This window comes from Brevundimonas aveniformis DSM 17977 (genome assembly GCF_000428765.1).
Classification (GTDB): Bacteria; Pseudomonadota; Alphaproteobacteria; order Caulobacterales; family Caulobacteraceae; genus Brevundimonas; species Brevundimonas aveniformis.
This window is the reverse complement of the sequence record NZ_AUAO01000001.1, coordinates 502,745-612,888: the sequence shown is the minus strand read 5'-3', so window position 1 is coordinate 612,888 and position 110,144 is coordinate 502,745. Positions and strand designations below refer to the sequence as shown.

Annotated in this window: 119 protein-coding genes, 2 tRNA genes and 1 other RNA gene (2 of these 122 running past the window's edge); 65 read left to right on the top strand and 57 right to left on the bottom strand. The window is 65.6% G+C overall.

Annotation, left to right across the window (positions count from 1 at the left end; all coding sequences use genetic code 11):
- On the bottom strand, window positions 1-1,648 hold the 5' portion of the coding sequence (locus G391_RS0103180) for a hypothetical protein (protein WP_029086229.1). It extends 65 nt beyond the left edge of the window; 1,648 of the gene's 1,713 nt are visible here — the first part of the coding sequence; the start codon lies at window positions 1,646-1,648; its stop codon lies beyond the left edge, outside the window.
- 96 nt (window positions 1,649-1,744) lie between these two features.
- A complete protein-coding gene (locus G391_RS0103175; protein ID WP_029086228.1) occupies window positions 1,745-2,938 on the bottom strand; it encodes an acyl-CoA dehydrogenase in 1,194 nt (397 codons plus the stop codon).
- Window positions 2,939-3,006: 68 nt separating this feature from the next.
- Between G391_RS0103175 and G391_RS0103170 the strand changes: the two genes are divergently transcribed.
- Both G391_RS0103170 and G391_RS0103165 read left to right on the top strand, forming a co-directional pair.
- Window positions 3,007-3,312: a DUF6356 family protein gene (locus G391_RS0103170; RefSeq protein ID WP_245572024.1), complete on the top strand. Its 306-nt coding sequence runs from the start codon at window positions 3,007-3,009 to the stop codon at window positions 3,310-3,312.
- Window positions 3,313-3,361: 49 nt separating this feature from the next.
- The gene (locus tag G391_RS0103165; RefSeq protein ID WP_029086226.1) at window positions 3,362-4,594 is read left to right on the top strand and encodes a CaiB/BaiF CoA transferase family protein; all 1,233 of its coding nucleotides are present in this window, start codon (window positions 3,362-3,364) and stop codon (window positions 4,592-4,594) included.
- A gap of 202 nt (window positions 4,595-4,796) precedes the next feature.
- Here the strand turns inward: G391_RS0103165 and G391_RS0103160 are convergent, their stop codons facing one another.
- From G391_RS0103160 to G391_RS0103110, 11 genes are all read right to left on the bottom strand, one after another.
- Window positions 4,797-5,297, bottom strand: coding sequence for an RNA pyrophosphohydrolase (locus G391_RS0103160; protein ID WP_029086225.1), 501 nt, complete (start codon window positions 5,295-5,297; stop codon window positions 4,797-4,799).
- The gene (locus tag G391_RS0103155; RefSeq protein ID WP_029086224.1) at window positions 5,294-6,487 is read right to left on the bottom strand and encodes a divergent polysaccharide deacetylase family protein; all 1,194 of its coding nucleotides are present in this window, start codon (window positions 6,485-6,487) and stop codon (window positions 5,294-5,296) included. Before G391_RS0103155 ends, G391_RS0103160 begins: the two co-directional genes overlap by 4 nt.
- A 38-nt stretch (window positions 6,488-6,525) precedes the next feature.
- Complete coding sequence (locus G391_RS0103150) at window positions 6,526-6,858, bottom strand: DMT family transporter (protein WP_029086223.1); 333 nt, start codon at window positions 6,856-6,858, stop codon at window positions 6,526-6,528.
- Window positions 6,859-6,971: 113 nt separating this feature from the next.
- Window positions 6,972-7,418, bottom strand: a complete 447-nt coding sequence (locus G391_RS0103145; protein WP_051257087.1) for a group III truncated hemoglobin — start codon at window positions 7,416-7,418, stop codon at window positions 6,972-6,974.
- 66 nt (window positions 7,419-7,484) lie between these two features.
- Window positions 7,485-7,670 carry a hypothetical protein gene (locus G391_RS0103140; protein ID WP_029086221.1) on the bottom strand — a complete coding sequence of 62 codons (186 nt, stop codon included), beginning with the start codon at window positions 7,668-7,670 and terminating at the stop codon, window positions 7,485-7,487.
- Window positions 7,671-7,747: 77 nt separating this feature from the next.
- Entirely contained in the window at window positions 7,748-8,017 is a 270-nt protein-coding gene (locus tag G391_RS0103135; RefSeq protein ID WP_029086220.1) for an ATP synthase F1 subunit epsilon, read from the bottom strand.
- Window positions 8,017-9,579: a F0F1 ATP synthase subunit beta gene (gene atpD / locus G391_RS0103130; protein WP_029086219.1), complete on the bottom strand. Its 1,563-nt coding sequence runs from the start codon at window positions 9,577-9,579 to the stop codon at window positions 8,017-8,019. The genes G391_RS0103135 and atpD overlap by 1 nt, the downstream gene beginning before the upstream one ends.
- A 34-nt stretch (window positions 9,580-9,613) precedes the next feature.
- Window positions 9,614-10,492, bottom strand: a complete 879-nt coding sequence (locus tag G391_RS0103125; RefSeq protein WP_029086218.1) for a F0F1 ATP synthase subunit gamma — start codon at window positions 10,490-10,492, stop codon at window positions 9,614-9,616.
- A 20-nt stretch (window positions 10,493-10,512) separates the two neighbouring features.
- Window positions 10,513-12,048, bottom strand: a complete 1,536-nt coding sequence (atpA, locus tag G391_RS0103120) for a F0F1 ATP synthase subunit alpha (protein ID WP_029086217.1) — start codon at window positions 12,046-12,048, stop codon at window positions 10,513-10,515.
- Window positions 12,049-12,053: 5 nt separating this feature from the next.
- Window positions 12,054-12,608 carry a F0F1 ATP synthase subunit delta gene (locus G391_RS0103115; RefSeq protein WP_029086216.1) on the bottom strand — a complete coding sequence of 185 codons (555 nt, stop codon included), beginning with the start codon at window positions 12,606-12,608 and terminating at the stop codon, window positions 12,054-12,056.
- Window positions 12,609-12,846: 238 nt separating this feature from the next.
- Window positions 12,847-15,246 carry a TonB-dependent receptor gene (locus G391_RS0103110; protein WP_029086215.1) on the bottom strand — a complete coding sequence of 800 codons (2,400 nt, stop codon included), beginning with the start codon at window positions 15,244-15,246 and terminating at the stop codon, window positions 12,847-12,849.
- A 278-nt stretch (window positions 15,247-15,524) separates the two neighbouring features.
- Between G391_RS0103110 and G391_RS0103105 the strand changes: the two genes are divergently transcribed.
- The 4 genes from G391_RS0103105 to G391_RS0103090 are packed head-to-tail and all read left to right on the top strand — an operon-like array spanning window position 15,525 to window position 18,569.
- The gene (locus G391_RS0103105) at window positions 15,525-16,292 is read left to right on the top strand and encodes a TerC family protein (RefSeq protein ID WP_029086214.1); all 768 of its coding nucleotides are present in this window, start codon (window positions 15,525-15,527) and stop codon (window positions 16,290-16,292) included.
- Complete coding sequence (bioB, locus tag G391_RS0103100) at window positions 16,292-17,299, top strand: biotin synthase BioB (protein WP_029086213.1); 1,008 nt, start codon at window positions 16,292-16,294, stop codon at window positions 17,297-17,299. Before G391_RS0103105 ends, bioB begins: the two co-directional genes overlap by 1 nt.
- Window positions 17,300-17,304: 5 nt before the next feature.
- The gene (locus tag G391_RS0103095; RefSeq protein WP_029086212.1) at window positions 17,305-18,135 is read left to right on the top strand and encodes a glutaminyl-peptide cyclotransferase; all 831 of its coding nucleotides are present in this window, start codon (window positions 17,305-17,307) and stop codon (window positions 18,133-18,135) included.
- A gap of 35 nt (window positions 18,136-18,170) precedes the next feature.
- Window positions 18,171-18,569, top strand: coding sequence for a hypothetical protein (locus tag G391_RS0103090; protein ID WP_029086211.1), 399 nt, complete (start codon window positions 18,171-18,173; stop codon window positions 18,567-18,569).
- 2 nt (window positions 18,570-18,571) lie between these two features.
- Here G391_RS0103090 and G391_RS0103085 read toward each other — a convergent pair whose 3' ends face one another.
- The 5 genes from G391_RS0103085 to G391_RS0103065 form a co-directional block, all read right to left on the bottom strand.
- Entirely contained in the window at window positions 18,572-19,357 is a 786-nt protein-coding gene (locus tag G391_RS0103085; RefSeq protein WP_029086210.1) for an SDR family oxidoreductase, read from the bottom strand.
- On the bottom strand, window positions 19,351-19,647 hold the full coding sequence (locus G391_RS0103080) for a 4a-hydroxytetrahydrobiopterin dehydratase (RefSeq protein ID WP_029086209.1): 297 nt from the start codon (window positions 19,645-19,647) through the stop codon (window positions 19,351-19,353). Before G391_RS0103080 ends, G391_RS0103085 begins: the two co-directional genes overlap by 7 nt.
- 91 nt (window positions 19,648-19,738) lie before the next feature.
- Window positions 19,739-21,475 carry a RyR domain-containing protein gene (locus G391_RS15070; protein WP_051257086.1) on the bottom strand — a complete coding sequence of 579 codons (1,737 nt, stop codon included), beginning with the start codon at window positions 21,473-21,475 and terminating at the stop codon, window positions 19,739-19,741.
- A 92-nt stretch (window positions 21,476-21,567) separates the two neighbouring features.
- Window positions 21,568-21,644, bottom strand: a tRNA-Arg gene (locus tag G391_RS0103070).
- A 42-nt stretch (window positions 21,645-21,686) separates the two neighbouring features.
- Window positions 21,687-22,670, bottom strand: a complete 984-nt coding sequence (locus tag G391_RS0103065) for an ABC transporter ATP-binding protein (protein ID WP_029086208.1) — start codon at window positions 22,668-22,670, stop codon at window positions 21,687-21,689.
- A gap of 167 nt (window positions 22,671-22,837) precedes the next feature.
- Here G391_RS0103065 and G391_RS13685 point away from each other — a divergent pair, with 167 nt between their 5' ends.
- The 3 genes from G391_RS13685 (at window position 22,838) to gcrA (ending at window position 24,287) form a co-directional block, all read left to right on the top strand.
- The gene (locus G391_RS13685; RefSeq protein WP_035303506.1) at window positions 22,838-23,104 is read left to right on the top strand and encodes a hypothetical protein; all 267 of its coding nucleotides are present in this window, start codon (window positions 22,838-22,840) and stop codon (window positions 23,102-23,104) included.
- Between the two features lie 56 nt (window positions 23,105-23,160).
- Entirely contained in the window at window positions 23,161-23,391 is a 231-nt protein-coding gene (locus G391_RS0103055; protein WP_029086207.1) for a zinc-finger domain-containing protein, read from the top strand.
- Window positions 23,392-23,780: 389 nt separating this feature from the next.
- Window positions 23,781-24,287 carry a cell cycle sigma 70 cofactor GcrA gene (gene gcrA, locus G391_RS0103050; RefSeq protein ID WP_029086206.1) on the top strand — a complete coding sequence of 169 codons (507 nt, stop codon included), beginning with the start codon at window positions 23,781-23,783 and terminating at the stop codon, window positions 24,285-24,287.
- A gap of 114 nt (window positions 24,288-24,401) precedes the next feature.
- On the opposite strand, the gene G391_RS0103045 is transcribed toward gcrA, so the two are convergent.
- The 5 genes from G391_RS0103045 to G391_RS0103025 form a co-directional block, all read right to left on the bottom strand.
- A complete protein-coding gene (locus G391_RS0103045; protein ID WP_029086205.1) occupies window positions 24,402-25,052 on the bottom strand; it encodes a class I SAM-dependent methyltransferase in 651 nt (216 codons plus the stop codon).
- 1 nt (window position 25,053) lies between these two features.
- Window positions 25,054-25,497: a hypothetical protein gene (locus tag G391_RS0103040; RefSeq protein ID WP_029086204.1), complete on the bottom strand. Its 444-nt coding sequence runs from the start codon at window positions 25,495-25,497 to the stop codon at window positions 25,054-25,056.
- A gap of 29 nt (window positions 25,498-25,526) precedes the next feature.
- Window positions 25,527-26,231: a type I pantothenate kinase gene (locus G391_RS13680; protein ID WP_051257085.1), complete on the bottom strand. Its 705-nt coding sequence runs from the start codon at window positions 26,229-26,231 to the stop codon at window positions 25,527-25,529.
- Complete coding sequence (gene rcdA / locus G391_RS0103030) at window positions 26,228-26,761, bottom strand: protease adaptor protein RcdA (protein ID WP_084169104.1); 534 nt, start codon at window positions 26,759-26,761, stop codon at window positions 26,228-26,230. The genes G391_RS13680 and rcdA overlap by 4 nt, the downstream gene beginning before the upstream one ends.
- Before the next feature lie 85 nt (window positions 26,762-26,846).
- Window positions 26,847-27,059, bottom strand: coding sequence for a DUF1192 family protein (locus G391_RS0103025; protein WP_029086202.1), 213 nt, complete (start codon window positions 27,057-27,059; stop codon window positions 26,847-26,849).
- A 94-nt stretch (window positions 27,060-27,153) separates the two neighbouring features.
- On the opposite strand from G391_RS0103025, the gene G391_RS0103020 reads away from it, so the two are divergent.
- The 4 genes from G391_RS0103020 (at window position 27,154) to purD (ending at window position 29,904) form a co-directional block, all read left to right on the top strand.
- Window positions 27,154-28,122 (top strand): NAD(P)H-quinone oxidoreductase, encoded by a 969-nt coding sequence (locus G391_RS0103020; RefSeq protein ID WP_029086201.1) that lies wholly within the window; start codon window positions 27,154-27,156, stop codon window positions 28,120-28,122.
- A 122-nt stretch (window positions 28,123-28,244) separates the two neighbouring features.
- Window positions 28,245-28,436 (top strand): hypothetical protein, encoded by a 192-nt coding sequence (locus G391_RS0103015; RefSeq protein WP_029086200.1) that lies wholly within the window; start codon window positions 28,245-28,247, stop codon window positions 28,434-28,436.
- 6 nt (window positions 28,437-28,442) lie between these two features.
- Window positions 28,443-28,580: a hypothetical protein gene (locus G391_RS15550; protein WP_156893828.1), complete on the top strand. Its 138-nt coding sequence runs from the start codon at window positions 28,443-28,445 to the stop codon at window positions 28,578-28,580.
- A 40-nt stretch (window positions 28,581-28,620) separates the two neighbouring features.
- Entirely contained in the window at window positions 28,621-29,904 is a 1,284-nt protein-coding gene (gene purD / locus G391_RS0103005; protein ID WP_029086199.1) for a phosphoribosylamine--glycine ligase, read from the top strand.
- Here purD and G391_RS0103000 read toward each other — a convergent pair.
- A complete protein-coding gene (locus G391_RS0103000) occupies window positions 29,901-30,581 on the bottom strand; it encodes a murein L,D-transpeptidase catalytic domain-containing protein (protein ID WP_029086198.1) in 681 nt (226 codons plus the stop codon). The two genes, purD and G391_RS0103000, sit on opposite strands and share 4 nt — an antisense overlap.
- A gap of 129 nt (window positions 30,582-30,710) precedes the next feature.
- On the opposite strand from G391_RS0103000, the gene G391_RS0102995 reads away from it, so the two are divergent.
- The 3 genes from G391_RS0102995 to G391_RS0102985 all read left to right on the top strand — a co-directional run bounded on the left by G391_RS0102995 (window position 30,711) and on the right by G391_RS0102985 (window position 32,694).
- On the top strand, window positions 30,711-32,015 hold the full coding sequence (locus G391_RS0102995) for a metal-dependent hydrolase family protein (protein ID WP_029086197.1): 1,305 nt from the start codon (window positions 30,711-30,713) through the stop codon (window positions 32,013-32,015).
- A 185-nt stretch (window positions 32,016-32,200) separates the two neighbouring features.
- Window positions 32,201-32,539 (top strand): hypothetical protein, encoded by a 339-nt coding sequence (locus tag G391_RS0102990; protein ID WP_029086196.1) that lies wholly within the window; start codon window positions 32,201-32,203, stop codon window positions 32,537-32,539.
- A gap of 69 nt (window positions 32,540-32,608) precedes the next feature.
- A tRNA-Leu gene (locus tag G391_RS0102985) sits at window positions 32,609-32,694 on the top strand.
- 66 nt (window positions 32,695-32,760) lie between these two features.
- On the opposite strand, the gene G391_RS0102980 is transcribed toward G391_RS0102985, so the two are convergent.
- Window positions 32,761-33,624, bottom strand: a complete 864-nt coding sequence (locus tag G391_RS0102980; RefSeq protein ID WP_029086195.1) for a tetratricopeptide repeat protein — start codon at window positions 33,622-33,624, stop codon at window positions 32,761-32,763.
- Window positions 33,625-33,707: 83 nt separating this feature from the next.
- On the opposite strand from G391_RS0102980, the gene G391_RS0102975 reads away from it, so the two are divergent.
- Both G391_RS0102975 and G391_RS0102970 read left to right on the top strand, forming a co-directional pair.
- A complete protein-coding gene (locus G391_RS0102975; RefSeq protein ID WP_029086194.1) occupies window positions 33,708-35,096 on the top strand; it encodes a leucyl aminopeptidase family protein in 1,389 nt (462 codons plus the stop codon).
- Between the two features lie 40 nt (window positions 35,097-35,136).
- Window positions 35,137-35,883, top strand: a complete 747-nt coding sequence (locus G391_RS0102970) for a C40 family peptidase (RefSeq protein ID WP_035303502.1) — start codon at window positions 35,137-35,139, stop codon at window positions 35,881-35,883.
- On the opposite strand, the gene G391_RS0102965 is transcribed toward G391_RS0102970, so the two are convergent.
- Together G391_RS0102965 and G391_RS13675 are read right to left on the bottom strand one after the other, a co-directional pair.
- Window positions 35,880-37,343, bottom strand: coding sequence for a tetratricopeptide repeat-containing sulfotransferase family protein (locus G391_RS0102965; protein WP_029086192.1), 1,464 nt, complete (start codon window positions 37,341-37,343; stop codon window positions 35,880-35,882). The two genes, G391_RS0102970 and G391_RS0102965, sit on opposite strands and share 4 nt — an antisense overlap.
- Before the next feature lie 128 nt (window positions 37,344-37,471).
- The gene (locus G391_RS13675) at window positions 37,472-38,158 is read right to left on the bottom strand and encodes a c-type cytochrome (RefSeq protein WP_051257083.1); all 687 of its coding nucleotides are present in this window, start codon (window positions 38,156-38,158) and stop codon (window positions 37,472-37,474) included.
- A 100-nt stretch (window positions 38,159-38,258) separates the two neighbouring features.
- Between G391_RS13675 and G391_RS0102955 the strand changes: the two genes are divergently transcribed.
- The 3 genes from G391_RS0102955 to G391_RS0102945 are packed head-to-tail and all read left to right on the top strand — an operon-like array spanning window position 38,259 to window position 39,802.
- Window positions 38,259-38,990 carry a 3-deoxy-manno-octulosonate cytidylyltransferase gene (locus tag G391_RS0102955; RefSeq protein WP_281168398.1) on the top strand — a complete coding sequence of 244 codons (732 nt, stop codon included), beginning with the start codon at window positions 38,259-38,261 and terminating at the stop codon, window positions 38,988-38,990.
- A complete protein-coding gene (apaG, locus tag G391_RS0102950) occupies window positions 38,987-39,382 on the top strand; it encodes a Co2+/Mg2+ efflux protein ApaG (protein WP_029086190.1) in 396 nt (131 codons plus the stop codon). The genes G391_RS0102955 and apaG overlap by 4 nt, the downstream gene beginning before the upstream one ends.
- Window positions 39,383-39,802 carry a hypothetical protein gene (locus tag G391_RS0102945; RefSeq protein WP_029086189.1) on the top strand — a complete coding sequence of 140 codons (420 nt, stop codon included), beginning with the start codon at window positions 39,383-39,385 and terminating at the stop codon, window positions 39,800-39,802. It abuts the gene before it with no gap.
- On the opposite strand, the gene G391_RS0102940 is transcribed toward G391_RS0102945, so the two are convergent.
- The 3 genes from G391_RS0102940 to G391_RS0102930 form a co-directional block, all read right to left on the bottom strand.
- Window positions 39,799-40,623 carry an NAD(P)H-binding protein gene (locus G391_RS0102940; protein WP_245572023.1) on the bottom strand — a complete coding sequence of 275 codons (825 nt, stop codon included), beginning with the start codon at window positions 40,621-40,623 and terminating at the stop codon, window positions 39,799-39,801. The two genes, G391_RS0102945 and G391_RS0102940, sit on opposite strands and share 4 nt — an antisense overlap.
- 51 nt (window positions 40,624-40,674) lie before the next feature.
- Window positions 40,675-41,175: a bacterioferritin gene (gene bfr, locus G391_RS0102935; RefSeq protein ID WP_035303500.1), complete on the bottom strand. Its 501-nt coding sequence runs from the start codon at window positions 41,173-41,175 to the stop codon at window positions 40,675-40,677.
- 142 nt (window positions 41,176-41,317) lie between these two features.
- Entirely contained in the window at window positions 41,318-41,503 is a 186-nt protein-coding gene (locus G391_RS0102930) for a (2Fe-2S)-binding protein (protein ID WP_029086186.1), read from the bottom strand.
- An 81-nt stretch (window positions 41,504-41,584) separates the two neighbouring features.
- Here G391_RS0102930 and G391_RS13670 point away from each other — a divergent pair, with 81 nt between their 5' ends.
- The 5 genes from G391_RS13670 (at window position 41,585) to G391_RS0102905 (ending at window position 47,600) form a co-directional block, all read left to right on the top strand.
- Window positions 41,585-43,612, top strand: a complete 2,028-nt coding sequence (locus tag G391_RS13670; protein WP_169719087.1) for a beta-propeller domain-containing protein — start codon at window positions 41,585-41,587, stop codon at window positions 43,610-43,612.
- Between the two features lie 31 nt (window positions 43,613-43,643).
- The gene (gene thiE / locus G391_RS0102920) at window positions 43,644-44,300 is read left to right on the top strand and encodes a thiamine phosphate synthase (protein WP_029086185.1); all 657 of its coding nucleotides are present in this window, start codon (window positions 43,644-43,646) and stop codon (window positions 44,298-44,300) included.
- Between the two features lie 59 nt (window positions 44,301-44,359).
- A complete protein-coding gene (locus G391_RS13665; protein ID WP_084169101.1) occupies window positions 44,360-46,048 on the top strand; it encodes a sensor histidine kinase in 1,689 nt (562 codons plus the stop codon).
- A gap of 115 nt (window positions 46,049-46,163) precedes the next feature.
- A complete protein-coding gene (efp, locus tag G391_RS0102910) occupies window positions 46,164-46,733 on the top strand; it encodes an elongation factor P (protein ID WP_029086184.1) in 570 nt (189 codons plus the stop codon).
- Window positions 46,734-46,808: 75 nt separating this feature from the next.
- Window positions 46,809-47,600: an inositol monophosphatase family protein gene (locus G391_RS0102905; protein WP_029086183.1), complete on the top strand. Its 792-nt coding sequence runs from the start codon at window positions 46,809-46,811 to the stop codon at window positions 47,598-47,600.
- Here the strand turns inward: G391_RS0102905 and G391_RS0102900 are convergent.
- Entirely contained in the window at window positions 47,597-49,435 is a 1,839-nt protein-coding gene (locus G391_RS0102900) for an ABC transporter transmembrane domain-containing protein (protein ID WP_029086182.1), read from the bottom strand. The genes G391_RS0102905 and G391_RS0102900 overlap by 4 nt on opposite strands.
- 115 nt (window positions 49,436-49,550) lie before the next feature.
- On the opposite strand from G391_RS0102900, the gene rpmE reads away from it, so the two are divergent.
- The 4 genes from rpmE to G391_RS0102880 all read left to right on the top strand — a co-directional run bounded on the left by rpmE (window position 49,551) and on the right by G391_RS0102880 (window position 53,588).
- Window positions 49,551-49,775: a 50S ribosomal protein L31 gene (gene rpmE / locus G391_RS0102895; protein ID WP_029086181.1), complete on the top strand. Its 225-nt coding sequence runs from the start codon at window positions 49,551-49,553 to the stop codon at window positions 49,773-49,775.
- A 140-nt stretch (window positions 49,776-49,915) separates the two neighbouring features.
- Window positions 49,916-51,487, top strand: a complete 1,572-nt coding sequence (locus G391_RS0102890) for a L,D-transpeptidase family protein (RefSeq protein WP_245572022.1) — start codon at window positions 49,916-49,918, stop codon at window positions 51,485-51,487.
- A 39-nt stretch (window positions 51,488-51,526) separates the two neighbouring features.
- The gene (gene htpX, locus G391_RS0102885) at window positions 51,527-52,474 is read left to right on the top strand and encodes a zinc metalloprotease HtpX (protein ID WP_029086179.1); all 948 of its coding nucleotides are present in this window, start codon (window positions 51,527-51,529) and stop codon (window positions 52,472-52,474) included.
- Window positions 52,475-52,661: 187 nt separating this feature from the next.
- Window positions 52,662-53,588 carry a fatty acid desaturase family protein gene (locus G391_RS0102880; RefSeq protein ID WP_029086178.1) on the top strand — a complete coding sequence of 309 codons (927 nt, stop codon included), beginning with the start codon at window positions 52,662-52,664 and terminating at the stop codon, window positions 53,586-53,588.
- A 510-nt stretch (window positions 53,589-54,098) separates the two neighbouring features.
- Here G391_RS0102880 and coaBC read toward each other — a convergent pair.
- Window positions 54,099-55,286 carry a bifunctional phosphopantothenoylcysteine decarboxylase/phosphopantothenate--cysteine ligase CoaBC gene (gene coaBC, locus G391_RS0102875; RefSeq protein ID WP_029086177.1) on the bottom strand — a complete coding sequence of 396 codons (1,188 nt, stop codon included), beginning with the start codon at window positions 55,284-55,286 and terminating at the stop codon, window positions 54,099-54,101.
- Complete coding sequence (galU, locus tag G391_RS0102870) at window positions 55,286-56,152, bottom strand: UTP--glucose-1-phosphate uridylyltransferase GalU (RefSeq protein ID WP_029086176.1); 867 nt, start codon at window positions 56,150-56,152, stop codon at window positions 55,286-55,288. The genes coaBC and galU overlap by 1 nt, the downstream gene beginning before the upstream one ends.
- A gap of 115 nt (window positions 56,153-56,267) precedes the next feature.
- On the opposite strand from galU, the gene G391_RS0102865 reads away from it, so the two are divergent.
- Window positions 56,268-56,507 (top strand): hypothetical protein, encoded by a 240-nt coding sequence (locus G391_RS0102865; RefSeq protein WP_029086175.1) that lies wholly within the window; start codon window positions 56,268-56,270, stop codon window positions 56,505-56,507.
- A gap of 3 nt (window positions 56,508-56,510) precedes the next feature.
- On the opposite strand, the gene glmS is transcribed toward G391_RS0102865, so the two are convergent.
- Window positions 56,511-58,325: a glutamine--fructose-6-phosphate transaminase (isomerizing) gene (gene glmS, locus G391_RS0102860; RefSeq protein ID WP_029086174.1), complete on the bottom strand. Its 1,815-nt coding sequence runs from the start codon at window positions 58,323-58,325 to the stop codon at window positions 56,511-56,513.
- A 123-nt stretch (window positions 58,326-58,448) separates the two neighbouring features.
- Between glmS and glmM the strand changes: the two genes are divergently transcribed.
- Window positions 58,449-59,798: a phosphoglucosamine mutase gene (glmM, locus tag G391_RS0102855; RefSeq protein ID WP_029086173.1), complete on the top strand. Its 1,350-nt coding sequence runs from the start codon at window positions 58,449-58,451 to the stop codon at window positions 59,796-59,798.
- Here glmM and G391_RS0102850 read toward each other — a convergent pair.
- Together G391_RS0102850 and G391_RS0102845 are read right to left on the bottom strand one after the other, a co-directional pair.
- Window positions 59,795-61,081 (bottom strand): FAD/NAD(P)-binding protein, encoded by a 1,287-nt coding sequence (locus G391_RS0102850; RefSeq protein ID WP_029086172.1) that lies wholly within the window; start codon window positions 61,079-61,081, stop codon window positions 59,795-59,797. The two genes, glmM and G391_RS0102850, sit on opposite strands and share 4 nt — an antisense overlap.
- 3 nt (window positions 61,082-61,084) lie before the next feature.
- Window positions 61,085-62,587: a phosphomannomutase/phosphoglucomutase gene (locus G391_RS0102845; RefSeq protein ID WP_029086171.1), complete on the bottom strand. Its 1,503-nt coding sequence runs from the start codon at window positions 62,585-62,587 to the stop codon at window positions 61,085-61,087.
- A 108-nt stretch (window positions 62,588-62,695) separates the two neighbouring features.
- Between G391_RS0102845 and G391_RS0102840 the strand changes: the two genes are divergently transcribed.
- Window positions 62,696-63,880, top strand: a complete 1,185-nt coding sequence (locus G391_RS0102840; RefSeq protein ID WP_029086170.1) for an acyl-CoA dehydrogenase family protein — start codon at window positions 62,696-62,698, stop codon at window positions 63,878-63,880.
- A 140-nt stretch (window positions 63,881-64,020) separates the two neighbouring features.
- A complete protein-coding gene (locus G391_RS0102835) occupies window positions 64,021-65,136 on the top strand; it encodes an acyl-CoA dehydrogenase family protein (protein WP_029086169.1) in 1,116 nt (371 codons plus the stop codon).
- Between the two features lie 63 nt (window positions 65,137-65,199).
- Here G391_RS0102835 and G391_RS15390 read toward each other — a convergent pair whose 3' ends face one another.
- Complete coding sequence (locus tag G391_RS15390) at window positions 65,200-65,376, bottom strand: YegP family protein (RefSeq protein ID WP_084169100.1); 177 nt, start codon at window positions 65,374-65,376, stop codon at window positions 65,200-65,202.
- A 120-nt stretch (window positions 65,377-65,496) separates the two neighbouring features.
- Between G391_RS15390 and G391_RS0102825 the strand changes: the two genes are divergently transcribed.
- Entirely contained in the window at window positions 65,497-67,152 is a 1,656-nt protein-coding gene (locus G391_RS0102825) for a thiamine pyrophosphate-binding protein (RefSeq protein WP_029086168.1), read from the top strand.
- Here the strand turns inward: G391_RS0102825 and G391_RS0102820 are convergent, their stop codons facing one another.
- Entirely contained in the window at window positions 67,153-70,347 is a 3,195-nt protein-coding gene (locus tag G391_RS0102820; protein ID WP_029086167.1) for an efflux RND transporter permease subunit, read from the bottom strand.
- Complete coding sequence (locus G391_RS0102815) at window positions 70,344-71,510, bottom strand: efflux RND transporter periplasmic adaptor subunit (RefSeq protein ID WP_051257079.1); 1,167 nt, start codon at window positions 71,508-71,510, stop codon at window positions 70,344-70,346. Before G391_RS0102815 ends, G391_RS0102820 begins: the two co-directional genes overlap by 4 nt.
- 165 nt (window positions 71,511-71,675) lie before the next feature.
- Between G391_RS0102815 and lepA the strand changes: the two genes are divergently transcribed.
- Window positions 71,676-73,481, top strand: coding sequence for a translation elongation factor 4 (gene lepA / locus G391_RS0102810; RefSeq protein ID WP_029086165.1), 1,806 nt, complete (start codon window positions 71,676-71,678; stop codon window positions 73,479-73,481).
- Window positions 73,482-73,566: 85 nt separating this feature from the next.
- Entirely contained in the window at window positions 73,567-74,541 is a 975-nt protein-coding gene (locus G391_RS0102805) for a cation diffusion facilitator family transporter (protein WP_035303497.1), read from the top strand.
- A gap of 10 nt (window positions 74,542-74,551) precedes the next feature.
- Here the strand turns inward: G391_RS0102805 and G391_RS0102800 are convergent, their stop codons facing one another.
- Both G391_RS0102800 and G391_RS0102795 read right to left on the bottom strand, forming a co-directional pair.
- Window positions 74,552-76,351: a PHA/PHB synthase family protein gene (locus G391_RS0102800; protein ID WP_051257078.1), complete on the bottom strand. Its 1,800-nt coding sequence runs from the start codon at window positions 76,349-76,351 to the stop codon at window positions 74,552-74,554.
- 17 nt (window positions 76,352-76,368) lie between these two features.
- Window positions 76,369-76,545 carry a hypothetical protein gene (locus G391_RS0102795; RefSeq protein WP_156893827.1) on the bottom strand — a complete coding sequence of 59 codons (177 nt, stop codon included), beginning with the start codon at window positions 76,543-76,545 and terminating at the stop codon, window positions 76,369-76,371.
- 100 nt (window positions 76,546-76,645) lie between these two features.
- Between G391_RS0102795 and G391_RS0102790 the strand changes: the two genes are divergently transcribed.
- Window positions 76,646-77,542: a LysR family transcriptional regulator gene (locus G391_RS0102790; RefSeq protein WP_029086161.1), complete on the top strand. Its 897-nt coding sequence runs from the start codon at window positions 76,646-76,648 to the stop codon at window positions 77,540-77,542.
- A gap of 105 nt (window positions 77,543-77,647) precedes the next feature.
- On the opposite strand, the gene G391_RS0102785 is transcribed toward G391_RS0102790, so the two are convergent.
- Window positions 77,648-78,982 (bottom strand): amidohydrolase, encoded by a 1,335-nt coding sequence (locus G391_RS0102785; protein ID WP_035303495.1) that lies wholly within the window; start codon window positions 78,980-78,982, stop codon window positions 77,648-77,650.
- Here G391_RS0102785 and G391_RS13660 point away from each other — a divergent pair.
- Window positions 78,981-80,321, top strand: a complete 1,341-nt coding sequence (locus G391_RS13660) for an MFS transporter (RefSeq protein WP_084169099.1) — start codon at window positions 78,981-78,983, stop codon at window positions 80,319-80,321. The genes G391_RS0102785 and G391_RS13660 overlap by 2 nt on opposite strands.
- Here the strand turns inward: G391_RS13660 and G391_RS0102775 are convergent.
- Genes G391_RS0102775 through G391_RS13655 form a run of 3 tightly spaced genes read right to left on the bottom strand, consistent with a single transcriptional unit; the run spans window position 80,318 to window position 81,961 of the window.
- On the bottom strand, window positions 80,318-80,668 hold the full coding sequence (locus tag G391_RS0102775) for a chorismate mutase (RefSeq protein ID WP_029086159.1): 351 nt from the start codon (window positions 80,666-80,668) through the stop codon (window positions 80,318-80,320). The genes G391_RS13660 and G391_RS0102775 overlap by 4 nt on opposite strands.
- Window positions 80,640-81,446, bottom strand: a complete 807-nt coding sequence (locus tag G391_RS0102770; protein ID WP_029086158.1) for a ferredoxin--NADP reductase — start codon at window positions 81,444-81,446, stop codon at window positions 80,640-80,642. The genes G391_RS0102775 and G391_RS0102770 overlap by 29 nt, the downstream gene beginning before the upstream one ends.
- A gap of 47 nt (window positions 81,447-81,493) precedes the next feature.
- The gene (locus G391_RS13655) at window positions 81,494-81,961 is read right to left on the bottom strand and encodes a 3D domain-containing protein (RefSeq protein ID WP_051257076.1); all 468 of its coding nucleotides are present in this window, start codon (window positions 81,959-81,961) and stop codon (window positions 81,494-81,496) included.
- Window positions 81,962-82,149: 188 nt separating this feature from the next.
- On the opposite strand from G391_RS13655, the gene G391_RS0102760 reads away from it, so the two are divergent.
- Complete coding sequence (locus G391_RS0102760; RefSeq protein WP_029086157.1) at window positions 82,150-82,833, top strand: hypothetical protein; 684 nt, start codon at window positions 82,150-82,152, stop codon at window positions 82,831-82,833.
- Window positions 82,830-83,417, top strand: coding sequence for a glutathione S-transferase C-terminal domain-containing protein (locus tag G391_RS0102755; protein ID WP_156893826.1), 588 nt, complete (start codon window positions 82,830-82,832; stop codon window positions 83,415-83,417). The genes G391_RS0102760 and G391_RS0102755 overlap by 4 nt, the downstream gene beginning before the upstream one ends.
- Window positions 83,418-83,421: 4 nt before the next feature.
- Here G391_RS0102755 and G391_RS0102750 read toward each other — a convergent pair whose 3' ends face one another.
- Window positions 83,422-83,808: a hypothetical protein gene (locus G391_RS0102750; RefSeq protein WP_029086155.1), complete on the bottom strand. Its 387-nt coding sequence runs from the start codon at window positions 83,806-83,808 to the stop codon at window positions 83,422-83,424.
- A gap of 149 nt (window positions 83,809-83,957) precedes the next feature.
- Here G391_RS0102750 and G391_RS0102745 point away from each other — a divergent pair, with 149 nt between their 5' ends.
- From G391_RS0102745 to G391_RS13650, 6 genes are all read left to right on the top strand, one after another.
- A complete protein-coding gene (locus G391_RS0102745; RefSeq protein ID WP_084169136.1) occupies window positions 83,958-85,646 on the top strand; it encodes an MFS transporter in 1,689 nt (562 codons plus the stop codon).
- A gap of 43 nt (window positions 85,647-85,689) precedes the next feature.
- Window positions 85,690-86,256 (top strand): NifU family protein, encoded by a 567-nt coding sequence (locus G391_RS0102740; RefSeq protein ID WP_029086153.1) that lies wholly within the window; start codon window positions 85,690-85,692, stop codon window positions 86,254-86,256.
- Window positions 86,257-86,263: 7 nt separating this feature from the next.
- Window positions 86,264-86,899, top strand: coding sequence for a tRNA (adenosine(37)-N6)-threonylcarbamoyltransferase complex dimerization subunit type 1 TsaB (gene tsaB / locus G391_RS0102735; RefSeq protein ID WP_029086152.1), 636 nt, complete (start codon window positions 86,264-86,266; stop codon window positions 86,897-86,899).
- Complete coding sequence (locus G391_RS0102730) at window positions 86,896-87,306, top strand: GNAT family N-acetyltransferase (protein ID WP_029086151.1); 411 nt, start codon at window positions 86,896-86,898, stop codon at window positions 87,304-87,306. The genes tsaB and G391_RS0102730 overlap by 4 nt, the downstream gene beginning before the upstream one ends.
- Window positions 87,307-87,343: 37 nt before the next feature.
- On the top strand, window positions 87,344-87,763 hold the full coding sequence (locus G391_RS0102725) for a Fur family transcriptional regulator (protein WP_029086150.1): 420 nt from the start codon (window positions 87,344-87,346) through the stop codon (window positions 87,761-87,763).
- Between the two features lie 69 nt (window positions 87,764-87,832).
- Window positions 87,833-89,554 carry a peptide MFS transporter gene (locus G391_RS13650; protein WP_051257075.1) on the top strand — a complete coding sequence of 574 codons (1,722 nt, stop codon included), beginning with the start codon at window positions 87,833-87,835 and terminating at the stop codon, window positions 89,552-89,554.
- Between the two features lie 2 nt (window positions 89,555-89,556).
- Here G391_RS13650 and G391_RS0102715 read toward each other — a convergent pair whose 3' ends face one another.
- Genes G391_RS0102715 through mnmA form a run of 3 tightly spaced genes read right to left on the bottom strand, consistent with a single transcriptional unit; the run spans window position 89,557 to window position 91,901 of the window.
- On the bottom strand, window positions 89,557-90,258 hold the full coding sequence (locus tag G391_RS0102715) for an MgtC/SapB family protein (protein ID WP_029086149.1): 702 nt from the start codon (window positions 90,256-90,258) through the stop codon (window positions 89,557-89,559).
- 60 nt (window positions 90,259-90,318) lie between these two features.
- Window positions 90,319-90,693, bottom strand: a complete 375-nt coding sequence (locus tag G391_RS13645) for a hypothetical protein (protein WP_035303490.1) — start codon at window positions 90,691-90,693, stop codon at window positions 90,319-90,321.
- Window positions 90,690-91,901, bottom strand: a complete 1,212-nt coding sequence (mnmA, locus tag G391_RS0102705) for a tRNA 2-thiouridine(34) synthase MnmA (protein WP_029086148.1) — start codon at window positions 91,899-91,901, stop codon at window positions 90,690-90,692. The genes G391_RS13645 and mnmA overlap by 4 nt, the downstream gene beginning before the upstream one ends.
- Before the next feature lie 99 nt (window positions 91,902-92,000).
- Here mnmA and G391_RS0102700 point away from each other — a divergent pair, with 99 nt between their 5' ends.
- The 4 genes from G391_RS0102700 (at window position 92,001) to G391_RS0102690 (ending at window position 94,305) form a co-directional block, all read left to right on the top strand.
- Entirely contained in the window at window positions 92,001-92,690 is a 690-nt protein-coding gene (locus G391_RS0102700) for a type 1 glutamine amidotransferase domain-containing protein (RefSeq protein ID WP_029086147.1), read from the top strand.
- Window positions 92,691-92,745: 55 nt separating this feature from the next.
- Window positions 92,746-92,906: non-coding RNA, 6S RNA (gene ssrS / locus G391_RS15385), on the top strand.
- Between the two features lie 22 nt (window positions 92,907-92,928).
- Window positions 92,929-93,483, top strand: coding sequence for a 5-formyltetrahydrofolate cyclo-ligase (locus G391_RS0102695; protein WP_029086146.1), 555 nt, complete (start codon window positions 92,929-92,931; stop codon window positions 93,481-93,483).
- Window positions 93,484-94,305, top strand: coding sequence for a TIGR00282 family metallophosphoesterase (locus G391_RS0102690; RefSeq protein ID WP_029086145.1), 822 nt, complete (start codon window positions 93,484-93,486; stop codon window positions 94,303-94,305).
- A gap of 6 nt (window positions 94,306-94,311) precedes the next feature.
- Here G391_RS0102690 and G391_RS0102685 read toward each other — a convergent pair whose 3' ends face one another.
- From G391_RS0102685 to G391_RS0102670, 4 genes are all read right to left on the bottom strand, one after another.
- Window positions 94,312-96,447 (bottom strand): prolyl oligopeptidase family serine peptidase, encoded by a 2,136-nt coding sequence (locus G391_RS0102685; RefSeq protein ID WP_051257074.1) that lies wholly within the window; start codon window positions 96,445-96,447, stop codon window positions 94,312-94,314.
- A 61-nt stretch (window positions 96,448-96,508) separates the two neighbouring features.
- Complete coding sequence (gene ppa / locus G391_RS0102680) at window positions 96,509-97,042, bottom strand: inorganic diphosphatase (protein ID WP_029086143.1); 534 nt, start codon at window positions 97,040-97,042, stop codon at window positions 96,509-96,511.
- A gap of 60 nt (window positions 97,043-97,102) precedes the next feature.
- Complete coding sequence (locus G391_RS0102675; protein ID WP_035303485.1) at window positions 97,103-97,291, bottom strand: hypothetical protein; 189 nt, start codon at window positions 97,289-97,291, stop codon at window positions 97,103-97,105.
- 43 nt (window positions 97,292-97,334) lie between these two features.
- Window positions 97,335-97,985 carry an FABP family protein gene (locus G391_RS0102670; protein WP_029086141.1) on the bottom strand — a complete coding sequence of 217 codons (651 nt, stop codon included), beginning with the start codon at window positions 97,983-97,985 and terminating at the stop codon, window positions 97,335-97,337.
- A gap of 138 nt (window positions 97,986-98,123) precedes the next feature.
- On the opposite strand from G391_RS0102670, the gene G391_RS0102665 reads away from it, so the two are divergent.
- The 3 genes from G391_RS0102665 to G391_RS0102655 all read left to right on the top strand — a co-directional run bounded on the left by G391_RS0102665 (window position 98,124) and on the right by G391_RS0102655 (window position 99,666).
- Window positions 98,124-98,897, top strand: a complete 774-nt coding sequence (locus G391_RS0102665; protein WP_029086140.1) for a YebC/PmpR family DNA-binding transcriptional regulator — start codon at window positions 98,124-98,126, stop codon at window positions 98,895-98,897.
- A gap of 11 nt (window positions 98,898-98,908) precedes the next feature.
- Complete coding sequence (locus G391_RS0102660; RefSeq protein ID WP_029086139.1) at window positions 98,909-99,307, top strand: hypothetical protein; 399 nt, start codon at window positions 98,909-98,911, stop codon at window positions 99,305-99,307.
- 98 nt (window positions 99,308-99,405) lie between these two features.
- Window positions 99,406-99,666, top strand: a complete 261-nt coding sequence (locus G391_RS0102655) for a hypothetical protein (protein WP_029086138.1) — start codon at window positions 99,406-99,408, stop codon at window positions 99,664-99,666.
- Between the two features lie 141 nt (window positions 99,667-99,807).
- Here the strand turns inward: G391_RS0102655 and G391_RS0102650 are convergent, their stop codons facing one another.
- Window positions 99,808-100,164 carry a hypothetical protein gene (locus G391_RS0102650; RefSeq protein WP_156893825.1) on the bottom strand — a complete coding sequence of 119 codons (357 nt, stop codon included), beginning with the start codon at window positions 100,162-100,164 and terminating at the stop codon, window positions 99,808-99,810.
- Between the two features lie 162 nt (window positions 100,165-100,326).
- Between G391_RS0102650 and G391_RS0102645 the strand changes: the two genes are divergently transcribed.
- The 4 genes from G391_RS0102645 (at window position 100,327) to G391_RS0102630 (ending at window position 103,459) form a co-directional block, all read left to right on the top strand.
- Entirely contained in the window at window positions 100,327-101,604 is a 1,278-nt protein-coding gene (locus tag G391_RS0102645; RefSeq protein ID WP_029086136.1) for a cation:proton antiporter, read from the top strand.
- 640 nt (window positions 101,605-102,244) lie between these two features.
- Entirely contained in the window at window positions 102,245-102,526 is a 282-nt protein-coding gene (locus G391_RS0102640) for a type II toxin-antitoxin system RelE/ParE family toxin (protein WP_029086135.1), read from the top strand.
- Entirely contained in the window at window positions 102,501-102,842 is a 342-nt protein-coding gene (locus tag G391_RS0102635; RefSeq protein WP_029086134.1) for a HigA family addiction module antitoxin, read from the top strand. The genes G391_RS0102640 and G391_RS0102635 overlap by 26 nt, the downstream gene beginning before the upstream one ends.
- Window positions 102,839-103,459 carry a hypothetical protein gene (locus G391_RS0102630; protein WP_029086133.1) on the top strand — a complete coding sequence of 207 codons (621 nt, stop codon included), beginning with the start codon at window positions 102,839-102,841 and terminating at the stop codon, window positions 103,457-103,459. Before G391_RS0102635 ends, G391_RS0102630 begins: the two co-directional genes overlap by 4 nt.
- Here the strand turns inward: G391_RS0102630 and cobS are convergent.
- Both cobS and G391_RS0102620 read right to left on the bottom strand, forming a co-directional pair.
- On the bottom strand, window positions 103,456-104,460 hold the full coding sequence (gene cobS, locus G391_RS0102625) for a cobaltochelatase subunit CobS (protein WP_029086132.1): 1,005 nt from the start codon (window positions 104,458-104,460) through the stop codon (window positions 103,456-103,458). The two genes, G391_RS0102630 and cobS, sit on opposite strands and share 4 nt — an antisense overlap.
- A 63-nt stretch (window positions 104,461-104,523) precedes the next feature.
- Complete coding sequence (locus G391_RS0102620; RefSeq protein ID WP_029086131.1) at window positions 104,524-105,183, bottom strand: J domain-containing protein; 660 nt, start codon at window positions 105,181-105,183, stop codon at window positions 104,524-104,526.
- Between the two features lie 46 nt (window positions 105,184-105,229).
- On the opposite strand from G391_RS0102620, the gene G391_RS0102615 reads away from it, so the two are divergent.
- The 7 genes from G391_RS0102615 (at window position 105,230) to G391_RS0102585 (ending at window position 109,668) form a co-directional block, all read left to right on the top strand.
- Window positions 105,230-105,529 carry a BolA family protein gene (locus G391_RS0102615; protein ID WP_029086130.1) on the top strand — a complete coding sequence of 100 codons (300 nt, stop codon included), beginning with the start codon at window positions 105,230-105,232 and terminating at the stop codon, window positions 105,527-105,529.
- A 64-nt stretch (window positions 105,530-105,593) separates the two neighbouring features.
- The gene (locus G391_RS13640; protein WP_245572021.1) at window positions 105,594-107,402 is read left to right on the top strand and encodes an ATP-binding protein; all 1,809 of its coding nucleotides are present in this window, start codon (window positions 105,594-105,596) and stop codon (window positions 107,400-107,402) included.
- A gap of 126 nt (window positions 107,403-107,528) precedes the next feature.
- A complete protein-coding gene (locus G391_RS0102605; RefSeq protein ID WP_029086129.1) occupies window positions 107,529-108,041 on the top strand; it encodes an RcnB family protein in 513 nt (170 codons plus the stop codon).
- A 109-nt stretch (window positions 108,042-108,150) separates the two neighbouring features.
- Window positions 108,151-108,531 carry a DoxX family membrane protein gene (locus tag G391_RS0102600; RefSeq protein ID WP_029086128.1) on the top strand — a complete coding sequence of 127 codons (381 nt, stop codon included), beginning with the start codon at window positions 108,151-108,153 and terminating at the stop codon, window positions 108,529-108,531.
- A 44-nt stretch (window positions 108,532-108,575) separates the two neighbouring features.
- Window positions 108,576-109,067, top strand: coding sequence for a methyltransferase family protein (locus G391_RS0102595; protein ID WP_035303483.1), 492 nt, complete (start codon window positions 108,576-108,578; stop codon window positions 109,065-109,067).
- Complete coding sequence (locus G391_RS0102590; protein ID WP_029086126.1) at window positions 109,058-109,330, top strand: hypothetical protein; 273 nt, start codon at window positions 109,058-109,060, stop codon at window positions 109,328-109,330. The genes G391_RS0102595 and G391_RS0102590 overlap by 10 nt, the downstream gene beginning before the upstream one ends.
- Window positions 109,327-109,668: a hypothetical protein gene (locus G391_RS0102585; protein WP_029086125.1), complete on the top strand. Its 342-nt coding sequence runs from the start codon at window positions 109,327-109,329 to the stop codon at window positions 109,666-109,668. The genes G391_RS0102590 and G391_RS0102585 overlap by 4 nt, the downstream gene beginning before the upstream one ends.
- Window positions 109,669-109,692: 24 nt before the next feature.
- Here the strand turns inward: G391_RS0102585 and secA are convergent, their stop codons facing one another.
- Window positions 109,693-110,144, bottom strand: partial view of a preprotein translocase subunit SecA gene (secA, locus tag G391_RS0102580; protein WP_029086124.1) — the 3' portion only. 2,467 nt of this gene lie beyond the right edge of the window; only the last 452 of its 2,919 coding nucleotides appear in the window; its start codon lies beyond the right edge, outside the window — the gene reads right to left on this strand; it ends in the stop codon at window positions 109,693-109,695.

Below are 110,144 nucleotides of genomic sequence, written 5' to 3'. Positions count from 1 at the left end.
CGAGGACCCGGCGGAGTTCGGGGCCCTTCAGCAGACGCAAGGCTTCGGCACGCGCACGGTTGGAAGCCGGGCCAACCGGACACCCTTGTCCGCAGGCCATACGGAGCAGCAAGGCCAGTCTCTGAAGCAGGGGGACGGGGGCTCGTGCGATCTGGGCCGTGACCTTGCCCTGAGCCTCCACCATGTCTCCGATCCGACCCAGGGTTTCGTGAATCGCGGCTTGGTCCTTGGGGCTGAGGCCACAGGCCTGGGCGCGTGACTGCAGGTCAGCCAGGCTTGCCAGCTTGCTGCCGGGGGACGCCTCGCCCTCACGCAGGCTCCGCTCAAAGCGAAGGGCCGAGACGCAGGCAATCAACCAGCGCGCCGCACTGCGTTTGGCGGAGTTGCCCGTCACATTCTCACACAGCCGGACCAGCATGTCGGCCTCGATCAGCGGATTGCCGACCGTCCCGACATAGGCTTCGACGAAATCCGCCCCCACCAGCGCCTTGGATCGCTCGGCAAAGGCGAGTTGCGCCTCCTCAAGCGTCAGGAACTTGCCGGCTGACGCCGTCAGGACCATGGCCATGGCTCGCAGGACATCAATCTCGCCTGAAGGATCGCCGGGCCTCAGCCGCCGGGGCCCCATGAGTTCGCGCAGCACCCGCCGGGACAGGCTTGTGGCCAGCAGCCGATACTGGCCCCGCGCCATATGCCCACCCAGCCGTAAGGCGGGGCCGTCCAGTGGCGGCAGGACCGCAGCAACCCGCTTGTCTGCCTGAGCCAGGAGGTCGGCCTCGACCGGGACGGCAAGACGCACCATGGCAGCCAACTGTCCCCCCACGTCGAGCGTCGCTCCCAGAACGTCGGCGCGACCCTGACGGACGTTGAAGATCTCGGCCATGATCTGTTCGATCGTGACATGAACCAGGGCGGCTGGTTCGGCCTCTTCAGGGGCGGTGTCGGCCAGGTTCATCAGAAGCTCGAACTTGGCACGCCAGCCGCGCACCTCGCCCATGGCGGCGGCGATAGCGCCACCCATGAGGAAGGCCCGGTCTGACTTGTTGGCAAGGCGCCGCGCGATGTCGGCAATGGGCTCGGCCCTGAGATTGGGGAAGCCGTCATTGCGGCCGGTTCGCACCACTCGCTCGATCGCCTGATCGGTCAGTCGCTGGTAGTGGCGGATGATCTCGTGGACGGCCTGTCCGGTCGACTGGCTCTCCGGGACGGCGATCTTCTGCAGGGCGTGCTGGAGCTCGATGCCGGAGGCCTCAAGCTGCTCAACCAGATCGGCCCGATGCAACAGCTCAAAGGGGATCAGGCCCTGGCGGTCCAGCCAGCCGTCCAGAACCCGGCCGATAAGCTCGCGTGCGTGAACCGTATAGAGGTCCGGCGGAGCCGTGCAGACCATGAGGGACTTGTCGTCGCGCGCTGCCTTGGGGCGAGGCGGTTCAGGCGCCCCCTTGGTGACGATGGTGACGCTTCGAAACTCCATGGTCTGGACGTCGAGCGTTTCCTTGGTCACGCGGACCGAAACCGCCCGCTTGTCCACCAACATGTCATCGGCCAACTGGATCGCCTGCTCGCGAGATTCGAGAGCGGTCTGGAGCACCCATCCGGCTTGGGGTGTTTTGCGTGCAAAGACTTCGAAATGAACGGGACCCGCCATTCGGCTTTGATGGCACGAGCGCTGTTAAAGACGGGTAATCGTCATTACTCTGCGTGACCCGGATCGGGGCACCACAAGAACCGGCCCGATCAAATCCTAGAACGCGCTTTCGCCGGTAATCGCCCGGCCCAGGATCAGGGCGTGAACGTCGTGGGCGCCTTCATAGGTGTTGACCGTTTCCAGGTTCATGGCGTGGCGCATGACGTGCATTTCGCCGGTGATGCCGGCCCCGCCGTGCATATCGCGCGCGACCCGGGCGATATCCAGCGCCTTGCCGCAATTGTTCCGCTTCATCAGGGAGATGGCCTCCGGCACCCACGCTCCGGTGTCGAGCAGACGGCCCAGAGCATAGGCCCCCTCAAGGCCCAGGAAGATCTCGGTCTGCATATCGGCCAGCTTCTTCTGGACCAGCTGGCGGCTCGACAGGGGCCGGCCGAACAGCATCCGGTCGGCCACATAGTCGCGACTGGCGTGGAAACAGAATTCCGCCGCGCCCATGGCACCCCAAGCGATGCCGTAGCGGGCCTTGTTGAGGCACGAGAACGGCCCGCGCAGACCTTTGACGCCCGGCAGCAGGTTCTCCTCCGGCACGAAGACGTCGTTCAGGCCGATGTCGCCGGTTATCGAAGCGCGCAAGGACAGCTTGTCGCCGATCTTGTCGGTGGTGAAGCCGTCAAAGCCGCGCTCGACGATGAAGCCACGGATGACCCCGTCCAGCTTGGCCCAGACCACCGCCAGGTCCGAGATCGGAGAGTTGGTGATCCAGTATTTGGCCCCGTTGAGCTTGTAGCCGTTGGGCACGGCCTCAGCCTTGGTCTTCATTGAGGCGGGATCAGACCCGCCGTCGGCCTCGGTCAGACCGAAACAGCCGATCAGCTCCCCCGCGGCCATGCGCGGCAGAAAGCGGCTCTTCTGTTCCTCGGAGCCGAAGGCATAGATGGGGTACATGGCCAGCGACGACTGCACCGACATGGCCGAACGATAGCCGCTGTCGATCGCCTCGATCTCGCGCGCGATCAGGCCATAGGCGACGTGGCTGGCCCCCGAGCCGCCGTACTGCTCCGGCAGCATGGCCCCCAGGAAACCCATCTCGCCCATCTCGGTCATGATGGCGCGGTCGAATGTCTCGTCACGGAAGGCCTCGACGATGCGCGGCAACAGTTGCTCGCGGGCATAGGCGCGCGCGGCGTCGCGGATCATGCCCTCGTCGTCGGTCAGCCGGCCGTCCATGTCGAACGGGTCTTCCCAGCGAAAGGTCTTGGCGGGGGCCGCATTGCCGTCGTGGGCCATGTCGAATGTCCTGTTTCGTCAGCGCAGATGTTCGCGCGGTCTGTGAATTGCGGGCGTGATACGGCAGTATGGCCGAAAGCACTAGCGGCCAGGGCGATCCCTTCCCGATGTCCAACCTGTTCAAACGTCTTTTCGTCGAGCATCCGCGCCAGGTGGAGGAGAGCTATCTCGAGCACATGGCGGCCTCCGGGCGCTTTGGGTTCAAGCTGTTGCGGCTGTCGGCCTGTGCCTTTGCCCATGCCCTGGTTCCCGGCATTTTCGTCACGACCGTGTCCGACGAGATCAAGGCCACCGCCAAAACCATGGGCACGCGCGCGCAAGAGGCCCGCGAATGCCGGATGAAGGACGCCGGGGTGTGGGATCCGGGACTCTAGGGTCTAACGGATCGTTCCGCTTGCGACGCTGAAACGCTAGAGGCCGGGTATGACCACTTCTAAAGGCCCCCTCGACGGCGTTGTCGTGCTGGATCTGTCGCGCGTGCTGGCCGGGCCGTGGGCGACCCAGGTGCTGGCCGATCTCGGGGCCCGCGTCATCAAAATTGAGCGGCCCGGAGCCGGTGACGATACCCGCCAGTGGGGCCCGCCCTTTACGACACAGTCGAACGGCGCGCGGGGTGATGCGGCCTATTTTATGGCGGCCAACCGCAACAAGCGGTCCGTCACGGTCGACATGGCCCGGCCGGAGGGGGCCGGACTGATCCGTCGGCTGGCGATGAAGGCCGATGTGGTGGTCGAGAATTTCAAGACCGGCGGGCTGGCCAAGTATGGCCTGGACTATGCGGCCCTGAGCGCGGTCAATCCACGGCTGGTCTATGCCTCGATCACAGGCTTTGGCCAGGATGGCCCCCTCAAGGACAAGGCCGGGTACGACTATATGATCCAGGCGATGGGCGGCCTGATGTCGATTACCGGTCAGCCTGACGGGGCCCCGGGAGCCGAGCCGATGAAGGTCGGGGTGGCGGTGGTCGACCTGTTCACCGGCCTGTATACCGCCAACGCCGTTCTGGCGGCTCTGTTGGACGCCCGCGCGACCGGGCAGGGCCAGCACATTGACGTCGCCCTGTTCGATGTCCAGGTAGCCATGCTGGCCAATCAGGCCACCAACTTCTTTGTGTCGGGAGAGGCCCCGACGCGCATGGGGAACGCCCACCCCAATCTTGCCCCCTATCAGCCGTTCGCCACGACCGATGGCGCGGTGGTCATCGCCGTGGGCAATGATGGGCAGTTCAGGGCGCTGTGCCGGGCTATCGGGGCCGATGACCTGGCGGCGGACGCCCGCTTTACGACCAACGCCCAGCGGGTTGAGCATCGGGCCGAGCTGGTCCAGGCCCTGGCCCCATTCCTGGCCTTGCGGAGCACGGACGGCTGGATCGAGACGCTGGAGGCGCACGGGGTGCCGTGCGGCCCGATCAACACGATCGACCGGGTCTTTGCCGAGCCGCAAGGTGTCCATCGCGGACTGATCGTCGGGCAGGACCGGGCCGACCTGGCCGAACGGGTGCAGACCGTGGCCAGTCCCATGCGCCTGTCGAAGACGCCGGTGTCCTACCGTTGGGCACCGCCGGCGTTGGGGGCGGACACCGAGGCGGTGCTGGGCGAGGAGCTGGGGCTGACCCCCCAAGAGGTCGCGGCCCTTCGCGGCGACGGCGTGCTCTGAGCCCGGTCCTTAGTGCACTGTGAATCGGGTGCACTAAGTGCACTAAGTGCACTAAATTTCGAGAAGGGCTTCCACCCGCACCGGCCTGAATGGCCCGGATAGACAGTATGCTGATCCCCCGGCTGCGACGACAACTCCTGCACGGTTTTCCGAATTTCCTTCTCGCATCAATGACCAGGCCAGCCAGAAAGCGAGCGCAGGCCTAGCCGTTCTGCACCGCGAAGATTCCAAACGCGGCGATCACCCGCTCATAGACTTCGCGTTTGAAGGGAGCGGCGACGTCGATTACCCGCGTCAGCGCTTCCCAGCGCCACTGGTCAAACTCCGGCTCGCCGTAGCCGTAGAGATTGATCTCGGCCTCGGTTCCGGTGAAGCGAAAGGCGAACCAGATCTGTTTCTGGCCCAGCCAGCCCTTGCGCCCCAGCCGCCTGTCGCGCGCGATCACACCCGGCGGAAAGTCGTAGGTGATCCAGTCTTCGGTCCTGGCTAGATAGTCGACGGACCGAATGCCGGTTTCCTCGGCCAGTTCGCGGCGGGCGGCGGCCTCAAGATCCTCGCCGGGGTCGACCCCGCCCTGCGGCCATTGCCAGCGACGGTCGTGGGGGACATCGGCGCGCCGCCCAATCCAGGTCAGGCCCTGATCATTGAACAGGACGATGCCGACGTTGGGGCGGTGCTGGGGAAAGGCGTCAGATTCGCTCACGAGGCGCGGCGAACGCCGGAGCGGGCCACCAGGGCGGAGGCCGGGGCTAGCTGGATGCCGCGATCATTCAGGCCTTGCGTCCAGCGCACGGCGGTCGCCACCGTCACGGCAAAGCCGTAGCCGGAGCCCAGGGCCTGGCCGTTGGCGCGGGCGGTGGCTTCCAGGGCATTGAGCGCGGCCAGGATGGAGGCGGCGTCCTGGGCCTCGTCGACCACCCGGTTGGCGCTGGCACGTCCATAGGCCCCTTGACGATTGCGGGCCTGCCCATCGTCGATGAAAGCCAGACCGCGCGATCTCAACCGCTGCATGAAGGGGGTCATGGAGGTGTCTGAGGCGATGAAGGCCGAGCCGAAATAGTTGGTCACACCGAAATAGCCGGTGGTGCGACCCAGAAGCCAGTTCAAGCGACGGTCCAGTTCGTCGATGTCAGAGTTCGCCAACAGGGTATAGGGACCGGTGTCGTTCTGGGGGTAGTCCTCGGGCTCCATCGGCAGCTCGAGCAGAACCTCATGGCCATCGGCGCGCGCCAGGTCGATCCAGGCCTGAAGCCCTTCGGCATAGGGAACAAAGCTGAGGGTGACTTCGGGCGGCAAGGCTTCGATGGCGGCGCGCGTCGCCGGGGCGTTCAGCCCTAGGCCACCAACGATCAGAGCCACACGAGGTCGGCCATCGGGGGCAAACGGCCTGGCATAGGCCGAGAAGGGGGTGCGTCCGTCCGTGGCGATGACCGGCAGGGGGCCGTTCGGGCCAGGCTGGGACAGCCCGGCAATCGGGGCTGCGGCCAGGGGTGCTGCAGGGGCCTGACGCACGACCGGCCCGGTCAGAACCTGAGCGGAACCCGGCAGGGTGATAACTGCCTCGCCGCCCGGCGCATCAACGTCGCCCGGCGCGGTCAGGTCCTGATAGGCTCCCAGGGTGTCCATGCCGAAAACCTCAGCGCCGCTGATGGGCTGGCGTTCAACGGGAGCGGGGCGCTCGACATCCGCCCGCCCTGTGGGCGTTCCGGCCCGCGGGTCCCCGATGGCCAGGATGAGAAGACTGGCGGCCCCCAGGAAGGTCAGGCCGGCGACCGCAACGGCCACGGGCGGCTTCTTGAGGAGAGCCAGAAGCGCGCGCACGTTCAGCTTCGTCCCCTCGGAGGGGGGAGAACCGGCATGGTTGGCCAGGGCGGACTGACGACGCGCAAACATAGTGGCGCGGAATCTGCGACTGTCGTGGTTAACAAAGACTAAGGGGTCGCCGGTGTTGCGGCTGAAAATCGCATCAGGATCAGGCCGCCGACGATCAGGGCCGCCGCCGTAACCCGCATGAGGCTGAGCGGCTCGTTCAGGACCATGGCCCCGACGATGAAGGCCCCCACGGCACCGATGCCCGTCCAGACGGCGTAGGCCGTGCCCAGGGGCAGGGTTCGCATCGACAGGGACAGCAAGGAAAAGCTGACGATCATGGCCCCGATCGTGATGATGCTGGGCCACAGGCGGGTGAAGCCTTCGGACTGTTTCATGGAGAAGGCCCAGACGACCTCCAGCACACCGGCGACGAACAGATAGATCCAGGCCATGGGTCGGCCCTCCTTGCAAAGGGCCGGGCCGTCCCGGGCTTGTCACCGCCATGGGCGGGGCGAGGACGTGGCCTCGTCTTGCGGACGGCTACTTAGGGCACCTGAGCGCCGGGTCAAGCCGCCGGGGTCAAATCCGCCTCGGTGAACGGCTCCACCGCCAGGGCGTCGCGGCCATCGCGGATGGCGATCTGCAGGCGGAAGGCCTGGGCGATGTTGAAGGCGCGGTCCAGGAACAGGTCTGCCACCGCCGGCGGGCACAGGTCGCGCACCGTGATGCGAAACAGGCTGAGCCAGCGGTGGAAATGGGCGTCGGTCAGCTCCGGCAGGGCCAGATGCTTGGGCATGGGGCGACCGTGATAGCGGCCCGTCCGCATCAGCACCGAGGACCAGAAATCGCACATGGTTTCAAGATGATGTGGCCAGGCTTCCGGGGCGATGCGGGCGTCGAACACCGGGGCCAGCTCGGCATCGGCCCGGACCTGATCATAGAAGCCGAAGACGACCTGTCGGATCATCACCTCATCGAGGCCGTCGGGGATGTAGGGCGGAAGCGTTGGCATGAGGTGGATACTGGTCCTGCGGCCCTCGGACTCAAGCTGCATAGATGGCGGGCACGACGAGGCGGGTCACTCCTGGTCGAGAAGCTGGTCAAACGCCCAGGTCGCGGCCTGGAACTTGTCGCGGCATCCTGGATTGCAGAAGCCCACCACATGGCCCCGATAAACCGTCAGGGCGTCGGCAGAGACGGGCTCGCCGGACCAGGGGCAGGTGGTGTTGACGCAGTCTTGGAGGCGAAGGGGCGTGTCGACCATGAGCCGACCTATCAGATCGCGCCGGCCGCACCAATGACCCACGGCTCTCTCCCGGGGGAGGGGCCCGATGAGCGCCGTCAGGCCTCGGACGCTTCCGCGGCCTCTTCGGCCAGGATGGTCAGGCCTTCGGGGGTGACGTCGGCGAAGCCGCCCTTGACGGCGAAGGTGCGGCGGTTGGCACCGATGCGGACCGTGACCGGCCCTTCACGCAGGGCCGTCATAAACGGCGCGTGGTTGGGCAGGACGCCGAAGTCGCCTTCGACGCCCGGCGCGTCAACCTGATCGACCTCGCCGGCGAAGACTTCGCGCTCGGGGGCGACCAGGGAGAATTGAAGTTTGTCAGCCATTATGCCTCAGCCGCCATCTTCTCGGCCTTGGCCACGACTTCGTCGAAGCCGCCGACCATGTAGAAGGCCGCTTCAGGATAGGCGTCGCCTTCACCGTCGCAGATGCGCTTGAACGACGAGATGGTGTCTTCCAGCGAGACGAACTTGCCCGGCGAGTTGGTGAACTGCTCGGCCACGAAGAAGGGCTGGGACAGGAAGCGCTGGATCTTACGGGCGCGAGCCACGACCAGCTTGTCCTCTTCGGACAGCTCGTCCATCCCGAGGATGGCGATGATGTCCTTCAGGGCCTTGTACTGCTGGAGGATTTCCTGAACGCGACGGGCGACGGCGTAGTGTTCGTCGCCGATGACCAGCGGGTCCATGATCCGCGAGGTCGAGTCCAGCGGGTCCACGGCCGGGAAGATGGCCTGGGCGGCGATGTCACGCGACAGAACCGTGGTGGCGTCCAGGTGGGCGAACGAGGCGGCCGGGGCCGGGTCGGTCAGATCGTCGGCGGGGACGTAGATGGCCTGGACCGACGTGATCGAGCCCTTCTTGGTCGAGGTGATGCGCTCCTGCAGGTTGCCCATCTCGGTCGCCAGGGTCGGCTGATAGCCCACCGCCGATGGGATACGGCCCAGAAGCGCCGACACTTCCGAGCCGGCCTGGGTGAAGCGGAAGATGTTGTCGACGAACAGCAGCACGTCCTTGCCTTCCTCGTCGCGGAAGTATTCCGCGATCGACAGGCCGGTCAGGGCGACGCGGGCGCGGGCACCCGGCGGCTCGTTCATCTGACCATAGACCAGGGCGCACTTGGAGCCTTCGGTCGAGCCGTTGTTCTTGGCCGGATCAACGTTGACGTTCGACTCGATCATCTCGTGATAGAGGTCGTTACCTTCGCGGGTACGCTCACCCACACCGGCCAGAACCGAATAGCCGCCGTAGGCCTTGGCGATGTTGTTGATCAGCTCCTGCATGGTCACGGTCTTGCCGACGCCGGCGCCGCCGAACAGGCCGATCTTGCCGCCCTTGGTGTAGGGGCACATCAGGTCCACGACCTTGATGCCGGTGACCAGGATTTCCGCCGAGGTGGACTGTTCCTCGAAGCTCGGAGCTTCCTTGTGGATCGGACGGTGCATGTCCGTCTTGATCGGGCCGGCCTCGTCGATCGGGTCGCCGACGACGTTCATGATGCGGCCGAGGGTGCCGGGGCCGACGGGCGCCTGGATCGACGAGCCGGTGTCGGTCACCGGCTGGCCGCGGGTCAGGCCCTCGGTGGTGTCCATGGCGATGGTGCGCACGGTGTTCTCACCCAGGTGCTGGGCAACCTCCAGGACCAGGCGGAACTCTTCGCCGGTGCGCTGGTCGGTGTTGGTGGTTTCGAGAGCGTTCAGGATCGCCGGCAGAGCGCCTTCGAACTCAACGTCGACGACGGCGCCGATGACCTGCGAGATGCGGCCGGTCGCGCCCTTGGCGGGGGCGGCCTTCTTCGGCGCGGCGGTCTTGGCGGCGGCAGCCTTGGGCGCAGCCGGCTTCTTGGCGGCGGCGGGCTTCTTGGCGGCGGTCTTGGGGGCGGTGGCCATGGTGTTCAGGTCCGTTTTGCGTGCGGGCAGGTCGTCAGAGGGCTTCGGCGCCGGAGATGATTTCAATCAGCTCCTTGGTGATCTGCGCCTGGCGTTGACGGTTATAGGAAAGGGTCAGGGCGGCGATCATGTCGCCGGCGTTGCGGGTGGCGGAGTCCATGGCGCTCATCTGGGCACCAAAGAAACCGGCCTGGTTTTCATACAGCGCCGCCAGGATCTGGACAGCGATGTTGCGCGGCAGCAGCGTCTCAAGAATGGCCTCTTCCGAAGGCTCATACTCATAGGCGGCACCGGCCAGGTCGACTGGCTCGGAGCCGTCATCGACGACCGCGGGAATCAACTGCTTGGCGGTCGGGACCTGGGAGATCACCGAGCGGTAGCGGCTGTAGAACAGGGTGACCACATCGGCGTTGCCGGCTTCGAATTCCGACAGGATGCGGTCGGCCACCGGCTGAGCGGCGGCCAGGGACAGGATCTTGTGATCCGACAGCAGATGCCGGTCGATGATCCTGTCGCCATACAGACGGCGCAGCTGATCGTTGGCCTTGCGGCCCACGGCGATGATCGAGACGTCCTTGCCGTCGTTGATCAGGTGCTGGATGCGCTCGCGGGCGGCCCGGACGATCGAGGAGTTGAAGCCCCCCGCCAGACCCTTGTCCGCCGTGGCGACGACGATCAGGTGCTTCTTGTCCTGGCCGGTGCCGGCCAGGAGCTTGGGGGCACCGTCGCCGGTGACGCCGCGTGCCAGATTGGCGATGACGGCGCTCATGCGCTGGGCATAGGGGCGCGCGTTTTCGGCCTGCTCAGTCGCCCGCTTCAGCTTGGCGGCGGCGACCATCTGCATGGCCTTCGTGATCTTCTGCGTGGCCTTCACGCTTCCGATCCGATTGCGCATTTCCTTCAGGCTGGCCATGACGGGCTACCGGTCTCCGATCAGGCGGCGAAGGTCGAGGTGAAGGATTCCAGCACCGACTTCAGTTCGCCTTCGAGCTTGTCGTCCAGCGCCTTCTTGGTGCGGATGGCGTCCAACAGCTTGGCATGCTTGCCGCGCAGCAGGGCCAGGAACTCGGCCTCGAAGCGACCGACCGCCGAGGTCGGGATGCCGTCGAGGTAGCCACGGGTACCGGCGTAGATCACGCAGACCTGCTCTTCGACCTTGAGCGGGGCGTACTGCGGCTGCTTGAGCAGCTCGGTCAGGCGCTCGCCACGGGCGAGAAGTTTCTGGGTGGAGGCGTCCAGGTCTGAGCCGAACTTGGCGAAGGCGGCCATTTCCCGATACTGGGCCAGCTCGCCCTTAATCGGACCGGCGACTTGCTTCATGGCCTTGATCTGAGCCGAGGAGCCCACGCGCGACACCGAGATGCCGACGTTCACGGCCGGGCGGATACCCTGGTAGAAGAGGTCCGATTCAAGGAAGATCTGGCCGTCGGTGATCGAGATCACGTTGGTCGGGATGTAGGCCGAGACGTCGTTGGCCTGGGTTTCGATGACCGGCAGGGCGGTCAGCGAGCCGGAGCCGTTGTCCTCGTTCAGCTTGGCCGCGCGCTCGAGCAGGCGGCTGTGCAGATAGAAGACGTCGCCCGGATAGGCCTCGCGACCCGGCGGGCGGCGCAGCAGCAGCGACATCTGGCGATAAGCCACAGCCTGCTTGGACAGATCGTCATAGATGATCAGGCCGTGCATGCCGTTGTCACGGAACCACTCGCCCATGGCGCAGCCGGCGAACGGGGCCAGGAACTGCAGCGGGGCCGGTTCCGACGCCGTCGCGGCGACGACGATGGTGTAGTCCATCGCGCCCGACTCCTCGAGCGTCTTGACGATCTGGGCCACGGTCGAACGCTTCTGGCCGACGGCGACGTAGATGCAGTAGAGCTTGGCGCTCTCGTCGTCGGTCTGATTGACCGACTTCTGGTTCAGGATGGTGTCGACGGCGACGGCGGTCTTGCCGACCTGGCGGTCACCGATGATCAGCTCGCGCTGGCCGCGGCCGATCGGGATCAGGGTGTCGATGGCCTTCAGGCCGGTCTGCATCGGCTCGTGCACCGACTTGCGGGGGATGATGCCGGGAGCCTTGACGTCCACGCGGCGGCGCTCGGTCGCCTTGATCGGGCCCTTGCCGTCGATCGGTTCACCCAGCGGGTTGACGACGCGACCCAGCAGACCCTTGCCGACCGGCACGTCCACGATTTCGCCGAGGCGACGGACCTCGTCACCCTCGGCGATCTGGCTGTCGGAGCCGAAGATCACGATGCCGACGTTGTCACGCTCCAGGTTCAGGGCCATGCCCTTCACGCCGGCCTTGGGGAAGGAGACCATCTCACCGGCCTGAACCTGATCCAGGCCGTGGACGCGGGCGATGCCGTCGCCGACCGACAGGACCTGGCCGACGTCAGAGACGTCTGCCTCATCGCCGAAGCCGGCGATCTGTTGCTTGAGAATGGCCGAGATTTCGGCGGCGCGGATATCCATGGTCGTTACGCTCTCTTGAGGGCGAATTTCAGGGTGTCGAGTTTGGTCTTGAGCGAGGCGTCGAAGAGTTTCGAGCCCACCTTGACCTTGAGGCCGCCGAGGATCGACGGATCGACCCGGGCCTCGAGTTCGGGGTCAGCGCCCAGCGCGGTGCGCAGGGCGGACTTGATGTTCTTGAGTTGGGCGGCTGACAGCGGCTGGGCCGAAACGACCTCGGCGCTGACGATACCGGTGTGAGCGGCCCACAGCTTGTCATAGGCGGCAATCACGCCCGGCAGGGCCGCGGCGCGCTGGTTCTGGGTCAGAAGGCCGAGGAACTTGGCCGTCAACATATCGAACTTCGATTTGACCGCGAGCGCGACCAGGGCCTTGCCCTTGTCTTCCGCCGAATAGACCGGCGAGGTTACCGCCCGGCGGAGTTCGGCGCTGTCGGCCAGCATGGCCTTGAGGGTCCTGAGATCGCCACGCACCGCGTCGATACGGCCCGCCTCATCGGCGAGCTCAAACAGGGCGCGCGCATAGCGTTCCGAGACTTCGTTGGCCTTGAAATCGTCCGCCACTTCGGGTCCGCCTAGAGGGTCAGCGTTTGGGTCATAGCCGGAAGCGAGGATTCGCCACCGTCAAAGGCTTGAAATGCTTGAAAAAGCACAAGACGGGACCGGTCCAAAAGGACAGCCCCGTCCGAAGCCGGGCGCCTGATAGCACCGAAGTTTCAAAGGAGCAACCGGTGTGAGGCCGCTGATTGCGGGACCGACGGGTGTGTCCGCACCCATCGGTCCCCGTTCGTCCGTCGGCAGATCAGAAGGCCAGCGACAGTTCCAAGCCGTAGGTCCGCGGCTCATTGAAGTTGGCGTAGTCACCGATCGCGTTCGAGCCGGACCGGTTCTCGGTCGAGCGGCGATACATGTGCTCTTCGTTGAACAGGTTGCGTGACCACAGGGCCACCGTCACGTCGCGGTCGCCCGCGACGTTCCAGTCCGCCAGGGCCAGGCGAGCGTTGACGATGAAGGAGTCGTCGGTGACCTGTGGCGATTGTTCGAAGCTCTGTGTCCCTTCCGACCACGCCGCGTTCACGTTGACGCGGAGCTCGGCGAAGCCCAGCGGCCGCTCATAGTTCAGGGCGGCGGTCCAGGCGTTGCGCGGCGTATAGATGATGTAGACCGGCTGGATCGTCCCGCACGACGGGCAGGCGGCCGACGGCGGGAACGGGTTCTGGGCGTCCGGCACGCTGGTCTCAGTGTAGGCGTAGGCGAATGACAGGCTAAGGTCTTCAGTCACCGTGAGGGTCGATTCCAGCTCCAGCCCGCGAATGTCGGTGACGCCGGGGGCATTGACGGTTTCGACGGTGTTCCGGTTCGAGCCGCCGACCGGATCAGGAGCCACCAGGGTGAACTCGATCTGGCTGTTGGTGCGCTCCATGGCGAAGGCGGCCAGGTTCAGGGTCAGCCGGTCGAACAGATAGGACTTGAGCCCGATCTCGAAGCTCTCGATCTCTTCGGACTCGAAGGGGGCGTAGGTCAGGGAGCGCGAGTTGGCGCCGCCGGCCCGGTATCCCGTCGCGTAGGTGATGTAGGCGTTGATGTCCGGGGTGACGTCATAGTCGACTGTCACCAGGGGATCGAACCGGGATTCGTCCAGGTCGAAGCGGTAATCCCGCGGCCGGTTCCCGACCAGATAGAGGGTGCCGTTCTTCTCATCGCGGGTGAACCGGCCCCCCAGGGTGATGTGCAGGGCGTCGCCAAGGACAGGGGGCGTGAAGACCGAATGCACATAGGCCCCCATGCTCTCGGCATAGGCGACGCTGCCACGGTCGATCGAGCGGAAGCCGCGCTCGATGCCGGCGACGCGGGGATCGCGCACCACGTAGCGGCCGTCGGATCCCACCCAGGTCAGACTGGACGGCGTGGCCGCTTCTTCCCAGGCCTTTTCGTTGAAGTAGTAGAGGCCCACGACATAGGTGAGGCGGTCGTCGAAGGCTGAACCGACCAGCTGGAATTCCTGGCTGCGCTGAAGTTGCTCCAGGTCCGACAGGCTGTAGCGAGAGAAGTTGCGCACCGACGAGCCTTCCGGCGCGTTCGGCTGGAACACCGGCGGCCGGGCCGGACCGCCGGCGTTGTCATACTGCTCGACCGCGACCTCGCGGTAGGCGGTGATGGAGCGCAGTTCGAGGTTGTCGTTGATCTGCCAGTTCAGGGTCAGCGAATGGCCGAAGATTTCATCGACGCTGGGCTGCTGCGGCACGCCGATGTCGGCGACATCCTGGCGTTCGGGATGGACGAAGACGGTCGGCGGCAGCGGCGCAATCGTGCCCGGAACCCGCGGGAAGACATCCGATACCGGCAGGCCGAGGGGGTTGTAGTTGATCAGCTGGCTCAGGAAGGGCGTGGTTTCGCTGTGCCCGAAGTCATAGCTGTAGAGAGCGTCGAAGCTATCCATCGGACGCCACAGCACCGAGGCGCGATAGCCGTGGCGGTCCAGATAGTTCCAGCCGTACTGGCCGGGCATCGGATTGCGGGTGGTGGCGTCATGATACTGGGCCGCGCCATCCAGCTTGATGCTGAAGCCGGCAATCTCGGGCAAGTCGGCATGGACCTCGTAGTTGTAGCCTGAGAAACTGCTCAGGCCGAAGGTGGAGCGCAGGCCCAGCTCTCCGGTCGGGCGACGGGTGACCATGTTGACGGCACCGCCTTCGGTATTGCGACCGAACAGGGTGCCCTGCGGTCCACGCAGAACCTCGACCCGTTCAATGTCGAGCATGGCGGCGTTCAGCCCCTGCTGGCGGCCCAGATAGACGCCGTCGAGATAGATGCCGACGCCTTGTTCACGGGCGGGCTGATTGGCGTCGTTCGGGACGATGCCGCGGATGCCGACGGTCAGGGCCGATTGGCGTGACTCGAAGGTCGACATGCGAAGGCTGGGCGACAAGCCCGCCACGTCCAGCAGGGAGGACACATTGTTGTTCTCCAGGATCTCGGCGCCCAGCACGGTGATGGCGATCGGCGTGTCCTGTAGCGAGGTTTCGCGCTTGGTCGCCGTGACAACGATCTCGGCCACCTCATCGGTCACGTCCGGCGTTTCGGTGGCGGAAACCCGAATGAGCTCTGCGGACTGGGCCCAGGCGACAGCCGGGCCCCCGAGCGCCGCCAGCAGGGTGGCCCCGAACATCAGGCGGGCCTTGAACGTCTTGCATTTGGACATGGTGAACTTCCCCTCGAATGAGGAGCGAGCGACTACGACCGGGCGGTGTCACCCCGATGCCGGATTCACAGACGCTCGGCGCCAGATCGGAGAATTGTTCGTGGCACCGAGATTGCGAATTTGTGTCCCGGCCTCCGACCAGCCCCCGAGATCGCTCGCTTGGCGTGGGTCGGGCGTAAGTTCCCAGCGATATCGAACCAAGTGCTCCGGTCTTCGTTGCCTTAGAGCGGGACGCCGCCTAACAAGACCCGAAGCACTGACGAAACGGACCGACACTGATGGACTCCATTATCCCGCTGTTTTCCGACCCCGCCGCCTGGGCGGCGCTGATCGCGCTGGTGGTGATGGAGGTCGTGCTGGGGATCGACAATCTGATCTTCATTTCGATCCTGTCGAACAAGCTGCCCGAGAACCAGCGTCAGCGCGTGCGCCGGATCGGCATCGGCCTGGCCCTGATCATGCGCCTGGCGCTGCTGTCGATCATCGCCTGGCTGGTCGGCCTGACGCAGACGGTCTTCACCATCGCCGGCCACGGTTTCTCGTGGAAGGACCTGATCCTGATCGCCGGCGGCCTGTTCCTGGTGTGGAAGGCGACCAAGGAAATCCACCACTCGGTCGATCCGGTGCCCAGTGAGCATCACGACCTGCTCGACAAGAAGGATGTGGTGATCTCCAACGCCGGTGCGGCGATTTTTCAGATCATCCTGCTGGACCTGGTCTTCTCGATCGATTCCATTCTGACGGCGGTGGGCATGACCGAGCACCTGCCGATCATGGTGGTTGCGGTGATTGTTTCGGTGACGGTGATGCTGCTGGCGGCGGACCCGCTGGCCAATTTCATCGCCAAGAACCCGACGGTGGTGATGCTGGCGCTCGGCTTCCTGTTGATGATCGGCATGGTGCTGATCGCCGATGGCTTCGGCTTCCATGTGCCCAAGGGCTACATCTATGCCGCCATGGCCTTCTCGGCCGGGGTGGAGGCGCTCAACATGATGGCTCGCAAGCGTCAGGCGAAGGCGGCGACCAAGGATGACGGCGGGCATTGATGGACGGCTCCCTACCTCGTCGACCTGACCCTGCCGCCGTCCGCCACGACTGGACGCTGGACGAGGTTGAGGCCCTGTTCGAACGCCCGTTCATGGACCTGGTGTTCGAGGCGGCCCAGGTGCACCGGCGCCGCTTTGACCCGTCAGCGATCCAGAAGGCGCAACTGTTGTCGGTCAAGACCGGCGGCTGCGCCGAAAACTGTGGCTACTGCAGCCAGTCGGCCAGTTTCGACACCGGGCTGAAGGCTTCCAAACTGATGGATGCCGAAGCCGTCATCGCCGAGGCGAAGGCCGCGCGCGACGGCGGGGCAGATCGCTTCTGCATGGGCGCGGCCTGGCGTGAGCTGAAGGACCGGGACCTGCCCAAACTGGCGACGATGATTTCGGGTGTGAAGGCGCTCGGGCTGGAAACCTGCGCCACGCTCGGAATGCTGACGCCGGCCCAGGCGGCAGAGCTGAAGGCGGCGGGACTGGATTTCTACAACCACAACCTCGACACCGGGCCGGAATACTATGGCGAGGTGGTCACCACACGGACCTATCAGGACCGGCTCGATACGCTGGAATACGTCCGCCAGGCGGGGATGAAGACCTGCTGCGGCGGCATCGTCGGCATGGGCGAGACGCGCCGCGACCGCGCCGGCCTGCTGCACGCCTTGGCGACGATGCCGGCGCACCCGGACAGCCTGCCGGTCAATGCGCTGGTTCCCGTGGCGGGGACGCCGCTGGGCGAGAAGATCAGCCGCGAGGGCGAGCTCGATCCTATCGAGTTCGTCCGAACCGTGGCGGTGGCCCGACTGGTCTGCCCGGCTTCGGTCGTGCGCCTGTCGGCCGGGCGTGAGGGGATGACCCAGGAGCTTCAGGCCCTGTGTTTCCTCGCCGGTGCCAATTCGATCTTCGTGGGGGGGCGTCTGCTGACGACGCCGAACCCCGAGGAGGATGAGGACGCCGCCCTGTTTCGGGCTTTGGACCTCAAACCCATGATTGCCCCTCGGGCGGAGGTCTGACCGACATGGTCCGATCCGCCTTCCTGGTGTCGGCCCTGATTCTGGCGGCAGGATGCGCCTCTGCAGCGGCCCAGACGCCGCCGACGAGCCCGCCGGTGGCCCCGTCTGCCCTGCCGCCTCATCCCCCTGTCGAGGTGTTCGAGGTGGTCAATGTCTTTCCCCACGACCCTGAAGCCTTCACCCAGGGCCTGATCTATGTGGACGGACGGATGTTCGAGAGCACGGGCCGTTATCCTTCGACCGTGCGTGAGGTCCGGCTGGAGGACGGCGAAATCCTGGCGCGCACGACGCTGGACCTGTCCCTGTTTGGGGAGGGGCTGACCGAAATCGAAGGTCGGCTCTACAGCCTGACCTGGCAGGGAGGGCAAGGCTTCATCTGGGATCGCGACGACCTGACCGACCCGATCGGCACCTTCCGCTATGAGGGCGAGGGCTGGGGCCTGACCGACAATGATGACCAGCTCATCCTGTCGGACGGGACGCCGGTGATCCGCTTTCTCGATCCCGAAACCTTTGAGGTGACCCGCCAGGTCACCGTGACGTTTCGGGGCCAGCCGGTGTCTCGGCTCAATGAGCTGGAATGGGTCAATGGCCAGATCCTGGCCAATATCTGGCTGCAGGACCTCATTGTGCGGATTGACCCCGAAACCGGCGACGTCGTGGGCGTGATCGACCTGACCGACGTGTTCCCGGCGGCGCAGCGGGCGCGACCGCGAGACGATGTGCTGAACGGTATCGCCTGGGATGAGGATGGCCAGCGGCTGTTCGTCACCGGCAAGGACTGGCCACATCTGTTCGAGATCCGGCTGGTGCCGGCGGAGCCGGCCGCGCCGTAAACTGATCCTTAGTCGGGATGTGGTGTGATGGTGGGATGAAACGCCGCGACCTTCTTTCGTTCGGACTGATCCTGGCCGCCGCCCCGACGGTGGCACAGGCCAGCGGGCCGTCGGGGGGCTCGACGTCCCAGGCCCGATTTACGACGTTGGGGGTGTTGACCGCGACCCTGGTACGTTCGGGGGGGCGTCGTGGCGTGCTGACCGTTGAGGCCGGGATCGATGTCGAGAACGAGGCCCTGCGGGCCAGCGTCGCTCAGTCTGTCCCCCGGCTTCGCGCCGCCTTCAGCCAGGTTGTGCGGACGTTTGGGGCGGCCATGCTCCCCGGCGAAGTGCCCGATGCCGACCGGCTTGCGCGCGACCTTCAGGCGGCCACCAATGAGACGCTCGGTCGCCAGGGTGCCCGTCTGCTGATCGGTACCATCCTGACGCGCTAGGCCTATTGGGCCAGAAGCCCGCCGTCGATCTTGATTTCAGAGCCGGTGATGAACTTGGATTCGTCTGACGCCAGATAGAGGGCCGCATAGGCCACATCGTCAGGCTCTCCGATGCGGCGCAAGGGGATGCCTCGCATCAAACGCTCGTGGGCCTTGGCCTCGTCGCCCCCCGCCATCTTCACGTAGGGATCCAGAATGGCAGTCTTGATGAAGACCGGGTGGATCGAGTTGCAGCGCACGTCCCAGCCATGTTTGGCGGCCTCCAGCGCGATGGTCTTGGTATACATCCATACCGCCGCCTTGGTGGCGTTATAGGCCCCCATGCCGGGCGCGGCGGCGAGGCCGGCCACCGAGGATATATTGATGATCGAAGCCGGAGCCGCCGCCCGCAGATGGGGCATGGCGTACTTGCAGCCCAGCATGACGCTTTCCTGATTGATCGCCTGCATCTTGCGCCAGTGATCCAGGCTGTCGTCTTCCAGCCAGCGCAGGTCGCCACCGATGCCGGCATTGTTCACCAGGACCGACAGGCGGCCCATGTCGGCGGTGGCTCGATCCACGACCTCGGCCCACTGGACCTCGTCGGTCACATCATGGCCGTAGCCGAAGGCCTGGCCCGGGTGGGCAGCATTGATGGCGTCGGCGACGGCACGGGCCCCCGGCGCATTGATGTCCGTGACCGCCACACGGGCTCCCTCACGGGCGAGCATCCAGGCGATGGCCTCACCGAGGCCCTGAGCCCCGCCGGTGATCAGGGCCGCCTTGCCGGCGACGCGCCCGCTCACGATTCGGCTCCGAAGACCGTGTCCATGAAGCGGGCCATGTGGAGATCCAGGCCTGTGACCCCATCGGCGTCATGGGTGGTCAGCAGGACGTCAACGCGGTTGTAGACGTTGGACCATTCCGGGTGGTGATCCATCTTGTCGGCCAGCAAGGCCACGCGGGCCATGAAGCCGAAGGCGGCATTGAAGTCCGCAAAAACGAAGGTACGGGTGATCGCCTCGCGCGGGTCGTTGGCCCGCTGCCACTGCGGCAGGTCCGCCAATACCGCGTCTGCGTCGATGCGCTTTCGATCCATGCCCGCCTCCCGTCCAGAGGCGTTGGGGTAACGCGCCTGATCCAGCCCTGCAAGGTCGGGGAAACGCGCATTTCATCGGGGGGGGGCGCGACTAGAGCCGGGAGTTCCGGCGAGGCCAGGCCACGCGGAAGGCATCGATGACGCCGTCCCGGTCCTTCTGGCGGGTCGGTTCGTCCAGATACTGCCAGCCGACCAAGCCGGGATGCAGCTTCTGAACATCGTCGCGCGCACCGGGCCGCCATCCGTTGAGCAGTCTCTCGGCACACCAACGGTCGTGTTCGATCTCAGCCAGACGCTCAAGCAGGTCGCGGTCGTCACGGGGGTCGGTCCCGAACGCCTCTGCGTCCGCCAATTTGACTGGAATATGCGAAGCAGCAGCCCGATTGGCCGACCATAGAGATTCCGCCAGGATCGCCCAGCGCGAACCTGACGCCTCTGATCCCAGTTCGATGTAGCCTTCCTTGCCGCGGCTTTCATACGCGCCGTGCAATCTCTGGGCGCGCAGATCCACCTCCGGGAGAATCGCCTGGGCCAGGCCGGCCGAGAACCCCGACACCGCCGTATGCACACCTGGCAGGGTATCTCCCAGGTCTTCGTCGCCTGAGACAATGACCATGGGGCCCGGGGTCATGCGTGAGGCCATCAGAGCTGCCGCGCAGGCAAGGCCAACGTCGCTTTCGACGACCCAGGCATCAGCATCGGCAGTCTCGCTCAGAAAGCCCCCGATTGAGGCGGAACGAGAAAACAGAATGCGAAAAGGTGGGCCGTCATAAATGGCTGACAGGTCTTCAAGCGCGCCGGGAGCCATGCGGGTCCAGCGATCCTCGACCTCTCCCGACGGGTCCCAAAGGGTCACGCACGGCGGTGGACGCCCGACCCGCCACCCGAGGGAAATCGCCTGGCGAACCATAGCCTGGGAGAACGGTCCTGAACCGACCGCAGCCACATGCAGGCCCTTGTCGCGGTCCCAAAGTCTGAGCGCCTCATTGGCAGATCGGGCGGCGGCGGCAGCCAGGGAGAAGGGGCGCGGCGTGGGGCCGATCATCGGTCTTTGCGCCGCCGACTGGCGCATCATCTCCAGCACGTCCTCGTCCTCGATCTGAACGTGCAGATCGGCAGCGTCCGTATCGAGCAAGGCCCCGGCCCGGCGCGCCAGGGACAGGTTGTGGGTGACGTTCTCGCCAACCACCACAACGCGTCGTGCCCGCTTGAGGCCCGCCTTGCGGGCGGCGACCGTCAGATCGTCGCGCAACACCAGCACCCCCAGCTGATTGAGGTCTTCAGTCTGGGCCTCGGCAATCGACGGGTCGATCAGGACCACGGCGGCTTTCTCGGCGTGAGCAGCCTCTGCGGCATGGACGGCTTCCACGCCCTCACCAATGACGACCACGTGGTCGGCACCGTTCCATTGCATCAGAACCTCGGCCAAGGCGTCTCCAACCCGACGCGCGATCAGGAAGACGATCCCCAGCAGCGGGATAGCGGCCCCGAAGTAACGGGACAGGTCCAGCGTCCAGTGGACGTTGTCGCCCGCGACATCACCCTGGGGAGTCAGAAGCCAGAGCGACAGATAGGGATAGTCCGTGCTGCGCTGGGCACAGAAGTCGACGCAGGCGACCCCGCCCGACAATCGGGTCCATTCGCCCCAACCGATGATGCCGAACACCAGCCACAACAGGATCAGCGCGACGAGCAGCACTGTGCGTCGGGTCTGGGAGCGGGGGTGACCCCAGCGCAACATCTGAGCAGCCAGCCAGGCGGTCGAGTTGCCCTCGCCGAGGCCGGAGCCGCGCTCGGGTTTCTTGGGCTGGGCCGCGTCGGTGCTCATCGGATCCCCTGGTTCGACGACCCGAGAGGGGCAAGCCGGGCCGGTCCTGTCAAGCGCGGCGGGCGATGGTCAGGTCGGCGTGTCGAGAGAAATGGCGCACCCGACACGATTCGAACGTGTGACCTTTGCCTTCGGAGGGCAACGCTCTATCCAGCTGAGCTACGGGTGCGTGGGCGCATGCGCGCGGAGCGGCTGCTTACAGGAAGCGGGCTCAGGCCACAACAGCATCGTCGCGGGTGGGATCGACCTGGCTGGTGTCGCCATAGGTCAGTGCCACGAACACATCCTCCAGATCGGGGTCTTCCGTGGCGATGTCCTTGATACGCACCCCGGCGGCACGGACGGCGACCAGCACCTGTTCGACGCTGGACTGGCCGGTCTTGTAGGCGACGACGAAACTGTCGCCGCGCGGGGTCACATCAAAGCCGGCGATCTCGGGCACGGCGGTGAGCGGCGCTTCGGGCGTGACGACGACGTTGCGGGTGTCCAGCCGGCGCAGCAGCTGGGCTGTCGGCTCGCAGGCCACCACCTCGCCGTGGTTGACGATGGCGATGGTGTCGCACAGCTCCTGGGCCTCTTCGAGATAGTGGGTCGTCAGCAGGATGGTGACGCCGCGGTCGCTGAGTTCGCGTACATAGGCCCAGAGCTGGCGGCGCAGCTCGACATCGACGCCGGCGGTCGGTTCGTCGAGGATCAGCACCGGCGGATTGTGGACCAGGGCCTTTGCGACCATCAGGCGGCGCTTCATGCCACCGGACAGGGCGCGCACATAGGCATTGGCCTTGTCGGCCAGCCCCAGGGCGGCGAGCAGTTCGTCTGAGCGCCGCTCGGCGGGGGGCACGCCGTAATAGCCCGCCTGAACCTCCAGCGATTCACGCGGGGTGAAAAAGACGTCCGCGGTGACTTCCTGGGCGACGACACCGAGTGCCGCCCGTGCGCCACGCGGGTCCGTGTCGATATCGCGGCCCCAGACGTAGGCCTGTCCGCCGGTCTTGTTCACCACCCCGGCCAGAATGTTGATCAGGGTCGACTTTCCCGCGCCGTTCGGGCCGAGCAGGCCGAAGATCGAACCGCGCGGAACCACCAGATCAATGCCCTTGAGCGCCGTTTTGGGTGGAGCCTTCTTGGACCCGGCATAGGTCTTGGTGAGGCCGCGAACCTCGATGGCGTTGTCAGGCAGGAGGGGGTCGGACATGGGCGCTTTCGGATGGGGGGCTGCCGACTAGGTAGGGCCGAAAGGGCGGTTCGCCAAGGCAAGTCGAGACAAACTTGCGCGACCTTTGGGAAAGGGTCCTTGACTTGATGTGCTGCAATGTCTAGGACACTTTACATTCTGATTGGGTTCCTTGACGGAGAAGAACCATGACCCGGACGAAGATCGTCGGCGTTGCCGCTGTGACGGCCCTGATCCTTGGCTATGGCGGGATGTTCGCGGCCATCGCCCTGGCCGGCTTTGACCTGATAGGGCCGAAGATGGCGGTCGTCGTCGCCATCGGTCTGGGCCTGGTCGGTGAAGTCGGTCTGTGGGTCGCGGCGGCCACCCTGGGCTGGACGGTCTTCGCCAAGCGCAAGGCTATTCTCAACCGCCTGATGGGCCGCAGGGCGGTACCGACCGAAGAGGCGGTTTGACGCGATTGGGGCGGCGCGCCTAGACAGGGCGCGTCAACCCTGCCGGATCCCGACCCATGCCGCCGCGCCACTCGCCGACCTATTCGCCCAAGCCTGAAGAGATCAAGGTGACGACCGCGCGCGTCTCGTGTGATGGCGGCGGTGGGGCGCTGGGGCACCCGCTGGTCTATTTCGATGTCGGCGATGACGGCACGGTCGAGTGCGGTTACTGCGACCGTCGCTTTGTCTATGGCAAGAAGGGCTCGGGCTATCACGACCCGGCCCCGCGCCCCGAGGGTGACCACTAGGGCTCCGAGGTGTCAGTCAGATAAGGACTGACAAACTGACATTTCGTTCCCAGAGGATCTGCGCCGCGGCGCTCCGCTGAGGGTGGACGCCTGAATCTGCAATCACCCTAGCGGACCTCGACGCTACGGCCGCGCTGCGGGTTTTAGATCCGAGATCGTGCGCAAAATCAGATGTCTGGTGTCGGCCTGGGCGGAAATCCCGGTTCCGGGGTGATCTGCTGTGGCGATGACGCAGTGAGTCCAGCGAGCAACGCTATATCTAGATTCTGTGGATACGCAGGCGCCAGATGTTGCGTCCGTTAATGAAAGATTTACGATAGATTGTGTGGCGACGGCGTCCGAGGGGCGTCTTCCTACAAGATGTTGAATCAATTCTGCGGAGTGGCGCAATGGGCTGGACCGACGAGCGGGTCGCCGATCTGAAAAAGCTGTGGCTGGATGGCCTGTCAGCGAGCCAGATCGCCAAACAACTGGGCGGCGTGACCCGCAATGCCGTGATCGGCAAGGTGCACCGCCTGGGCCTGTCGGGCCGTGCGGCCCCGTCGCAACCCTCGCGTCCGGCCTTCCGGGCTGCCCGTCCGCGCCCGACCCAGGCGCCGAGCGCGCCACGGCGCATTGATCCGGCCCCGCGCCCGGTGGTAGCGGCCCAGCCGACCCCGCCGGCTCCGCGCCCGGCGGTGCTGGACCTGCCGGGCACGGCCACGGTCCTGACCCTGGGGGCTCATATGTGCAAATGGCCGATCGGTGATCCGTCGTCAGACGAGTTCAGCTTCTGCGGGCGCCGCTCCGACGAAGGCCATCCCTACTGTGTGGAACATTCGCGCGTGGCCTATCAGCCGGCCCAGAAGAAGAACGGCGGCAAGGAACTGGCCCGCTCGCTGCGCCGCTACATCTGATCTCAGAGACGGTCGAGGTCGACAGGCCTCGACAGTGATCGCGCTCCGGTTCGCAGGATCGGGACGCGCGAGCGGGGCCGTGGTTGCAGTCCGGGTTGACGCGGCCCCCTCGTCCTATTCCGCCAGGGCGTAGACGCCGCTGCGCTTGACGGCCTGGTCCTCAAGTTCGCGCGTCGTCGGAACCTCATATTCCGCGAGTTGCACGAGCCGTCCTGTGGGGAAATAGCTCCGGCGCGGATCCCCGATCAGCACGGTCGACCCCTGATGGCGCGCCTGGCCCAGCCAGGCGATGACCCGCTCGGCCATCGGGCGTTCGTAAAAGACATCGCCGGCGCAGATCACATCGAACGCCGGAGGGGCATCCTCCAGCAGATCCTGGTCGGTGAAGTCGAGCGCCACGGTATTGGCTTCAGCATTGAGGCGAACCGCCGCCTCGCAGAAGGGGTCAATATCGGCGCACTGGACATAGGCGGCGCCTGCTTTCATGGCGGCGATCCCGACCAGGCCGGAGCCGGCAGCCAGATCCAACACGCGCTTGCCGCGGACGCGCTCAGGGTGATCCAGAACATAGCGCGCCAGCGCCTGGCCTCCCGCCCAGGCGAAGGCCCAGAACGGCGGTGGCACACCCATCTCGCCCAGCTCCTCCTCGGTCAGCCGCCAGATCGGGGTGACCTCATCGGCCAGCCACAGGGAGATCTCCGGCGCATGGCTGACCGGCTGCAGACGGGTCTGTCCCAGAATAAAGGCGGCGGGGTCGGCCAGCATGTCAGGCTGCTCCAAAGCGTTGAACCAGAAACCGGCTCCACCCTTTCTGGGTCCGGCTTTCGACGGCGAAATCGAAGCCGGGCTGACCGTCATCACGCGGCCAGGCGATCATGCGTCCAGTTCCGGCGGGAAACCTGGCCACAAAGGCGATGGCCTGGTCATGGACGTCCGAGCCATCGGCCAGACGACCCTCTGAGCGCCGACCATCGTTGGTGAAGGAATAGAAGCCGAGCGACCCGTCGTCGGTCGGCCCGTAGAAGGCGATCTCGACATAGTCCTTGCCCGGCAGGGTCCAGGCGGCAGTGAGCCTGACCCAACCCTTGCCCCAGGGTTCGTAAGTACGGCTGACCGAGACGGCCTGGCCGTTGTGCTCGCCGGTGTGCGACCAGCTGCCGATCAGGGGTTTGAGCGGTCCCAGCAGGCCGCGCCCGAACTTGAATGACATCCAAATGCTCCGGCCAATCCGCGAGAGCGTTACGCCGGTTTGGAGGCCGGAGCCAGTAAGCGGATGGCGTGGCGCTCATCCTTGTGCAGGACAAGGTCGGCTCGGGACCGCGTCGGCAGGATATGGTCGTTCAGATTAGGGCCGTTGATCCGGTCCCAAATATCCCCGGCCAGAGCTTCGGGATCGCCGCCGACCTCTGCGAGACGGTCGGCCAGGCGCGGTGCATCCCACCTTTCGAGGTCCATGAACCGCTCAATGTACCAGGTGATCAGGTCGTCCTCGTCAACGTCGAGGAAAAGCCCAAGGTCCACGGGCTCGACCCCCGCCTGAAGGGCGATCAGGCCCTCGATCAGAACCACGTCCGGCCGGGCGAAACTACGCTCGGCACCGACATCGTAGGTTTCGTGCGAATAGGTCGGAACCCTCAAGGGCGAGGCACCGGATGTCAGCTGTTCCAGAAAGCCGGTCAGTCGCCCTGCATCATGGCTTTCGGGAAACCCCTTGCGATCCATGAGCCCGCGACGGTCCAGTTCGGCGTTGGGAAACAGGAAGCCATCGGTGCCGACAACCTCAACCGTCAGGCCGTCCTTGCGCAGGCGACTGGCCAGGGCCTTGGCGATCGTGCTCTTGCCGGAGGCGACACCGCCTGCCAGCCCCACGACGAACGGGCGATCCAAGGAAACGACGCGGCGCTGACGGACCTCTGCCGACAGGCGATCGAGCCAGACGCTCACCCGCCGAAGGCGGCCTTCAGGCGATCCAGCTGCGTCTGGACGGCGTTGGTGGGCTCGACCTCGGGCGCGTCAACGAACATCCGGCGATCCAGATAAACCACCCGTTCCAGCAGCTTCTCGGCCTTGACCATCAGTTCAACCAGCGCGATCGGCAGCTCGGCATGGGTCGGCTGGTCGGCGGGGGCGCGAAGTTTGAGCCGATACCGGCTGTCACAGGCCTGATCAGGCGACATGTCGCCTTCCCGTACGGCGCGCTGGACCAGCAGCCAGGAGGCGGCCTGCATGAGGCGCGTCGTCAGGGCCATGCTCTCAGCGGCATAGGCCAGGGCCGCGGCCCGGCTCAGCAGCTTGGCTTCACGGCGCCCCTCACCGTCCAGATAGTCCGCCGTTTCCTCAACAAGCGCCATTCCGTCCTGGAAGGTCCGCTCGAACAGTTCCGACTGGGCAAAGTCGGCGACCTGACGCGCGCGGGCCACCGCGGCGTGTGTCGGGTCGGGGATCGAAGCGTCGGACGCTGCGAACTGGGACATTAGGGCTCCGTCAAATACGCGCGGCGCAACTGGCACCGTGGTCGAGGCGTTGCAACCCCTATGCCACGTTGAAAGCCGCCCGAGGTCAAGTCTGCGTCTTTCCGAAGGAAAAGAGAGCGTCGGCGTCTGATTTTTTCTGGAGTTTGGCCTTGGCGGCGGCCTCGGTGCGCTGGATCTCGGCCTTGAGGATCTCTACCCGCTCGCTCAAGTCCGTCACCGAGTGGCCATCGAGGTCCTCGCGGACCAGATCCCGCAACGCATCCCCTCGGATCGGGCGGGGTTCGAGGTCGTCGATCATGCCAGGGCCCTCCTACCAACAGCGCGAACCCGCTATGGAACGCTTCTGGCCTCTGAATGGCAAGCCCGGAGCAGCTTTTATGACCGCAACAACTATGCGCGCCATCGTCGTGGCGAACGGGCGAGGTGGCCCTGAATCCCTTGAAATCAAAGATATAACGTGCCCAGAACCGGGTGCGGGACAGGTGCTAGTGCGGGTCCGGGCCGCCGGAGTCAATCGGCCGGATCTGTTGCAGCGGATGGGAGCCTATCCGCCGCCGCCGGGGGCTCCCGACACCCTGGGGCTGGAAGTTGCCGGCGAGATCGTGACCCTGGGGGTGGACGTGGCGCGCTGGGCGGTCGGGGATCGGGTCTGTGCCCTGTTGGGCGGCGGCGGCTATGCCGAATATGCCGTCGTCGATGCCGGATCGCTGCTGCCTGTGCCGGAAGGGATCGAATTCACCCAGGCGGCGGCCCTGCCCGAGACGGTCTTCACCGTCTGGGCTAATGTGTTCGAGATCGGGGCGCTGAAGCCGGGCGAGACGCTGGCCGTTCACGGGGCGACCTCAGGGATCGGCACGACGGCCATCCAGATGGCCCGTGCGTTCGGTGCGAAGGTGGTCGGGACGTCACGCGGACCGGCCAAGACCGAGGCGACGCGGACGCTCGGCGTCGACCTGGCGCTGGATTCGACCGCTCCAGACTTTGCCGCTCGCCTGGCTGACGCCTGCCCGGACGTCATTCTCGACATGGTGGGCGGGGCCTTTCTCAAGACCAATCTCGAAGCTCTGAATCTCGGGGGACGGCTGGTCATCATCGCCTTTCAGGGCGGGGCTACGGGCGAGGCGGACCTGGCGCGGGTCATGCGCAACCGACTGACCATCACCGGATCGACCCTGCGGGCGCGACCTGTCGACGAAAAGGCAAGACTGGCGCGCGCGGTGGAACAGACGGTCTGGCCCTGGCTCACCGATGGGCGGCTGCGGCCGGTCATTGAAGCCGAGTTGCCGCTGGATCAAGCCGGCGAGGCTCATCGACGGCTGGAGACCGGGACGGTCACGGGCAAGGTTGTGCTTGTGCCCTGATGCGGGTCGGACAATGGGCCGCACGCAGCGGCGGCGGATATAACACCACAATCTGGATGGATCGGTCATGCTAGACGTGACCTCGCCGGGGTCACCGGTGTGTTCAGCGTGGAGTGCGTGTGGTGTCGCAACACAATATTGTCGGGTCCGAAGCCTTTGGACGGCGACCCCACGTCTATATTCGGACCCTGCGCCGGGGGGCCTATCATCGGCGCCGTGGACGGCTGATTGCCGCCTTTGTCGCGGGCGTCGTGGTCGCGATTGCCGGGCTGGCCGCGCTCGGGCTAGGCTGGGGCACCCAGATCGGAGGCTGAGCCCCCATGAGCGACGACCTCGAGCCCGAAGACGCAGCCGCAGATGATCGCATCGAGCGCGAGGGCTTCAATCCACTTCTCGCGGTAGGGCTGATCGTTCTCCTGGGCATCGCCGCCTATATCGCGTTCGCGGTCATCGCCTGAACGACTTGACCCCGGAGCAGGCGCGGGTCATGGGCCGGGCATGATTTTTCTTCTGGTTGGATCAGGCGGGCGCGAGCACGCCTTGGCGTGGAAACTTGCTCAGTCGCCGCTGACCGAGCGGTTGGTGATTGCGCCGGGCAACCCGGGCATGGCCCCTCTGGGTGATCTGAGAGACATCAAGGCCACCGATGTAGAGGGCCTGGTTGCCCTGGCGCGCGAAATCCAGGCGGATCTGGTGGTCGTGGGGCCTGAAGCCGCGCTGGAAGCAGGTCTGGCGGACCGACTGGCCCAGTACGACATCCCGTGCTTTGGGGCCTCGAAGCGGGCGGCACGGCTCGAAACCTCCAAGGCCTTTACCAAGCAGTTCTGCGACCGGCACGAAATCCCGACCGCCGGCTACGGGGTCTACGAGACAGCCGCAGAGGCCCGGCAGGCCCTGTCGGTGTTCAAACCGCCCTATGTGATCAAGGCGGATGGACTGGCGGCCGGCAAGGGTGTGGTGATTTCGCCCGATGCGCGTGACGCCGGCCACGAGATCGATGCCATGCTGGGCGGACGTTTCGGTCAGGCCGGTGCCCGGGTCGTCATCGAAGAGTTCATGGAGGGCGAGGAAGCCTCGCTGTTCGCCCTGTCGGACGGAACCCGGTCGGTCCTGTTCGGCGGGGCCCAGGACCACAAGCGGGCCTTTGACGGGGATCATGGCCCCAATACCGGCGGCATGGGGACCTATTCACCGGCCCCGGTATTCACGCCCGAACTGGTCGAGGCGGCTGAGGCGCGGATCATTCGCCCGACGATCGCGGGCATGGCGGCGGAGGGCACCCCCTATCGCGGCGTTCTCTATGCCGGCCTGATGGCCACCGACCAGGGCCCGCGTCTGGTCGAGTTCAATGCTCGCTTCGGCGACCCCGAATGCCAGGTGCTGATGATGCGGCTAAAGAGCGATCTGGCTCCGTATCTGTTGGCTTGCGCTCAAGGCGACCTGGGGCGGCTACCGCCTCCAGAGTTCCATGCCGATACGGTGATCTGTGTGGTCATGGCCGCCAAGGGTTATCCCGATAGCCCGCTGTCCGGCTCGATCATCCGGGGCGCGGAACAGGATTTCGGCCCCGATGTTCAGGTTTTCCACGCGGGGACCGCGCGCGACAAGGGAGGTCGCCTGACGGCGGCGGGCGGTCGTGTGCTCAATGTCTGTGCCCGCGGTGCAGACGTGACGCAGGCGCGCGAGCGGGCCTATGGGGCGATCCGCAAGATCGACTGGCCAGGCGGTTTCTACCGGTCAGATATCGGTTGGCGGGCGCTGGAGCGGGACGAAACCGCTTAAATCGAGCGCGCGGCGTACAGAAGCCGGCCCTCATCCATGCGGGGGCGCAGGAAGTCAAGGGTCGCAAAGCTGGTCGCGAAACAGCCGAAGCTGCGGCCCAGCTTGCCCTCGCGGGCCAGCCATTCCGGCTCACAATAGTCGGCCGCATGGACAATGATGGCGCGTTCGCGCGCGGCGTTGTTGGTGTCCTCCAGCCCGTCCAGCAGGACGTTCTGGCCGTGCCGCACGCCCCAGCCCATGCCCGATGTCCGATAGACGCCGAGTGACGAGGCGTTGGAATCGACGATGTTCGAAAACCCGTGGGCATAGCCGGAATGGAACGGGTCCGAGCCCACGCCGTGGGCGGTGTGGAACATCCGCGCCTCCCCGGAAATCACATCCAGTTCGTACAGGCGGGGCTCGGCAGAATGTTGAGTAAAATTAACGATATAGATCCGGTCTCGGTTCGGAATCGACCAGGCATGACGATCCAGGGCGGCCAGGGCCTGTTCGCGCAGGTCGCGCGGAACCAGACCGCGCGGATCCAGAGGCGGAGCCGCCGTGCGCTGAACCGGCGTGGCCGGTGCCCAGGCCTGCTGAGCCGGGGCCGGGGCTTCGGCCATCTGAGCGTTGGATGCACAGCCGGTAACGACAACACCGGCCCCCGCGACCAAAAGGCCGCGCCTGGATAGCAACATGGAGATACCCCCGAGCACGCAGAACTAGATTGAAAGTTATCTGCAAACCTGGGGCCAGGATCAAGTCGCTTCCCGTGCGACGAGTCAGCGCGGTAGAGTGAGCAAGACTCATTGGGGGGGAGTAACCAGATGAAATCATGGCTTGTCGCGGCGGCGGTCGCGTTTCTCGGACTGACGCCGGCAGCGGCACAGGTTGAGCCGGCGCAAGACGCCCTGACCTTTGTTCAGGCGGGGCGCTTGCTGGCGGATCCCGCGACGGGTCGGGTGGCGACCGACCAAACGGTCGTCATTCAGAATGGCCGCGTCGTTCGCATTGAGAATGGCTTCGTTGGTGAGGGTCAGGGCCGGGTTGTCGATCTGAGGGATGATTTCGTCCTGCCGGGCCTGATCGACAGCCATGTGCACCTGTTGGGCCAGCAGGGCCCGACCAACCGGATCGATGCGGTGACTATGACCCGTTCTGCCCAGGCGCTGGAGGGGGCCTACTATGCGCGGGTGACGCTGGAGGCGGGCTTCACCACTGTCGCCAATCTGGGGGCCAACTCAGAAGCTATCTTCGCCCTGAGAGACGCGGTAGCGCGCGGGCGCGTGCCGGGGCCACGGATTATTGCGTCGGGGGCCGGGATCAGCGTCCATGGTGGCCACGGTGACAGCCACGGTTATCGCCCCGAGGTCCTCGAAATCCTGCGCTCTGAGGCCGTGTGCTCAGGGGCCGACGATTGCCGGCGGGCCGTGCGCGAGCAGATCCGCCTGGGGGCCGACGTCATCAAGATCACAGCCACCGGGGGCGTCTTGTCCAATACGGCGGCGGGCCTGGGCCAGCAGTTTTCGAATGCGGAGCTGGAGGCCATCGTTGAGGCCGCCCACAGCATGGGTCGGCGGGTCACCGCCCATGCCCACGGAGCCGACGGGATTACGGCCTTCTTGCGCGCCGGGGGCGATTCCATCGAGCACGGCACCTATCTGGATGATGAGGGCATCCGGTTGATGCGTCAGAACCGGGCCTGGTTGGTCCCGACCCTTCTGGCAGGAGATTTCGTCGCCCGTATTGCTTCGGGACCGAACAACTTCCTCTCTCCGGCCCAGACGGCCAAAGCCCTGGAGGCCGGACCGTTGATGCTTGATATGTGCCGCCGCGCCCATCAGGCCGGGGTGCAGATCGCTTTCGGCACGGACAGCGGCGTTTCGGCCCACGGCGACAATGCCCAGGAGTTCGCGCTTCTGGTCCAGTGCGGCATGACCCCGCTGGAGGCCATTCAGGCAGCGACTGTGCGGGCCGCTGACCATTTGCAAGTCGCAGACGAGGTGGGGGCCTTGCGTCCCGGCATGGCGGGGGATCTGATTGCCGTCTCCGGCGACCCCCTGACCGATGTGACCGAACTGGAGCGCGTGACCTTCGTCATGCGTCTGGGTCGGATCTATCGCGCGCGTTGAGAGCAAGAGTACTCATACCGTTCAATTGGTTGAGAGTATCCAGCTGACGCCGGATCAAGTCCTTACGATCGGCACTCCGATGGAGATCCTCGCGGGCGCAAGCGGGCCTCCAAGTCAGTAATCGTCAATTGCTCTGTCACGGGCCTAGAGGTCCTATGGCGGTCTGAAAACCTTGGGAGGGGCCGATGATTGGACTGGAACTGGCGCTGGTCGCGGCATTGCTGAGCGATGACCGTCCCTATGAACAGTGGGACGTCCCGTGCCCTGATCGAGCGCGGGGCGTGGTGACCTACGAAGGCGGGGCAGCCGGTATGGACTGGACGGCCACGCCGCAATCCAGCTCGGTCCAGTCGGCGTCTATTGAGACGATGGGGGGTAATCAGGTTCTGGTCTGCCACTATCAGATGTTCGGCCATGACTACTGGATCTGGATGCGGCCCCCGCTTCAGGTGCCCTATTGCGTCGTCGGTGATCCGGCGGGTCGGGCAATGTTCATCTGCAACAACGGTGGCCGACGTAGCTAATTCGAGGGCCACGTGTCGGGGTGATTGACCGCCCGGCGCAACGCCCTATGTTGCGCGGCCTTCCCTCCGGCCCCGGTGGCGAAATGGTAGACGCGGCAGACTCAAAATCTGCTGGCCGAAAGGTCGTGTTGGTTCGAGTCCGACCCGGGGCACCATCCTTTGTTTCCCGGCAGGTCCGCTGACGCGGACGCCTCCAACGGGGCGGAGCGGTTGCTGGGGGCTCAGCCTGCCCGCAGGGCATCCCAGTTGCGGGTATTGGCCGGGGCCGCGGGGGCCGAGACGCTTGAGGCCTGGCGAAGCCAGGTCAGGTTCTGCTCGACCAGCTCAGGCGGCAGCTCGCGGCGCAGGATCTGCTCGGCCTCGGCCGCGCGGCCTTGCAAACCGATCATCAGGGCCAGATTCAACCGCATCTGAGGCGTGGAGCCCGGCAGGGCAACGGCCCGGCGCAACAGGGCCTCGGCGTCGGCGGTCTGGCCATCGGCGGCCATAGCCAAGGCCATATTGGTCAGGACCGATGGATTGTCCGGGGACAGGGCCAGGGCCTCAGCCCAGGCCTGACGCGCCTCATCGCGACGATGGATCTGGTCCAACGCCACACCCAGGAGTGACACGGCTTCCCAGTCGCGGGCGTCCATGGATCGGGCCTGCTCCAGGGGAGCGATGGCGTAGAAGGCCTGGCCCTCCGAAATCTTGGCGCGTGCCAGTTGCATCAAGGCGCGCCGGTCGTTCGGCGCGATCAACAGGGCCTGATGGGCGCTGTCGGCGGCTTCTGAATAGCGGCGGAGTTCACGCTGGGCCTGTGACAGGTTGAGATAAGCCTCGACGTCCTCAGGCGCGATCGACACCTCGGCGGCCCAGAAAACCGCCCGCGACAGGGGATCCAGTCGGGCCGCGCGGGCGCGGTCCTCGGCGCTGGCGACTCGTCGGTTGGAAGTGGTCGAGGGCGTGGCGGTTTGGGTCGCCGGGGCGGGCGTGGCGGCGGCCTCGCGGTCGCGTCCGAACGGCCAGATCTGGGCCTGAACCGGCAGGGCGGACGCGAGCGTCACGGCAGCAATGGTTGCGAAGGCGAGGGTCTTGGGCGACATGACAGACGGTTCCCGGTCGGCCTGGATGCCAAGAGTCTCATCCTGCGCCGGTCAAGGATTGGTTAACCCGCGAAAGGCCCAACATGCCGGATGTCCTGATCGAACGGTCCGAAGCCGCGACCCCGCTTCATCTCATTTCAGAGGCGGGGTTCGAAGGGGTGGTCGACACCGGGCTCAAGGCCCTGGGTGAAGGCCAGGGGTTCAAGGGCCAGGCGGGTCAGATCCTGTTTCAGACGGGCGACGACGGCGATGTTCGCGGGGTCTGGGCCGGCACAGGCAAGGGGTCGGCCGATCCGCTGATATCCCGGTCCCTGGCGGCGCGGCTGCCCAAGGGCGACTATCAGCTGAAGGAGCCACCCGAGGGTCTGGATACGCTGATGTTCGCGCATGGTTGGGCGGAAGGTGGCTATCTGTTTGACCGCTACAAGACCCGGCCCGAGCGGGGCCGCGCCCGGCTGGTGGTCGGCAAGGGCAAGGCGGTGGATGAGATCCGCGCCATTGCCGCCGCCAGTCTTCTGGCACGCGAAATGGTCGACACGCCCGCCGGCGATATGGGACCGCTGCAGATCGAGACGATTGCCCGCGAGATTGCCGAGGCCCACGGGGCCTCCGTTACGGTGACGCTCGGCGACGCCCTGCTCGAAGAGAACTATCCGGCCATTCACGCGGTCGGCCGCGCCGCCACCCCGGAGCGTGCACCGCGTCTGATCGAGATCGGCTGGAACCTCGACCAGACCGACCTGCCGCTGGTCGCTCTGGTCGGCAAGGGCGTGGTCTTTGATTCCGGAGGCCTGGACATCAAGGGCGCGGCGGGTATGCGCCATATGAAAAAGGACATGGGCGGCTCGGCCCACGCTCTGGCGCTGGGGCGGCTGGTCATGCAGGCGGGGCTCAAGGTCCGGCTGGTGGTGCTGGTTGCGGCGGTGGAGAACGCCATCTCGGGCGATGCCTTCCGACCCGGCGATATTCTTCGCTCGCGCAAAGGCCTGACTATCGAGATCGGCAATACGGACGCCGAGGGCCGGGTGATCCTGTCGGATGCGCTGGCCAGGGCCGGCGAGCATTTGCCGGATCTGACGGTGGACTTCGCCACCCTGACCGGCGCGGCGCGGGTGGCTCTGGGCCCGGAGCTGCCGCCCTATTACACCGACGACGAAGCGTTGGCCGACGAGATCCGCGCCGCTGCGGCGGATCGTCACGATCCGGTCTGGCGCATGCCGCTGTGGCCCGGCTATCGCGAGGCGGTTAGCGCCGAGATCGCCGATGTCCGCAATGATGCGGCGGAATGGTCCCTGGCCGGTTCTGTGACGGCGGCCCTGTTCCTGCAACGGTTTGCGCCCGAGACGGGCAGCTGGGTCCACCTGGACATCTTCGCCTGGAACAATCGTGCGCGACCAGGTTGGCCGATGGGAGGCGCCGCCCAGGGGCTGCGCACCCTGTTCAAGGTTCTGTCGGATCGCTACGGGCGTTAACTCGGCTTTTTCGTCTTTGCGCCTATCGGACGGCGTGACCATGTTCCCCGACCTTGATCCGCGCTTCTTGCTGGCCCGGTCCGACCTGGCCGAACTAGCCCTGGAGGGGCTGGTCGTGGCGGAACGCTATGCGCCGACACGGGCGCTGCGTTGTGTGTTGGGGTTCGCGCCGATCCGTGATGAGGCGGGCGAACAGGTCGGCGAGATTCTATTCGGCGAGGTGTTCGACGTTCTGGAGGATCGCGAGGCGCTGTCGTGGGGACGGGCGCGTCGCGACGGAACCGTCGGATATGTCGATTCGGATCTTCTCGAGACGGCCAGCGCCCCGGCCACGCGCCGCGTGGCCACGACGGAGGCCGCCCTGCCCCTGAACGCGCTCGTGACGGACGCCGACGAGGTGGAGCCCGAGCACCTGACGGATTTTCTGACCTTCGACACTGATCTGGCCAGCGCCGCCGAACGTTTGCTGGGCGCGCCCTACCATCGGCGCGGACGGTCTCGCGCAGGCGTGGATTGCGGCGGACTCGTCCAGCAGGCGTTGTTGGCCTGCGGCAAGGCTGGTCCTCGCCCCTCAGACCTTCAGGCCCGCCTGGGAGACGCGGCGACCGAGGCGCGGCGCGGTGACCTACTGGTCTGGATCGGAAACCACGCGGGCATAGCCGTGGACGACACCCGTCTCATCCATGCCTGTCCGCAGGCGGGCCGCGTTCTGATCGAGGCGATCCAGGAGGTCGATGCGCGTTGGCGCGCGCTCGGTGCCGGAGCGCCGGTCATCCGCCGCCTCTAGGCCAGTCCTGGTTCCACGCCGGCCTTCAGGCCGCCCGTTGTCAGGTCGACGCTCTCAGCTTCCAGCGCCCCAATCAGGCCGCCCAGGTACGGCCGATAGGCCTCAGCTCGATCATTCATCACGCGAACGGGGCTTCGGGCGCTGACCGTTGAGAAGGTGGCGATCGGTCGCGGAGACTTCGACGGCGATTCACAGGCCGCATCCCAGTCCAGACCGCAGGCGGCGACGATACGCCGGGCCTCGGCCGCGAAGTCCTCGGCGAGGGTCTCGTACTGGACCTCGATCATCCGCCCGGGCAGGGCTCTGGCCCAATGGGCCGCCAACCGAGCGGTCAGCCCATAGGCCCGGCCCAGGTCCGCCAGGTCATGGACAAAGGCCCAGTCGCGGCTGAACTCCTGACGATAGAGGGACAGGCAGGTCTCCACCGGATCTCGGCGCATCAGGATGATCGGCGCATCCGGGAACAGGCGGGTGATCAGTCCGACAGATTCCAGATTGCGCGGCATCTTGTCGGTAACGTGGTCGCGACCGCCGAGATCGCCCAGGCCTTCAAGATAGGCCCGTGCCCAGGCCGCATCGGGCGCGGCGTCTGAACGCGCTAGCCATGCCTCAAGAAGGCCGGGCAGGATGACCCGCTCACCCGCACCGAACACGCGCGTGTGGCTGGCCAGCATGGCCTCCACCAGGGTGGTGCCGGATCGCGCCATGCCGACGACAAAGATCGGGCGCGGCGAGCCACCGGGCGGCTGTGCCGGGGCAAGGGGAAGGGCCACGATGCGGCGCGCCCGATCCACCGCCGTGGCATGGTCGTAGGCGCGCCCCTCCAGGCGGTCACGTTCGCGCGACAAGACGTGGGCCAGGCCATAGGCGGTGAAGGCGGCTTCGACCTTGCCGTCGGCGTCCAGCGCGTGGGCGCGGGCGAAGGCAGCGGGAATACGGCGATCCAGCGGCGCGCGAGGATCCTCAGTGATGCGCGATAGGTGCGCCGTCTCGGCCTCGGTCAGCCGTCCACCGGTCAGGCGGGAGAGCAGGGTGAAGGCCGGCGCGTGATCGGGATTGCGTTCCAGAGCAGCCCGGCACGCGGCCTCAGCCTCGGCGAAGCGCCCAAGGTAGGTGAGCAGGGTCGCCTGATCAGACAGGGCTCCGACGTGGTCGGGATCCAGGGCCAGGGCTTGCTCCAGCTCGACCCTTGCCGCCTCATAGTCCAGGGCGTGGAGCAACAGGCCGCCGAGGGCGGCGTGGTTGGCGGCGCTCTCAGGCTCCAGCGCCTGAACACGCTCAAAGGCCTTCACCGCCTGGGTGTGCCGTCCCATTTCGAACAGGGCGCGAGCCGCCTCGCGCCAGGCAAGGGGCTGATCCGGGCGCCGGCTGATCCAGGCGCGCGCGGCGTGTTCAAGACCAGGCCAGTTGCGCCGATCCCGCGCGAAATCGCAGGCCAGGCCGCCGCGGCGATCCTGCAACGCGTGAAGATTCGGCGTCAGGGACGGATCCAGCCGCGCCGCCTCGACCAGGGCGGCCTCAGCCTCGTTCCAGCGTCCGTCCGCCGCGAGCGCCTCGCCCCGTCGGGCCAGGTCGTGGGGGTCTGACGTCAGTTGGTCGCGCCGGGCTCGGTCGCCTGCACGTCCGAGACGGCAGCCGGATCAGCGGCCGTGGTGTCGTCACCGGCTGCGGCCTCAGCCACGGCCGCGTCGCCCTCAGCCGCAGCCGCGGCACCAGGTTGGCGGGCCGGATCGGGTGCGGGGATCGGATAGTTGGTCGAACCCTGGCTGCGCAGGTAGGCGATCAGATTGATTCGCTCTTCGGTGTTGCGAAGCCCGCCAAAGGTCATCGCGGTGCCGGAAACATAGCGGCCCGGGTTGGTGATGAACTGATCCAACTCGTCATAGCCCCACGTTGGAGCCTCAGCGGCGTGGGCCTGCATGGCCGCCGAATAGCTGAAGCCGGCCGCGTGGGTAACGCGGTTACCGACGATTCCGAACAGATTCGGGCCAGTGCCGTTGGCACCGCCCTGATTGATGGTGTGACAGGTTGCACAGCGCGCAAAGGCCTGCTCGCCCGCAGCCAGATCAGCCGCCGGCAGTACCGTGCCCCAATCCGGCGGCAACTCGGCCTCGGCGGCCCCGCCGCCGGCCTCGGCGACCTCAACATGATAACCCATCTTTTCAGGGGCTTCCTGGTGATAGACCCCGTCCGCAATGGTGTTGACGACGAGAATCGTGAAGACCGTCGCCAAGCCTGCGCCCGCGATCTTGTTGAACTGGAGGTCGCCGCTCATGCCTTGAAGCCGCCTTGCCCTTGCTCTGGTTGCGTCGGCTCTCTTACACCGTATGGCCAAGGGCGCAACCAGCCCGGCGTCGAAACTGGAGTCGAAAGGCGTGTCTTCCGCCATTGTCATCCTTCCCGCCCGCATGGCGGCACAACGATTGCCGGGTAAGCCGCTGGCCGATATCGGCGGCATTCCGATGATCGTGCGGGCCCAGCGCCAGGCCGAAGCAGCCGACATCGGACCGGTCGTCGTTGCCGCCGGAGATCCCGAAATCGTCGACGTTGTTCGGGCGATGGGCGGCGAAGCCATCTTGACCGATCCAGCCTTGCCGTCCGGCTCTGATCGCGTGCGTGCAGCCCTGGACGAGGTCGATCCAGTTGGACGGTTTGATTCGGTGATCAATCTTCAGGGCGACATGCCGTTTGTGGACCCGGCGACCGTCGGGGCGGTCGCGCGTCTGATGGCCGAAGAACCGGCTTGCGACATCGGAACGGCGGTCGCCACCGAAGCCTCGACAGCGGACAGATCCAACCCGGATGTGGTCAAGGCCATCCTGACGTTGACGGCAGCCGATCGAGGCAGGGCCCTCTATTTTACGCGCTCGACCCTGTACGGCGACGGGCCGGTCTGGCGTCATATCGGCATCTATGGCTATCGCCGGGCGGCTCTGGAGCGGTTCTGCGCCGCCCCGCCGTCTCCGCTGGAGCGCCGCGAGAAGCTGGAACAGCTTCGGGCGCTGGAGCTTGGTCTTTCGATCTGGGCCTCGGTGGTCGACGAGGCCCCGATTTCGGTGGACAATCCCGAAGATCTGGAAGCTGCCAGGGCAAGGGCGGGCCAATGAGAGGCTATCAGGCCGAAACACAGGGCGTGGTCGTGCGGGTGACGCCGACCTTCCTGTCTCAGCAGTCTGACCCATCCCAGGGGCGGTGGGTCTGGGCCTATGCGGTCGAAATCGAGAACCAGCGCGAAGAAGAGATTCAACTTCTGACCCGCCACTGGATCATTACCGATGCGCTCGGTCGCGTGGATGAGGTCAAGGGGCCCGGTGTCATCGGCGAGCAGCCGGTGATCCGGCCCGGCCAGACCCACAGCTATACATCGGGCTGTCCGTTGAACACCTCGTCGGGGGTTATGGTCGGCAGCTATGGCATGGTCGATGCCAATGGAGAGGTCCTGGCGGTCAAAATCCCGGCCTTTTCGCTGGACAGTGATCGTCCCGGAGCCCTGAACTAGGTGGCCGACCCCGCCGAAGCGCGAGGGTGTGGCGAGTGCGGCATGTGCTGCAAGCTGTTGTCCGCCCCCTCTCTCAACAAGCCGCCGCGCAAATGGTGCGTGCATTTTCGCCGGCGTAGCGGTTGCGACGTCTATGCGGACCGGCCCGCCGAATGCCGGGGGTTCAACTGCGGCTGGCTGCTGACGCCGTCGTTGCCGGATGACTGGCGACCGGACCGGGCCGGTTTTCTGCTGCATCAGGACGAGGGCCGGATCATCGTCGAGGTCGACCCGTCCACGCCCCAGGCCTGGAAGAAGGCCCCGTTCGAGCAGACCCTGCGCGGCTGGGCGGCGGCGGGCACCGAGGTCGTGGTGCTGGTGGCGGACAAGGGCTTGCGGCTCGGCACGCCGGACCAGTCGGTCAAGGCGCGGCGGACCTAGAAGCGCGGGCGGAAATCCCGTGGCGACCAGCCGAGATCGGTGCGGGCGTCGGTGCCGTCGAAGACCAGATCCCGATCCATCCGTTCGCCCATTTGCGCTGTCGCGTCGGGCAGGAGCGGCGAAGCGAGGAACAGGCCGGCTTTCCAGATCAGCGGTGGCAGGCTGACGATGCGCACGGGTCGGTCCAGCCCTTCGAAAATACGCGCGCACATCTGGCGGTAGGTCAGGGTTTCGCCGCCGGGCAGGGCATAGGTCTTGCCGACCGACGCAGATGTCGTCAGGGCGGCCACAGCGGCGTCGGCCAGATCGTCGGCATGGACGGGTTGACGTCGACCCTCGCCCCGTCCCGAGATCGGCAGGACGCGGAGCCGTCGCGCGATGGTGGCGAGCCGGCTGACGTTGCCGTCGTGTCCTTCGGCGTAGATCATCGTCGGCCTGAGGATCGTCCAGTCAATGCCACTGTCGTGTACCGCCGTCTCGCCGCGGGCCAGATCAGTGACTACGCCCTGCTCATAGGCGCTGGCGGAGCCCGCCTTGGTCACGATGCTGGTCGAGGAGAAGGCGATCAGCCGCCGCATGCCGTTGGTCTGCAAGGCCGCCATGACCTCCGGCAACAGCCAGATCGGTGACAGAGACAGGACTGTGGGTGCGACAGGCAGGGCGGCGCGGCCCTCCGGCGTCTTCACATCGGCCTGTAGCCAGCCCGCCTCTTGCCGTCGTGACACCGGCGTGTGGACGATCCCCGCCGCTCTCAGCCGGGGCAGGACGAACCGGCCGACCAGACTGGTCGCGCCGAGCACGAGGATCGGGGTATCTGTCACGCCCAAGCCTTCGGGCCTGGGGCCTGGATGGTCAAGCGAGACGTGGGGGACTTAGCCCCCTGTTGCCGCCCCGTCCGGCTCGATCGTCTGCATGGCCGACTGAATATAGTTCTGCTCGCCCATCAGCTTGATCAGACCGATCTGGTTTTCGAGGAAGTCGATATGCTCCTCGGTGTCGGACAGGATCTCGGCCAGGATCTGGCGGCTGACGAAATCGCCGGTGGCTTCACACAGCTTGATGCCTTCGATCTGGTCGGCACGGCCGGAGATTTCGACGTTGAGGTCTGCCTGCATACACTCCGGCACCGTCTCGCCGACCTTGAGCTTGTGCAGGTCCTGCATGTTGGGCAGGCCTTCAAGGAAGAGGATGCGCTTGATCAGCTTGTCGGCGTGTTTCATCTCGCCGATCGATTCCTCATAGACGATCTTGCCCAGGTGCGTCAGGCCCCAGCTTTCGAACATCCGCGCGTGCAGGAAATACTGGTTCACCGCCGTCAGCTCGTTGGTGAGCACGGCATTGAGCAGTTTGATGATCTGGGGATCGCCCTTCATGTCCCGGCCCTCCTGTCGGCCGCGGTGCACGAATCTATCGGCACCGTCACGCCTTTTAACACGCGCAAACGGCTTTGGCTCAGATGAGAGTGTTTCTCATCGCATTGATATTGCGAATGATTTTTGCTCTGACGAGCGAAGCCTATTCGGCGGCGATGGCGTAGAGGGCGCGGCTGTCCTGGATCATCTCGCGCATTTCACAGACGCATTTGGCGCATTGAACCTGGCACTGGTGCGCCGCGAAAATCTCACGCGGCTTGCCGGCCCCCGCCTCAATAGCGGCGCGGACCTCACGTTCGCGAATGCCGTTGCAGTTACAGACGTACAAGGAACGCGGCCCGAATGGTTGCGAATGACTCTACATATCATGCGCGACCGCTCGATTGCAAGGCGTTCGCAAGCGGGTCGCATGACCCGATTTCTGCCGCATTCCGCGCCCGTCCCCGCCGCATTCACCCGGCCCAATGCGCCGGACGTGGAGGGGGCGATGCGGACATTTCTTCTGGGCCTTGGTTTGGCGGTGGGTTTGGGCCTGGCAAGCCCGGTTCTGGCCCAGAGCACCGGTTTGCAGGCGTTTCAGTCCGAGGATGAGCTCAAGACCTGGCTGGCTGATCAGGCCCAACAGAATCCACCCCCCTGCGACGACCCCGATCCGGCTATGTGCCTCGGCCCCGATGAGGACGTCCGTGAAATCGTGGTGACCGGTTCCCGAATTTCGGCCCCCCAGTTCGCCTCGACCTCTCCTGTGACCGCCGTGACGACGGCGGCCGACAGCACGGGCGAAGCCTCCATCACCAACAACCAGGAGCTCGGTGTTGACGAGGGCGATATCGTCAAGCTGCGCGGCAACACCCTGATCCTGCTGAGGCGAGGCCGCCTGTTTACGGCCGACATCTCCGAGGGAGGCCTGCGGGCGGTCGACCATGCCAATGCCTATCCGCCGGGCTTTCCGGTCGATCGGGGCTCCTGGTACGACGAGATGCTCGTGTCGGGCGATTGGGTGGTGGTGATCGGCTATCTCTATGACGGCGCGGTTACAGGCACCCAGATCAACCGCTTCCGGCTGAATGCCGAAGGCCGGATCACCTTTGTCGATAGCCACCACATCGCCACCGACGACTACTACTCTTCGACCAACTACGCCTCGCGGCTGCTGGGTGACGATCTGATCCTCTACACGCCCGCCTATGTCCGTCGCCGGGACCCGCTGGCCGATATTCCGACCCTGTCGCGCTGGGCCGGCAAGGATCAGGCCGAGGACGAGCGCCCGCTGGTCACGGCGCGGGATATCTATCGAGCCCCGGAAAGCCTGGGGGAGCCGGAGGCGATCCACGCCCTGACCCGATGCGAACTGACCGCGCCGGAACTGATCTGTCGCTCGACGGCGGTGATCGGGCCCGAGGCTCGGACCTTCTATGCCTCGGCGGGAGCAGGCTATCTCTGGCTGACCGGTTGGCGGCAAAGCACGGACCGTGGCTTGCCGGAATCCGTCGTCTATCGCCTGCCGTTCAACGAAGGTCGTCCGCGCGCCCTGCAAGTCCACGGTGCCCCCGCCGACCAGTTCTCGCTGGAGGAGGATGCTGACAACAATCGGCTGTATGCGCTGGTGTTCAGCAACGGCCACGGCGATGCCATGTGGAATCCTTGGTTCGTTGACGGCAGCGCGGCCCTGTTGACCCTGGACCTCAGCCGTTTCGGCGATGGCTCAGGCCAGGCCCGTCCGCAGGACTATCGCCAGCTGCCGCCCTTGCCCGAAAACAGCGGCAATGGTGTCAGGAACCGATTTGTCGGTCGGCACCTCTTCTATGGAGCGGGGGTCAGAAACGACCAATGGCAGCCCGCCGGGGGCGTGTTGAACATCGTCTGGCTCGACCAGGGGGCCGTTCAGACCCATGTGCTGGACGGCAGTGTCGTGCGCATCGAGCCCATGGGACGAGACGCGTTCATCCTGACCGAGAATGACGATGGCCTGTCCTTCAGAACCTACAATCTGACGCCTGCCGGGCTTCGAGCCCAGCCGGGCTTCTCAGGGGCCTATCTGTTGGAGGACGCCGGTCAGGCCGAATATCGCAGCCATGCCTTCTTCTATCGGCCCGATCCCGGATCGACGGATGGGGAGGTCGGAATTCTGGGCCTGCCGGTCTTCGAACAGTCGAGCGGCAACCGCTACAGCGACGTCGACGCCAGCGTCGTCTTCCTGCGCCGCCTGAACGATCAGCTCACCGAGCTGGGCGAATTGTACAGCTGGTCTGACGCTGAAGACGATCACTGTCAGGCCTCCTGTGTCGACTGGTACGGCGACGCCCGGCCCATCTTCATCGGAAACCGCATCTTTGCCTTGCTCGGATATGATCTGATCGAAGGCCAGGTCCGCTCGGGCCGCATCTATTCGGTGCGGCGGGTCGATCTGACGCCGCGCCTGCCGACCAAGGATTGACGCCCGGGCCCATCGCGCGCACCACCCGCCCATGCCAGCGCCCGAATGCCGTCTCTACCTTCTGACCCCACCGACGATCCCGGATCTGGACGCCTTTGCGCGCGATCTTGAGGCCGCGCTCGATGCGGGCGACGTCGCCAGCCTCCAGATTCGCCTGAAGCCGGCGGACGATGATGAGATCCGGCGCGTCGCTGCGGTCCTCGCGCCGATCGCCCAGGCGCGCGGGGTGGCGGTCATTCTCAATGACCGGCCCGATCTGGTGAAGCCCCTGGGCCTGGACGGCGTTCACATTGGCCAGGCGGACGGCTCCTATGCGGCCGCGCGCCGCGATGTCGGGCCGGACCTGATCGTCGGCGTCACCTGTCACGACAGCCGCCATCTGGCTATGGAAGCGGCCGAGGCCGGGGCGGACTATGTGGCCTTCGGTGCCTTCTATCCCAGTTCCACTAAGGACGCCGACACCCGCGCCGAACCGGAGGTCCTGTCGATCTGGCAGGAGTCGATGGAAGTGCCCTGTGTCGCCATCGGCGGCATCACGGTGGACACGGCGGCCGAGCTGGCGGCAGCCGGGGCCGATTTTCTATGTGTCGGATCAGGCGTTTGGAATCATCCCGGCGGCCCCGCAGTCGCTGTCGTGCGGATCAATGCCGCCATCGCAAACGGCCTTGCCGACCGGGCCGGGTCTTAGGGGGATTTTAGGGAGCTTGGCCCTAGGCTGCCCGCCTAGTCTGCGTCGAGGCCGTCCCTATGAGCGTGAGCCCTGTGCTCGACACCCCCGGAGCTGTCCGCCCCGCCCGCACATGGCGGTTGGGATCGCGTCTGGACGACGGTGGCGCGGCGCTCTTCGTCTCCAAGCCGTTTGAGCCGATTGCAGCGGCCCTGGGCGTCATCGCGCTCGTCGTGCTGGCCGTTCTGTTTGCGCGCTCGGCCGGTCTGATCGCAGCCCTGTGGGGGGCCGGTGGCCTGGCGGTTGGTGTCTGGCTCCGGCGGGATCGCGGGCGAACCTGGGACCTCTGCTTCGCCGCCCTGCTGACGATGGCGATCGCGGTGGCCGAAATCCTGGTCGGCAACGGCTTTGAGCAGACGGTCTTGTTCACCGCGGCGAACATGCTGGAAATCGTCCTGGCGGTTGGCCTGGCGCGCCGTTTCGGCGACGGCCTCAACCTGACCACCATCAACGGGGTGATGCGGTTCCTGGCGACGGCGGTTCTGCTGGCCCCCCTGCCTTCGGCGGTCCTCGCTGCCGCCGGATTGGGCGTCCTTCAGGGTGCCGATGTCGCCACGACGTTTCTGACATGGTGGCTGGGCCACGCCCTCTCGATTGCCGGGGTCGGCGGTCTGATCCTGGGCCTTAGCCGACCAGAAGCCTTGCGGCTGCGCCCTCCGGCGCGGGCGCTGGAGGCGGCGGTTCTGTTGAGCCTGGTGGGCCTCTTGTTCTATTCGATCTTTTCACCGTGGGTGGCCCCCGTCGGGGTGCTGTCGGCTCCTCTGGCCCTGCTGGTGGCGGTGCGTCTTCGCTTTATCGGCATGTCCGCGGCCATCATTCTGATTACCACCTTTGCCGTCGGTGGCAGCATGCAGGGGCATGGCCCTTATGCGGCCCTGTTCGATGGTCCGGGTCGCGCCGTCATGGCTCAGGTCCTGGCCCTCGTGGGCTATCTCCCGATTCTGATCGTGGTTGCAGTTCTGGAAGAACGCGACGGCCTGACCCGCAAGGCCAAGGCGGCGCAGTTGCGGGCCGAGCGTGCTTCGGACGGCAAGTCGCGTCTGCTGGCCAACGTCAGCCACGAAATCAAAAGCCCCATCGCCGGCGTTATCGGGATTGGCGAGCTGTGGCGCGAAGGCAAGCTGGGCACCACAACCGAGACCCAGGTCGAAATGGCGGAAATGCTGGTCAAGACGGCGCGCCAGATCGAAACTCTCGCCTACGACCTTCTGGACGTCGCGCGCGCCGAGGCCGGCGCGGTTTCCGTTGACCTGAAACCCGTGGACGTTCCGGCCCTGCTTGAAGACATTCGCCGTTCGGCGATCCTGCACCCGGAATCGCAGGGCATGCGTATCGAAATTCAGCCTGTGTCGACCCGACAGGTGGTCACGGCGGATTCGGTGCGTCTGAACCAGGTCCTGTCCAACTTCGTCTCCAACGGGCTCAAGTATGGACGCAGCGGCGGGGTTGTTCGCCTCAAGGCTGGTTCGCGCGCAGACGGCTGGGTTCGTATCGAGGTGACTGATCGTGGTCCCGGTCTGAGCGAGGCCAAACAGGCTGAACTTTTCGAGCCCTTCAACCGCCTCGGCATGGAGCGTTCCACTGTGGAGGGGCACGGCATTGGTCTGGCCCTGGCCAAGCGCCTTGTTGAGCTGCAAGGCGGGCGGATCGGCGTCGACAGCCGCGAAGGCCACGGCGCGACCTTCTGGGTCGAGTTGCCGGCGGCCTGACGGCTGATCCATGGTCTGTCGACAGCTTGCCCTTTTTGGCTGTCACCTGTAGGGAGCGCCCTCAAAATTCTCGCGCGCGCCCGCTATCCGGCCCGCCCAGCCTCCTGAGACCCAAATGGCCAAGATCAACGGCAACACCATCAAGCCCGGCATGGTGCTTCAGCATAACGGCGGCCTGTGGGTCGTGACCAAGGCCAACCACGTCAAGCCCGGCAAGGGCGGTGCCTTCGCCAACGTCGAGGCCAAGAACCTGGAAACCGGCAACAAGCTGAACGAGCGTTTCCGCTCGGAGGACAAGGTCGAGCGCGTCACCCTCGAACAGAAGGACTACAGCTATCTGTACGATGGCGGCGACACCCTCGTGTTCATGAACGACGAGAACTACGAGCAGATCGAGCTTCAGAAGGACTGGGTCGGCGAAGAGCGTATTCCCTACCTCCAGGAAGGCATGAAGGTCGTCATCGAAAGCCATGAAGATCGCCCGATCGGCCTGAGCCTGCCGGACCAGGTCGTCCTCGAGGTCGCCGAAACAGAGCCGACGGTGAAGGGCCAGACGGCTTCGTCGTCCTACAAGCCGGCAACGGCGTCGAACGGTATCCGCGTCATGATCCCGCCCTATATGTCGGCCGGGGAGCGGATCGTCGTCGATACGGCCACGGGCGAATACGTCCGCCGCGCCGATTAGGCTCTAGGAACCTGGTCCCAGGTGCTAGGGAAAGCGCCGATCTCCCTAATCCCTGAAACCTAGAACCTTCGAAAAATGCCCCACGTTTCTCCTGTCCTGTCCGTCATGATCGATGCGGTCAAAAAGGCCGCCCGCCCAATGATGCGCGACTTTGGCGAGGTTGCGGCCCTGCAGGTGTCGCGCAAGGGTCCCGGTGATTTCGTCACCGCAGCAGATCTGCGGGCCGAACAGACGCTGTTCGAGGTCCTGATGAAGGCGCGACCCGGCTATGGTTTCCTGGGCGAGGAGCGCGGCCTGGTTGAAGGCTCGGACAAGAGCCACACCTTCATCGTCGACCCGATCGACGGCACCACCAACTTTCTCCACGCCATGCCGCACTTCGCCGTCACCGTCGCGCTGGAGCGCGAAGGCGAGATCCAGGCGGCCGTGACCTATAACCCGATCATCCAGGAGATGTTCTGGGCCGAGAAGGGCAAGGGTGCGTTCCTGAACGATGTGCGCATTCGCGTCTCGGGCCGCCGGGACATGGCGGACTGCCTGATCGGCACGGGTCTGCCCTACATCGGACGCCCCGGTCACGGCCAGACGATCAAGGAAGTCCACGCGATCGGCCAGCGGGTGGCGGGCATCCGTCGCCTGGGCTCGGCGGCGCTCGACCTGGCTTGGGTGGCCGCCGGTCGTTACGACGCCTTCTGGGAACGCAATCTGAATGCCTGGGACGTGGCGGCGGGTTTGCTATTGGTGACCGAAGCCGGCGGGCTCATCGGTGCCATTGATGAGGGCCACGACGTGCGTTCCGGCGTCTCGGTCTGTGTCGGCGCGTCGGATATCCAGCCGCAACTGCTCAAGCTGTTGCGGGCCGCCTAGTCGGCTCGGAACTGAAGGTCGGCCAACCGGGCATAGAGCCCGCCTTTCTTGGCAAGACCGGCGTGCGTGCCTTCCTCGACGATCCGCCCCTCATCCATGACCACGATACGGTCGGCGCGTTTCACCGTCGCCAGACGGTGAGCAATGACCAGGGTTGTGCGCATGTCCATGGCGCGATCGAGAGCCGCCTGAACCAGTCGTTCGTTTTCGGCATCCAGCGCCGAGGTGGCCTCGTCCAGCAACAGGATCGGGGCATGCCGGACCAGGGCGCGCGCAATGGCCAGCCTTTGCCTCTGGCCACCGGACAGGGACCGGCCCCGCTCGCCCAGGGGCTCGTCCAGTCCCCTGGGAAGGGCTTCGACGAACTTGAGCGCCTGGGCCTCTTCCAGGGCCTGACGGACAGCCGCCTCATCGGCATCGGCGCGTCCAAACCTGACATTGTCGGCGGCGGTCCCTGAAAACAGGGGGGCCTCCTGCGACACCCAGGCCAGCCGTTGGCGTACCTCGGCGGGCTCGGCGTCACGAATGTTCACGCCGTCGATCAAGACCTCGCCTGCCTCGGGGTCATAGAATCTGAGCAAAAGCCTGAAAACCGTCGACTTACCCGCTCCTGATGGTCCGACCAGGGCGACCGTCTCACCGGGTCTAACGGTCAAGGAGAAATCCTTCAGCGCCGGCAGGTCGGGCCGTCCCGGATAGGCAAACGCCACCGATTGAAACGCCGCCTCGCCGCGCGGAGGAACGGGCAGGACCGTCACCATGGGCGGGGCCGCGATCTCGGGTGTGGCCTGCATCAGATCGCCGATCCGCGCCATGGCACCTGAGGCCTTCTGCACGTCACCCCAGCTTTCGCCAAGAGCAGCGACAGCACCTGCCGCAAATACGGCCAGGAGGACGAATTGGATGAGAGCGCCTTCGCTCATGCGGCCGTCTAGAACATCGCGGACGCCCAGCCACAGCACCAGGGTCACGCCCCCGAACATCACCAGGATGATGGCCGCCGTCATCACAGCGCGCGCGCTTATCCTTTCCAGCGAGGCGGCAAAGGCCCCATCGACCGCTTCATCGAAGCGGGCCGAAGCGGATCTTTCGCGTCCGAAGGCCTGAACGGTTTCCAGCGCCTCGATGCTTTCTCCGGCGAAGCCGACGGCCGTGGCGAACCGATCCTGGGATTGAACCGTCAGAGCCCGTACGCGTCGACCGTAGACGAAAAGGGGCACGATCAGAACGGGTACAATCAGCATGACCAAGCCGGTCAGCTTCAGGCTGACGGTCGCCAGCATGATCACCCCTCCGGTCAGCATCAGAACATTCCTCAGGGCGTAGGAGATCGAGGTTGTCAGTAGGGTGTCGACGATCTGGATGTCGGTGGTCAGCCGACTCAAGACTTCGCCGGTACGGATGCCCGACAGATACTGCTGATCCAGCGACAGGACGTGTCCAAACGCAGCTTGCCGCAGATCTGCGACCATCCGCTCGCCGGTCTTGGTGACATAGAAGTATCGAGCCGCCGTCACGACAGCGAGGGCCAAGGCATTCAGGCCCAGCCACAGGAACCAGCGGTTGATGTCTTGGCCGCCATTTGCATAGCCGTGATCGATGGCTCCACGCGAAGTGACCGTAAGGCCCAGGGACGCCACGGTCGCCAGCAGCAGAAACACGAGTGAGAGGAACAGATCACTCCTATGGCGCAGGGCAAAGGGCCACAGACCCAACAGTGGCCTGAGATCGCGCCGCTTTTCGCGCCGATCTGCTGCCTCCGACATTTGCTCGGCCAGCAGCGCCCCGCCTGAGGGCCGATCACCCCGGTGAGACGGCGAATCAGTCTGGGACATCCACTCTTGCCTCTTTGCGGTCCATCTAGTATGGACGCCGCCTCTCCGCCGGGCCCCGGCGGATTTTCATTTTTTGCCGCACCCCCCGGGTGCGCCCCCCGCCGGACCAGACGCCATGAAGCAGGACATCCACCCCGACTATCACTTCATCACCGTGGTGATGACGGACGGGACGACCTATCAGACGCGCTCGACCTACGGCAAGGAAGGCGCGACGCTGAATCTGGATATTGATCCGACGACGCATCCGGCCTGGACTGGTGGTGGCCAGCACCTGATGGACCGCGGCGGTCGCGTGTCGCGCTTCAACAACAAGTTTGGCGGCTTCATCAAGAAGTAGCCCGTTTGGCTACAGCCAAGCTGCAAACAGGACACACAAGGCGTCGATCGTCAGGATCGGCGCCTTTCTGTTTGCGCAGATCATCGCTAAGTTGGCTCCATCAGGGACGCTCGGACAGGGCGGATCAAGGAATGGTGTCCATGGGCTTGAACAGACGCGAACTGGCATTTTCGGCTTCTGCGGTTGCGCTTGGTGGCGCAACGGGTCTGGGCCAGATCCAGCCCGCCACGCCGGCGGGCGCGCCGATCAGCCCGTTTTATCAGACATTTAACGACCAGCTGGCGTCCCAGCCGGCGGCGCTACAGGCCGATATCCGGGGCTTCTATGAGGTGCTCGGCTGGCAGCCCGCCTGGACACCGGAGCGTGTCCAGCTGCTGGGCCAGGTGATCGGTCAGGCAGATCGTCACGGTCTTGACCCGGCCCACTATCTGGATGGCGTGGCCGTTGTCGCCGACCCACAGATGGCAGATATGCGCCTGACCGTGGCCGCCCTGACTTATGCCAAGGTCCTGTCAGAAGGCACGGTCGATCCCACGACCGTCGAGGATCTGTGGGAGATGGAGCCGAACCGGGTGGCGCTGGGTGCCCCCATGGCAGAGGCGCTTCGCCAGAACCGACTGTCCGACTGGATGAACGCCCTGGCCCCGACGGATATCGGCTATACCAATCTGTCGGCCGGCTATATCCGCTATCGCGACATTTCGTTGAACGGTGGCTGGCCTGTCTTTGGTGCCGGTGGGCCGATCCGGCCCGGTGACACGGATCATCGTATCCCCGCCCTGATCCAGCGTCTGCGTGCCGAGGGTGATCTCAGCCGGACCGACATGGCGTCGATCGACCCGCAGACGACCCAGTATTCCGACGACATCCAGACGGCCGTGCGCCGGTTCCAGGTGCGTCACGGTCTGGTTTCAGACGGCATCATCGGCCAGGGCTCATCCTCGGCCCTGTCGGCGACGGCCACGGACCGTGCCCGCCAGATTGCCCTGAACCTGGAACGTCGCCGCTGGCTCAAGCGTGACCTCAATCCTGAGCGGATCGAGGTCAATACAGCGGCGGCCATCATGGTCTACTGGCACGAAGGGCGTCCGGTTCACTCCAACCGGGTCGTGGTCGGGACGCCGGCGAACCAGACCCCCAGCCTTGAAAAACCGTTCGCTTCGGTCGTCGCCAATCCGCCGTGGAACGTGCCCATGGGGATTGCCCGCAACGAAATCCTGCCACGCGGCGCTGCCTATCTGCGCGCCAACAACATGTATGTGACCTCCGACGGGCGCGTGGTTCAGCGCGCCGGCCCGACGGCGGCGCTCGGCTATGTGAAGTTCGAGCTGCGCGACAGCTACGCCATCTTCCTGCACGACACGCCGGCGCGTGGCGTGTTCCGCAACGCCTATCGCCACCGGTCGCATGGCTGCGTCCGGGTTGAGAACGCCATCGACTTCGCCCGTCTGCTGCTGGAGCCGAATCCGGAACGCCTGGCCCAGTTCGACCAGGCCCTGGATGCCCGCACGACCACACGGGTTCAGACCGGTCGGGAAATCTCGGTGCGGCTGCTCTACTGGACGGCCTTCGTCACCGGCCAGGGGGCGGTGGCCTTCCGCGAGGACGTGTACCAGCGGGACGCCGCCCTGGCCCGCGCTCTGGGCATCGACATCACCCTGCCGCGCGCGATCGACGATGGACGGGACGACCCGAACGACGTCGGGCCGTAGCCTCTTGAGTCCCGGGGTCGGGCTCGCCACATAGCGGGCATGAATCACCTCAAGACCTTTGTCCTCCTGGCGGCTCTGACCGCCCTGTTCATGGGCCTCGGCTATCTGATCGGCGGAACCACAGGCATGCTCATCGCCCTGGTGTTCGCCGGGGGCATGAACCTGTTCAGCTACTGGAACGCCGACAAGATCGTGCTGCGGATGTATCGCGCCGTGCCGGTCGATGAGAGCCACCCCGAGCCGCTGATCCGCAACTATGTCGCCGACATTGTTCAGATGTCTGCAGATGCCGGCCTGCCGCGTCCGCAGATCGCCATCATCCCGACCGAACAGCCCAACGCCTTCGCCACGGGCCGCAACCCCGAGAATGCGGCGGTATGTGCCACGGAGGGCTTGCTGCGCGCCCTGACGCGTGAAGAGATCCGCGGCGTCATGGCCCATGAGCTGGCCCATGTGAAGAACCGCGACACCCTGACCATGACGGTCACCGCCACGGTGGCGGGCGCCATCTCGGCCCTGGCCAACTTCGGCCTGTTCTTCGGCGGCGGCGGCGACCGCGACCGGCCCGGCGGCATGATCGGGACCATCGCCATGGCGCTTCTGGCACCCATGGCGGCCGCGCTCGTGCAGATGGCCATCAGTCGGGGCCGCGAATATGAGGCCGACCGCGTCGGCGCCGAAATCGCCGGCGATCCCCAGGCGCTGGCCTCGGCCCTGCAAAAGATCGAGGGCTGGTCCAAGCGCATCGAGAACCCGACCGCCGAGCATAACCCGGCCTCGGCCCAGCTGTTCATCATCAACCCGCTGTCGGGCCAGGGGGCGGACAATCTGTTCTCGACCCACCCGAACACCGCCAACCGGGTGAAGGCCCTGATGGAGCTGGCCGGTCGCATGGGCGGGCGTCGTCCGACGCTGACCGCAACGCCGGCTGCGCCCCGGGCGCCGTCAACCGGCGTGCCGACCACGCCCCGTGGACCGTGGGGCTAGGCCCTCGTTCCCATCGTCATCCTCCGACAAGCCGCGCAGCGGCGCAGATCGGGGGACCCAGGATGACCTGAGAAATCGGCGCGAAGTGCGGGCGTTGCTCTGGGTCCCCCGGTCGCGCTGCGCGCGCCGGAGGATGACGAAAGGGACGCGGCTTCTCGGCCATGACGAGACGGGCTAACGTCTCCCCATGCCCGCCGTCGCCCGCCTGAGGCCGAACGACTTCTTCTCGCCCGAGGAATGGGCGGGGCTGTCGGCGCGGTCATCTTGGAAGGGGCTGGCGCTGGTCATCCATTGCTGGGGCGTCATCGCCCTGGCGGTGGCATTGGGGGTGTGGATCCCCTGGCTGATCCCGCTCAGCGTCATGGTCATCGGCACGCGTCAGCTGGGTCTGGCCATATTGATGCACGAGGCGGCCCATGCGGGGCTGCATCCCAACCTCAAGGTCAATGATTGGGTCGGCCACTGGCTGTGCGCTGTGCCCATCGGCGCCAGCCTGAGCGCCTATCGTCCCTATCACCTGAGCCACCACAAATACGCCCAGCAGGTTGAAGACCCGGACCTGCCGCTGTCGGCGCCGTTTCCGGTGACGCGCGCCTCGCTCAGGCGCAAGATCATCCGCGACCTGACCGGCCAGACCTTCTTCAAACAGCGGATCGCGCCGTTTTTCGTGCGGGTGCCGCCCGATGAGGATCTGCCGGAAGGCGCCCGCGTCACCGCCCGGTCGGCGGCGCCGTTCCTGCTGGTCAATGGCGCGATGCTGGCTGGGGCGATCCTGGCGGGGGTCTGGTGGGCGTATTTTGCGCTGTGGCTCCTGCCGCTGGCGACCTGGTTTCCGATGGTGACGCGCCTGAGGAACATCGCCGAGCACGCCTGCGTCGAGAACTCCGAGATCGACCCCCTGCGCCAGGCCCGCACCACCCACGCCGCCTGGTGGGAGCGCGCCTTCATCGCCCCCTACTGGGTCAATTTCCACGCCGAGCACCACATTTTCATGCACCTGCCCTGCTGGAGCCTGAAGCGGGCGCACCGCCTGCTGGCGGAGAAGGGGGTGACAGAGGCAATGGAGGTCGCGCCGGGGTATGGGGCGGTGCTGGCGGAGGCGTCGGGGCGTTAAGGCACTGGGGAGGTCAGTTCGCGTCTCAGGGATCAAATGAGTGGCGCGGATAGTCATCAAGTCTGACAATCACACCAGCATCGACCCAGACGTTCGTTAGCCTGCGCCCAGTCGAAAAGCCGACAACGAATTTGTCCTCGACACAGTCACCCGTCATGAGTTGGAGGGGGTTCATATGGTTACCGGCTCCTGCGCCGGGTTCAGAGAATCCGCAACTGACACTAAGAACCCCCCCGATATGGTCGTCCACTCCGTAGCCGAACGCAGCTGTCGCAGGCATGCCGACGCAGACGCGATCTTCTGCAACACACTGGACGTCCGAGCCTCTAGCCCCATCCGCGAATAGCCAGTCGACTACAGGTCGCGCCAGAGCTCCGCCTATGAGCGCAGCCACGATCGCAAATGTGATGGCAGAGGCAGCGGCCAAAGTGGGCTTGGTTGACACGGCGACACCTCTACTCGCGCTGCTAAGCCCCCAGGTTCAACGCGAAGCGGCCACGACCGCAAGACCTAACCCAGCGTCTTCGCGATCCGCTCCGCCAGCCGTTCCGCCACCTCGGCCTTCGACAGCCTCGGCCAGGCCTCTTCGCCGTCGGCGTCGATCAGCGTCACCGTATTGGCGTCGCCGCCCATGACGCCGGTGCCGCCGACGTCATTGGCCACGATCCAGTCGCAGCCCTTCTTCGCCAGCTTGCCGCGCGCGTGCTCGATCAGCTTCTCGGTCTCGGCGGCGAAGCCGATGACCAGGGCGGGGCGATCCGGTCCGTCCTTCGCCAGTTGGGCCAGGATGTCCGGATTGGCGACCAGTTCGATGGTCGTGCGGGTCGCCTTGTCCTTGAGCTTTTCGGGCGCGGCCTCGGCCGGACGCCAGTCGGCCACCGCCGCCGTCATGATCGCGACCTGGGCCGGAAGCGCGGCCTTGCAGGCCGCCAGCATCTCCTCGGCCGTACCGATCTGAACGCGCGTAACGCCCGCCGGCGCCGGCAGGGCGGTCGGCCCGGAGATCAGCGTCACCGTCGCCCCGCGCCGCTCCAGCGCGCTCGCGATGGCGTAGCCCTGCTTGCCGCTCGAACGATTGGACAGGAAGCGCACGGGGTCCAGAGGCTCTTCGGTCGGCCCGGCGGTGATCAGGATGTGACGCCCTTTCAGGCTGTCGTCCCGACCGATGCGGGCGCGAATGGCGTTCAGGATCACCGGCGGCTCGGCCAGTCGGCCCTCGCCGAACTCGCCGCAGGCCATCTCCCCCTCGTCCGGCCCGACGAAGGCGACGCCGTCGGCCTTGAGCTGGGCCAGATTTCGCTGGGTCGCCGGATGGGTCCACATCCGCACATTCATGGCCGGTGCCATCAGCACCGGCGTGTCGGTGGCCAGCAGGGTGGTCGAGGCCAGGTCATTGGCCAGGCCGTTCGCCGCCTTGGCCATCAGGTCGGCGGTGGCCGGCGCGACCACGATCAGATCGGCCCAACGCGACTGGACGATATGGCCCATCTCCTGTTCCGCCGTCAGGTCGAACAGGTCGCCGCCGACCGGATTTTCGGTCAAGGACGCCAGGGACAGGGGGGTGACGAAATGGCTCCCGCCCTCGGTCAGGATGGCGCGCACCTCCATCCCGTCCTTGCGCATCAGCCGCACCAGCTCCAGCGCCTTGTAGGCCGCCACGCCGCCGCCGACGATGAGCAGGACCTTGGGCACGGCGATCAGATCAGACCCTGGAGCGCCGCGCGCGCCGCGTCGCCCAGGTCCGGCCGCTTCAGCGCCAGGGCCACATTGGCCTTCAGCAGGCCGATCTTGTCGCCGCAGTCGTGGGTGATCCCCTCATACTGATAGGCGGTGAACCGTTGGCTCCCCATCAGAGTCGCCATGGCGTCGGTCAGCTGAATCTCGCCGCCGGCACCGCGCGGCTGGCTTTCCAGGATGTCGAAGATCTCCGGCTGCAGGATGTAGCGCCCGGCGATCGACATATTGGACGGGGCCGTGCCCTGGGCCGGCTTCTCGACCATGCCCTTCATCGCCGACATCCGGCCTTCGGTGCGCTCGGGGTCGATGATGCCGTATTTATGCGTCTCGCTGGCGGGCACTTCCTCCACGCCGATGATGTTGCCGCCGACCAGATCATAGGCCCGCATCAGCTGGGCCAGGGCTCCCGGCGCTGAATCCACGATCACGTCCGGCAGCAGCACGGCAAACGGCTCATTGCCGACGATGTCGCGCGCGCACCAGACCGCGTGGCCCAGCCCCAGCGGGGCCATCTGGCGGGTGAAGCTCATTTCGCCGGCCTTGGGCAGGTCGCGCCGCACGGCCTCGAGCACATCGGTCTTGCCCTTGGCCTCCAGCTGGGCCTCCAGCTCGACCTGGTGGTCGAAATAGTCCTCGATGGCCCCTTTGGAGCGGCCCGTCACAAAGACGATGTGCTCGATCCCCGCCTCGCGCGCCTCCTCGACGATGTAGGACAGGATCGGCCTGTCGACGACGTTCAGCAGCTCCTTGGGCGTGGTCTTGGTCCCCGGCAGGACCCGTGTGCCGAGGCCCGCGACAGGAAGAACGGCTTTTCTAACAGCGGTCATATGCTCTAGCTTCTGACATGGGGATGCGTCGACGACATAGGATGATCGGCGCGGCTTGGGAACCGGCTTTGCCAGGAGCGGTTCTTTCAAAGACGATATCCAAGGAGGGCTTGGCATGATCAGACCGGGGACACTCGCAGGCTTGGCCTTGGCCGCCATGACGGTCGCGGCCTGCCAACCGGCGGCTGAAGACAAGGCCGGCACAGAGGCACCGGTGGTCGCGCCTGACGGGCCACTGGATGATGCGATCCATGCCGAAGACCTGCCGCCGGACGACGCCATCCCGGCCGAAGAGGACGTGCCCGAAGACGCCTATCCGCAGGCGGATGAACCCCTGACGGTTCCGCCTCAATAGGCGCTACTCGACGGTGACGGACTTGGCCAGGTTACGCGGCTGATCGACGTCGGTGCCCTTCTGAACGGCCGTATAGTAGGCCAGCAACTGCATCGGCACCGCATAGACCAGCGGCGCGATCAGGGGGTGACAGTCGGGCGCATCGATACGACGGATGCTGGCCCCGTGCGGGGCTTCAGCCTCGGCAGGCGCAATCATGATCACCGGACCGCCGCGCGCCGCAACCTCCTGAAGGTTGGACGCGGTCTTCTCGAACACGTCGTCCAGAGGGGCCAGGGCCACCGTCGGGGTGAATTCGTCGATCAGGGCGATCGGCCCGTGCTTGAGCTCGCCGGCGGCATAGCCCTCGGCATGGATGTAGCTGATTTCCTTGAGCTTGAGCGCGCCTTCCATGGCCAACGGGTACATGGCCCCGCGGCCCAGGAACAGGACATCATCGGCCTTGGCCAGTTCAACCACCTCACGGCGGATGTCAGCGTCCATGGCCAGGGCTTCGGAGATCAGACGTGGGGCCTCGAACAGGGCCTTGACCAGTTCGGCCTCACGCGTGGCGTCGATCCGGCCTCGTGCCACACCGGCGGCAACGGCCAGCGCCAGCAGGGCGGCGACCTGGGCGGTAAAGGCCTTGGTTGAGGCCACCCCGATTTCCGGCCCCGCATGGGTCGGCCAGAGAACATCGGCCTCGCGGGCCATGGACGAGGTGTGGACATTGACGATGGCAGCCGTCTTGAGCCCATGCGCCTTGCACCAGGTCAGGCAGGCCAGGGTGTCGGCGGTTTCGCCAGACTGGCTGACGGCGACCGCCAGGGTCGAAGGGGACACCGCCGGCTCGCGATAACGAAACTCCGACGCGATCTCGACATCGCAAGGCAGGCCGGCCAGGCGTTCAAAGGCATAGCGCCCGATCTGACCGGCAAAGAAGGCGGTGCCACAGGCCACGATCTGTACCCGGTCGAGCTTGGAGAAATCGACCGGTTGGGACCGGGCTGTGCCCGAAACCAGATCCAGATAGGCCGACAGGGTGTGCTGAACACTGTCGGGCTGCTCATGGATCTCCTTTTCCATGAAGTGGCGATACGCCCCCTTCTCGACCATGGCTGAGGAGGCTGAGACTTGGACCACCGCGCGCTCGACCTCAGAGCCGGTCGAATCAAAGAAACGCGCCCCGGCACGATTGAGGACGACGTAGTCGCCTTCCTCCAGATAGCTGATCTGCTGGGTAAACGGCCCGACCGCCAGGGCATCCGAGCCGAGATACATTTCGTCTTCACCCCAGCCGACGACCAGGGGGCTGCCCCGTCGGGCTCCAAGGATCTGTTCGTCCTCACCGTCGATCAGGACGGCCAGCGCATAGGCTCCCGTCAGGCGATCCAGGACACGCTTGAACGCCGCGATGGCATCGTTCGACTTGGCCAGCTCGCGGTCCAGCAAATGAGCCACGACCTCGGTGTCGGTCTGGCTCTCGAAAACATGGCCTTCAGCGGCCAGCTCAGCCTTCAGCTCCGCAAAGTTCTCGATGATGCCGTTATGAACCAAGGTCACACGCCCGGCCTTGTGCGGGTGCGCGTTCTCGGTGGTCGGAGCCCCGTGGGTCGCCCAGCGCGTATGGCCGATGCCGACGGTCGCGTTCAGGGGCGTTTCGGCCAGCACGGTTTCGAGATTGCGAATCTTGCCCTGGGCGCGACGGCGCTCGGTGACGCCGTCAACCAGGGCAGCAACCCCGGCGGAATCGTAGCCGCGGTATTCCAGCCGTTTTAGGCTGTCGATCAGGCGGGGGGTAACCGGGCCGGTTCCGGTGACGCCAATAATACCGCACATAGGCGTTGCTCCTGAGACTGATCGCTTTCACCGCGCCCATAGCACTGGTGATCTCGCCAAGTTGTAAAACCCGATTGCACGAAGTTTCTCGACTTTGGCGCGCTGGCGAGGTTGAAACGATCTATGACTGAACGTGCCTATTTTGGAACGGACGGCATCCGGGGCAAGGCCAACGCCTATCCGATGACCGCCGAAATCGCCCTCAAGGTCGGCCTGGCGGCCGGCAAGCTCTTCATGTCCCAGGATGATCGACGCCATCTGGTGGTGATCGGCAAGGACACGCGCCTGTCAGGCTACATGATCGAGCCCGCTATGGTGGCAGGGTTCGCGTCGATGGGCGTGGATGTGCGGACATTCGGCCCTGTCCCGACGCCGGGTGTCGCCATGATGACCCGGTCGATGCGGGCAGATCTGGGTGTGATGATCTCAGCGTCGCACAATGACTATGCCGACAACGGCATCAAACTGTTCGGCCCGGACGGCTACAAACTGTCGGACGACATCGAACTCCAGATCGAGCGGCTTATGCAGGAGGATCTAGGCTCCAGCCTGGCCGCCTCGGCCAGCCTGGGCCGGGTCAAGCGGATCGACGACGCCCGCCACCGCTATGTCGAGATCATCAAGGCGGTCTTTCCCAAACGGCTCAGCCTCAAGGGCATGCGGATCGCGGTCGATTGCGCCAATGGCGCGGCCTATCAGGTGGCCCCGACAGCCCTGTATGAGCTGGGGGCCGATGTCTTCGCCGTGGGCGTTGAGCCCAACGGGATGAACATCAATGCCGAATGCGGCTCGACCCATCCTGAGAACGTCTCTGCGGCCGTTCGTCGTCACGGCGCGGACGTCGGCATCGCGCTGGACGGGGATGCCGACCGCGTCATCATCACCGATGAAACGGGCCGCGTCGTCGATGGCGATCAGCTTATGGCCCTGATTGGCCTGGACTGGCACCGGCGCGGTCGCCTGACCGGCGGTGGCGTGGTGGCGACCATCATGTCAAACCTCGGTCTGGAGCGCCGTCTTCAGTCCGAAGGGCTGACGCTGGAGCGCACCAAGGTCGGCGATCGCTATGTCATGGAGCGGATGCGCGAGGGCGGATTCAATATCGGCGGGGAACAGTCCGGGCATATTATCCTGCATGACCATGCCACCACCGGCGACGGGATGATGGCGGCGCTACAGGTGCTGGCGGTGCTGGCGGATTCAGGCAAGCCGATGAGCGAACTGGCTCGCCAGTTCGACCCCGTGCCCCAGCTTCTTGAGAACGTCAGGCACAGGGGGGGCAAACCCCTGGAAACGGCTGCGGTCAAGGCCGCGATTGCTGAGGGACGCGAGCGACTGGAAGGTAGCGGACGTGTGGTGGTTCGGGCCTCAGGCACGGAGCCTCTGATCCGGGTCATGGCGGAAGGCGACGACGACGCCCTGGTGCGCGCGGTCGTGCGTGACATCGCTGAGGCGGTCAGGGCGGCGGGTTAAGCCGCCAGGCGCTCAACCAGTGCCTGGACCTGTTGCCGGATATCCGGCACGGCCACGATCTCCCAGACCGCGGCGCGGCTGGGTGGGCCCAGAACATGGACGCGCTCAGACGCATGGCCGGTAGCGTTCAGCAACCGCCCCTGCCTGTCGACGCTGAGCCCCAGACGCAATGGGTCGATACCCGCCAGACCTGTCGCCAGCAGATTGCGGGTCAGGGCGTCGGTGGACCGGGCCGGGTCAACGCCCGGACCCGTACAGTCGATGAGGGCCCGCCCTCGGGTCGCCTCAGCCCTATCCGACCCGCGGGGGCGCCACTGGACGTCTACGCCTTCACCGACCGACGTGACCGTCTCCAGTCGCCCGGCGCGCACGACCAGTCGACCGAGCTGAGTCAGTGCTTCGATCCGCCGCGCGACGTCGGGTGCGATCCGGTGGCGGTGAACGTCCCACCAGGGTCGCAGGTGACGCAGGAAACGCGCGCGCGCGACCTGATCCAACGCCACCCACAGCTCTGCATTGAGGCTGCGAAGTTCGTCCATGGCCACGCCCCAGCCGATCTCGTCGGCACGGGCGCGAAAGGCTCTCATGCGTTGGGACAGCGCCGTGTCGGCAGGGGGCCTGGGCGACGGGTGGCTCTGGGAGACGTCGTGGGATCGGGGCAGTAGCCCGCGCCGGGAAATCGCCACGGCGCGGCCTCGCCAGCCTCGGTCGTCCAGCTCCAGGACCACGTCGATCATGGTCAGGCCCGATCCGAGGACGACGACATCGTCATCCGGCCCGATGCCGTCCAGCGCGCCCGGTGCCCAGGCGTCGGCGATGATGCCGGCGGTCCCGCCCGCAGTCTGGGGGGCCGGATTGCCGGTCGCGAGGACGATATGATCAGCAATGATCTCGCGACCATCGGCCAGCTTCAATCCGGTGGGTGTGACCTGGACGGCCTCGCTGGCGATTCGCCGGATTCGCCCCGGCCCGGTGGCTTCCGCCTCGGCCAACAGGTCCTGGACATAGAGGCCATAGACGCGGCGCGGTGCGAAGGCGTTGGGATCGGCGTCCCAGTGGCCGGTCTGGTCCAGCCAGCGTACAAAATGGCCGGGATCGTCAGCCAGAGCACTCATCCGGCCCGAACGCACATTCAGCCGATGGCTGTCATTCGTCGTGGAATAGGCCAGTCCCAGCCCGAAGACACCGGCCCGCTCGATCAACGCCGCATCGTGCCCGCGGCCAGCCAGCTGGGCCGCGAGCAGCGACCCCGACAGACCGGCACCGACGATGGCGACGGTCAAGGCCTAGATTTCCTGATTATAGGCCCCGACTTCCGGGTGGCGGGCAAGACGCGGCTTCACCTCGTCTCGGAACAGGGCACGCATGTCGTCTTCGGACTGGGTGCTTTCGACGACGACGACCAGTTCGGGTTTGTTCGACGAGGCGCGCACCAGCACCCACGATCCGTCCTCCAGATGCACCCGCGCGCCGTTTACCGTGATCACCTCGGTGATCTTGCGGCCCAGGATGGAGCCGCCGTCGGCACCCAGCTTTTCGTATTCGGCCACAACCTTGGCCAGGACATCATATTTGATCTCATCGGCGCAGTGCGGGCTCATGGTCAGGGAGGTGTAGGCCACCGGCAGGGCCTGTCTCAGATCGCTGAGTTTGCGGCCGGGATTGCGGTCCAGCATCTGAAGAATCGCGGCGGCGGCCACCAGGCCATCGTCGTAGCCGCGCCCGTGCGGGGCGTTGAAGAAGAAGTGGCCCGACTTCTCGAACCCGGCCAGGGCACCCAGCTCGGCGGTCTTGCGCTTGATGTAGGAGTGGCCGGTCTTCCAATAGACGGTCGTGGCCCCATTGGCCGCCAGAACCTCGTCCGTGGCGTAAAGGCCCGTCGATTTCACATCGACCACGAAGGTCGAGTTCGGGTGCAGGGCCGACAGGTCGCGGGCCAGCATCAGGCCGATCTTGTCGGCGAAGATCTCCTCGCCCTGATCATCGACCACACCGCAGCGGTCGCCGTCGCCGTCGAAGCCCAGGCACACGTCCGCCCCCTGAGCCTTCACCGCCGCCGCCATGGCGTGCAGCATTTCGGAATCTTCCGGGTTCGGATTGTATTTGGGGAAGGTCCAGTCGAGGTCGCAGTCCATCTCGATGACGTCCGCACCCATGGCCCGCAGGGCGTCCGGTGCAAAGGCCCCGGCCGTGCCATTGCCGCAGGCGGCGATGACCTTGATCGGCCGGCTCAGTTTCACCTTGCCGGCGACCTCCTCGATGTAGCGGTCCCGGAAATTCTCGATACGCACCAGCTTGCCGCCGTCACGTTCGACGCCCAGGCCACCCAGCACGATCTCCTTGAGGCAACCGATCTCTTCGGGGCCAAAGGTCAGGGGAGCATGCGCCCCCATCTTCACTCCGGTCCAGCCGTTCTCGTTGTGGCTGGCGGTGACCATGGCCACGCATGGCGCCTCCAGCGCGAACTGGGCGAAATAGGCCATGGGCGACAGGGCCAGGCCGATGTCCAGCACCTCGCATCCGCCCTGTAGCAGCCCAAGGATCAGCGCCTGTTTGACACTAAGGCTGTAGGCGCGGAAGTCGTGACCCACGACGATCCTGGGCGTCACGCCGATCTCGTGAATATAGGTCGCCAGCCCCAGGCCCAGCGCCTGAATCCCGAGAAGATTGATTTCCTCGTTCAGGACCCAGCGAGCATCGTATTCCCGGAACCCGGTCGGCTTGACCAGCGGGATGTTTTCAAAGGCGGCGGTATTGGGCTTCAGGCCCTGTTGCGGCGTCTGGCTCATGGGAGGCGTCTATAGGGCGCGGGTGGCGGTCCGGCTAGCATTGATCGGCGTAGCCTTCCGTTGCGGCGCCCTGCTATCTCATCGACCGACTGTTGGGAGGCGACGCGCATGAGCGATCTGGACATCTTCCGCGCCGAGACGCGGGCCTGGCTGGAGGCCAATTGTCCGCCGGAGGTGCGTGGCCCGGCCAAGAGCGAAGACGACGCCATCTGGGGTGGACGCAAGGCCGTCTTTGCGACGCCGGGCCACAAGCTGTGGCTGGACCGCATGGGCGCGCGGGGCTGGACCGCCCCGGAATGGCCCGCCGAATACGGCGGCGGTGGCCTGAGCCGCGAGGAGGCCAAGGTTCTGGCTTCCGAGCTGCGCCGTATCAACGCCCAGCCGGCCCTCCTCAGCTTCGGTGTCTGGATGCTCGGCCCGGCGCTGCTGGCCTTCGGGACCGAGGAGCAGAAGAGAAAACACCTCCCCGAAATCGTGCGCGGCGAAGTTCGTTGGTGTCAGGGCTATTCCGAGCCGGGCGCTGGGTCCGATCTGGCGGGCCTACAGACGAAGGCCGAGGACCGGGGCGACCACTGGATCGTCAACGGTCAGAAGATCTGGACGTCCTACGCAGACAAGGCCGACTGGATCTTCTGTCTGGTCAGGACGGACCCCGAGGCCCCCAAACATCTGGGAATTTCGTTCGTCCTGTTCGACATGGCGACGCCGGGGGTGACCACCCGTCCGATCACCCTGATTTCCGGCAAGAGCCCCTTCTGCGAAACCTTCTTTGACGACGTGCGGGTCGAGAAGGAAAACCTGGTCGGCACGCTCAACCGCGGCTGGGACGTGGCCAAGTATCTGCTGGCGCATGAGCGCACCATGATCGGGGCCATGGGCGAGGTCGGGGCCGGGCGACCCTTGAGCGCGGTCGCGCGCGACAGCATCGGGGCGGACGACCAGGGCCGATTGGACGCCCCGGTCTTGCGCGCCCGCATCGCCGAGATGGAGGCCGACGCCATCGCCTTTCGGGCCTCGCTCGAACGGGTCGGCGATCAGGTCAAGGCCGGTCAGGCCCACCCAGCGGTCGCCTCCATGCTGAAATACTATGGGTCAGAGCTGAACAAGCGCCGCCACGAACTGTTGATGGCGGCCGGTGGCGTCGACGCCCTGGAGTGGGAGGGCGCGCGGTCCCACCACGGCCAGGCCGCCCGCGACTGGCTACGGACCAAGGCCAACTCCATCGAGGGCGGGACCAGCGAAATCCAGCTCAACATCCTGGCCAAGCACATCCTCAGGCTGCCGGGGGCGTGACCTCTTACCATCGTCTCCCTCGGGCCTGACCAGAGGGCCAGACGATGAAGCAGGCTCGGCGCTTCCGATCGAAGTGCTGAGCGGACGGATCACCTGATCCTCGGGTCAAGCCCGAGGATGACGAACGAAGGAAGACGGAAGTGCCCCTGATCCTCACCGACGAACAATCAATGCTGAAGGAGGCCGCCGAGGGGTTCCTCAGCGAGAACGCGCCGATCACCCACCTGCGCCAGCTGCGCGACGACCGCGACGCCGACGGCGTCTCGCGCAACCTGTGGCGCGCGTTTGGTGAGATGGGACTGGCGGGGGTGATCATCCCCGAGGCCTACGGAGGGTCCGGCCTGGGTGCCGTGGAAGCGGGGATCGTGGCCGAGGCCATCGGGCGCAATCTCACGCCTTCGCCCTTTCTGTCGACGGGCCTGCTCGCCGTGCGCGCCCTGATCGACGGTGGCTCGGAGGCGCAACAGACGGACTGGCTGCCCCGCTTCGCCGCCGGAGAGGCCATTGCGGCCGTTGCTATCGCTGAGGGTCCCAAACACCGACCGGACCGGATCGCCACGCGCGCCGAACGCGCCGGAAACGGCTGGAAGCTGAACGGGTCAAAGGCCCTGGTGGTCGACGGCCATATCGCAGACGTGTTGATCGTGGCGGCGCGGACGGACGACGGGGTCGGCCTGTTTCTGGTTGATCCGGGCGTCGCCGGCCTGTTGGTCGAGCGCACGATCATGGTCGATGCGCACAACGCCGCGCGTGTTGACCTGAAGGACGTGTCGGTCGACGCCGACGCCCTGCTCGGTGCCGCCGACGGATCTGTCCTTGATCGCGTTCTTCGCCTCGGCGAGGGCGCTGTGGCGGCCGAAATGTCGGGAGCCGCCCAGGCCGCCTTCGACCGAACCCTGACCTATCTGCGGGACCGCACCCAGTTCGGCAAAGCCATTGGGGAGTTCCAGGCGTTGCAGCACCGCGCGGCCCATCTCTATTCCGAAATCGAGATCACCCAGGCCGTCATTCTAAAGGCCTTGCAGGCGCTGGACGCCGGCTCCGACGACGCGGCCCTGTTGCTTGCGGTCGCCAAGGCCCGCGCCGGCAAGTCCGGCGAACTGGCGGTCCAGGAGGCGGTGCAAATGCACGGCGGCGTCGGCATGACCGATGAGTTCCATGTCGGCCTGTATATGAAGCGGATGCGGGTGGCCCAGGAGCTGTTCGGCGACGCGGGGTACCATACCGAACGGGTCGCCAGGGCTGGCGGCTATTGACCCCCAAAAGCAAACGCCCCCGGAGGCTTCCGGGGGCGTTGCAAAAGATGTCAGATCGACAGCCTAGCTGTTGTCTTCGACCGGCGCGCCTGGGGCGTTCTTCTTGACGGAATCGATGGCGTTCTGGGCCGAGGCCTTGGAGCTGTAGCCTTCGGAAGCGAACATCACTTCGGAATTGTACTTGAAGCGAACGCGGAACTCGCCCGCCTTGTCCTTGTAGATTTCAAACTTGTGGGCCACGCGGCTCTCCTTCGGGGGGTCTGGGGTGTCCGCAAGCGGACAACCCAACCATCGGTATTGCGACGGGGGTGTCAAGGCGCAGGCTCGCCACAGAGCCGAATTGTCGCTAGGAGCGCGACCATGACGCAAGCTCCTGATACCGCCGCCCGCCGTCTGGTCGAAACCCTGGTCATAAACGGGGTCGATCACGTCTTCTGCGTACCGGGCGAAAGCTATCTGGCGGTGCTGGATGCGCTCTATGACGTGCGCGATCAGATCAAGCTGGTGATCTGCCGCCATGAGGCCGGGGCGGCCAATATGGCCGAGGCCTACGGCAAGCTGACCGGCAGGCCCGGCATCTGCATGGTCACCCGCGGGCCGGGTGCCACCCATGCCTCCATCGGGGTCCATACGGCTCATCAGGATTCGACCCCGATGATCTTGTTTGTCGGACAGGTCGGGCTGGCCGACCGGGGCCGCGGAGCCTTTCAGGAAGTGGACTACCGTGAGGTGTTCGGCGGCCTGGCCAAATGGGCGACCGAGATCGAAAGCCCCGAGCGCACGGTTGAGGTGGTCGAGCGGGCCTTCGCCACGGCGCTTCAGGGGAGGATGGGGCCTGTGGTCATCGCCCTGCCGGAAGACATTCTGCACGATCAGGGTGGGCCGGAGCCGAAACAGGCGGTGACGCCCGCCAGGGCCGCGCTGTCGCCGGCGTTTCTGGCTGAGCTGAACGAACGCCTGTCGAAGGCGGAGCGTCCGCTTCTGGTACTGGGTGGGTCCGGCTGGACCGATGAGGCGGCGATGGCCATCGGCGATTGGTCAGAGCGGCTCGGCCTGCCTGTCGCCCTGTCGTTCCGGCGCAAGGACATCCTGTCGAACGACCGGCCCAACTATGCCGGCGATCTCGGTCTGGGCTGCAATCCCAAGCTGACGGCGCGGGCCAAGGGGGCCGATCTGATCATCGCCCTGGGGGCGCGGTTGGGTGAAAACCCGACGCAAGGCTACAGCCTGTTCGACCGCACCGAGACGGGAGGCCGTCTGGTGCACATCCATCCCGGACCGGAAGAACTGGGCCGGGTCTGGCCGACCCTGATGGCGGCGGTTTCCGACAACTCGCTGGCGGCCCTGGCCCTGTCGGAGCTCAAGCCGGGCCGAAGCTGGCATGACGAGGCCGAGACGGCCCACGCCGACTACCTCGCCTTTTCCACGTCGGTGGCCGTGACCGGTGCGGTCAATATGAGCGAATGCATGAAGACGCTCGGCGAGGTGCTGGAGCCCACCGCCGTTGTGACGAACGGGGCGGGCAACTTCGCCGCCTGGCTGCACCGCTTCTATGGCCACAAGGCCTGCCGGACCCAGCTGGCCCCGACATCCGGGGCCATGGGCTACGGCGTGCCGGCGGCGGTGGCTGCGGCCATCATGGAGCCGGGTCGACAGGTGGTGAACATCGCCGGTGACGGCGACTTCATGATGACGGCCCAGGAGCTGGCGACCCTGGTTCAGTATGATGCCAAGGCCGTGTTCGTCGTCGTCGACAACGGCACCTACGGCACCATCCGCATGCATCAAGAGCGGGACTATCCGGCGCGGGTTTCGGGCACCGATCTGAAGAACCCGGACTTCGTGCGCTTCGCCGAGGCCTTCGGGCTGACGGCCGCGCGCGTCGAGACGACCGAGGGCTTCCGCCCCGCCCTCGAAGCGGCCCTGGCCGCCGACGGCCCCGCCCTGATCCACCTGATCACCTCGCCCGAGGACATCGCCCCGGGCCGGACGATCAGCCAGCTTCGCGCCGGCTGATCATTTACCGTTGGACATTTCGTCCGCAGCGGCCTTCTGATCGGCGAAGGCGCGGTCCAGCACGCGCTCCAGGCGCGTCTTGATCCCATCGATGACGCTGAACACCACGGGCACGAACAGCAGCGACAGAACCGTCGAGGTGATCAGTCCGCCGATCACAGCGATTGCCATGGGTGATCGGAACTCGGTCCCTTCGCCGACGGCCATGGCGATTGGCAGCATCCCCAAGCCCATGGCCAGGGTGGTCATCAGGATCGGCCGCGCCCGCTTGTGGGCGGCGTCGAGGATGGCGTCGTACCGACCCATCCCCTCCTTCATGGCGATGATGGCGTAATCCACCAGCAGGATCGAGTTCTTGGCCGCGATCCCGGTCAGCATGATGATGCCGATCAGGGCTGGCATCGACAGCGACCTCCCGGTCAGCATCAGGGCCAGGAAGGCCCCGCCGAACGACACGGGCAGTGCCGCCAGAATGGTGATCGGGTGGAAGAAGCTGCCGAACAGCAGCACCAGCACGACGTACATCAACAGAATGCCGGTCACGAGGGCGAAGGCGAAGCCCAGCCCCAGCTCCTGGAAGCTCTCGGCCTCACCGGACGGGGCCTCCATGACGCCGGACGGCAGCGACTGCATCGACGGTAGCGCACGAACCGATTCCAGCGCTCCGCCGAGGGTGGCCCCCGCGCCCAGTTCAGCCGAGATGGTCGCCACACGCCGGCGATCGAGGCGGCTGATCTGATTGGGGCCAGCGCCGAAACTGATGTCGGCGACGGCCGACAGCGGCACCAGGGTGCCCGTCGAGGTCGGCACGCGCAGGTTTTCGATCACCGAGAGATCTTCGCGCGCGTCGACGGCCAACATGACCCGGATCGGCACCTGGCGGTCGCCGAGATTGAACTTGGGTAGGAGTTGATCAGCGTCACCCAGAGTGGCGACACGCGCCACCTGGGAGATGTCGGCGGAAGTCACGCCCAGACGCGACGCCAGATCCTGGCGCGGTGTGATTAGGATTTCAGGGCGAACGAGTGATGCGGATGAGGTGACGTTGTTCAAGCCCTCGATACCGCGCATCTCGCGCTCGACCGCCGTGGCGACCGGCTCCAGAACCGCCGGATCGTCGCCGACAAGCGACACTGACATCCGGCCGCCGCCGCCGCCTTCCTGGCCAAAGCTGACCCGGGCACCTGGGGTTTCGCGCAGCATCGGGCCGATCTCGGTTTCGAACTCGGATTGCGACAGCCGACGTTCCGCCTTGGGCACAAGGTTGACGGTCAGATTGGCGCGGCGGACCTCACCGCTCGAGCCGCCCCCACCGGGACCGAAACTGAAGGTCGCCGAGCCGACTGAACTGTAGATTGAAGTCACCTCTTCCCGAGCCGCCAGCACAGCCGTGACCTGACGCACGGCGGCGTCGGTCTCTTCCAGCGTCGCGCCAGGCGGCAGTTCGACCTGGACGGTTGATCGGGAAATGTCCTCGACCGGGATGAACTCGCCGGGAATTTGCGTGGCCAGGAACAGCGAGAAGACGAAGAACAGCGCCCCCAGGCCCAGCGACCAGATGCGGTGATCAAGCAGGCGGTAAACCACCTTCCGGCGGAACCAGCCGCCCTGGCGGTTGCGATGCTCAGCCCGAAGCTCGGGCGAGGCCGACGAGCCCAGAACCCATTTCAGGGCGTTCTGATATCCCGCCATCCAGAACGGATCGCCGTGCTCCTTTTCGTCCCGCTTGAGCAGATAGGCACCCATAAGAGGCGTCAGGGTTCGCGCTACCAGCAGCGAGAACAACACGCTCACGCAGGCTGCGATGGCGAAGGATTTAAAGAACTGCCCGACCACGCCGGGCATGAAACCGGTCGGGGCGAACACCGCCACAAGGGTTGCTGTGGTGGCCACCACCGCCAGGCCGATCTCGTCGGCCGCCTCGATCGCCGCGGGATAGGGGGCCTTGCCGTCGCGCATATGCCGGACGATGTTCTCGATCTCGACGATAGCGTCATCGACCAGAATGCCGACCGTCAGCGACAGGGCCAGAAGCGTCACGACGTTCAGCGACTGACCGGTCAGATCCATGATCCAGAAGGTCGGGATCAGCGACATCGGCATGGCTACGGCCGCCACCAAGGTGGCGCGCCAGTCACGCAGGAACAAAAACACGACCGCGACTGCCAGACCGGCGCCCAGCAACAGCGCCTCGACCGACGCATGGAAGTTGTTGCGAACGTCCTGGGTCGTGGTGGTGACCAGCTCGATCTCGACATTGTCGAGCTCGGCGTCGATGGCCTCGACCTCGGCCTGGACCCGGTCCGAGACATCCACTTCAGACGAGCCGATGGAGCGTACGACGCCAAAACCGACGACCTCCGCGCCGTTGAAGCGCGCGCGCCCGCGCGGCTCGGACCACTCGTCCACCACCTCGCCCAGATCGGCCAGCCGCACGGAGGAGCCGGCGCGGGTGACGATGCGTGTCTCGCGCAGGTCCTCGATTGAGGCTGCAGAGCCCAGGGTACGGATCGCCTGTTCCTCGCCGCCGATTTCGCCCCGGCCGCCCGGCAGGTTGATGTTGACCGCCCGCAGCTGGTTGGAGACGTCCGAGGCGGTGACGCCATAGGCTTCCAGCCGGGCCGGATCGAGCTTGAGCCGGATCTCGCGGCTGACGCCGCCGTCGCGCTGCACCTGACTGACGCCCGAAACCGACAACAGGCGTTTGGCGATATCGTTGTCGACGAACCAGCTGAGCTGCTCGGGGCTCATGCCCGGCGCGCGCACCACGTAGTTCGAGATGGGGATGCCGGTGAATTCAACGCGCTGGACGATCGGCTCCTGAACGTCGGCCGGCAGGCTCTGGCGCACGGCGGTCACCGCGTTGCGGACGTCGTTGGTTGCCTTTTCCAGATCTACGCCCAGCTGGAATTCGATACTGGTGGTCGAGGCGCTGTCGGTCACGGTCGACTGGATGTGGCGGACCTGGCCCAGGCCCGCGACCGAGTCCTCGATCAGCCGGGTGACCTGAGTCTCAAGCTCCGTCGGCGCGGCACCGGGTTGGACGACGGTGACGACCACCACGGGCAGATCGACGTCCGGGAAGTTATTGGTGCGCAGCCGAGTGTAGCTGACCAGACCTGCGATCGTCAGGACGATGAAGAGCAGGACGATCGGAATCGGATTCCGGATCGACCAGGACGACATACCGTTCATCGGCGCGCGCCCTCAGCCGGCGCAGCGCGGGTCACGCGAACATGATCCCCCTCACCCAGGAAGCCAGCGCCGTCGGTGACCACCTGCTGGCCTGCGGACAAGCCTTCCAGCACCTGGACCTGCTGGTCAGTGCGCTCGCCGGTGCGAATGACCTGAAAGTGGACGCGCGAGTCCGTCTGCAGCACGTAGACGCCCTCGCGACCTTCCCGATAGACGATGGCGGCGGGCGGCACGACGATGGCCGGAAGGGCACCGACATTGATGCGAGCGCGGGCGAACATCCCGGGTCGCAACCCGCTGCCGGCCCCGAGCGAAATACGGGCGACGCCCAGGCGGGTCTGGGGGTCCACCTCCGGCGTGACGATACGAACGGTGCCCGAGCCGGCACCCGCCTCGTCCGACGAAATCTGCACCGGCTGACCGGCGCGGACCAGTCGGATCTCGGTCTCGGGAATTTGGGCGTCCAGCTCCAGCCGTCCGTCGCGGACGATCCGGAATAGCTCGCTGCCGGGCTGGACGATCTGGCCGCGGGTCACCGAGCGGCTGATGATCAGACCCGAAACCGGCGCCCGGATCGCGGCTTGAGCCAGTCGGGCCTGGGTTTCGGCACGCCCTGCGCTGGCGGCGTTGAGCTGGGCCTGGGCGGTCGCCTGCTGAGCGATGGCGTTGTCGAGGCCGGCCTGGGACAGGAAGCCGCGGTCGCGCAGCTCCTGGGCGCGGGCCAGGGCGTTGTCGGCCTGGGCCACGGACGCCTGGGCCGACGCGACGGCGGCGTCCTGCTGGCGCAACTGGGCGCGCAGGAGGGTGTCGTTCAACTGGACGAGAACCTCGCCCTGGTGGACGTAGCGCCCTTCGTCGGTCAGCACCGCCACCGCCGTCAAACCGCCAGTCTCGGCTCCGACGGGAACCTCTTCCCAGGCCGACACCGTGCCCGAAGCCGTCACGACCCCGGCGAGGGTGTCTGACGCTACGGTGACGACAGACACAGCCTGTCCGCCCGCCGACGCGGCGGCAGCGGCCGGCTCGGTGGCCTCGTGTCCTCGCCCGAACAACAGGAACAGCACCGCAACAACGGCCGCGACGGCGGCGATGATCGCCGCGATGCGGGCGCGTTTGTCGAAGCGCGGTTGGCGCGGTGTGGGTCGGGCAGAGTCTTCGAACACGATAAATCCCTTCAGTCAGCGACCTTTTAGGCGACTGGCGAGCGGCTGCAACGAAGATCGTCTCGATTAAAAATCCTTCACACAGAAACCCGCCGTTTCTCCTCTCGCCTTGGCGCTCGAAAGCCTGACGTGCTAGGGGCCGCGCCCTGAAGGAACTCCCGAAAAATGTCCACGCTGATCGAGCGCATCCGAAACTTCTCAGTGGTCGCCCACATCGACCACGGCAAATCGACCCTGTCGGACCGGCTGATTCAGTTCACCGGCGGCCTGACCGCACGCGAGATGCGCGAGCAGGTCCTTGATAATATGGAGATCGAGCAGGAGCGTGGAATCACCATCAAGGCCCAGACCGTGCGGCTGAACTACAAGGCCAGAGACGGGCTCGACTACGTCCTGAACCTGATGGACACGCCCGGCCACGTCGACTTTGCCTATGAGGTGTCGCGCTCGCTGGCGGCGTGTGAGGGATCGCTGCTGGTGGTCGACGCCTCGCAAGGGGTCGAGGCCCAGACCCTGGCCAATGTCTATCAGGCCATCGACAACAATCACGAGATCGTCCCGGTCCTGAACAAGATCGACCTGCCCGCCGCCGAGCCGGAGCGGGTCAAGGCCCAGATCGAGGACGTCATCGGTCTGGATGCATCAGACGCCGTCGAATGCTCGGCCAAGTCGGGCCTCGGCATCGAGGATGTGCTGGAGGCCATCGTCACCCGCCTGCCGGCACCGAAGGGCGACCGAGATGCGCCGCTCAAGGCCATGCTGGTAGACGCCTGGTACGATCCGTACCTGGGCGTGGTGCTGCTGGTGCGGGTGTTTGACGGCACGCTCAAAACGGGTCAGCGGGTCAAGTTCATGCAGAACGGCTCGACGCACCTGGTCGATCGGGTTGGCGTCTTCCTGCCCAAGAACACCCCGGTCGAGGAGCTCGGCCCCGGCGAGGTCGGCTTCATCACCGCCCAGATCAAGGAGGTCGCCCACGCCGCCGTCGGCGACACCATCACCGACGAAAAGCGCCCGACCGCCGAACCGCTGAAAGGCTTCAAGGAGGTCCAGTCGGTGGTCTTCTGCGGCCTGTTCCCGGTCGATGCCGCTGACTTCGAGGACCTGCGCGCCGCCATCGGCAAGCTGAGGCTGAACGACGCCTCCTTCACCTATGAGATGGAATCGTCCGCCGCGCTGGGCTTCGGCTTCCGTTGCGGATTTCTCGGCCTCTTGCACCTGGAGATCATCCAGGAGCGCCTCAGCCGCGAGTTCAACCTCGACCTGATCGCGACCGCCCCGTCGGTGGTCTACAAGATCGGCCTGAGGGACGGGACGTCGATCGACCTGCACAACCCCGCCGACCTGCCCGACGTGATGCAGATCGACACGATCAGTGAGCCGTGGATCAAGGCCACCATCCTGACGCCGGACGACTACCTCGGCGGCGTCATCAAGCTGTGCCAGGACCGGCGCGGCAATCAGCTGGAGCTGTCCTACGTCGGCTCACGGGCGCTGGTGGTCTATGAGCTGCCGCTCAATGAGGTGGTGTTCGACTTCTACGACCGGCTGAAATCCATTTCCAAGGGCTATGCCTCGTTCGACTATGAGCTGACCGACTACAAGGTCGGCGACCTGGTCAAGATGTCGATCCTGGTCAACTCTGAACCCGTCGATGCCCTGTCGATGCTGGTCCACCGCAACCGCGCCGAAACGCGCGGCCGCGGCATGGTCGAGAAGATGAAGGAGCTGATCCCGCCCCACATGTTCGTCATCCCGATCCAGGCCGCCATCGGCGGCAAGATCATCGCCCGCGAAACCGTCCGGGCGCTGCGAAAGGACGTGACCTCCAAGTGCTACGGCGGCGACGCCACCCGCAAGAAGAAGCTCCTAGAAAAGCAGAAGGCCGGCAAGAAGCGCATGCGCCAGTTCGGCAAGGTGGATATTCCGCAGGAGGCGTTCATCGCGGCCCTGAAGATGGACGAGGATTGAGGGCGCGATCTGCTCCAACTTGCATTGCGGTGGAACTGAGTTCTTCGATGTCGCTTAATTAGGCTGACCTCGGGGAGACACCGACATGACCGCCACCGATATCACGTCCAAGCCTAACCCCATCAAGGACAATATCGTGCTGTTCGCGGCGCTGTTCGCGAACCTAGGGATCGCCATCGCCAAGTTCGTTGCCGCCTCGATCAGCGGCTCGTCGGCGATGCTGACCGAGGGGGTGCATTCGCTGGTCGACAGCGGCAATCAGGTCTTGCTGTTGTACGGTCAGAAGCGGGCCAAGCGTCCGCCCGATGAAGCCTATCCGTTCGGCTATGGGCGGGAGCTGTATTTCTGGGCCTTTATCGTCGCCATTCTGATCTTTGCGGTCGGGGCGGGTGTGTCGGTTTATGAAGGCATTCGCCACATCCAGAACCCCGAAGAGCTGCGCGATCCGACGATCAACTACATCGTGCTGGGCATCGCCATGCTGCTGGAGGGTTGGTCGTGGACGGTGGCGGTCAAGGAGTTCAGCGTCAAGAAGGGGCGTCTGAGCTGGTGGCGGGCGATCCAGACCTCCAAGGACCCGCCGGGGTTCATCGTCCTGTTTGAAGACAGCGCGGCCCTGATCGGCCTGATCATCGCGGTGATCGGTGTGTGGGCCAGCCACCATTTCGGCGATGGGCGGATCGACGGGGTCGCGTCGGTGATTATCGGCCTTATCCTGGGGGCGGTGGCCATCATCCTGGCGCGGGAATCCAAGGGCCTGTTGATCGGCGAGGCGGCAGACCCGGCCCTGGTGGCCAGCATCTGGGACACGGTGGCGGCAGCACCGGGCGTGGTCGCCGTCAACCATGTGCGGACCAGTCAGGCCGCGCCGCACATCGTTTTTGCTGCGGTCAGCGCCGATTTCGATGACCGGATGACCGTGGGCGAGGCCGAGACGGTGATTGAACGACTTGAAGCGCAGTTGAGGGCCGACTGGCCGCAGCTGGCGTCGATCTATGTCCGACCCGAGAAGACCGAGGTGGCGGCGAGGGCCCGCCGTCCGGTCGTCGAGCCGGCTTGAGGCCCTGGGCCTATTTGGCGCGGACGTAGGAGCCGGGCGCGGCTTCCAGCGCCTTCAGCTTGCCGCCCTTGCCGGGGGTGCGGGCTGCGACCTTCTGATCGTCTGCGAGCCAGGCCTGCCATTCCGGCCACCAGGAGCCGGGCTTGTTTTCGGCCCCGGCCAGCCAGGCTTCCGGGTCGTCGGGACGCTCGGCGTTGGTCCAATAGCCGTGCTTGCCGGCCTCGGGGGGGTTGATCATGCCGGCGTTGTGGCCCGAGCCGCCGAGAATGAAATGGGTGTCGCCGCCGAACAGGAATCGGCCCGAATAGGTGTCTTTCCAGGCCGAGACGTGATCGTCCTTCAGGGCCACGACGAAGACGGGCGTGGTGACCTTGGACAGGTCCAGCGGCGTGCCCTTGATCTCGATGCCGCCCGGCTCACGAAGGCGGTTCTGGTTCAGGACCAGACGGCCATATTGCTTGAGGGTCGCGGCGGGGATGCGGGCCCCGTCGTCGAACCAACTGAGCAGGTCTGACGGCCGGCTCTCATCGCCGAGCAGATAGTGGGTGACGACGGCGTTCCAGATCAGGTCGTTGGCGCGCACGGTCGAGAACAGCTTGGACAGGTCGTGGGCTTCGACATAGCCCTTGTCGTCCAGATAGCGCTCGAAGACCTCCAGCTCCTTCTCGCCGGTGAAGACCGACCATTCGCCGATGGAGCGGAAGTCGACCAAGGTGGCGATGAGGGTGGCGGTCTTGACGCGATCGGCCTGATTGGTCGCGGCCAGATAGGCCAGGGTCATGGCCGACAGGGTGCCGCCCAGACAGTAGGAAACCAGGTCCAGGCCGGTCTCGCCCGTGGCTGCCTCGACCGCGCCGATGGCCTCCAGCACGCCGTCGACGACATAGTCCTCAAGGCCCTTGTCGGCATGGGACTTGTCGGGATTGACCCAGGAGATGACGAAGACGGTGTGGCCCTGGTCGACCAGCCACTTGAGGTAGGAGGCCTTGGGCGTGAGGTCGAACAGATAGAATTTGTTGACCAGCGGCGGCACGAACAGCAGGGGCCGCTTGAAAACCTCGTCGGTCGACGGGGCGTACTGGATCAGCTGGAACAGGTCGTTCTGAAAGACCACGGCACCGGGCGTGGCGGCCAGGTCCTTGCCGACCTCGAAGGATTGCGGCGCGCGGCGGCGAACGAGGCCGTCGTTGGTGGCCAAGTCATCCAGCAGGTTCGACAGGCCGGTCATCAGATTGACGCCGCCCGTCTCGATGGTGCGGCGCACGACATCAGGATTGGTCATCGCATAGTTGGCCGGGGACAGGGCGTTGATGGTCTGGCGGGCGAAGAAGTCGACCTGGGAGCGGGTCTTGTCGTCCAGGTCGGCGGTCTGGACCAGGTCGCCGATCTGTTGCGCGGCCAGCAGATAGGCCTGTTTCAGATAATCAAAGACCGGCTCGTCGGACCAGGCGGCGGACTTGAAGCGGCGGTCGCCCCTGGCCGGCTCGATCAGCGGTTCGGCGGTCTGGCCCATGGCGCGCTCGGCCATGGTGCGCCACAGGGCGGTCCAGTCCTCGAGGTTGCGGGTCTGGATCTCAAACAGGCGCTGAGGGTCGGTCCAGAGGGCGGTGTTGAAGGCCATCCAGGCGTTGGCCATCTGCATCGGATCATAGGGCAGGGACTCGCCGGACAGCATCTTTTCGGTCTGGGCGCGGACGGCGGCGTGGCTGTGCTCAGCCAATTCGACCAGCAGACGGCTGACAGTGACCGGGTCAGGCAGGCCGGGGGTCGTTTCAAAGACGGATTTGGGAGGCGTGGTCTGATCCGTCATGTCGGCGTCCGTTCGGCTTAGGCGGTGAGGCGGTCCAGCCCCTCGCACGGCTGCGGCGCAACGTAAAGCATCGCCAGGAAACGATCCGTGTTCGCTTCGGCCCAGTCGGCCCCCGGCAGGACCGCGCCGTCAATCAGAGCGGCGGGCGACAGGGTAGCCAGGTCTGCGGAGGAGGGGAGCGCGTCGAAAGCCATGGTCTGTCTTGGGTCCTGCGGGAGCGTGAGATCTTCATCGCACGGCGTTCTTGCCGTATCTAGGAGAGACATTCCGCAATCATTGTGCAAAAATCCACATATGAAGACACCCGACTGGGATCATCTTCGCGACTTTCTGGCGGTGGCACGGACGGGGCGGCTGACGACGGCGGCGCGGGTGTTGGCGGCGGACCACACCACCGTGTCGCGCCGGATCGCGGCGCTGGAAACGGCGCTCCAGGCGCGGCTGTTTGATCGCAGCCCGCAAGGCTATGCCTTGACCGCCCAGGGCGAGCGGTTGATGGCGCGGGCCGAGGCTATGGAAGGCCTGATGCTGACGGCTCAGGCCGAGGTTGGGGAAGCCGATCTGTCGGTGTCCGGCGTGGTGCGGATCGGGGCCCCAGAGGGGTTCGGCAGCTACTTCCTGGCCCCGCGTCTGCCGCAACTGGCCCAGTTGCACCCCGACCTGGAGATCCAGCTGGTGGCCATCCCGGGCACGCTGAGCCTGTCCAAGCGTGAGGCGGATGTGGCGATTACGTTGAGCCCGCCGCGCGAAGGCCGGCTGATCAGCCGCAAGCTGACCGACTATGGACTGGGGCTGTACGGCGCGCCGGCCTATTTGGACGCCAACCCGCCGATCCTTAGCCGGGCCGATATGAAGGAACACCGCTTCATCGGCTATATCGAGGACCTGCTCTATGCGCCGGAGCTGGACTATATGCAGGCGCCGGACGTGGACATTCACGTCGCCTTCAAGAGCTCCAACCTGATCGCCCAGCTTCAGGCGTGTGTGGCCGGGGCGGGCCTGGCGGTGTTACCCGAGTTTGTGGCCCACGGGCGGCCCTACCTCCGGCGGGTCTTGCCGGAAAAAGTGGCGTTGCGCCGGGCATTTCATCTGGTTGTTCACGCCGACCTGGGGTCAGTAGCGCGGGTGCGCGCGGTCATGGATTTCACCACCGCAGCCGTAAAGGCGGAGCGGCGGCTATTCGCTGGCTAACGTCACCCCCGACGGTCGACAGACCGATCCGGGACCTAAGCTCGTGGGTGCCGTCTGCGTTTGGGGCCCGGCTCTCCGACACACGGCCGCAGCCGGGATGATGGCCTACCGAGCGCCTCTTTCAAGGAACCGCACCGCCGTCAGAACATGGGACCGGACGCCCAACGGCAGAACGCTCTCATCGACGTGGAACTGGGGCGAATGGTTCGGTGGGGCTGTGGCCGGGTCGTAGTTTGGCGTGCCGCCCAGATGATAGAACAGGGCGGGGATCTCCTGACCATAATAGGCGAAGTCCTCGGCCACCGTCGTCGGCGGAGCGGCGGCGTTGATGTGGTCGGCCCCCGCCGCCTCGGCCAGCGGACCAGAGGCCCAGCCCGCCAGCTCGACATTGTTGAAGACCAGGGGCGCGTTCTGGTGGAAGCTGACATCCGCCGTCGCCCCGTAGTTTTCGGCCAGATTGCCGATGGCGGCGCTCGAACGGGCGATCAGGTCGTTGCGCTGGTCGACGTCGAAGGTCCGCAGGGTGCCTGACAGCACCGCCTCGTCCGGGATGATGTTGTAGCGCACCCCGGCATGGAGGGTGGCGATGGTGAAGACCGTCGGGGTGGTGGTCGGATCGACGGTGCGCGCCGTCATCGTGTTGATCGTCTGAACGATGTCGGCGGACAGGGCGATGACGTCGATCCCGCGCCAGGGCCAGGCACCGTGGGTCTGGCGACCGTGCAGGGTGATGTCGACGCGGTCGGACGCGGCCATGAAGCCTTCGGGTCGCCACCAGATCTCGCCCGGTCGGCCGGTGACGACGTGCAGACCGAAGATGGCGTCCGGGCGCGGATTGTTCAGCGCCCCCTCGGCGATCATCAGGTCGGCACCGCCCTCTTCGCCCGGCGGCGTGCCCTCTTCGGCGGGTTGGAAGATGAAGACGACGGTTCCCGGCAACTGATCGCGCATACCCGCCAGGACGGTCGCGGCTCCCAGCAGCATGGCGACGTGGCTATCGTGGCCGCAGGCGTGGGCGACGGGGACGGTCTGGCCCTGATAGGTCCCGGTTGCAGTCGAGGCGAAAGGCAGGCCGGTGTCTTCGCGCACCGGCAGGGCGTCCATGTCGGCCCGCAAGGCGACGACTGGGCCGGATCGGCCACCCCGAAGGATGGCGACGACGCCGGTGACGCCGACCCCGGTGCGAACCTCCATACCGAGCGACCTCAGATGGTCGGCGACCAGGGCGGCGGTGCGAGTTTCGTGGTTCCCCAGCTCGGGGTTCTGGTGGATGTCGCGCCGCCAGACGATGACCTGGTCATTGACCGCCTCGACGGCGGCCCGAATATCCGCCGCGGATATCGGCTCGACGCCACCGGGCTGTTGGGCGTAAGCCGGGACGGTCGCCAACAGAGCGCCGGTCGCGATCGTTGCGCCCAGAAAGGTCTTCAGTCGCTGCATGGCCCGTCTCCCATCCCGATCCGCCCACGATGACGAGGCCATGGCCGAAGGGCAATCCCCAGCCGTCGTTCACACCAAGCGATTCCGGGTGCCCGAGGGACGCGAGCGGGCCTTCATGCTGTTGTTCGTGGCGACCATGACGGCGGCGGCGGGCAATACGGCGCTACAGTCGGTGCTGCCGGCCATCGGCCGTAGTTTCGAGCTGTCCGATACGGTGATCGCCGGGGCCTTTGCGTTGTCGGCCCTGTTCTGGACGCTGACGCCCGGCCTGTGGGCGCGGCTGTCGGACGTGCATGGACGCAAGAACATGGTGCTGTTGGGGCTGGCGGGTTTCACTCTGTCGATGATCGGTATCGGCATATCGGTCAGCGTCGGTCTGGCCGGGCTGATCGGATCGGTGACGGCCCTTGTGTTCATCGTTGTCAGCCGGTCGCTCTACGGCATCTTCGGATCGGCCACTCCGACCGCGTCCCAGGCCTATATCGCCGACCGCACCAACCGCGAGGAGCGGACCGAGGCCATGTCGGTTCAGGCCTCGGCGCAAGGATTGGGCACCGTCATCGGACCGGCCCTGGCCCCGCTGTTCGTCCTGCCCATCGTGGGCCTGGCAGGGCCGCTCTATGTCTTCGCCGCGGTGGGCGTCATCGTCTGGCTGATTGTGCGGCGCTATCTGCCCAGCGGCGACGTCCCGCGCCAGGCCATCGGCGGCCAGTCGCCGACGAAGGGCCTGTGGAAGGACCCGCGGGTGCTGCCGTTCCTTGTCTACGGATTCCTGATCACCTCGACCCAGGCGATCAATATTTCGGTGCTGGGCTTCCATGTGCTGGACGAGGTGGCCCTGCCGCCGCTCCAGGCCCAGTCCTACGTCGGCATCGCCATGCTGGCGGGGGCGGCTGCGACCCTGATGGCCCAGTGGGGCCTGATCCGCATCTTTCGGTTGGAGCCGAAAGACCTGATCCGCTGGGGCGCGGTGCTGGCGCTCGGCGGCAATCTGATTTCGGCCATCGCCCAGGATTTCTACGGAGTCGTGCTGGGCTATGCGGTGATGAGCCTCGGTCTGGGCTTCGCGCGGCCGGGCTTTATGGCCGGGTCGTCTCTGGCGCTGGATGCGCGCGATCAGGGGGCCGTCGCGGGCCTGATCGTCTCGGTGATGGGGCTGTGCTTTCTGGTGCCGCCGGTGCTGGGCGTGGCCCTCTATGAGTGGACCGCTCCGGCCCCCTTCATCCTCAATGGCCTGATGGCGATCGCGGGGCTGGCCATCGCCTTCGTCTGGCACCCCCTCGCTCACGCGGGCGAAGCGGTCGATCCCGGCGAGACGCCGACGCCGCCGGTGCCTTAATCCCCGCCGCGCGTGCGGTCCCAGCTCTCGAACTCATGGGCGATGCAGCGGTCGATGAGGGTGCGCCAGACGGGTTCGGCGATGTCGGGCGACAGGCCGGCGGTTTTTGCGGCGGCCAGGACCTTGGCGACCACGTCCTCGATGCGGGCGTCGTCGTGGACGACGTTGCGGCTGGGCTTGATGCGGGCAGCGGCGTCCATGTAGCGTTGGCGCTCGGCCATCAGGGCGACCAGGGCGCGATCCAGGGCATCGACGCCTTGACGAACCTCGGCCATGGAGGTGCAGGCCTCGGGCGCAACCCGCGCATCGATCTTCACATCATCCGACAAAGGCGCGCTCCAGCACATAGTCGCCCGGCTCGGCGTTCGAGCCTTCCTTGAGGCCGTAGGTTTCGAGCAGGTCGCCCGCCTCCTTGATCATGGCCATGGACCCGCACAGCATGACGCGGTCCGTCGCCGGCGAAAAGCCGGCTTCAAGACCGAGGTCAGCGAACAGGGCACCGGACTTGATGCGATCTGTGATCCGGCCGGGAGTCTCGAAGGGTTCGCGGGTGACCGTGGGATAGTAGATCAGCTGGCGTTTCGCCTCATCGCCGATGAGGGGGTCGTCATGGATCTCGCGGGTCCAGAAATCGCGATAGGCGAGGTCCTCGACGTTGCGAACCGTGTGGCAGACAATGACCTGGCCAAAGCGTTGATAGGTGTCAGGATCGCGGGCGACCGAGAGCCAGGGCGCAAGGCCCGTGCCCGTCCCGATCAGCCACAGGCGTTCGCCGCCGGTCAGGGCATCCAGAACCAGCGTGCCGGTCGGCTTCTTGCCCATCAGGACGGTGTCACCCGCCTGAATCTTTTGCAGACGAGAGGTCAGCGGGCCGTCCGGCACCTTGATCGAATAGAACTCAAGCTCCTCGGCCCAGTTGGGGCTGGCGATGGAATAGGCGCGCAGGACTGGCTTGGCCCCGCCCTCTGTGGGCAGGCCGATCATGACAAACTCGCCCGAGCGGAAGCGAAAATCCTCTGGGCGGGTGATGGCAAAGGAGAACAGGCTGTCGGTCCAGTGACGGACCCACAGGACGCGCTCTTCATGGAACGGGCTGGGGCGCGCAAGCGGCGCGAGGGAGGTCATGGCGGGCGTCTTAAGCCACCGGGCGAAAATGGCTAGCCCCCCGCAACTCAGTCGCGCGGCGGGCACCCTGTGAACGACCCCATGCGCACGACATCCACGTTGCGGACATTCAGGTGCATGATCGGGTCCATGGAGCGACGCCCCATGCCGGTAAACAGGTCGATGCGCTGGCCACGGATGGCCGGGCCGGTATCCGACACATACCAGAGGCCGTCGTGCGTCTCGCCGTTCGGCATACGCAGGCCGACCGTATCGGGAATGAAGATAATGCTGCGGCGCGGGGCGACGGAGCGGTCGGCTGCGGCCGTCCGCATGGCCACCGGCGCACACCCGAGGGAATCACGCGGGCCGGCCCCGCCGCCACCCTGATGATAGAGGGTGACCCGCATCTGCCAGTCCGGCTCGCGGACCTGAGCGGCGGCCAGCGGGGCCCGATCAGCCAGATTGGCCGCGACGGGCATCGGCAGGCTGAATAGCGCGCCAATCAGCCCCATGAGGGGAACAAGGTTCATCATCTGGGAAGGTCCCGATCCGTTGAAGGGCGGCGGACTAAATCCAAGGACAGGGCCAAAAGATGGCCCCGCCCCGGCTCAAGAGAAAGGCGACCAGGTGTCGCGGGCTTTCGCCGGTCAGGGGACGACAGGAGGACAACGGCCATTTCTGGGTTAGTCTGTCGCTGGACGAAGGTATTGGAGTGCGAGGCATGGTCTGGTGGTGGTGGATTCTACCGGCGGTGATCGGTCTGGCCGGCGTGGTGACCCTGTTCGCCGGCTTGGGAGCCCTGTTCGGCGGCCGCCCGGTATCGGGTCTGTTGCGGACGATCGGCGGGGCCGGCGTCGGGGCGGCGGCCGGGTTTCTGGCCCTGGCGGGCATGAATGTTCAGACCTATTCGCGCCTGACCTATGAACGGCCCGTGGCAACCCTCAGCCTGGAGCGGGTCGGGCCCCAGCATTTCACCGCCCATCTCGAGTTGGCAGATACCGCCTCGCAGCGACGCGGCTCCTTGCAGACCTACGACATCCATGGCGACGAATGGCGGATCGAGGCGCGCGTCCTCAGGTGGAAGCCATGGGCCAATGTCCTGGGTCTGGACAGTCAGTACCAGCTGGATCGCCTGTCGGGCCGCTACATTCGCACCGAAGACGAGCTGAACGCTCAGCGCAGCGCCTATGACCTCCGGCCGACGGAGGAAAACCAGATCGATCTGTGGGCCCTGGGCCGACAGTACGACATTCTCGGCGAGGCGGTGGACACCCTCTACGGGTCGGGCGCGGCCATGCCGATGGCGGACGGCGCGCGCTATGAGGTGTGGATCACCCAGTCGGGCCTGATTGCAAGGGCGGTCAATCCTCAGGCGCAAGAAGCAGCGGCGAGCGGCTGGCGGTGAGGCTGACGGTTTACGGCGACAGCCGATCGGGCAACTGCCTGAAGGTCAAATGGTTGCTGGACCGGCAGGCGCGGGACTACGACTGGATTGAGACAAACGTGATGGACGGGGCGACCCGGACCCCCGCCTTTCTGGCGATCAATCCGGCTGGCCAGGTGCCGTTGGTGGTGTTCGAGGATGGGCGGGCCTTGGCGCAGTCGAACGCCATCCTGCTGCATTTCGCCGAGGGCACCGACCTATTTCCCGACGACGCCTACGACCGGGCGCGGATGCTGGAATGGCTGTTCTGGGAACAGTACAGCCACGAGCCCTATGTTGCCGTGGCACGGTTCCAGATGCTGTATCAGGGCAAGCCGCGCGAGCAGATCGAGGCGCGCCTGTTCGAGCGCGGCGAGGCGGCGCTGGACAGGATGGAGGCGGCGCTCACAGTGTCGCCCTATCTGGTCGGCGAGCGGCTGACGGTCGCGGACGTTGCCCTGGTGGCCTATACGCGGGTCGCGCACGAGGGCGGCTTTGACCTGTCCAGGCACCCGGCGGTGCGGCGCTGGATCGCGCAGGTTCAGGCCGAGCTGCCGATCCCTTGAGCCGTCAGTCGACGCAGAGCGCGGCGTCGACGCGTCCGTCTTCGACGTTGGCGTAGCAGCCGCAGGGATCGCTGTTGGCCTGACAGCGACCGGTGACAGGACCGCGCTGGGGCTCCATCGTTTCGGCCCGGCAATCGCCCTGGCAGTCGTCGCCGTCGCGGCAGGTGCGACCGGCGTCCGCGTAGGGTACGACGCACTGGACCGTGCCCATCATGCAGACCGGTCGCATGGTTCCGCCCGCCGCGGCGCACTGGCCGGCATCAAGGGCATGGGGGCTTTGCACCGGGGCCGTCGACGGCCCGCCGTCGCCGTCCTTGACGCCGGTCGCCGGGGCGACAGCCGGGGCGCAGGCCACCAGGATCAGGCAAAGCAGGGTCAGGATCGGGCGCATCGTCGGTCCTCTCGCGGGTCAGGCAGAGAGTGTGCGCCGGAGAAGGCGGCGCCATCAAGGCGTTCCTGTCTTGCCGCCCCGGCGCGCCCTTGCCATACGAGGCGCGGGAAGCCGACCTCGGGACCACACCGGGCGGCGGGGAGACGACTGTGACCGACCAGATTGAAACGCCTGTGCGCGAAGCGCCTTCGCTGAAAACCGTCGTGGGCGCATCGGCGGCCGGCACGGCGTTTGAGTGGTACGACTTCTTCATCTTCGGCTCGCTGGCCGGTGTTATCGCCCAGCACTTCTATGCCGAGGTCGGAGCTGCGACGGGCTATATCCTGGCCCTGATCACCTTCGGCGTTGGGTTCGTGGTGCGCCCGCTGGGTGCCCTGGTGTTCGGCTGGTTCGGGGACCGAACCGGGCGCAAGACGACCTTTCTGGTGACCATCACCCTGATGGGGGTGGCGACGGTGGCCATCGGGTTTCTGCCGACCTTTGAACAGGCCGGAGTGATCGCACCGATCCTGCTGATCACCATGCGCGTGCTGCAAGGCTTTGCCCTGGGCGGCGAATACGGCGGGGCGGCCATCTATGTGGCTGAGCACGCCCCGCGCGAGAAGCGGGGGTTCCTGACCGGCTGGATCCAGACGACGGCGGCGCTGGGCCTGATCGGGGCGCTGGGGGTGATCCTGATCACCCGCATGGTCGTGGGCACCGAGGCCTTTGCCGAATGGGGCTGGCGGATTCCGTTCCTGCTCTCGGCCTTCCTGCTGGCCATCTCGCTGTGGATCCGGCTCAAGCTGAACGAAAGCCCCGCCTATCAGCGGATGGAGGCCGAGAGCCACGCCCCGCGCGCGCCCTACAAGGAGGCCTTTGGGACCTGGAAGAACCTCAAGGTGGTGCTCCTGGCGCTGGTCGGGATCATGTTTGCCCAAGGGGCGGTCTGGTACTGCGGCTATTTCTACAGCCGCTTCTTCATGGAGCGGTTCCTCAAGATCGACACGGCGACGGTGGACGCCCTGATCCTGGGGATCACGGTGGTGTCGGCGTTCCTGTACGTCTTTTTCGGCTGGCTGTCGGACAAGGTCGGCCGCAAGCCGGTCATGCTGGGCGGCATGATCCTGATGCTGTTGGCGGTGTTCCCCGGCTTTCACCTGATGACCCAGGCCGGAAACCCGGCCCTGGCGGCGGCTCAAGCGCAATCGCCGGTGACGGTGGTGGCCGACCCGGCGACCTGTTCGGTTCAGTTCGATCCTGTGGGCCGCGCCGCCTTTACGACCTCGTGCGACATCGCCAAGCAGGTGCTGACGAACGCCGGCGTCTCCTATGCGAATACCGACTATTGGGGCGCGAACGGTGCAACGCTGATGAACCCGGACCCCGCCTTTGTCGTCATCGGGGATCAGATCATCCACTCCGTCGAAGGAGCCGGGATGACCCCCGATGAGCTAACAGAGGCGCGGGCGCGTGTCGCCGCCGACATCTCGTCCGCCTTGACCGCCCATGGCTATCCGGCAGCCGCGGATCCGACCCAGATCGACATGGCCACGGTCTTTGCGGTGTTGCTTGTCTTCATCGTGGCGGCGACGGCGTTGTACGGCCCCCAGGCGGCGGCGCTGGTCGAGCTGTTCCCGACGCGGATTCGTTATACGGCGATGAGCCTACCCTACAATATCGGCACCGGCTGGGTCGGTGGCCTTTTGCCGGCGGCCAGCTTCGCCCTGGTGGCCTGGAAGGGCGATATCTATTTCGGCCTTTGGTACACGGTGGTCTTCACCCTGATCGCGGCGGTCGTGGCCTTCTTCTTCCTGCCGGAGACAAAAGGTCGGGATCTCGATTCTATCGAGACCTGAGGCCGGACTTTCGGCGGGGCGACAAAGGGCCTATCTGAGCGCCATGTTTATTCAGACTGAGCCGACGCCCAACCCACAGGCCCTCAAATTCCTGCCCGGTCGACGCGTGGCCGAGGGCGGGGCGGTGGAGTTCCGCACCATCGACGAGGCGACGGCCTCGCCCCTGGCCGAGGGGTTGTTCCAGCTGGAAGGCGTCGAGGGCGTCTTCTTCGGCGAGGATTTCATCAGCGTGACGCGGGCGATCAGCGCCCCCTCGTGGGACGAGATGAAGCCCGGCGTTCTGGCGGCGATCATGGATCATTTCATGTCGGGCCAGCCATTGCTGCGCGACGGCGGGATAACTTCGGATCATGCCGAGTATGAAGGCGAGGCCGCCGAGATCGTCCAGGAAATCAAAGATGTGCTGGACAGCCGCGTTCGACCCGCCGTGGCCCAGGACGGCGGCGACATTCTGTTTGACCGGTTCGAGCCGCAAACGGGAGTGCTATGGCTGGTCCTGCGCGGGGCCTGTGCGGGCTGCCCGTCGTCATCGGCGACGCTGAAAGCGGGCGTTGAGAACATGATGCGCCACTATGTGCCCGAGGTCACGCGCGTCGAGCAGGCAGCCTGAGATCGCCGTGCGGGTTCTGGCGATCGATACGGCGCTGGGTCTGTGTTCGGCGGCGGTGACCGACGGCGACGCCGTGCTGGCGAGTTGTACTGAGGCGATGCAGCAAGGGCATCAGGAGCGGCTGGCCCCGATGGTCGCCGAAGTGATGGCTGAGAGCGGGTTGGACTTTGATGACCTCGCGCGGATCGCCGTCACAGTGGGGCCGGGCTCGTTCACGGGTCTTCGGGTTGGGCTGAGTTTCGCCAAGGGCGTGGGCTTTGCACGAGACATCCCGGTCCTAGGTTTCGACAGTCTGGAGGCGATCGCCGCTTCAGCCCCGCGTGAGGGGCGGGGTCTGGTGATTGTGGATGCCCGCCGAGGACAGGTCTATGCGCGGCGCTTTGACGGGAAAAACCCGACCGGGCCGTCTCAGGCCGTACGGATCGACGACCTGGGCGTGGGGACGATGGTGGACTGGGTTGACGGTCCCGGCTCGGTCCTGGCGGCAGGGTTGTTTCCAAACGCCAGGATCGAGGCCCGGGCGGCGAGTGATCCTGCAGCTTTGGCAAGGCTGGCGATGGCGGCGGACGCAGGCGACCATCTGCCCGAACCGATCTATCTGCGGGCACCGGACGCAAAACTCCCCGGTGGAATCGACCCATGACGCCCGACCTGCTGGCCGAGGTCCATGCGACGGCGTTTGAGCAGCCGTGGGACGCGGCGGCGTTTGCGAGTCTGCTGGGGCAGGACGGCGTGGCCGTGCTGGGCGACGCGGACGGGTTCGTGCTGATCCGGACGGTCGCGGGCGATTCGGAAATCCTGACGCTGGCGGTGCGGCCCGAGGCTCGTCGGCGGGGCTATGGCCGACTTCTTGTCGAAGGTGCCGTACACCAGGCGGGGCTTGACGGCGCGACCCAGCTATTCTTGGAGGTCGCCGAAGACAATACAGCGGCTCTGGCACTCTACCGCCTGACAGGGTTCAATCAGGTCGGCTTACGGGCGGGCTACTACACCCGACCGGACGGGCGGCGTGTGTCCGCTGCGGTTTTAGCGCGAAACCTCGCCGACTGACTTTCTTCTGTCGCGCGGCGCGCCTATCGTGCACGGCATGGATCGGATCGAAAAACTCTGCATCGAGCGCGGAATGCGCATGACCGAACAGCGCCGGGTCATCGCCCGGGTGTTGTCGCTGTCGGATGACCACCCCGATGTTGAGGAGCTGTACCGCCGCGCCTCAGCCCAGGATCCGCACATCTCCATCGCCACGGTCTATCGAACCGTGCGACTGTTCGAAGAAGCCGGTGTAGTCGAGCGCCACGATTTCGGCGACGGTCGCAGCCGCTATGAAGAGGCCGGTGATGACCACCACGATCATCTGATCGACACCCGCTCGGGCGAGGTCGTGGAATTCTTCGACGCCGAGATCGAAAAGATGAAAGAGGCCATCGCCGAGCGCCTCGGCTACAAGCTGATCGGTCACAAGTTGGAGCTTTACGGCGTTCCGCTGGACAAGGCCGACAAGAGCTGACGCCCTTCAGGCTTGCCTAATCCCGTCTAATCCGCTCGATTGCCCGCCCTGTGATTGGGAGGATAATGCGTGACGGATGTAACCCCGACGACTGAGGGCGGTGGCGGCGGCAAGACCATTTTCGGTCACCCGCGCGGACTGGTGGTGCTGTTCTTTGCCGAGATGTGGGAGCGGTTCTCCTACTATGGCATGCGGGCGCTGCTGGTCCTGTTCCTGGTCCAGCACTTCCTGATGAGCCAGGACGAGGCGGCGGGCACCTATGCGGCCTATGCGGCGCTGGTCTATCTGTTGCCGATCGTCGGCGGAGCCATCGCCGATAAGTGGTTGGGCGCGAGAAAGGCGGTCACCATCGGTGCCTTGTTCCTGGTGGCCGGTCACTTCGCCATGGCCTTCGAAGGCTCCGGCGGACAGCAGTTCATCACCGTCTCCGGCCAGGAATACCAGGTCGAGACGGTCGGCCGGGATGCGAACCGCCAGCAGTTCGCCATCAGCGCCGACGGCCAGCGCACGCCGATCGAATTCACCGCCGAGGGTCTTGCGTCCGAGGGCGGGCCGCAGTCGCCGCTCCCGGCCCTGACGCCGCACGATCAGATCGAGCAACGGGTCGTGCGTGATATCACCGGCGAGAGCACGGTCCTGTTCGCCATGGCCCTGATCGTGGTCGGCGTCGGCTTCCTCAAGGCCAACATCTCCAATGTCGTCGGTGCCCTGTACGAAAAGGGCGATCAGCGACGCGATGCCGGGTTCACCTGGTTCTATGTCGGGATCAACCTGGGCTCGCTCCTGGCCAAGATCCTCTGCGGCTGGATCGGCCTGACATACGGCTGGGCCTATGGATTCGGCCTGGCCGGCATCGGGATGCTGCTGGGCCTGATTGTCTTCCAGGTCGGCCAACCTTGGCTCGAGGGCAAAGCCGGGCCGCCGCCCGAGGCGACCGGGGCCAAGTTCCTCGGCATCCCGATGGAGGCGGCCCTGTGGATCGGCGGGATCGTCACCATCATTCCGGTGTGGCTGCTGCTGCAGCGTCACCAGCTGGTCGAGACCGGCCTGAGCTGGCTGGGGCCGATGATCTTCCTGGGGATGCTGATCTGGTCGGCGTTCTTCCTCAAGGGCGAGGTGCGTAGCCGGATGCTGGCGGCCCTGGTGCTGTGCATCTTCTCGGTTCTGTTCTGGATGCTGTTCGAACAGGCCGGGTCGTCGCTGACGCTGATGGCGCAGAACTCGGTGAACATGCCGAGCTTCATGAATGCGGCCCAGTCCAACATCGTCAATCCGCTGATGATCGTGATCCTGGGGCCGATCTTTGCCATCCTGTGGCAGACCCTGGCGGCGCGGAACGCCGAGCCGTCGACGCCGTTCAAATTCTCGATGGCGCTGATCATCATGGGCCTCAGCTTCGTGATGCTGGCCTGGGCGACGACGACGCAGGCCGATTCCCTGTTCAAGATCGCCTTCCTGTGGCTGGCCCTGACCTATGTGCTGCACACCATCGCCGAGCTGATGATTTCGCCCATCGGCCTGTCGATGATCACCAAGCTGTCGGCACCCAAGGTGATCGGGGTGATGATGGGCGTGTGGTTCCTGTCCTCGTCCCTGGCTCATGCCCTGGGCGGCGTAGTGGCCGGCATGACGGCGACCGAGACGGTCGGCGGCGTGGTGACCAATCCGGCCCAGGCCCTGGCCACCTATGGCCAAGTCTACAACATGTGGGGCTGGGTTGCGGTCGGCGTCGGCGCCGTGCTGCTGCTGGGCACGCCGATCCTCAAGCGGATGATGGCCGGGGTGAAGTAACCTCAGTCGTCGTGAGGGGTGATCGAGAACCCGTGCAGGTTCCGGTCACCCTTCAGCCGCTCCAGCAAAGGGCCGACCTTCAGGGGAGCCTGACCGCGCACCTTGACGGTCAGGTCGTGCCAGCGGTCACCGTCTGAAACCTCGTGACCGATCCGCAGGGTCTTGAGTCCGAACTCGGCCATGAGGGCCCGGAGCGCCGGCTCATCCGGGGCGGCCTTGCCGACCCAGCGCATTTCAATGTCGACGGTGGCCACCTGGGGCAGGCGTGCGTCCACCAGTCGCAGCACCGCCAGAACCGCCAGGGTCGCGAACGCCGCGATCAGGGCCAATTCGAGCATCCCCACCCCGAACAGCACCCCGATGGCTGAGGTGATCCACAGCGACGCCGCTGTCGTCAGGCCATGAACCGAAAAGCCCTTGCGGAAGATCACGCCCGCACACAGGAAACCGATGCCGGTCAGAATGCCGTGCGACATGCGCGTGGGGTCGATGACGATGGTTTGCCCCGGCAGGGCCATAAAAGCCCAGCTGTTCTGATGCATGGCCGCCAGCATCAGGATGCAGGAGGCCAGGGCGACGAGGATGTGGGTGCGGAAACCCGCCGGATGGCCGTTGTAGGTGCGCTCGGCGCCGATGAGCCCGCCGGTGATCATGGCGGCCGCAATCGGCCAGACAAACGGCCAGACGAGGTTGGGATCGAACACAAAAACGCTCCGTAGCCAGACGAACCGTCTAGCTAGGACTGATTTGCGTCTTCGGCCAAGTCAGGCGTCTGTCGGCAGGCGGACGTCGGGATCTTCGGCCATGAGTTCGGCCAGGGCGCGATAGGCCTCGGCGGTTTCCGGCAGATTGTCGCCGGACACGGGATTCTGCTGAAAGACGTTCTCGAAGAATTCGCTGGCGTCGGTCAGCAACCGGACCGCCAGATCGCAGACCGTCGGAGCCGGGTCCAGGCCGGCCGTCTCGAGCGTGGCAGACGGATCGGCGTCGAGCGCATCGGCCACTTGGCGATAGACGGCGGCATTGTCGCGCATCATGCCGTCGAGATCGGGATTCTGATCTGCCACCGCTTCGAAGAAATCTGCCGCGCTGTTCAGCAACTGGCTGGCCAGGACGGTGACACGCACCCCGTCGTTCATCCGGCGACCGCCGTGGTCGTGGCGATGAAGCCGCCGCCGAGCAGCCGATCAGGATCGGCGGGGTCGTACAGGGCACAGGCCTGACCCGGCGCGACGCCTTCCTCGCCCTCGTCGAAGACGACGGAAACGGCCTCGCCATCCATTGCCAGCCGGGCCGATGACGGTGGACGGGTCGAGCGCACGCGCGCCAGAACGGTGGTCCCGTCGCGAGCGGCATCGGCAATCCCGGCCTCGTCGCCGAGCCAGTTGGTTTCTTCCAATGTCAGGGCACCGGTCAGCAAGGCCTCACGCGGGCCAACGATGACCTGACGAGCCTCAGGGTCGAGCCGAACCACGAACAGGGGCTCACCCACAGCGACATTGAGGCCGCGCCGCTGGCCGATGGTGTAGCCGGTGATGCCGGCGTGCTCGCCCAGAACCCGCCCGTCCATGTGGACGATCTGGCCGGGATCGCGCCCTTGCGGACGTAAGCGGTCGATCAAGGTGCGATAGTCACCGTTCGGAACAAAACAGATGTCCTGGCTGTCCGGCTTGGCGGCGATGCGCAGGCCCAGCTCGGCGGCGACGCCGCGTACTTGCGGCTTCTCGAGATCGGCCAGGGGGAAGCGCAGATAGTCGAGCTGTTGGCGCGTCGTGGCGAACAGGAAGTAGGACTGATCCCGCGAGGGATCGATTGCCTTGCGCATCTGCACCCGGTCATCAACGACGGCACGTCGGACGTAGTGGCCCGTCGCCATGGCCTCGGCACCCAGGTCGCGGGCGACGTCCAGCAGGTCGCGGAACTTGACCGTCTGATTGCAGCGGATGCACGGCACCGGGGTGCGGCCCATCAGATAGGTGTCGGCGAACTGGTCGATGACCGCGTCGCGAAAGCGGCTTTCGTAGTCGAGCACATAGTGGGGGATGCCCAGGGTCTCGGCGGCCAGGCGGGCGTCGTGGATGTCCTGACCGGCGCAGCAGGCACCCTTCTTCTTCAGCGCCGCACCGTGGTCATAGAGCTGCAGCGTCACACCGACGACGTCGTAGCCGGCCTTGTGCAACAGGGCCGCCACCACGGTGGAATCGACCCCGCCCGACATGGCCGCAACCACACGCGCGCCCACCGGCAGGCCCACCGCCGCCCGCGCAGCGGCAATCGCCCCGTCCAGATCGCCGTCGGCGAGCGGGGTGATGTCGGGCATCGGGCAGGAGGTCTGGGACAGATCCATAGGCGGCCATTTAGTGCGAAACCCGAACAATTTCGAGCCCGGGCCCTTTTTCGGGCATCCGCGCCTTGGCGGGAAAGGCATTGCGGGGAATGATGACGAATGACCCGCCGCATCCTGCATGTCGTCACCAATGTCGCTCACTATGCAGACCCGGCGTACCCGACCGGTTTGTGGCTGTCGGAATTGACCCATGCGTGGGACGTGTTCGAGGCGCGCGGGTTTGATCAGCGGATCGTCAGTCCGAAGGGTGGGTTCAGTCCGCTGGAGCCGCGGGCGTTGAAGTGGCCGCTGCTGGATGGGTCGGCACGGGCCTGGCTGAACGACCCGGCGCGGATGGAGTTGCTGGCGACCACGGCCCGGCCCGATGAGCTCGACCCGAAGGATTTTGACGCTGTCTATTTCACCGGTGGCCATGCGGTGATGTGGGACTTTCCTGACAGCAAGGGATTGCAGGCGATCACGCGGGCGATCTGGGAGGCGGGCGGTGTCGTTTCAGCGGTGTGCCACGGCTATTGCGGCCTCTTGAACACCCGGCTTTCGGACGAGACGTTGCTGGTCGAAGGGCGGCGGATCACAGGGTTCTCATGGTCCGAAGAGGTGCTGGCGGGGGTGGCGTCAAAGATGCCCTACAATGCCGAGGCCGAGATGAAGCGCCGCGGCGCACGCTATCAGAAGGCCGGCTTGCCGTTCATATCCTACAGCGTAGCGGATGGGCGGCTGGTGACCGGCCAGAACCCGTTTTCGGCCAGGGCGACCGCCGAGCGGGTCGCGGGATTGCTGCCGAAATAGGGCGCGGCGACAGGACGCTGGCGGGACGGCGCTGGCGATATTATATTGCCGCTCGGCGGCGCTGCGGTTCGCGAGCGGGCAAACAAACTCCAGCGACCTTAATTCACTCGAAGGGAGCTGTCCCTGTCAGGGCTCGAGGGCCCAGGCACACGGCGCCCACCTGGTTATCCAGGTCGAGGGGGTTGAACTGTCCCAACCGGTCCTCGCGGCACCGCCAACCTTCCCCTAGACTGAGCCGATGATCTCCAAGGACGAGATGCGCCGGGCCGCGCGGGCCTTGCGCCGGCGGCTGGCCGCCGAAGCGCTGGACGCGGGCGTGCGGCTGGCCGAGCAGGTCGGGGGCCTGCCGAAGGCCGCGATGTCGGCGCTGTATCTGCCGGTCGGCTCAGAGCTGGACACCCTTCCGTTTGCGCGACGGCTTGCGGGCTTGGGCCGGGGTCTGTGCCTGCCTGTGGTGGTCGAGGCCGGCATGCCGCTCGTGTTTCGACAATGGCGACCGCAGGATCCGCTCCAGCCGGACCTTCAGGGCATCGCAGCGCCGATCAACATCGCGCCCGAGGTGACGCCGGACCTGATCCTGACGCCGCTGTTGGCCTTCGACGCCTTCGGTGGCCGGCTGGGGCAGGGCGGGGGCTACTACGACCGGACATTTGCGGCCCATCCCGACGCGCTTCGTATTGGCGTGGCCTATGCCGGGCAGGCGGTGGCGCGTGTGCCGATGGAGCCTCACGACATTCGGCTGCATGGTGTTCTGACCGAGACGGGCTATACCCCCGCCCGAAAGGCGGACTGAATGCGCTTGGCGTTTTTTGGAGACGTGGTCGGCAAGTCCGGGCGCGACGGGATTTCGGATCACCTGCCCGGCCTGCGCCGGGATCTGAAGCTCGACTTCGTGGTGGTCAATGCCGAGAACGCCGCGGGCGGGTTCGGCATCACCGAGAACTCGGCGCGCCAGCTGTTTGATGCGGGCGCGGACTGTCTGACGCTGGGCAACCATTCGTGGGACCAGCGCGAGGCCCTGACCTATATTGTGCGCGAGCCGCGGCTGCTGCGACCGGCCAACTATCCGCACCTGATGGATGCGCCTGGCCGCGGCGCGGATGTGTTCACCCTCGATGATGGGCGGCGCGTGCTGGTGATCTCGGTGCTGGGCCGGGTGCACATGGACCCGATGGATGATCCGTTCTCGGCCGTGGAGCGCGAACTGAACGCCGCGCCTCTAGGCGTGGTGGCCGATGCCGTCATCGTCGATGTCCACGCCGAGGCAACCTCGGAGAAGATGGCTATGGGCCACTTCTGTGATGGGCGCGCCAGTCTGGTTGTGGGCACCCACACCCATGTCCCGACTGCCGATGCCCAGATCCTGACCGGCGGAACCGCCTATCAGACCGATGCGGGGGGCTGCTGTGACTATGATTCCGTCATCGGCAACGACAAGGAAGAACCGCTTCGGCGGTTCACCACGCGCCTATCTGGTGGCCGCTATTCGCCGGCGTCGGGGCCGGCGACCGTCTGCGGCGTCTATGTCGAGACAGACGATCGGACCGGCCTGGCCACGCGCGTCGAGGCGATCCGGGTGGGCGGTCGCTTGAGCCGGAGTGTCCCGGCGGTTTGAGAGACGTCATCCCGGGCTGAGAAGCCAGGCAAAGACGTCCAGCTTGGAGTCGATCTCGTCCTGAACCGAATCGACAAGATGCCCCCGGTCGAAATTGACCCGGAACAGGACCGGGCCACTGTCCGTTGATCCGGCAGCCCTGAGGCGGGCGGCGACCTTGGCAGAATGCCAGATGGCGACCCGAGCGTCATTGACGCCATGGCTCAGCAGCACGGTTGGATAGCGCGTCCCATCGACGATGCTGTGCAGCGTATCCATGGCCCGCAGGCCCTCGAACCCCGCCTCGGTTTCCAGGCTGCCGAATTCAGGCCGGTTGGCCAGGCCATTGGCCTCGAACTCGAAACGCAGCGGGTTCAGGACTCCGACCTGCGACGCGACAAGTCCAAACAGGTCCGGCCGCTCGGTCAGGGCGCGGCCAACGGCGATGCCCCCCGCAGATCCACCGACGATGGCGAGCCTGGGCGTCGAGGTCCACCGCTCGGCGATCAGGTGCTCGCAGACATCAATCAAGTCACGCCAGGTGTTCGGCTTGGTCGCGCCCATCCCGGCCATCCACCAGTGTCGGCCATTTTCGCCTCCGCCGCGGACGTGGGCGATAACCTGGATGCCGCCCTGTTCCATGAGCGCCAGGCCCAAGGGATCAAAATCCGCAGTCATGGACTGTCCATAGGCCCCATAGACCAGGACCCGGCAGGGGGCCGATCCGTCACGCCTCAGCCCCCTGCGGGCCAGGATGGTGACGGGCACTTCCGCGCCGTCGCGGGCCGTGACGGTGTCGCTGATGACCTCATAGGCGGAGGTGTCGATGATGGGATCGGGCATCAGGTCAAGGCGACGAAACCCGCTGGAGGCCTTGAACTGCCAGGTCGAGGCCGGTTCAAGCCAGCTGGATAGATGAACCATGATTGATTTGCGGCGATCCCCGAAGGCAAGGTCGTTGACCGCTCCCGGCATCGGCAGGGGAATCTCGTAACCGTCTGTATCCCTGCCCACAAAAAACAGCTGGGACGTCGTGCCCCTGTCCGCCGAGAGATAGAGGCCGTCGTCAGCAAAGCTGGTGTGCTGGATCGTGCCCCCTCGAATTGTGGCCAATGTTGTTTCGGCAAAAGGCGGCCCGGACGTCAGGTCCAGTTTCGAAACCAGACTTTCTTCATCGTTGATAGCTCCCCAGATCCACAGGTCGTCGCCGTCGAGATAGTGATCCGGGGCACCGCGTTCCGGTTCAAAGATTGTGCGCCATTGCGGCCGCCCGGCCAGAAGGGCGTCCAGTTCAGCGCACCAGAGGCCCTTGGTCATAAGGGTGCTGGTCTCCGCCAGGACCCAACGACTACCCTGAAAGGTCTTGATCACGGGTGTGTCGTGCGGATCGACCTGAACGGACGGATAAAGGCCGGTCGCGAGGACAACGGGGTCCGAGGCCGGCGCGTCGCCGAGGCGGTGCAGGCGCGAGCGCATATCTGCCCGGTAGTTTAGCGTCCCCAGAACCCCAACCCCGAGCTGGGTGTAGAAGAACCCGGATCCGTCCTGGAGCCAGTAGGGAGCCGGCGCCGTCGCCCGCGGAATTCGATCCGGCAACAGCTCGCCGGTCAGCAGGTCAAGAATATGGATGACGGCTTCTTCGGATCCGCCCGATCCGAGCCCCAGGATCAGATATCGGCCATCCGGCGAAGCAACCCAGAATTCCAGGGAGACGTCGGTGCCCGGCTGCACCGTCACGCCCGGATCGAAGAACAGGCGATCCGTCCCGTTGTCGCGCACCATCACCACGGGCCAGCCCGATTGGGGTGGCTGGCTGAGATAGAGCAGGCGTCGTCCAAATTCGTAAGGCAGGGAGACGCGGGTGTAGCCCCCGCCCAGCTGCTCCAGCCGCGTCCGGACGGACTCGCGCGAAGTCAGGGCGTCCAGGTAGGTCCGCGCGTGGGCATCATTGGCTTGCAGCCAGGGCAACCAGTCCGAGTCGCCTGTATCTTCCATCCAGCGGTAGGGGTCCGTAACCGCCTGGCCGAAATAGATGTCGGTAACCGGATCGATCCGGGCGCGCGGACCCGCCGCCAGGTCCTGGGCCCGGACGCGCTGCCCCGCCGCCACGGCTGTCGCAGCAACAGCTGAACTGAATAGAAAGCGTCTACGGTTCAACAGCATGGCTTCTCCGCTGCCACTGTTCGCTGGGGCGGCGGCGCAGGTCAACTGTCGAAACGGCGGATCAACTCTCGCGGGCGGCCCGGGCGATGCCTTCGAGGATCATCTTGTGGGCTTCGGCCTTGTCGCCCCAGCGTTTGATCTTGACCCATTTGCCGGGCTCCAGATCCTTGTAGTGCGAAAAGAAGTGCTCGATCTGCTGGATGGTGATCTCGGGCATGTCAGAGATTTCTTCGACGCCGGCATAGCGGGCCGTAATCTTGGCGGACGGTACGGCAATGATCTTTTCGTCCTCGCCGGCGTTGTCTTCCATGACCAGCACGCCGATGGGTTTTGCCGACATGATGGCACCGGGCACGATGGCGCGGGTGTTGGCGATCAGCACGTCGCAGGGATCACCGTCACCGGACAGGGTGCCCGGAATGAAGCCGTAGTTCCCCGGGTAACGCATGGGGGTGTACAAGAAGCGGTCAACCACCAGGGCCCCCGAGGCCTTGTCCATCTCGTATTTGATCGGCTCGCCGCCGATCGGCACCTCGATCACGACATTGACGTCGTGGGGCGGATTGGCTCCGACGGGGATGGCATCCAGGCGCATGAGAACTCCAGAGTCTGAGAGGCGCGCCCTCTAGACCGGCTTGGCGCCCGGATAAAGGCGTCAGTGGCGAATTCTTCCCAGAAGCGCGAGCACTCCGACCGCGACAAGCATACCGAGGCCGAAGGCGCCCAGCGTCGCACCGGTGGCCTGAACCGGTGAAAGCCGGACCTCAGGGCGTTGCCAATGGACAATCTCGCCTGCCTCGTCTTCGTCGACCAGGAAGACGTCGTCTTCGTCAAACTCGGTCATGGGTGTCAGCTCCCTTTTCGGTGCAGCATCAATCCGTCAGGGGTCAGGAAGTTCCATCCCCGGCGGCCAGGCGGCTTTGCCAGGGCGTTGGGTCCGGCCCGGCTATCCGGGTCAGCGTGTTCTGGTCGCGGTGGTTGAAGATGCCAGGCTGACCGTGCACCGCCAGGGCCGTTTCGGCCACATAGCTCCAGCTTCCATCGGCATTGAAGGTGACCGTCAGCTTGTAGCTCTCGGTTCGGAAGGCTTCCTCCAAGAAGGTCGTTGAGCAGATGCCGTAGTCGGTGCGGCCTCGTTCGGCGCTGACGATGAGCCGGTCGTCACCCGGCCTGGCATGGCCTGAGGCCAGGGCGATCTGGCCGCGCGGAATGGCCAGGGTCTGGAGGATCAGGCCGGTGGCCGGTTCATAGAGCCAGTAGCCGACCTGGTCGTGGAAGGTGATCAGCTCCTCATCTGTCGTGATGTGCGTGTGGTAGCGCAAACCATAGAACAGCTGGGGGCCGTTGGTCTGGGGATCGATCGGCTGGAGCGTATAACGCTCATTGAAGGTCCGGCGCTCGGGGCCGTCGGCCTTTGGATTGACGTCGATGCCCTTCGTGCCTTCCCAGACTCCGGCAAGGCGCGCCAGGGGGCCGAGGTGAGCCAGGGTGTCGGGCGACGACTCCGGCTCGGTAAAGATGTCGTCGGGGAGGGTCATGCGCATCTCATTGAATAGCTCGCGGGCAACCTAGGCGTCGCGGCGCGATGTGTCTGCCCAAAACCGCCCTGGATGACAGCCGCCGCGGCATGGGCTAAATCGCCGCCTCTCCCGTCGATACAAGCCTGAACGGACTCCATGGCCGGCCATTCCAAATTCAAGAATATCATGCACCGCAAGGGGCGCGCCGATGCCGTGCGGTCCAAGCTGTTCAGCCGGCTGAGCCGTGAAATCACCGTGGCGGCCAAGACCGGCCTGCCCGACCCGGCGATGAACCCGCGCCTGCGCCTGGCTGTGAACAACGCTAAGGCCGAGTCCATGCCCAAGGACAATATCGAGCGCGCCATCAAGAAGGCGTCCGGCGGTGAAGTCGATGCCATGGAAGAAATCCGCTACGAGGGCCGCGGCCCCGGCGGTGTCCAGTTCGTGGTGGAGGTCCTGACCGACAACCGCAACCGGGCGGCTTCGGGCGTGCGGGCGGCCTTTACCAAATACGGCGGTCAGTTGGGCGAAACGGGCTCGGTCACCTTCATGTGGGACCGCGTCGGCAAGATCGTCTATCCGGCCGAAGCCGGTAGCGAGGATGCTGTCATGGAGGCCGCCATCGAGGCCGGTGCCCAGGACGTGGAGAGCGACCTCGTCAAGCCCGACGTCTATGAGGACGCGCCGGGCCACACCATTTGGACGGCGTTCGAGGATCTGAACGAGGTGGCCGAGGCCATGTCCCAGTCCCTGGGCGATCCCAAATCCACCGCCATCGTCTGGAAGCCTCAGTCGGAGGTGCCGCTGAGCGGGGACGCTGTGGGCACTCTGTTCAAGCTGCTCGACGCCCTGGATGCCGAGGACGATGTCCAGCAGATCTATTCCAACGAGGACATTTCAGAGGAAGACGCCGCCAAGTACGCGGGCTAGGGGTGTCGGCGATGACCGAGCAACCTCCTGTTGCGCCTGGCGCTACGCCCGAACCGGTCGAGCCGAAGTCCCTGCCGGACAATCTGGCGCAGGTGTCCGGCACCTTGCGGCCTCCCAATGAAATCGAAGCGCGCTCGCAGGGTCGCACTGCGGCGATTGTGCTGTTGGCTCTCGTGGGCGTGATTGTCGCCGGGCTGGTTGCCATGGCCCTGACCTGGCAACAGGCCCTGCCTTCGTCAGTGACCGACCCGGGTTGGCAAGTCCCCTCGCTGGGCCTGCCCTGGGAGAGCGATCAGACAGTCGACGACGCCTCCGGCAAGGCCCCATCTCGCGACCCTGAACTGACTCCCCTTTCCGACGGGACGGGCAACCCAACGGGCTACGGTTCGTCCGACAAGCCGGCAACCTAGCCGCGACCATGTGTCCCGGATCGGGTCGCGTGAGACTGGACGCATGGGAATGAGTTCCTATTTGATGGCCTCCCTATTCCATTCAAAGCTATTCCCCCATGCCTTCCAAGCCGACTCTTGAATCCTTGAACACCGAGGTTCTGGCCCTGCGAGCAGCGGTCCGAGCCCTGTCGCGCATGCACGGTCGCCGGTCTGCGGCGGCGATGGCCGAGCTGATCCAGACCTTTGCCGAAGAGGCAGGACGCCTTGGCCACAACGTGCCGTCGTTTGATGGTGATGGTCGCGAGGCGGCAAACCGCGCCAGTAGCTATCTTGCCGACCTGATTGCGGAGCTCATGGACGAGTCCAAGGCCGCGTGAGACGACCCGCGAGTGATCTAGCCTGGCTGCGGATCTACGAGGCGTCGTCGCACCTCTCGACCATACGGGCCACGGCCTCGAACTCCCGGACCAGGGCCCGCACGAATGCCAGGTTGTCACCCTGGGCCAGGATGTTCTCGCTCAGGGTGAAGCCCCCTCCACCTTCTCGATCAAACCGGCCTCGACCAGATGGTCCAGCCGCCGACGCACGGTTTCGCGCGGCAGGCTGCACGACGCGGCGACCGCGCGCCCACTGATGGGTCTGAACCATTCGGCGGGTAGCGGCTGGCGTGTCAGGATTTCGTGCGCCTCCTCGCTGCGGTCGACGACAGAGACGCTACCCGCCGCGACGGTGAGAAACACGGTCACGGATTCCATATCCTCATTGGGAAAATAGTCCCGGACGATGCGCTGTAGCCTGAGTAGGGCTTCGACCGCCCGAAAGGCGCGAACTCGCTCGCCGGGGCGGACCCGAGGATCGGGATCGGGTTGGGTCATGGCATCCATCGGCTGTCTCCGGGGGCGACATCTATCTGGGTCTGAAATCTCAACGCGCCAATGCGCCGTGGGTTCTTTCCCATTTGCGCAAACGCGGACTGTCGACGAACGAGAGTCGGCGTTAGGATGAACCCGGCTCCCGTGATCTTGGAGGAAGATCGCATGAATCAGGCCCTGTCCGCCTTTGACGCTGCGGCGATCCTGATTGTGCTGTCGGCGATCCTGGGCTGGATCAATCAAAGGTTCCTGCGCCTGCCCGGGACGGTGGCCCTGACCATGATGGGGGCGATTGCGTCGATCATTGTGGTTCTGATCGATCACGCCCTGCCGGGCAGCGACCTCTCGGGGACGGTCCGCCGCTTCCTGAGTGGGGTCGATTTTCACGCCACCCTGATGGACGGGATGCTGTCCTTCCTGCTTTTCGCAGGAGCCTTGCACGTCGATATCGACCAGCTTCGCAAGGGCCGCCGTCAAGTCGCCATCCTTGCCACCCTGGGGGTGATCACCTCGACGGCCCTGGTGGGGCTGGGGTTCTGGGGCCTGACCCGGTCACTGGGGATTGAGGTGCCCCTGATCTGGTGTCTGGTCTTCGGGGCCTTGATCAGCCCGACCGACCCGGTGGCCGTCATGGCGGTGCTTAAGACCGCCCGTGTCCCGTCGGGCCTGCAGGCGACGATTGCCGGCGAAAGCCTGTTCAACGACGGGGTCGGAGTGGTCGTCTTTTCGATCCTTCTGGCCACGGCCGTCAGCGGCCAGTCCTTCTCGCTGATCGGGGCCGGAGAGTTGTTCCTTGTCGAGGCGGTCGGCGGGGCCATTTTCGGCTTTGTCGTCGGATGGATCGGCTATCGCGCCATGAAAGCCATCGACGACTATTCGGTCGAGGTGATGATCTCCCTGGCGGTGGTTATGGGCGGCTATTCCCTGGCTTCGGCGCTGCACATTTCCGGGCCGGTGGCCATGGCGGTGGCGGGTCTTCTGATCGGCAACCGCGGTGTCGCCGAGGCCATGAGCGATCGCACCAAGGACTATCTGCTCAAGTTCTGGACGCTGATCGACGAGGTGCTGAATGCTGTCCTGTTTCTGTTGATCGGGCTGGAGGCCATTGTCGTAGCCCAGAGGTGGGGCCTGATTGGACTGGGTGTTCTGACTATTCCGCTGGTCCTGGCGGCGCGAGCGGTGTCGGTGGGCGTTCCGCTGTTTGCCTGGCGCAAGCTGTTGCCGTTCCGCCTGACTTTCCCGATCATGACCTGGGGCGGCCTGAGAGGCGGGATCTCGATTGCCCTGGCCCTGTCGCTCCCGGCCAGCCCGATCAAGGACGTCCTGGTGGCGGCCACCTATATGGTGGTGCTGTTCTCGGTGCTGGTGCAGGGCGGAACGATCAAGGCGGTGATCCAGCGGGCAACGGGGCGGGGAGAAGGCCGCGCGGAGCCGCACGGCTAGGGGCGACATTCCACAGTATACGGATAAACATCCGGTCCCGGGTGCGTATACGGGGATTGTCGGTCGCGCGCAGCGGGGGGTTGCACACGGCTGGGACGCGGTGCGCGCTGAGCAGGACTGTCAAAGACCACAGGCGCGCGCGCTCGGTTTCGCCCACCCCTTTCGCGATCATAGACGTGACGCCGGCGTCGGGGACTAAGGCGCGCCTGCGGTCGGTCCCTTGGTATCGAGAAGGGCGAGATTACACGGCGAAATTGCACGAGGATTGGTGGACGGTGGAAAGGCGACGCGCCTCGCCCTGGTGCCGCCTCATCCGACCCGCTTCGCGGTCCGCCTGCTCAGGCTCCGCGCCGCCCATCGGGTCCCGCAAGGGGAGAGGGGGATCGTGCGGGAGGCGGGATTTCCATCGCCCCCTCCCTTGTCATCCCGGCCGCAGCGAAGCGAAGAGCCGGGACAACGGCGAGGTTGGCGCGAATGCCGCCGCGTGGGGTGGAGGCGGCGCGGTTGTCCCGGCTCTCAGCGCTGCGCCGCTATGGCTGGGATGACAAGTCTGGAGGTGGTGGGGGCGGGAAGGCCGCGAGGGGGTGTGCTTCGGCCACATATGGGTTGCACCACATAACGTTATGCGTTATGATTTGGGATGATCCGGAGCTTTCGGGACCGCGAGACGGAGCGGGTCTGGGCCGGTCGGCGCTCCCGCAGATTGCCGCCGGATATCCAGGACAAGGCGCTGCGCCTGCTGCGTCAGTTGAACCGGAGCGCGGTTCTGGACGACCTGCGGGTTCCGCCCGGCAATCGGCTGGAGGCGCTGGTGGGGGATCGGCGCGGCCAGCATTCGATCCGGATCAATCAGCAGTGGCGGATCTGTTTCCGCTGGCGTGACGGAGGCTGTGACGATGTCGAAATCTGCGACTACCATTGAGGGGTTCGCTGAGACGGGCGCACCGGATGAGTGGCTGCACAATCCGACGCCGGGCGACATTCTGCTGGAAGATTTTCTCAAGCCCGCCGGACTGAGCCAGTCGGCCCTTGCCCGCGCCATCGGCGTGCCGCCCCGGCGGATCAATGAGATCGTGCTGGGCAAGCGCACGGTGACGGCCGACACAGACCTGCGCCTCGCCCGCTACTGGGGCCTTCGTCCGGGGTATTTCCTGGGGCTGCAGGCCGATTTCGACCTGGTGGAGCAGCGCCGCAAGTTGGGCGACGCTCTGGCGCGGATCACGCCGAGGGCGGCATGACACAATTCTCGGAATACGGCTCAGCAATAGCGCGCGGTCTGGTGGATGGCTGGCGTCAGTATCATCTCTGGACCCGCGACCCGAACATCCATGCTTGGGGGATCGAGCCGTTTCTGTCCGTCAAGGTTGCTCAGGCGCTTTATGAAGCGTCGGGCGGGGCTGGGTGGGTTACTTTGGAGACGCCGATCGCCAAACTCCACGAATGGAGCGGGGCCTCAACTGGGCGCGTGGCCGATAGCATCAACAAAAGCGGCCGGGTCGACGTGGCTTTCTACAATCGACTCGACCGCCTACGAGGGCTTGTCGAGGTCAAGCGCCACTTTGGATTCTCTGGTCTGAAGGCCGACTCGCACAGGCTTGTGGCCATGCTCGATAGGTTTGGAAAGAAGCACGAAGGATCGGTGCGCTGGGTGGCTGTCTGTGCGCTTCATTTGACCCTGCCGGGGAAGAAGCCTGCTGAAGCGAGAATGGCAGACGCGGCTAAAAAATTCAGGACCGAATTTCCGAAGCTGAAGGTCGACACCTACTCGGATCGATTGCCGCGGCCGAAATTCACCCGCCGTTTCGAAGGCTGTCCTGAGGACGCTGTAGGACTCTGTATTTTGCTACGCCCCTAACTCACCTTCACCCGCGTCGCCGCCTCGGGAAGGTCCTCGCCGAAGGCCCGCTGATAGAACTCGGCGATGGTCGGGCGCTCGAGCTCATCACACTTGTTCAGGAACGTCAGGCGGAAGGCCAGGCCGAGGTCGCCGTCGAAGATGATGGCGTTCTGGGCCCAGGTGATGACGGTGCGGGGCGACATGACGGTGGAGATGTCGCCGTTCATGAAGGCGTTCCTCGTCATGTCGGCGACGCGCACCATGGCGGCGATGCGGCGCTTGCCTTCGGGGTTGTTCCACTCGGGCACCTTGGCCAGGACGATCTCGGCCTCGACGTCATGGTCAAGGTAGTTGAGCGTGGTGACGATGGACCAGCGGTCGAGCTGGGCCTGATTGATCTGCTGGGCACCGTGATAGAGGCCCGTCGTGTCGCCCAGGCCCACGGTGTTGGAGGTGGCGAACAGGCGGAACCACGGGTTCGGGCGGATGACCCGGTTCTGGTCCAAGAGGGTCAGGCTGCCTTGCGCCTCCAGCACGCGCTGGATGACGAACATCACGTCCGGGCGGCCGGCGTCGTATTCGTCGAACACCAGGGCGATGTTGCGCTGGAGCGCCCAGGGCAGGATGCCCTCACGGAACTCGGTAACCTGCTTGCCGTCCTTGAGGACGATGGCGTCCTTGCCGATCAGGTCGATACGGCTGACGTGGGCGTCGAGATTGACCCGCACCATCGGCCAGTTGAGGCGGGCGGCGACCTGTTCGATGTGGGTCGACTTGCCGGTGCCGTGATAGCCCTGGACCATGACGCGGCGATCATGGGCAAAGCCGGCGCAGATGCTCAGCGTCGTCTGCGGATCGAAGCGATAGGCGGGGTCCAGCTCCGGCACATGGGCGTCGCCGGGCGCGAACACCGGCACCTTCATGTCGCTGTCGACGCCCAGCACCTCGCGCACCGTGGCCCAGCGTTCCGGCTGGGTGGTCAGAAGGGGATCGGCGGCGGTGGTGGATGATGTGGACATGGGCGTCGGCTTAGCGCGTCCGAACGGGGTGGTCGAGGGGCCTCAAGGCGGTGTCGGCGCCGATCAGGCCATGCCGGCCTTCTTGAGCGTACGGAAGGCCATCAGGACGCGCTGGAGCTTGTCTTCGGCCCCGCGGTCGCCCCCGTTCATGTCGGGGTGACAGCGCTTGATCAGGTCGTGGTAGCGCATGCGGATCTGCTGGGCGTCGACGCCGTATTCCAGATCCAGGTCGGCCAGGGCCTTGCGTTCCAGCTTGCCCAGGCGCGCGGCCGGGTCTGGCGCGGCCTCGGGCGCACGGCGGGCGCCGCCGAACATTTCGAAGGTGTCACGCCAGGAGCCGGCTCCGGTGTTCTTGCCGCTGCCGAACTTGGCGGCGAAGGCGGCGGCCTCTCGGCTGGCGCGGCCGGCCTGCATCTTCCAGGTGGGGCGTCCGCCGGTGGTCAGCTCATCCTCTCGGTGGGCGCGAACCTCGCCTTCGCTCATGCCGGCGAAGAAATTCCAGTTCCTGTTGTATTCGGCCGCGTGGGGCTGACAGAAATCGTAGAACTCGCGGGTTTCTCGCGACTTGGGCGCGCGCGCTGACGCTGCCTTGCGACAGGTCGGCCAGTCACACGGAATCTCTCCCGGCTTGAGGCCGAGGGCCTGGGCCTCGTCCTCTTCGGGCTTGGGCGGCTTGACCCGAATATCGGTAAAGCGCGGCCGGTATTGAAACGCATCGTCCATCACCCCCAAGTGTAAGGTTGATTCCGGCGTCTTCAAGGAAAGGACGATGATGAACACTGAAGGGCCCGTCGCGCGTGGCATTCGTACCAAGCTGGAAGCGGCCTTTGCGCCGACCTCGCTGGTGATTGAGGACGATTCCGCACGCCACGCCGGCCATCATCACGAAGGCGGTGTTGACGGACACGCAGGCGGGGAGAGCCATTTCAATGTGCGTCTGGTGTCGGCGGCCTTTGCCGGGATGAACCGCGTCGCCCGCCAGCGGGCGGTCAACGCCTGTTTGCAAGACGAATTGGCCGGACCCGTCCATGCCCTGTCGATCCAGGCGCTTGTTCCCGGAGAAGACTGACGTTCATTTGATCTTAGAAGTCCGAAGCTAGGGTCGCCCCTGATATTGGGGTCGGAGGCGAGCCATGGGGGTTACGGAACCGCAGCCAGCGTCGGCCATGGCTGCGTCGACGGCGGCTCAGCATGTGCCCCAGTCCGAAGCCGCACAGGCGCTGACGGCGATCCTGCAGACCCACTATCTTCGCTACGGTGTGATCCTGTCCTGGGCCTTGGGACTGACGGCGACGGTTGGGCTGCGTCTGGGCCTGGGCTGGCTGGTCCTGACCCTGGCGGCCGGGACCTACCGTGGCTGGATCGAGCGTCGCGTCGCAGCCCGGGTCGGGTCGGGATATGGCCTGTTGTTCCCGACCGTGGCGACCCTGACGACCTGCGCCTGGGCGCTGGCCCCGCTGATTGCCTGGTTCTCAGGCGCGTCCTTCGGGCGGCCCTTGGCCATGGTCTTCCTGGTGTCGGGCTATCTGCTGGTCTTCACCCAGCTGCGCTCGAGCCCCCGCCAGGCCGCCGTGATCTCGTCACCCTATGGTGTGGCGGCGCTGATCTGCCTGGCCAGCCTGTGGGGCACGCCTGACTTCTGGCCCTTCGTGGCGTCGATTCCCTTCATTGCCGCCGGCTTTTTTGTCCATGTGGTGATGACCATGGTGAAAGAGGCCCGCATCAAGGCCTTCCAGGACCATCAGGCACACCTGATTGCCGAACTGGAGACGGCCCGCGATCGGGCCGACGCGGCCAATCAGGCCAAGTCCGCCTTCCTGGGCGTGATCTCGCATGAGCTGAGGACGCCGATGAACGGCGTCCTGGGAGCTGCCCAGCTGCTATCGGCGACGCAGCTGGACAAGACCCAGCATGACTATGTGTCCATCGTCCGCAACTCGGGTGACAGCCTGTTGACGCTGCTCAACGACATCCTCGACATGACCAAGATCGAGGCCGGCCGCATGGAGTTCGACAACGCCGACGTTGATTTCGCTGAGCTGCTCGAGCGCGTGTCAGGCGTGGCCTCGGCTCAGGCTCAGGCCAGGCAGCTGGTCTACCGGCTGGAAACGAGCGATCAGATCCCGTCCGTCGTGCGTGGCGACCCGGTCCGGGTCGGCCAGATTCTCCAGAACCTGTTGTCCAACGCGATCAAGTTCACCCACGACGGTGAGATCGTCTTCCGGGTGATGGCAGAGCGTTTGACCGATGAACGTGTGAAGCTAGACTTTTCGGTGTCCGATACGGGGCCGGGGATTGCCAGCGCCGATCTCCAGCGGCTGTTTGAACCCTTCACCCAGCTTGATGGCTCTTCGACACGTCGCCACGGTGGCACGGGCCTGGGCCTGACCATCTCGCGGCGTCTGGCCGAGATCATGGGCGGCACGATCACTGTGGATACGCGCCTGGGCGTTGGCTCGACCTTCACCTTTTCCGTCGAGGCGGACGTCGTGGACTGGCATGTGCCGCAGGATGCGGAGGCGATCGACGACGAGGTGGCGTGTGAGCGGCCCCTCAAGGTTCTGGTCGTCGAAGACCATCCGGTCAATCGCATGATCATCGAGGCCTGGATGTCGAGCGTCGGCCACAGCACGGTGACCGCCGAGAATGGCCAGTTGGCCCTGGATATCTGTGCCGTCGAGGCCTTTGACCTGATCCTGATGGACGTGAATATGCCGGTGATGGACGGGCTGTCGGCAACGCGAATCCTCCGTCAGGCGCCGGGGCCAAACCAGCATGCTCCGCTGGTGGTCCTGTCGGCCTCGGCCCGGACCGAGGACCATGAGGCCGGTCTTGCGGCCGGTGCGGACGCCTATCTGAACAAGCCGATCGACTTCCGGGCCCTGGGTCAGGTTCTCGAGCGATCCGCGGCGGGCCGTGAGGCCCTTCGCCAGGCGGCCTGACCATCTGCCAGGATGAACCTGGGATGACCCGTGCTGTTCAGCGCGAGGTCAGGACGCAGACGCCATAACCCCTCCATGGACGGCAAAGGCGGCCCCCGCCGCGACGGCCGAAAACGGAGATGATCCATGAAAAAGTCCCTGAGCCTGGCTCTGGCGGGTCTTATGGCCGTCGGCACCCTCGGCACCGCTGGTATGGCCTCGGCCCAATCCTATGGACGCGGTTCCGACCGTGACCATGATCGCTACGAGCGCCAGCACGACCGCTATGATCGTCGTGACGATCGACGGGATGACCGCTACGATCGCCGCGATGATCGACGCGATGACCGTTGGGAGCGTCGTGGCGACCGCCATGACCGCGCAGAACAGCGCCGCTATGAGCGGTGGCAGCGTGCCCAGCGCCGCTACAGCGCCGGCCGCTACTATGCACCGCGCGGCTATCAGACCCGTGCCTGGGCCTATGGCCAGCGCATGCCCTACCAGTACCGGACCAACCAGTATGTGATCCGTGACTATGGACGGTATGGCCTCTACGCCCCGCCGTATGGCTATGAATACGTCCGTAGCGGCAATGACGTGGTCCTGGCCGCCGTGACCACCGGCCTGGTTGTCGCGGTTATCGCCAGCATGTTCCAGTAAGGCGGACAGCCGTTTCTGGCGGACGCCCCGGAGAGAGATCTCCGGGGCGTATCCGCGTGTGGGTTGAGCGCAGATGACGCGCGGCAGCGGCGGCGCTACAAGTTAGGCCATGCACCCGCTGGTCCTCGTCGAACATCTCGGCCTCGCCCTGATCGGGCTGTATTTCGTCTGGGGCGGGCTCAATCATTTTCGCATCTTCCGCGAGGTCCGCGCCATGCTGGCAGAGCGCGGCTGGCCGTTGCCGGGAACGATCCTGGTCTTTGCCTCCCTGTGGGAAGCGGCGGCCGGGGCGCTGCTGGCGTCCGGGTTCCATACGGTCTGGGCTGCGGGGGCCCTGATCCTGTTTGTGGCCCTGGCCAATCTGTTGTTGCTGGATTTCTGGAATCAGGAGGGCGAGGCTCGTTCGGCATCCTTGAACGGCTTCCTGGTCAATGTCGCGGTTATCGGTGGACTGGTCCTGGCGATTGCCTTGGCAAAATCGGGCGTCTGATCGTGTGGTGACGTTCCAGCACGGGTCATTGTAAGACAGCCCCCATGATCCAGACCCCGCCTCCCGCGCCGGACGCCCATGCCGGTGTCATTGCCCCGCCACCCCTGATCTATTTTGGCTTCCTCTTGCTGGGTTGGGTGCTGGATACCTACGTCCTGCATCTGTCGATGCCTTTTGAGCTGACGTTCCCGGTCAAGGTGATCGCGGTTGTGCTCATCGTGGCCGGTCTGGGCCTGGAGATGTGGGCCGGAGGCCTGTTCAAGAAGGCGGGGACCAATGTGGTGCCCTGGTCGCCGTCGACGGCCCTGGTCGCGACCGGGCCGTACCGGTTCAGCCGCAACCCGATGTATGTCGGCTTCACCTTGGTCTATCTGGGCCTGGCGCTGGGCCTGCAGAGCCCGTCGGCGATGATTCTGCTGCTGCCGTGTCTGGCCCTGATGACCTGGGGCGTGATTCAGCGTGAAGAACGCTATCTGGCCGCCAGATTCGGCCAGCCCTATCTCGACTACAAGGAGCGTGTCCGTCGATGGCTGTGAACGGCGACGATCTGGCCGCCATGGTCGATGAGGAACTCGACCAGGCCCAGGCGCTGAGCTGGGAAGAGCTCAGGCGCATCACGCCTTGGGGCGACAGCTATACGGGGCTGACCCCCGCAGGCGACGAGGTCGAGGTCGAGCGCAACTACCTGTGGTGCGACGACGGCAACGCCATTCAGATTGAGGTCAGCGTTCGCCGCATCGGCGACCGTGATCCGGGAGCCTTTGGCAAGATTATCGCGCGCCCGCGGGGCGACGCATGATCTGTCGGGTCTGGCGCGGCTGGACGCGACGTGAGGACGCTGAAACCTATCAGGCCGTCATCCATCATCAGGTGATCCCGGACATCGAGGGCCTCTGCCTGGAAGGTTTCCAGCTGATCGACCTGATGCGGCGCGACATCGATGGGCCGGAGGGCGCGGAGACGGAATTCTCCACCCTGATGTGGTTCTCGTCGATCGAGGCGGTGAAGGCCTTTTTGCCGCAAGGCCATGACCTGGCCTATGTGCCGGAAGAGGCCCTGGGCCTGCTGATACGGTTCGACCGTACAGCCGCCCACTATGAGGTGCTGGACCATCGACAGCAGCCGATCCGTCGCTGACGGACCGGCTGTGTTCGGCGCAGTCTAGACCAAAGCCCCGTGGCAGTGCTTGAACTTGCGGCCTGAGCCGCACGGGCAGGCGGCGTTGCGGCTGGTGCGCTCCCAGCCTTCGGGCAGCATCGACACCGGCAGCTTGGAACGTTGATCGGCCGAGCCGAGTCCCTCGGGCAGCTGGGCCGCCGGGTTGGCCATCTCGTTCTCGCCGGTCTGGGGATTCAGGTGAACCTCCTGGATGTCGAGCGGCGGCGGCGGCGGGCGGAACTGGAATTCGACCGTCATCAACCAGCGGGTTACGTTCTGGCGCAGGTTCGACAGCAGACCCTCGAAAAGCGAATAGGCCTCAGTCTTGAATTCATTCAGCGGATCGCGCTGGGCGTAGCCTCGCAGACCGATGACGGCCCGCAGGTGATCCAGATGCACCAGATGCTCGCGCCATTGCATGTCGATCATCTGAAGCAGGAAGTTCTTCTCCAGGC

Coding starts and splice junctions, on each gene's coding strand:
- galU (WP_029086176.1), bottom strand. CDS start 56,152: ATGACCGCTGTTAGAAAAGCCGTTCTTCCTGTCGCGGGCCTCGGCACA.
- G391_RS0103025 (WP_029086202.1), bottom strand. CDS start 27,059: ATGATCGACGACCTCGAACCCCGCCCGATCCGAGGGGATGCGTTGCGG.
- G391_RS0102695 (WP_029086146.1), top strand. CDS start 92,929: ATGATCTCCAAGGACGAGATGCGCCGGGCCGCGCGGGCCTTGCGCCGG.
- G391_RS0103165 (WP_029086226.1), top strand. CDS start 3,362: ATGACCACTTCTAAAGGCCCCCTCGACGGCGTTGTCGTGCTGGATCTG.
- G391_RS0102620 (WP_029086131.1), bottom strand. CDS start 105,183: ATGGACGATGCGTTTCAATACCGGCCGCGCTTTACCGATATTCGGGTC.
- G391_RS0102795 (WP_156893827.1), bottom strand. CDS start 76,545: ATGGCTTTCGACGCGCTCCCCTCCTCCGCAGACCTGGCTACCCTGTCG.
- G391_RS0102650 (WP_156893825.1), bottom strand. CDS start 100,164: ATGACCCAACCCGATCCCGATCCTCGGGTCCGCCCCGGCGAGCGAGTT.
- G391_RS0102690 (WP_029086145.1), top strand. CDS start 93,484: ATGCGCTTGGCGTTTTTTGGAGACGTGGTCGGCAAGTCCGGGCGCGAC.
- thiE (WP_029086185.1), top strand. CDS start 43,644: ATGCCAGCGCCCGAATGCCGTCTCTACCTTCTGACCCCACCGACGATC.
- atpA (WP_029086217.1), bottom strand. CDS start 12,048: ATGGATATCCGCGCCGCCGAAATCTCGGCCATTCTCAAGCAACAGATC.
- apaG (WP_029086190.1), top strand. CDS start 38,987: ATGAGAGGCTATCAGGCCGAAACACAGGGCGTGGTCGTGCGGGTGACG.
- G391_RS0103170 (WP_245572024.1), top strand. CDS start 3,007: ATGGCCGAAAGCACTAGCGGCCAGGGCGATCCCTTCCCGATGTCCAAC.
- G391_RS0102970 (WP_035303502.1), top strand. CDS start 35,137: ATGTTCCCCGACCTTGATCCGCGCTTCTTGCTGGCCCGGTCCGACCTG.
- G391_RS0102740 (WP_029086153.1), top strand. CDS start 85,690: ATGTTTATTCAGACTGAGCCGACGCCCAACCCACAGGCCCTCAAATTC.
- htpX (WP_029086179.1), top strand. CDS start 51,527: ATGAATCACCTCAAGACCTTTGTCCTCCTGGCGGCTCTGACCGCCCTG.
- bioB (WP_029086213.1), top strand. CDS start 16,292: ATGGACGGCTCCCTACCTCGTCGACCTGACCCTGCCGCCGTCCGCCAC.
- G391_RS0102670 (WP_029086141.1), bottom strand. CDS start 97,985: ATGACCCTCCCCGACGACATCTTTACCGAGCCGGAGTCGTCGCCCGAC.
- G391_RS0102800 (WP_051257078.1), bottom strand. CDS start 76,351: ATGACGGATCAGACCACGCCTCCCAAATCCGTCTTTGAAACGACCCCC.
- G391_RS0103175 (WP_029086228.1), bottom strand. CDS start 2,938: ATGGCCCACGACGGCAATGCGGCCCCCGCCAAGACCTTTCGCTGGGAA.
- lepA (WP_029086165.1), top strand. CDS start 71,676: ATGTCCACGCTGATCGAGCGCATCCGAAACTTCTCAGTGGTCGCCCAC.
- G391_RS0102645 (WP_029086136.1), top strand. CDS start 100,327: ATGAATCAGGCCCTGTCCGCCTTTGACGCTGCGGCGATCCTGATTGTG.
- G391_RS0102665 (WP_029086140.1), top strand. CDS start 98,124: ATGGCCGGCCATTCCAAATTCAAGAATATCATGCACCGCAAGGGGCGC.
- G391_RS0102590 (WP_029086126.1), top strand. CDS start 109,058: ATGGCTGTGAACGGCGACGATCTGGCCGCCATGGTCGATGAGGAACTC.
- G391_RS0102730 (WP_029086151.1), top strand. CDS start 86,896: ATGACGCCCGACCTGCTGGCCGAGGTCCATGCGACGGCGTTTGAGCAG.
- G391_RS0103080 (WP_029086209.1), bottom strand. CDS start 19,647: ATGGATCGAAAGCGCATCGACGCAGACGCGGTATTGGCGGACCTGCCG.
- rcdA (WP_084169104.1), bottom strand. CDS start 26,761: ATGTCCCAGTTCGCAGCGTCCGACGCTTCGATCCCCGACCCGACACAC.
- G391_RS0103045 (WP_029086205.1), bottom strand. CDS start 25,052: ATGCTGGCCGACCCCGCCGCCTTTATTCTGGGACAGACCCGTCTGCAG.
- G391_RS0102990 (WP_029086196.1), top strand. CDS start 32,201: ATGATTGGACTGGAACTGGCGCTGGTCGCGGCATTGCTGAGCGATGAC.
- G391_RS0102585 (WP_029086125.1), top strand. CDS start 109,327: ATGATCTGTCGGGTCTGGCGCGGCTGGACGCGACGTGAGGACGCTGAA.
- G391_RS13670 (WP_169719087.1), top strand. CDS start 41,585: ATGACCCGATTTCTGCCGCATTCCGCGCCCGTCCCCGCCGCATTCACC.
- G391_RS0102630 (WP_029086133.1), top strand. CDS start 102,839: ATGACACAATTCTCGGAATACGGCTCAGCAATAGCGCGCGGTCTGGTG.
- G391_RS0102760 (WP_029086157.1), top strand. CDS start 82,150: ATGGTCTGGTGGTGGTGGATTCTACCGGCGGTGATCGGTCTGGCCGGC.
- G391_RS0102775 (WP_029086159.1), bottom strand. CDS start 80,668: ATGTGCTGGAGCGCGCCTTTGTCGGATGATGTGAAGATCGATGCGCGG.
- G391_RS0102635 (WP_029086134.1), top strand. CDS start 102,501: ATGTCGAAATCTGCGACTACCATTGAGGGGTTCGCTGAGACGGGCGCA.
- G391_RS13675 (WP_051257083.1), bottom strand. CDS start 38,158: ATGAGCGGCGACCTCCAGTTCAACAAGATCGCGGGCGCAGGCTTGGCG.
- G391_RS0102975 (WP_029086194.1), top strand. CDS start 33,708: ATGCCGGATGTCCTGATCGAACGGTCCGAAGCCGCGACCCCGCTTCAT.
- G391_RS0102725 (WP_029086150.1), top strand. CDS start 87,344: ATGGATCGGATCGAAAAACTCTGCATCGAGCGCGGAATGCGCATGACC.
- G391_RS0103125 (WP_029086218.1), bottom strand. CDS start 10,492: ATGGCCAGCCTGAAGGAAATGCGCAATCGGATCGGAAGCGTGAAGGCC.
- G391_RS0102605 (WP_029086129.1), top strand. CDS start 107,529: ATGAAAAAGTCCCTGAGCCTGGCTCTGGCGGGTCTTATGGCCGTCGGC.
- G391_RS0102890 (WP_245572022.1), top strand. CDS start 49,916: ATGGGCTTGAACAGACGCGAACTGGCATTTTCGGCTTCTGCGGTTGCG.
- G391_RS0102825 (WP_029086168.1), top strand. CDS start 65,497: ATGACGCAAGCTCCTGATACCGCCGCCCGCCGTCTGGTCGAAACCCTG.
- G391_RS0102700 (WP_029086147.1), top strand. CDS start 92,001: ATGACCCGCCGCATCCTGCATGTCGTCACCAATGTCGCTCACTATGCA.
- G391_RS0102880 (WP_029086178.1), top strand. CDS start 52,662: ATGCCCGCCGTCGCCCGCCTGAGGCCGAACGACTTCTTCTCGCCCGAG.
- G391_RS0102865 (WP_029086175.1), top strand. CDS start 56,268: ATGATCAGACCGGGGACACTCGCAGGCTTGGCCTTGGCCGCCATGACG.
- atpD (WP_029086219.1), bottom strand. CDS start 9,579: ATGGCCACCGCCCCCAAGACCGCCGCCAAGAAGCCCGCCGCCGCCAAG.
- bfr (WP_035303500.1), bottom strand. CDS start 41,175: ATGAAGGGCGATCCCCAGATCATCAAACTGCTCAATGCCGTGCTCACC.
- glmS (WP_029086174.1), bottom strand. CDS start 58,325: ATGTGCGGTATTATTGGCGTCACCGGAACCGGCCCGGTTACCCCCCGC.
- G391_RS0103150 (WP_029086223.1), bottom strand. CDS start 6,858: ATGGCCTGGATCTATCTGTTCGTCGCCGGTGTGCTGGAGGTCGTCTGG.
- G391_RS0103105 (WP_029086214.1), top strand. CDS start 15,525: ATGGACTCCATTATCCCGCTGTTTTCCGACCCCGCCGCCTGGGCGGCG.
- G391_RS0102980 (WP_029086195.1), bottom strand. CDS start 33,624: ATGTCGCCCAAGACCCTCGCCTTCGCAACCATTGCTGCCGTGACGCTC.
- G391_RS0102640 (WP_029086135.1), top strand. CDS start 102,245: ATGATCCGGAGCTTTCGGGACCGCGAGACGGAGCGGGTCTGGGCCGGT.
- G391_RS13660 (WP_084169099.1), top strand. CDS start 78,981: ATGGCCCGTCTCCCATCCCGATCCGCCCACGATGACGAGGCCATGGCC.
- G391_RS0102840 (WP_029086170.1), top strand. CDS start 62,696: ATGAGCGATCTGGACATCTTCCGCGCCGAGACGCGGGCCTGGCTGGAG.
- G391_RS13665 (WP_084169101.1), top strand. CDS start 44,360: ATGAGCGTGAGCCCTGTGCTCGACACCCCCGGAGCTGTCCGCCCCGCC.
- G391_RS13640 (WP_245572021.1), top strand. CDS start 105,594: ATGGGGGTTACGGAACCGCAGCCAGCGTCGGCCATGGCTGCGTCGACG.
- G391_RS0102600 (WP_029086128.1), top strand. CDS start 108,151: ATGCACCCGCTGGTCCTCGTCGAACATCTCGGCCTCGCCCTGATCGGG.
- G391_RS0102995 (WP_029086197.1), top strand. CDS start 30,711: ATGAAATCATGGCTTGTCGCGGCGGCGGTCGCGTTTCTCGGACTGACG.
- G391_RS0102845 (WP_029086171.1), bottom strand. CDS start 62,587: ATGAGCCAGACGCCGCAACAGGGCCTGAAGCCCAATACCGCCGCCTTT.
- G391_RS0103110 (WP_029086215.1), bottom strand. CDS start 15,246: ATGTCCAAATGCAAGACGTTCAAGGCCCGCCTGATGTTCGGGGCCACC.
- G391_RS0102770 (WP_029086158.1), bottom strand. CDS start 81,446: ATGACCTCCCTCGCGCCGCTTGCGCGCCCCAGCCCGTTCCATGAAGAG.
- G391_RS0102805 (WP_035303497.1), top strand. CDS start 73,567: ATGACCGCCACCGATATCACGTCCAAGCCTAACCCCATCAAGGACAAT.
- G391_RS0102750 (WP_029086155.1), bottom strand. CDS start 83,808: ATGCGCCCGATCCTGACCCTGCTTTGCCTGATCCTGGTGGCCTGCGCC.
- G391_RS0102595 (WP_035303483.1), top strand. CDS start 108,576: ATGATCCAGACCCCGCCTCCCGCGCCGGACGCCCATGCCGGTGTCATT.
- rpmE (WP_029086181.1), top strand. CDS start 49,551: ATGAAGCAGGACATCCACCCCGACTATCACTTCATCACCGTGGTGATG.
- G391_RS0103020 (WP_029086201.1), top strand. CDS start 27,154: ATGCGCGCCATCGTCGTGGCGAACGGGCGAGGTGGCCCTGAATCCCTT.
- cobS (WP_029086132.1), bottom strand. CDS start 104,460: ATGTCCACATCATCCACCACCGCCGCCGATCCCCTTCTGACCACCCAG.
- G391_RS0103090 (WP_029086211.1), top strand. CDS start 18,171: ATGAAACGCCGCGACCTTCTTTCGTTCGGACTGATCCTGGCCGCCGCC.
- G391_RS13655 (WP_051257076.1), bottom strand. CDS start 81,961: ATGATGAACCTTGTTCCCCTCATGGGGCTGATTGGCGCGCTATTCAGC.
- ppa (WP_029086143.1), bottom strand. CDS start 97,042: ATGCGCCTGGATGCCATCCCCGTCGGAGCCAATCCGCCCCACGACGTC.
- mnmA (WP_029086148.1), bottom strand. CDS start 91,901: ATGGATCTGTCCCAGACCTCCTGCCCGATGCCCGACATCACCCCGCTC.
- G391_RS15550 (WP_156893828.1), top strand. CDS start 28,443: ATGAGCGACGACCTCGAGCCCGAAGACGCAGCCGCAGATGATCGCATC.
- G391_RS0103135 (WP_029086220.1), bottom strand. CDS start 8,017: ATGGCTGACAAACTTCAATTCTCCCTGGTCGCCCCCGAGCGCGAAGTC.
- efp (WP_029086184.1), top strand. CDS start 46,164: ATGGCCAAGATCAACGGCAACACCATCAAGCCCGGCATGGTGCTTCAG.
- G391_RS0103055 (WP_029086207.1), top strand. CDS start 23,161: ATGCCGCCGCGCCACTCGCCGACCTATTCGCCCAAGCCTGAAGAGATC.
- G391_RS0102820 (WP_029086167.1), bottom strand. CDS start 70,347: ATGAACGGTATGTCGTCCTGGTCGATCCGGAATCCGATTCCGATCGTC.
- G391_RS0102905 (WP_029086183.1), top strand. CDS start 46,809: ATGCCCCACGTTTCTCCTGTCCTGTCCGTCATGATCGATGCGGTCAAA.
- G391_RS0103095 (WP_029086212.1), top strand. CDS start 17,305: ATGGTCCGATCCGCCTTCCTGGTGTCGGCCCTGATTCTGGCGGCAGGA.
- G391_RS0103000 (WP_029086198.1), bottom strand. CDS start 30,581: ATGTTGCTATCCAGGCGCGGCCTTTTGGTCGCGGGGGCCGGTGTTGTC.
- G391_RS0103140 (WP_029086221.1), bottom strand. CDS start 7,670: ATGGTCGACACGCCCCTTCGCCTCCAAGACTGCGTCAACACCACCTGC.
- G391_RS0103065 (WP_029086208.1), bottom strand. CDS start 22,670: ATGTCCGACCCCCTCCTGCCTGACAACGCCATCGAGGTTCGCGGCCTC.
- G391_RS0102660 (WP_029086139.1), top strand. CDS start 98,909: ATGACCGAGCAACCTCCTGTTGCGCCTGGCGCTACGCCCGAACCGGTC.
- G391_RS0102685 (WP_051257074.1), bottom strand. CDS start 96,447: ATGCTGTTGAACCGTAGACGCTTTCTATTCAGTTCAGCTGTTGCTGCG.
- G391_RS13685 (WP_035303506.1), top strand. CDS start 22,838: ATGACCCGGACGAAGATCGTCGGCGTTGCCGCTGTGACGGCCCTGATC.
- G391_RS0102675 (WP_035303485.1), bottom strand. CDS start 97,291: ATGACCGAGTTTGACGAAGACGACGTCTTCCTGGTCGACGAAGACGAG.
- G391_RS13645 (WP_035303490.1), bottom strand. CDS start 90,693: ATGAACGACGGGGTGCGTGTCACCGTCCTGGCCAGCCAGTTGCTGAAC.
- G391_RS15070 (WP_051257086.1), bottom strand. CDS start 21,475: ATGAGCACCGACGCGGCCCAGCCCAAGAAACCCGAGCGCGGCTCCGGC.
- G391_RS0103145 (WP_051257087.1), bottom strand. CDS start 7,418: ATGCCAACGCTTCCGCCCTACATCCCCGACGGCCTCGATGAGGTGATG.
- G391_RS0103155 (WP_029086224.1), bottom strand. CDS start 6,487: ATGTTTGCGCGTCGTCAGTCCGCCCTGGCCAACCATGCCGGTTCTCCC.
- G391_RS0102615 (WP_029086130.1), top strand. CDS start 105,230: ATGATGAACACTGAAGGGCCCGTCGCGCGTGGCATTCGTACCAAGCTG.
- purD (WP_029086199.1), top strand. CDS start 28,621: ATGATTTTTCTTCTGGTTGGATCAGGCGGGCGCGAGCACGCCTTGGCG.
- G391_RS0102790 (WP_029086161.1), top strand. CDS start 76,646: ATGAAGACACCCGACTGGGATCATCTTCGCGACTTTCTGGCGGTGGCA.
- G391_RS0102785 (WP_035303495.1), bottom strand. CDS start 78,982: ATGCAGCGACTGAAGACCTTTCTGGGCGCAACGATCGCGACCGGCGCT.
- G391_RS0102900 (WP_029086182.1), bottom strand. CDS start 49,435: ATGTCCCAGACTGATTCGCCGTCTCACCGGGGTGATCGGCCCTCAGGC.
- G391_RS0102655 (WP_029086138.1), top strand. CDS start 99,406: ATGCCTTCCAAGCCGACTCTTGAATCCTTGAACACCGAGGTTCTGGCC.
- gcrA (WP_029086206.1), top strand. CDS start 23,781: ATGGGCTGGACCGACGAGCGGGTCGCCGATCTGAAAAAGCTGTGGCTG.
- G391_RS0103040 (WP_029086204.1), bottom strand. CDS start 25,497: ATGTCATTCAAGTTCGGGCGCGGCCTGCTGGGACCGCTCAAACCCCTG.
- glmM (WP_029086173.1), top strand. CDS start 58,449: ATGACTGAACGTGCCTATTTTGGAACGGACGGCATCCGGGGCAAGGCC.